The 110,435-nt window shown below is 66.0% G+C and carries 110 protein-coding genes, 4 tRNA genes and 2 pseudogenes (1 of these 116 only partly in view); 65 read left to right on the top strand and 51 right to left on the bottom strand.

Annotation, left to right across the window (positions count from 1 at the left end):
• The 6 genes from MRB47_RS16585 to tatC all read left to right on the top strand — a co-directional run.
• Positions 1–214, top strand: partial view of a DUF4870 family protein gene (locus MRB47_RS16585; RefSeq protein WP_252101234.1) — the 3' portion only. It extends 173 nt beyond the left edge of the window; only the last 214 of its 387 coding nucleotides appear in the window; the start codon falls outside the window, past its left edge; the stop codon is at positions 212–214.
• Positions 207–1,247 (top strand): patatin-like phospholipase family protein, encoded by a 1,041-nt coding sequence (locus MRB47_RS16580; RefSeq protein WP_252101233.1) that lies wholly within the window; start codon positions 207–209, stop codon positions 1,245–1,247. Before MRB47_RS16585 ends, MRB47_RS16580 begins: the two co-directional genes overlap by 8 nt.
• A gap of 39 nt (positions 1,248–1,286) precedes the next feature.
• Positions 1,287–1,646, top strand: coding sequence for a histidine triad nucleotide-binding protein (locus MRB47_RS16575; RefSeq protein WP_012655729.1), 360 nt, complete (start codon positions 1,287–1,289; stop codon positions 1,644–1,646).
• Positions 1,647–1,741: 95 nt separating this feature from the next.
• Positions 1,742–1,990, top strand: a complete 249-nt coding sequence (tatA, locus tag MRB47_RS16570) for a Sec-independent protein translocase subunit TatA (RefSeq protein WP_252101232.1) — start codon at positions 1,742–1,744, stop codon at positions 1,988–1,990.
• Positions 1,991–2,022: 32 nt separating this feature from the next.
• The gene (gene tatB / locus MRB47_RS16565) at positions 2,023–2,502 is read left to right on the top strand and encodes a Sec-independent protein translocase protein TatB (RefSeq protein WP_012655731.1); all 480 of its coding nucleotides are present in this window, start codon (positions 2,023–2,025) and stop codon (positions 2,500–2,502) included.
• A gap of 62 nt (positions 2,503–2,564) precedes the next feature.
• A complete protein-coding gene (gene tatC / locus MRB47_RS16560) occupies positions 2,565–3,353 on the top strand; it encodes a twin-arginine translocase subunit TatC (RefSeq protein WP_012655732.1) in 789 nt (262 codons plus the stop codon).
• Between the two features lie 135 nt (positions 3,354–3,488).
• On the opposite strand, the gene MRB47_RS16555 is transcribed toward tatC, so the two are convergent.
• Positions 3,489–4,628, bottom strand: a complete 1,140-nt coding sequence (locus MRB47_RS16555) for a trypsin-like peptidase domain-containing protein (RefSeq protein ID WP_135148439.1) — start codon at positions 4,626–4,628, stop codon at positions 3,489–3,491.
• 136 nt (positions 4,629–4,764) lie between these two features.
• On the bottom strand, positions 4,765–6,108 hold the full coding sequence (locus MRB47_RS16550; RefSeq protein WP_252101231.1) for a ferric reductase-like transmembrane domain-containing protein: 1,344 nt from the start codon (positions 6,106–6,108) through the stop codon (positions 4,765–4,767).
• Between the two features lie 140 nt (positions 6,109–6,248).
• On the opposite strand from MRB47_RS16550, the gene MRB47_RS16545 reads away from it, so the two are divergent.
• Together MRB47_RS16545 and pdxA are read left to right on the top strand one after the other, a co-directional pair.
• A complete protein-coding gene (locus MRB47_RS16545; RefSeq protein ID WP_012655735.1) occupies positions 6,249–7,013 on the top strand; it encodes a Nif3-like dinuclear metal center hexameric protein in 765 nt (254 codons plus the stop codon).
• A gap of 76 nt (positions 7,014–7,089) precedes the next feature.
• Positions 7,090–8,145, top strand: coding sequence for a 4-hydroxythreonine-4-phosphate dehydrogenase PdxA (gene pdxA, locus MRB47_RS16540; protein ID WP_252101230.1), 1,056 nt, complete (start codon positions 7,090–7,092; stop codon positions 8,143–8,145).
• 74 nt (positions 8,146–8,219) lie between these two features.
• Here the strand turns inward: pdxA and mscL are convergent, their stop codons facing one another.
• Positions 8,220–8,648, bottom strand: coding sequence for a large conductance mechanosensitive channel protein MscL (gene mscL, locus MRB47_RS16535; RefSeq protein ID WP_011804237.1), 429 nt, complete (start codon positions 8,646–8,648; stop codon positions 8,220–8,222).
• Between the two features lie 134 nt (positions 8,649–8,782).
• Between mscL and petA the strand changes: the two genes are divergently transcribed.
• The 6 genes from petA to MRB47_RS16505 all read left to right on the top strand — a co-directional run bounded on the left by petA (position 8,783) and on the right by MRB47_RS16505 (position 12,994).
• Positions 8,783–9,382, top strand: coding sequence for a ubiquinol-cytochrome c reductase iron-sulfur subunit (gene petA / locus MRB47_RS16530; RefSeq protein ID WP_012655737.1), 600 nt, complete (start codon positions 8,783–8,785; stop codon positions 9,380–9,382).
• 15 nt (positions 9,383–9,397) lie between these two features.
• Entirely contained in the window at positions 9,398–10,819 is a 1,422-nt protein-coding gene (locus MRB47_RS16525; RefSeq protein ID WP_252101229.1) for a cytochrome b, read from the top strand.
• 16 nt (positions 10,820–10,835) lie between these two features.
• Complete coding sequence (locus MRB47_RS16520; RefSeq protein ID WP_011804240.1) at positions 10,836–11,591, top strand: cytochrome c1; 756 nt, start codon at positions 10,836–10,838, stop codon at positions 11,589–11,591.
• A gap of 95 nt (positions 11,592–11,686) precedes the next feature.
• Entirely contained in the window at positions 11,687–12,298 is a 612-nt protein-coding gene (locus MRB47_RS16515; protein ID WP_011804241.1) for a glutathione S-transferase N-terminal domain-containing protein, read from the top strand.
• A gap of 32 nt (positions 12,299–12,330) precedes the next feature.
• Complete coding sequence (locus tag MRB47_RS16510; RefSeq protein ID WP_012655740.1) at positions 12,331–12,858, top strand: ClpXP protease specificity-enhancing factor; 528 nt, start codon at positions 12,331–12,333, stop codon at positions 12,856–12,858.
• Between the two features lie 60 nt (positions 12,859–12,918).
• Positions 12,919–12,994 (top strand) — tRNA-Thr (locus MRB47_RS16505).
• Positions 12,995–13,100: 106 nt separating this feature from the next.
• Here MRB47_RS16505 and MRB47_RS16500 read toward each other — a convergent pair.
• Positions 13,101–13,400 (bottom strand): hypothetical protein, encoded by a 300-nt coding sequence (locus tag MRB47_RS16500; protein WP_012655741.1) that lies wholly within the window; start codon positions 13,398–13,400, stop codon positions 13,101–13,103.
• Between the two features lie 35 nt (positions 13,401–13,435).
• Between MRB47_RS16500 and MRB47_RS16495 the strand changes: the two genes are divergently transcribed.
• The 5 genes from MRB47_RS16495 (at position 13,436) to MRB47_RS16475 (ending at position 19,996) form a co-directional block, all read left to right on the top strand.
• Positions 13,436–14,401 (top strand): M23 family metallopeptidase, encoded by a 966-nt coding sequence (locus tag MRB47_RS16495; RefSeq protein ID WP_252101228.1) that lies wholly within the window; start codon positions 13,436–13,438, stop codon positions 14,399–14,401.
• Between the two features lie 135 nt (positions 14,402–14,536).
• Complete coding sequence (gene secA / locus MRB47_RS16490; RefSeq protein WP_252101227.1) at positions 14,537–17,290, top strand: preprotein translocase subunit SecA; 2,754 nt, start codon at positions 14,537–14,539, stop codon at positions 17,288–17,290.
• A gap of 100 nt (positions 17,291–17,390) precedes the next feature.
• Complete coding sequence (gene argJ, locus MRB47_RS16485) at positions 17,391–18,620, top strand: bifunctional glutamate N-acetyltransferase/amino-acid acetyltransferase ArgJ (protein WP_047349962.1); 1,230 nt, start codon at positions 17,391–17,393, stop codon at positions 18,618–18,620.
• Positions 18,621–18,674: 54 nt separating this feature from the next.
• Entirely contained in the window at positions 18,675–19,553 is an 879-nt protein-coding gene (locus MRB47_RS16480; protein WP_011804247.1) for an ATP-binding protein, read from the top strand.
• Entirely contained in the window at positions 19,550–19,996 is a 447-nt protein-coding gene (locus MRB47_RS16475) for an NUDIX domain-containing protein (RefSeq protein WP_012655746.1), read from the top strand. Before MRB47_RS16480 ends, MRB47_RS16475 begins: the two co-directional genes overlap by 4 nt.
• A 68-nt stretch (positions 19,997–20,064) precedes the next feature.
• Here MRB47_RS16475 and MRB47_RS16470 read toward each other — a convergent pair whose 3' ends face one another.
• The 8 genes from MRB47_RS16470 to MRB47_RS16435 form a co-directional block, all read right to left on the bottom strand.
• The gene (locus tag MRB47_RS16470) at positions 20,065–20,295 is read right to left on the bottom strand and encodes a DNA gyrase inhibitor YacG (RefSeq protein WP_252101226.1); all 231 of its coding nucleotides are present in this window, start codon (positions 20,293–20,295) and stop codon (positions 20,065–20,067) included.
• Between the two features lie 6 nt (positions 20,296–20,301).
• Positions 20,302–21,057: a cell division protein ZapD gene (zapD, locus tag MRB47_RS16465; RefSeq protein ID WP_011804250.1), complete on the bottom strand. Its 756-nt coding sequence runs from the start codon at positions 21,055–21,057 to the stop codon at positions 20,302–20,304.
• A 90-nt stretch (positions 21,058–21,147) separates the two neighbouring features.
• On the bottom strand, positions 21,148–21,741 hold the full coding sequence (gene coaE, locus MRB47_RS16460) for a dephospho-CoA kinase (RefSeq protein ID WP_252101225.1): 594 nt from the start codon (positions 21,739–21,741) through the stop codon (positions 21,148–21,150).
• Between the two features lie 31 nt (positions 21,742–21,772).
• Complete coding sequence (locus MRB47_RS16455) at positions 21,773–22,654, bottom strand: prepilin peptidase (RefSeq protein WP_012655749.1); 882 nt, start codon at positions 22,652–22,654, stop codon at positions 21,773–21,775.
• Positions 22,654–23,871, bottom strand: a complete 1,218-nt coding sequence (locus tag MRB47_RS16450) for a type II secretion system F family protein (RefSeq protein WP_012655750.1) — start codon at positions 23,869–23,871, stop codon at positions 22,654–22,656. The genes MRB47_RS16455 and MRB47_RS16450 overlap by 1 nt, the downstream gene beginning before the upstream one ends.
• A gap of 20 nt (positions 23,872–23,891) precedes the next feature.
• Positions 23,892–25,625 carry a type IV-A pilus assembly ATPase PilB gene (pilB, locus tag MRB47_RS16445; RefSeq protein WP_252101224.1) on the bottom strand — a complete coding sequence of 578 codons (1,734 nt, stop codon included), beginning with the start codon at positions 25,623–25,625 and terminating at the stop codon, positions 23,892–23,894.
• A 239-nt stretch (positions 25,626–25,864) separates the two neighbouring features.
• Positions 25,865–25,941: transfer RNA gene (locus tag MRB47_RS16440), tRNA-Pro, on the bottom strand.
• Between the two features lie 21 nt (positions 25,942–25,962).
• Positions 25,963–26,946 (bottom strand): polyprenyl synthetase family protein, encoded by a 984-nt coding sequence (locus MRB47_RS16435; protein ID WP_252101223.1) that lies wholly within the window; start codon positions 26,944–26,946, stop codon positions 25,963–25,965.
• Positions 26,947–27,115: 169 nt separating this feature from the next.
• Between MRB47_RS16435 and rplU the strand changes: the two genes are divergently transcribed.
• The 4 genes from rplU to proB all read left to right on the top strand — a co-directional run bounded on the left by rplU (position 27,116) and on the right by proB (position 30,138).
• Positions 27,116–27,427: a 50S ribosomal protein L21 gene (gene rplU, locus MRB47_RS16430; RefSeq protein ID WP_012655753.1), complete on the top strand. Its 312-nt coding sequence runs from the start codon at positions 27,116–27,118 to the stop codon at positions 27,425–27,427.
• Between the two features lie 17 nt (positions 27,428–27,444).
• Positions 27,445–27,702, top strand: coding sequence for a 50S ribosomal protein L27 (rpmA, locus tag MRB47_RS16425; protein WP_011804286.1), 258 nt, complete (start codon positions 27,445–27,447; stop codon positions 27,700–27,702).
• A gap of 146 nt (positions 27,703–27,848) precedes the next feature.
• Positions 27,849–28,922 carry an Obg family GTPase CgtA gene (cgtA, locus tag MRB47_RS16420; protein ID WP_012655754.1) on the top strand — a complete coding sequence of 358 codons (1,074 nt, stop codon included), beginning with the start codon at positions 27,849–27,851 and terminating at the stop codon, positions 28,920–28,922.
• A 73-nt stretch (positions 28,923–28,995) separates the two neighbouring features.
• Positions 28,996–30,138 carry a glutamate 5-kinase gene (gene proB / locus MRB47_RS16415; protein WP_011804288.1) on the top strand — a complete coding sequence of 381 codons (1,143 nt, stop codon included), beginning with the start codon at positions 28,996–28,998 and terminating at the stop codon, positions 30,136–30,138.
• A gap of 46 nt (positions 30,139–30,184) precedes the next feature.
• Here proB and MRB47_RS16410 read toward each other — a convergent pair whose 3' ends face one another.
• Positions 30,185–30,874 (bottom strand): RNA pyrophosphohydrolase, encoded by a 690-nt coding sequence (locus MRB47_RS16410; RefSeq protein WP_011804289.1) that lies wholly within the window; start codon positions 30,872–30,874, stop codon positions 30,185–30,187.
• A gap of 90 nt (positions 30,875–30,964) precedes the next feature.
• Between MRB47_RS16410 and MRB47_RS16405 the strand changes: the two genes are divergently transcribed.
• Both MRB47_RS16405 and MRB47_RS16400 read left to right on the top strand, forming a co-directional pair.
• Positions 30,965–32,710: a proline--tRNA ligase gene (locus MRB47_RS16405; protein ID WP_252101222.1), complete on the top strand. Its 1,746-nt coding sequence runs from the start codon at positions 30,965–30,967 to the stop codon at positions 32,708–32,710.
• Complete coding sequence (locus MRB47_RS16400) at positions 32,707–33,387, top strand: lytic transglycosylase domain-containing protein (RefSeq protein WP_409450903.1); 681 nt, start codon at positions 32,707–32,709, stop codon at positions 33,385–33,387. Before MRB47_RS16405 ends, MRB47_RS16400 begins: the two co-directional genes overlap by 4 nt.
• Positions 33,388–33,472: 85 nt before the next feature.
• On the opposite strand, the gene MRB47_RS16395 is transcribed toward MRB47_RS16400, so the two are convergent.
• From MRB47_RS16395 to hemA, 5 genes are all read right to left on the bottom strand, one after another.
• On the bottom strand, positions 33,473–34,789 hold the full coding sequence (locus MRB47_RS16395; protein WP_252101220.1) for a hemolysin family protein: 1,317 nt from the start codon (positions 34,787–34,789) through the stop codon (positions 33,473–33,475).
• A gap of 178 nt (positions 34,790–34,967) precedes the next feature.
• On the bottom strand, positions 34,968–35,297 hold the full coding sequence (gene grxD / locus MRB47_RS16390) for a Grx4 family monothiol glutaredoxin (RefSeq protein ID WP_011804293.1): 330 nt from the start codon (positions 35,295–35,297) through the stop codon (positions 34,968–34,970).
• 53 nt (positions 35,298–35,350) lie between these two features.
• Positions 35,351–36,193: a peptide chain release factor N(5)-glutamine methyltransferase gene (prmC, locus tag MRB47_RS16385; RefSeq protein ID WP_252101219.1), complete on the bottom strand. Its 843-nt coding sequence runs from the start codon at positions 36,191–36,193 to the stop codon at positions 35,351–35,353.
• 57 nt (positions 36,194–36,250) lie between these two features.
• Positions 36,251–37,354: a peptide chain release factor 1 gene (gene prfA / locus MRB47_RS16380; protein ID WP_012655760.1), complete on the bottom strand. Its 1,104-nt coding sequence runs from the start codon at positions 37,352–37,354 to the stop codon at positions 36,251–36,253.
• Positions 37,355–37,467: 113 nt separating this feature from the next.
• A complete protein-coding gene (gene hemA / locus MRB47_RS16375; protein ID WP_252101218.1) occupies positions 37,468–38,778 on the bottom strand; it encodes a glutamyl-tRNA reductase in 1,311 nt (436 codons plus the stop codon).
• A 74-nt stretch (positions 38,779–38,852) separates the two neighbouring features.
• Between hemA and MRB47_RS16370 the strand changes: the two genes are divergently transcribed.
• Positions 38,853–39,131, top strand: coding sequence for a hypothetical protein (locus MRB47_RS16370; protein WP_012655762.1), 279 nt, complete (start codon positions 38,853–38,855; stop codon positions 39,129–39,131).
• 1 nt (position 39,132) lies between these two features.
• On the opposite strand, the gene MRB47_RS16365 is transcribed toward MRB47_RS16370, so the two are convergent.
• Positions 39,133–40,035 (bottom strand): LysR substrate-binding domain-containing protein, encoded by a 903-nt coding sequence (locus MRB47_RS16365; RefSeq protein WP_252101217.1) that lies wholly within the window; start codon positions 40,033–40,035, stop codon positions 39,133–39,135.
• Between the two features lie 117 nt (positions 40,036–40,152).
• Here MRB47_RS16365 and MRB47_RS16360 point away from each other — a divergent pair, with 117 nt between their 5' ends.
• Positions 40,153–41,139 (top strand): tripartite tricarboxylate transporter substrate binding protein BugE, encoded by a 987-nt coding sequence (locus MRB47_RS16360; RefSeq protein WP_041835900.1) that lies wholly within the window; start codon positions 40,153–40,155, stop codon positions 41,137–41,139.
• Between the two features lie 10 nt (positions 41,140–41,149).
• On the top strand, positions 41,150–42,043 hold the full coding sequence (locus MRB47_RS16355; protein ID WP_252101216.1) for an N-formylglutamate amidohydrolase: 894 nt from the start codon (positions 41,150–41,152) through the stop codon (positions 42,041–42,043).
• A gap of 72 nt (positions 42,044–42,115) precedes the next feature.
• On the opposite strand, the gene MRB47_RS16350 is transcribed toward MRB47_RS16355, so the two are convergent.
• From MRB47_RS16350 to ugpB, 6 genes are all read right to left on the bottom strand, one after another.
• A complete protein-coding gene (locus tag MRB47_RS16350) occupies positions 42,116–44,638 on the bottom strand; it encodes a DUF3772 domain-containing protein (protein ID WP_252101215.1) in 2,523 nt (840 codons plus the stop codon).
• Between the two features lie 98 nt (positions 44,639–44,736).
• Positions 44,737–45,486: a glycerophosphodiester phosphodiesterase gene (gene ugpQ / locus MRB47_RS16345; RefSeq protein ID WP_252101214.1), complete on the bottom strand. Its 750-nt coding sequence runs from the start codon at positions 45,484–45,486 to the stop codon at positions 44,737–44,739.
• Positions 45,487–45,511: 25 nt separating this feature from the next.
• Positions 45,512–46,519 (bottom strand): sn-glycerol-3-phosphate import ATP-binding protein UgpC, encoded by a 1,008-nt coding sequence (locus MRB47_RS16340; protein WP_012655768.1) that lies wholly within the window; start codon positions 46,517–46,519, stop codon positions 45,512–45,514.
• Between the two features lie 63 nt (positions 46,520–46,582).
• Positions 46,583–47,431 carry a sn-glycerol-3-phosphate ABC transporter permease UgpE gene (gene ugpE, locus MRB47_RS16335; RefSeq protein WP_011804304.1) on the bottom strand — a complete coding sequence of 283 codons (849 nt, stop codon included), beginning with the start codon at positions 47,429–47,431 and terminating at the stop codon, positions 46,583–46,585.
• 2 nt (positions 47,432–47,433) lie between these two features.
• Complete coding sequence (ugpA, locus tag MRB47_RS16330) at positions 47,434–48,315, bottom strand: sn-glycerol-3-phosphate ABC transporter permease UgpA (RefSeq protein WP_252101213.1); 882 nt, start codon at positions 48,313–48,315, stop codon at positions 47,434–47,436.
• Positions 48,316–48,445: 130 nt separating this feature from the next.
• On the bottom strand, positions 48,446–49,759 hold the full coding sequence (ugpB, locus tag MRB47_RS16325; protein WP_252101212.1) for a sn-glycerol-3-phosphate ABC transporter substrate-binding protein UgpB: 1,314 nt from the start codon (positions 49,757–49,759) through the stop codon (positions 48,446–48,448).
• 311 nt (positions 49,760–50,070) lie between these two features.
• Between ugpB and serA the strand changes: the two genes are divergently transcribed.
• The 20 genes from serA to MRB47_RS16225 all read left to right on the top strand — a co-directional run bounded on the left by serA (position 50,071) and on the right by MRB47_RS16225 (position 71,838).
• Complete coding sequence (gene serA / locus MRB47_RS16320) at positions 50,071–51,300, top strand: phosphoglycerate dehydrogenase (RefSeq protein ID WP_041835901.1); 1,230 nt, start codon at positions 50,071–50,073, stop codon at positions 51,298–51,300.
• 192 nt (positions 51,301–51,492) lie between these two features.
• On the top strand, positions 51,493–55,416 hold the full coding sequence (locus MRB47_RS16315) for a DUF3683 domain-containing protein (protein ID WP_252101211.1): 3,924 nt from the start codon (positions 51,493–51,495) through the stop codon (positions 55,414–55,416).
• A 20-nt stretch (positions 55,417–55,436) separates the two neighbouring features.
• Positions 55,437–55,898 carry an HIT family protein gene (locus MRB47_RS16310; protein WP_047350042.1) on the top strand — a complete coding sequence of 154 codons (462 nt, stop codon included), beginning with the start codon at positions 55,437–55,439 and terminating at the stop codon, positions 55,896–55,898.
• Positions 55,899–56,068: 170 nt separating this feature from the next.
• Positions 56,069–56,485 carry a gamma-butyrobetaine hydroxylase-like domain-containing protein gene (locus MRB47_RS16305; RefSeq protein ID WP_012655774.1) on the top strand — a complete coding sequence of 139 codons (417 nt, stop codon included), beginning with the start codon at positions 56,069–56,071 and terminating at the stop codon, positions 56,483–56,485.
• A 124-nt stretch (positions 56,486–56,609) separates the two neighbouring features.
• Positions 56,610–57,341, top strand: a complete 732-nt coding sequence (gene ubiE / locus MRB47_RS16300) for a bifunctional demethylmenaquinone methyltransferase/2-methoxy-6-polyprenyl-1,4-benzoquinol methylase UbiE (protein WP_012655775.1) — start codon at positions 56,610–56,612, stop codon at positions 57,339–57,341.
• Positions 57,342–57,379: 38 nt separating this feature from the next.
• Positions 57,380–58,387, top strand: coding sequence for a Tim44 domain-containing protein (locus MRB47_RS16295; RefSeq protein ID WP_252101210.1), 1,008 nt, complete (start codon positions 57,380–57,382; stop codon positions 58,385–58,387).
• A gap of 80 nt (positions 58,388–58,467) precedes the next feature.
• Positions 58,468–59,046 carry a hypothetical protein gene (locus MRB47_RS16290; RefSeq protein WP_252101209.1) on the top strand — a complete coding sequence of 193 codons (579 nt, stop codon included), beginning with the start codon at positions 58,468–58,470 and terminating at the stop codon, positions 59,044–59,046.
• Entirely contained in the window at positions 59,043–60,608 is a 1,566-nt protein-coding gene (gene ubiB, locus MRB47_RS16285; RefSeq protein ID WP_088887519.1) for a ubiquinone biosynthesis regulatory protein kinase UbiB, read from the top strand. Before MRB47_RS16290 ends, ubiB begins: the two co-directional genes overlap by 4 nt.
• 35 nt (positions 60,609–60,643) lie before the next feature.
• Entirely contained in the window at positions 60,644–62,095 is a 1,452-nt protein-coding gene (locus MRB47_RS16280) for a sodium:solute symporter family protein (protein WP_012655779.1), read from the top strand.
• 75 nt (positions 62,096–62,170) lie between these two features.
• Positions 62,171–62,443, top strand: coding sequence for an FmdB family zinc ribbon protein (locus tag MRB47_RS16275; RefSeq protein WP_012655780.1), 273 nt, complete (start codon positions 62,171–62,173; stop codon positions 62,441–62,443).
• Between the two features lie 15 nt (positions 62,444–62,458).
• Positions 62,459–63,082, top strand: coding sequence for a DUF502 domain-containing protein (locus tag MRB47_RS16270; RefSeq protein ID WP_011804317.1), 624 nt, complete (start codon positions 62,459–62,461; stop codon positions 63,080–63,082).
• Positions 63,083–63,174: 92 nt separating this feature from the next.
• Positions 63,175–64,986, top strand: coding sequence for an aspartate--tRNA ligase (gene aspS / locus MRB47_RS16265; RefSeq protein WP_135148778.1), 1,812 nt, complete (start codon positions 63,175–63,177; stop codon positions 64,984–64,986).
• Positions 64,987–65,082: 96 nt separating this feature from the next.
• On the top strand, positions 65,083–65,886 hold the full coding sequence (locus MRB47_RS16260) for a CsgG/HfaB family protein (RefSeq protein WP_252101208.1): 804 nt from the start codon (positions 65,083–65,085) through the stop codon (positions 65,884–65,886).
• 28 nt (positions 65,887–65,914) lie between these two features.
• On the top strand, positions 65,915–66,367 hold the full coding sequence (gene nudB, locus MRB47_RS16255; RefSeq protein ID WP_103737776.1) for a dihydroneopterin triphosphate diphosphatase: 453 nt from the start codon (positions 65,915–65,917) through the stop codon (positions 66,365–66,367).
• Positions 66,364–67,131 (top strand): endonuclease/exonuclease/phosphatase family protein, encoded by a 768-nt coding sequence (locus tag MRB47_RS16250; protein ID WP_011804321.1) that lies wholly within the window; start codon positions 66,364–66,366, stop codon positions 67,129–67,131. The genes nudB and MRB47_RS16250 overlap by 4 nt, the downstream gene beginning before the upstream one ends.
• A 4-nt stretch (positions 67,132–67,135) precedes the next feature.
• Positions 67,136–68,365 carry a cardiolipin synthase ClsB gene (gene clsB, locus MRB47_RS16245; RefSeq protein WP_252101207.1) on the top strand — a complete coding sequence of 410 codons (1,230 nt, stop codon included), beginning with the start codon at positions 67,136–67,138 and terminating at the stop codon, positions 68,363–68,365.
• Positions 68,366–68,492: 127 nt separating this feature from the next.
• On the top strand, positions 68,493–69,218 hold the full coding sequence (folE, locus tag MRB47_RS16240) for a GTP cyclohydrolase I (RefSeq protein ID WP_011804323.1): 726 nt from the start codon (positions 68,493–68,495) through the stop codon (positions 69,216–69,218).
• Between the two features lie 3 nt (positions 69,219–69,221).
• Positions 69,222–69,644 (top strand): BLUF domain-containing protein, encoded by a 423-nt coding sequence (locus tag MRB47_RS16235; protein ID WP_011804324.1) that lies wholly within the window; start codon positions 69,222–69,224, stop codon positions 69,642–69,644.
• 220 nt (positions 69,645–69,864) lie between these two features.
• On the top strand, positions 69,865–70,746 hold the full coding sequence (locus MRB47_RS16230) for an EamA family transporter (protein ID WP_012655785.1): 882 nt from the start codon (positions 69,865–69,867) through the stop codon (positions 70,744–70,746).
• Positions 70,747–71,019: 273 nt separating this feature from the next.
• Positions 71,020–71,838 carry a DUF429 domain-containing protein gene (locus MRB47_RS16225; RefSeq protein WP_252101206.1) on the top strand — a complete coding sequence of 273 codons (819 nt, stop codon included), beginning with the start codon at positions 71,020–71,022 and terminating at the stop codon, positions 71,836–71,838.
• On the opposite strand, the gene MRB47_RS16220 is transcribed toward MRB47_RS16225, so the two are convergent.
• Both MRB47_RS16220 and MRB47_RS16215 read right to left on the bottom strand, forming a co-directional pair.
• Positions 71,828–72,514: a hypothetical protein gene (locus MRB47_RS16220; protein ID WP_252101205.1), complete on the bottom strand. Its 687-nt coding sequence runs from the start codon at positions 72,512–72,514 to the stop codon at positions 71,828–71,830. The genes MRB47_RS16225 and MRB47_RS16220 overlap by 11 nt on opposite strands.
• Before the next feature lie 75 nt (positions 72,515–72,589).
• A complete protein-coding gene (locus MRB47_RS16215) occupies positions 72,590–73,201 on the bottom strand; it encodes a hypothetical protein (protein WP_252101204.1) in 612 nt (203 codons plus the stop codon).
• Positions 73,202–73,330: 129 nt separating this feature from the next.
• Between MRB47_RS16215 and MRB47_RS16210 the strand changes: the two genes are divergently transcribed.
• The gene (locus MRB47_RS16210; RefSeq protein ID WP_252101203.1) at positions 73,331–73,987 is read left to right on the top strand and encodes a LysE family translocator; all 657 of its coding nucleotides are present in this window, start codon (positions 73,331–73,333) and stop codon (positions 73,985–73,987) included.
• Positions 73,988–74,053: 66 nt separating this feature from the next.
• On the opposite strand, the gene MRB47_RS16205 is transcribed toward MRB47_RS16210, so the two are convergent.
• From MRB47_RS16205 to MRB47_RS16180, 6 genes are all read right to left on the bottom strand, one after another.
• A complete protein-coding gene (locus MRB47_RS16205) occupies positions 74,054–75,457 on the bottom strand; it encodes an amidase (protein ID WP_252101202.1) in 1,404 nt (467 codons plus the stop codon).
• A 103-nt stretch (positions 75,458–75,560) separates the two neighbouring features.
• Positions 75,561–77,051: an ABC transporter substrate-binding protein gene (locus tag MRB47_RS16200; RefSeq protein WP_088887509.1), complete on the bottom strand. Its 1,491-nt coding sequence runs from the start codon at positions 77,049–77,051 to the stop codon at positions 75,561–75,563.
• Between the two features lie 98 nt (positions 77,052–77,149).
• The gene (locus tag MRB47_RS16195; RefSeq protein WP_411275706.1) at positions 77,150–78,007 is read right to left on the bottom strand and encodes an ATP-binding cassette domain-containing protein; all 858 of its coding nucleotides are present in this window, start codon (positions 78,005–78,007) and stop codon (positions 77,150–77,152) included.
• Positions 78,004–79,008, bottom strand: a complete 1,005-nt coding sequence (locus tag MRB47_RS16190) for an ABC transporter ATP-binding protein (RefSeq protein ID WP_252101201.1) — start codon at positions 79,006–79,008, stop codon at positions 78,004–78,006. The genes MRB47_RS16195 and MRB47_RS16190 overlap by 4 nt, the downstream gene beginning before the upstream one ends.
• Positions 79,005–79,880: an ABC transporter permease gene (locus MRB47_RS16185; RefSeq protein ID WP_252101200.1), complete on the bottom strand. Its 876-nt coding sequence runs from the start codon at positions 79,878–79,880 to the stop codon at positions 79,005–79,007. The genes MRB47_RS16190 and MRB47_RS16185 overlap by 4 nt, the downstream gene beginning before the upstream one ends.
• Positions 79,877–80,839, bottom strand: coding sequence for an ABC transporter permease (locus MRB47_RS16180; RefSeq protein WP_252101199.1), 963 nt, complete (start codon positions 80,837–80,839; stop codon positions 79,877–79,879). The genes MRB47_RS16185 and MRB47_RS16180 overlap by 4 nt, the downstream gene beginning before the upstream one ends.
• 175 nt (positions 80,840–81,014) lie before the next feature.
• Here MRB47_RS16180 and MRB47_RS16175 point away from each other — a divergent pair, with 175 nt between their 5' ends.
• Positions 81,015–81,272 carry a YfhL family 4Fe-4S dicluster ferredoxin gene (locus tag MRB47_RS16175; protein WP_012655793.1) on the top strand — a complete coding sequence of 86 codons (258 nt, stop codon included), beginning with the start codon at positions 81,015–81,017 and terminating at the stop codon, positions 81,270–81,272.
• Between the two features lie 63 nt (positions 81,273–81,335).
• Here MRB47_RS16175 and pth read toward each other — a convergent pair whose 3' ends face one another.
• The 7 genes from pth to MRB47_RS16140 form a co-directional block, all read right to left on the bottom strand.
• Positions 81,336–81,971 carry an aminoacyl-tRNA hydrolase gene (gene pth / locus MRB47_RS16170; RefSeq protein WP_012655794.1) on the bottom strand — a complete coding sequence of 212 codons (636 nt, stop codon included), beginning with the start codon at positions 81,969–81,971 and terminating at the stop codon, positions 81,336–81,338.
• Positions 81,972–82,105: 134 nt separating this feature from the next.
• Positions 82,106–82,732 (bottom strand): 50S ribosomal protein L25/general stress protein Ctc, encoded by a 627-nt coding sequence (locus MRB47_RS16165; protein ID WP_011804338.1) that lies wholly within the window; start codon positions 82,730–82,732, stop codon positions 82,106–82,108.
• A 153-nt stretch (positions 82,733–82,885) separates the two neighbouring features.
• Positions 82,886–83,851, bottom strand: a complete 966-nt coding sequence (locus MRB47_RS16160; protein WP_011804339.1) for a ribose-phosphate pyrophosphokinase — start codon at positions 83,849–83,851, stop codon at positions 82,886–82,888.
• Positions 83,852–83,898: 47 nt separating this feature from the next.
• Positions 83,899–83,975, bottom strand: a tRNA-Gln gene (locus tag MRB47_RS16155).
• Between the two features lie 41 nt (positions 83,976–84,016).
• Positions 84,017–84,868 (bottom strand): 4-(cytidine 5'-diphospho)-2-C-methyl-D-erythritol kinase, encoded by an 852-nt coding sequence (ispE, locus tag MRB47_RS16150; protein WP_088887505.1) that lies wholly within the window; start codon positions 84,866–84,868, stop codon positions 84,017–84,019.
• Between the two features lie 9 nt (positions 84,869–84,877).
• Entirely contained in the window at positions 84,878–85,393 is a 516-nt protein-coding gene (locus MRB47_RS16145) for an outer membrane lipoprotein LolB (protein WP_252101198.1), read from the bottom strand.
• Entirely contained in the window at positions 85,390–87,189 is a 1,800-nt protein-coding gene (locus MRB47_RS16140; RefSeq protein ID WP_135148466.1) for a tetratricopeptide repeat protein, read from the bottom strand. The genes MRB47_RS16145 and MRB47_RS16140 overlap by 4 nt, the downstream gene beginning before the upstream one ends.
• 29 nt (positions 87,190–87,218) lie before the next feature.
• Between MRB47_RS16140 and mutM the strand changes: the two genes are divergently transcribed.
• From mutM to mutY, 3 genes are all read left to right on the top strand, one after another.
• The gene (mutM, locus tag MRB47_RS16135) at positions 87,219–88,034 is read left to right on the top strand and encodes a bifunctional DNA-formamidopyrimidine glycosylase/DNA-(apurinic or apyrimidinic site) lyase (protein WP_252101197.1); all 816 of its coding nucleotides are present in this window, start codon (positions 87,219–87,221) and stop codon (positions 88,032–88,034) included.
• 93 nt (positions 88,035–88,127) lie between these two features.
• The gene (locus MRB47_RS16130; RefSeq protein ID WP_252101196.1) at positions 88,128–90,110 is read left to right on the top strand and encodes a dynamin family protein; all 1,983 of its coding nucleotides are present in this window, start codon (positions 88,128–88,130) and stop codon (positions 90,108–90,110) included.
• A complete protein-coding gene (gene mutY, locus MRB47_RS16125; protein ID WP_252101195.1) occupies positions 90,107–91,180 on the top strand; it encodes an A/G-specific adenine glycosylase in 1,074 nt (357 codons plus the stop codon). The genes MRB47_RS16130 and mutY overlap by 4 nt, the downstream gene beginning before the upstream one ends.
• A gap of 110 nt (positions 91,181–91,290) precedes the next feature.
• Here the strand turns inward: mutY and rapZ are convergent, their stop codons facing one another.
• Genes rapZ through MRB47_RS16110 form a run of 3 tightly spaced genes read right to left on the bottom strand, consistent with a single transcriptional unit; the run spans position 91,291 to position 94,721 of the window.
• The gene (gene rapZ, locus MRB47_RS16120; protein WP_123675086.1) at positions 91,291–92,154 is read right to left on the bottom strand and encodes an RNase adapter RapZ; all 864 of its coding nucleotides are present in this window, start codon (positions 92,152–92,154) and stop codon (positions 91,291–91,293) included.
• Positions 92,155–92,157: 3 nt separating this feature from the next.
• On the bottom strand, positions 92,158–93,822 hold the full coding sequence (gene recN / locus MRB47_RS16115; protein WP_252101194.1) for a DNA repair protein RecN: 1,665 nt from the start codon (positions 93,820–93,822) through the stop codon (positions 92,158–92,160).
• A gap of 2 nt (positions 93,823–93,824) precedes the next feature.
• The gene (locus tag MRB47_RS16110) at positions 93,825–94,721 is read right to left on the bottom strand and encodes an NAD kinase (protein ID WP_012655803.1); all 897 of its coding nucleotides are present in this window, start codon (positions 94,719–94,721) and stop codon (positions 93,825–93,827) included.
• A 28-nt stretch (positions 94,722–94,749) separates the two neighbouring features.
• Here MRB47_RS16110 and hrcA point away from each other — a divergent pair, with 28 nt between their 5' ends.
• Together hrcA and MRB47_RS16100 are read left to right on the top strand one after the other, a co-directional pair.
• Positions 94,750–95,754 (top strand): heat-inducible transcriptional repressor HrcA, encoded by a 1,005-nt coding sequence (hrcA, locus tag MRB47_RS16105; protein ID WP_088887498.1) that lies wholly within the window; start codon positions 94,750–94,752, stop codon positions 95,752–95,754.
• Positions 95,755–95,807: 53 nt separating this feature from the next.
• Positions 95,808–95,884 (top strand) — tRNA-Ile (locus MRB47_RS16100).
• Between the two features lie 276 nt (positions 95,885–96,160).
• Here MRB47_RS16100 and MRB47_RS16095 read toward each other — a convergent pair.
• A complete protein-coding gene (locus MRB47_RS16095) occupies positions 96,161–96,553 on the bottom strand; it encodes a Rid family hydrolase (protein WP_252102645.1) in 393 nt (130 codons plus the stop codon).
• Positions 96,554–96,665: 112 nt separating this feature from the next.
• Here MRB47_RS16095 and MRB47_RS16090 point away from each other — a divergent pair.
• A pseudogene (locus tag MRB47_RS16090) lies at positions 96,666–97,085 on the top strand (LysR family transcriptional regulator); the annotation flags it as partial.
• Between the two features lie 137 nt (positions 97,086–97,222).
• Here the strand turns inward: MRB47_RS16090 and istB are convergent.
• The gene (gene istB, locus MRB47_RS16085) at positions 97,223–97,960 is read right to left on the bottom strand and encodes an IS21-like element helper ATPase IstB (RefSeq protein WP_011805003.1); all 738 of its coding nucleotides are present in this window, start codon (positions 97,958–97,960) and stop codon (positions 97,223–97,225) included.
• A gap of 36 nt (positions 97,961–97,996) precedes the next feature.
• A complete protein-coding gene (gene istA / locus MRB47_RS16080; RefSeq protein WP_252100662.1) occupies positions 97,997–99,541 on the bottom strand; it encodes an IS21 family transposase in 1,545 nt (514 codons plus the stop codon).
• A 182-nt stretch (positions 99,542–99,723) separates the two neighbouring features.
• On the opposite strand from istA, the pseudogene MRB47_RS16075 reads away from it, so the two are divergent.
• From MRB47_RS16075 to MRB47_RS16050, 6 genes and pseudogenes are all read left to right on the top strand, one after another.
• Positions 99,724–100,260, top strand: a pseudogene (locus MRB47_RS16075) (LysR substrate-binding domain-containing protein); the annotation flags it as partial.
• A 129-nt stretch (positions 100,261–100,389) separates the two neighbouring features.
• Positions 100,390–101,013: a YdeI/OmpD-associated family protein gene (locus tag MRB47_RS16070; protein WP_252101193.1), complete on the top strand. Its 624-nt coding sequence runs from the start codon at positions 100,390–100,392 to the stop codon at positions 101,011–101,013.
• A gap of 261 nt (positions 101,014–101,274) precedes the next feature.
• A complete protein-coding gene (locus tag MRB47_RS16065; RefSeq protein WP_135148457.1) occupies positions 101,275–101,883 on the top strand; it encodes a hypothetical protein in 609 nt (202 codons plus the stop codon).
• 9 nt (positions 101,884–101,892) lie between these two features.
• Positions 101,893–102,477 carry an isochorismatase family cysteine hydrolase gene (locus MRB47_RS16060; RefSeq protein ID WP_252101192.1) on the top strand — a complete coding sequence of 195 codons (585 nt, stop codon included), beginning with the start codon at positions 101,893–101,895 and terminating at the stop codon, positions 102,475–102,477.
• A gap of 18 nt (positions 102,478–102,495) precedes the next feature.
• Positions 102,496–102,963, top strand: a complete 468-nt coding sequence (locus MRB47_RS16055) for a DUF421 domain-containing protein (RefSeq protein WP_047350010.1) — start codon at positions 102,496–102,498, stop codon at positions 102,961–102,963.
• An 89-nt stretch (positions 102,964–103,052) separates the two neighbouring features.
• Positions 103,053–103,385: an I78 family peptidase inhibitor gene (locus MRB47_RS16050; RefSeq protein WP_088888594.1), complete on the top strand. Its 333-nt coding sequence runs from the start codon at positions 103,053–103,055 to the stop codon at positions 103,383–103,385.
• An 80-nt stretch (positions 103,386–103,465) separates the two neighbouring features.
• Here MRB47_RS16050 and hemW read toward each other — a convergent pair whose 3' ends face one another.
• From hemW to MRB47_RS16025, 5 genes are all read right to left on the bottom strand, one after another.
• On the bottom strand, positions 103,466–104,701 hold the full coding sequence (gene hemW / locus MRB47_RS16045) for a radical SAM family heme chaperone HemW (protein ID WP_172206409.1): 1,236 nt from the start codon (positions 104,699–104,701) through the stop codon (positions 103,466–103,468).
• 92 nt (positions 104,702–104,793) lie between these two features.
• On the bottom strand, positions 104,794–105,411 hold the full coding sequence (gene rdgB, locus MRB47_RS16040; protein WP_011804363.1) for an RdgB/HAM1 family non-canonical purine NTP pyrophosphatase: 618 nt from the start codon (positions 105,409–105,411) through the stop codon (positions 104,794–104,796).
• Positions 105,412–105,456: 45 nt separating this feature from the next.
• On the bottom strand, positions 105,457–106,191 hold the full coding sequence (gene rph, locus MRB47_RS16035) for a ribonuclease PH (protein WP_252101191.1): 735 nt from the start codon (positions 106,189–106,191) through the stop codon (positions 105,457–105,459).
• A gap of 76 nt (positions 106,192–106,267) precedes the next feature.
• Positions 106,268–107,170 (bottom strand): PP2C family protein-serine/threonine phosphatase, encoded by a 903-nt coding sequence (locus tag MRB47_RS16030; RefSeq protein WP_015912600.1) that lies wholly within the window; start codon positions 107,168–107,170, stop codon positions 106,268–106,270.
• Positions 107,167–108,183: a serine/threonine protein kinase gene (locus MRB47_RS16025; protein ID WP_015912601.1), complete on the bottom strand. Its 1,017-nt coding sequence runs from the start codon at positions 108,181–108,183 to the stop codon at positions 107,167–107,169. Before MRB47_RS16025 ends, MRB47_RS16030 begins: the two co-directional genes overlap by 4 nt.
• A 96-nt stretch (positions 108,184–108,279) precedes the next feature.
• On the opposite strand from MRB47_RS16025, the gene MRB47_RS16020 reads away from it, so the two are divergent.
• Genes MRB47_RS16020 through rpoZ form a run of 3 tightly spaced genes read left to right on the top strand, consistent with a single transcriptional unit; the run spans position 108,280 to position 110,049 of the window.
• Positions 108,280–109,173 carry a YicC/YloC family endoribonuclease gene (locus MRB47_RS16020; RefSeq protein WP_041835906.1) on the top strand — a complete coding sequence of 298 codons (894 nt, stop codon included), beginning with the start codon at positions 108,280–108,282 and terminating at the stop codon, positions 109,171–109,173.
• Positions 109,174–109,209: 36 nt separating this feature from the next.
• A complete protein-coding gene (gene gmk, locus MRB47_RS16015) occupies positions 109,210–109,830 on the top strand; it encodes a guanylate kinase (RefSeq protein ID WP_011804388.1) in 621 nt (206 codons plus the stop codon).
• A 15-nt stretch (positions 109,831–109,845) separates the two neighbouring features.
• Positions 109,846–110,049 (top strand): DNA-directed RNA polymerase subunit omega, encoded by a 204-nt coding sequence (rpoZ, locus tag MRB47_RS16010; protein WP_011804389.1) that lies wholly within the window; start codon positions 109,846–109,848, stop codon positions 110,047–110,049.
• The last annotated feature ends 386 nt before the right edge of the window (positions 110,050–110,435 follow it).

Below are 110,435 nucleotides of genomic sequence, written 5' to 3'. Positions count from 1 at the left end.
AAGCGATGCCGCGGGTACCTGGCAGGCCAGCCATTTCTCCTGGCGCGTGCGCACCGTGATCTGGGCCGGCGTGCTGTACGCGGTCACTGCGCCGCTGTGGCTGGTTTTCTTTTTCCCGGGTTGGATCGCCTGGGGCCTGATGTCCATCTGGTTCCTCTACCGCATCGTGCGCGGCATGGTGGCCATGAACAAGGGGCAGGCCATCGATGCCTGAGCAGGGCGCGCCGCGGCGGCTCAACCTCGCGCTGCAGGGCGGCGGCTCGCATGGCGCGCTGACCTGGGGCGTGCTGGATGCGTTGCTCGAAGACGGCCAGTTCCTCATCGACGGCGTGAGCGGCACCAGCGCCGGTGCCATGAATGCCGTTGCGCTGGCCCACGGATTCGCCCAGGCCGCGCGGGAACACAAAGACCCGCTGGAGGCGCACCGCGCCGGCTGCGAACTGGCGCGCGCCACGCTGGCGCGGCTGTGGGAAGGCGTGGGCACACTCGGCAGCCTGACCTGGGGCATCCCCTTGCCCGGTGCCGGGCCGCTGCTGGGCATGATGTCCCACTGGCTGTCGCCCTACCAGACCAATCCGCTGGACATCAACCCCCTGCGGAGGGTGCTGGAGCGCGAGGTGGACTTCGAGGCCCTGGTTTCTGCGCGTGCGCCGCAGTCCACCACTGTGCCGCAGGTGTTCGTGTGCGCGACCAATGTGCGCACGGGGCGCGGGGAGATTTTCACCGGCAAGCGGCTCAGTGCCGATGCCGTCATGGCCTCGGCCTGCCTGCCGCTGCTGTTCAAGGCGGTGGAGATTGACGGCGAGCATTACTGGGACGGTGGCTATTCCGGCAACCCCGCGCTGCATCCGCTGATCTACAAGACCGACTGCGCCGATGTGCTGCTGGTGCAGATCAACCCCATTGAGCACCAGGGCGTGCCCGACAGTGCCAGCGAGATCATGGAGCGCATGAACGAAGTCACGTTCAACGCCGCCCTGCTGTCCGAGCTGCGCGCCATCGAGTTCGTGCGGCGGCTGCTGGCCGAAGGCAAGCTGGACGCGCGCCGCTACAAGAGCGTGCGCATGCACCGCATCGATGGTGGCGCGGTGCTCGAGCCGTTCGGAGCCGCCAGCAAGCTGCGGGCGGACCTGGCCTTCGTGCGCCGCTTGTTCGACCTGGGCAGGGCGGCCGGCCAGGATTGGCTGCAGGCCCACCGGGCGGACGTGGGCGTGCGCACCACGGTCAACATCGCCGACAATGCGTGACCTTTCCACTGCCTGTTGACCGCCTTTTCGCCCTCCGCCATGCAGCACGACCCGAACTGCCTCTTCTGCAAGATCATCGCCGGCCAGATCCCCTCGAAGAAGGTGTACGAGGACGAGCGGGTGTTTGCCTTCCACGACATCCACCCCTGGGCGCCGGTGCATTTTCTCGTGGTGCCCAAGGTCCATTTGCATTCCATGGCGGCGGTCACGCCCGAGCACGCGGACCTGCTGGGGCACATGATGACGCTGGCGCCCAAGCTGGCGCAGGAGCAGGGCTGCAACCCTTATCCGGACGGAGGATTCCGCATCGTGGTAAATACCGGTTCCGAGGGTGGCCAGGAGATCCACCACCTGCACATGCACGTGATCGGCGGTCCCCGTCCCTGGCTCAAGGGGTAAGTTGGCACGCCTGCAGCCGCCGTGAAGTTGCTAGGGATATGAGGGGCCCGACATATCCGCCGTCTAGAATGGGCCGTATTCGTTAGGAGATTTCCATGGGTTCGTTTTCCATTTGGCACTGGCTCATCGTGCTGCTGATCGTCGTGATGGTGTTCGGCACCAAGAAGCTCAAGAACATCGGCTCCGACCTGGGCGGCGCGGTCAAGGGTTTTAAGGACGGCATGAAGGATGGCGCCAGCACCGATGACTCGGCCACCGCCAGCGCGCCCGCGGGCCAGGTGACCAACAACAGCACGGCTGCCGACAAGACCACGATCGACGTCGAAGCCAAGCACAAGAGCTGAACGCCTACGCCTTTCCTGCCTGAGCGTTCCTCATGATCGACATTGGCCTGTCCAAGATGGCGCTGATTGGCGCCGTGGCCCTCATCGTCATCGGCCCCGAGAAGCTGCCGCGCGTCGCGCGCACGGTGGGCACCTTGCTGGGCAAGGCGCAGCGTTACGTGGCCGACGTCAAGGCGGAGGTCAACCGCTCCATGGAGCTGGACGAGCTGCGCAAGATGAAAGACACCGTGGAGAACGCGGCGCGCGACGTGGAGCAGACCATCCACACCAGCGCCAGCGATTTCCAGAAGGACATGGAGCACAGCCTGGGCGACGCCTCTGCTTCCGGCAGCACCTACGGGGTGGACCAAGGCCTGTCCACCGTGGTCCCGGCGTACAAGCACCCAGCCAAGAACTGGCGCCTCAAGCGCGGTGCCATGCCCCAGTGGTACAAGGCGCGCGCGGGCGTGCGCACGCGGGTGCAGTCAGGCGCGGCGCGCGTGGCACGGTTCCGCCCCCAGAAATTCCATTGATCCCCTGATGGGCTGCGCCCCGTGCAGCCCGCGCGGGCCATGATCCCGCCCCCACCCCCACCATGTCCGAAACACCGAACAAAGAAGACGAGCTCGCCGGTACCGAGCAGCCTTTCGTGCAGCACCTGATGGAGCTGCGCGACCGCCTCGTGAAGGCCATGATCGCGGTGGGGGTCGTCGCGGCCGCCCTGTTCTTCTATCCCGGTCCCGGCCAGCTGTACGACTTCCTGGCCGCGCCTTTGGTGGCCCACTTGCCGCAGGGGGCGACCATGATCGCCACCTCGGTGATCTCGCCCTTCATGGTGCCGCTCAAGATCCTGCTGATGTCGGCGTTCCTCGTGGCGCTGCCCTTCGTGCTGTGGCAGGTGTGGGCCTTCGTGGCACCGGGGCTGTATTCGCACGAGAAGCGCCTGGTGCTGCCGCTGGTGGTTTCCAGCACGGTGCTGTTCTTCATCGGCGTGGCGTTCTGCTACTTCTTCGTGTTTGGGCAGGTGTTCAGCTTCATCCAGGGTTTTGCACCCAAGAGCATCACGGCCGCGCCGGACATCGAGGCCTACCTGGGCTTCGTGATGACCATGTTCCTCGCCTTCGGCCTGGCCTTCGAGGTGCCGATCGCCGTGGTGGTGCTGGCGCGCCTGAACGTCGTGAGCGTGGAAAAGCTCAAGAGCTTCCGCGGCTACTTCATCGTGGTCGCGTTCGTGATCGCCGCCATCGTCACGCCGCCCGACGTGGTGTCGCAACTGGCGCTGGCGATTCCCATGTGCCTGCTCTACGAGTTGGGCATCTGGGCGGCGCAGCTGTTCATCCGCCATACCAAGGCACCCGAAGATCCGCAGGAATCCGCGCCGTGAGCGTGCACTGAGCCACCGCCGCGCTGCGGGGGGCCGCCGGCGCCCGGTGGTGCACCGTTCAGGAGTGGAAATAAAAATAGCTTCCCGCGCTTTGTAGACAAGCGCGGGAAGCTATTTTTTTGATAGCAATGCCGTTCAGCGGCGCTGTTGCACGCGGGGCCGCGTGCCCGGCACCACCGATACTTCCAGCCGCGCGTCGCCGCGCTGCAGCGCAAAGCTGGCCGCGGAGCCGGGCTTGAGGGACGCCACCGCCGTGAGCAGTTGCGACACGTTGTTGGTGGCTTTGTCCTCCACGCTCAGGATCACGTCGCCCGGCCGCACCCCCGCCACTGCCGCGGGACCGCCCTGCAGCACGCCGGTGATGATCACGCCCTCCGTGGCCTTCACGCCAAAGGTCTGCGCCAGTTCCGGGGACAGTTCGTTGGGCTCCACGCCGATCCAGCCGCGCGTGACCTGCCCGTCGCGCACGATACCGTCCAGCACCAGCTTGGCCGTCGACACGGGAATGGCAAAGCCGATGCCCATGCTGCCGCCTGAGCGGGAGTAGATGGCGGTGTTGATGCCCATCAGGTTGCCATTCACGTCCACCAGCGCGCCGCCGGAGTTGCCGGGGTTGATGGCCGCGTCGGTCTGAATGAAGTTCTCGAAGGTGTTGATGCCCAGTTGGCTGCGGCCCAGGGCCGACACGATGCCGCTGGTGACCGTCTGGCCCACGCCAAAGGGGTTGCCGATGGCCAGCACCTGATCGCCCACGGCGAGCTGGTCGGAGTCGCCCAGCACGATGACGGGCAGCTTGTCGAGATCCACCTTCAGCACGGCCAGGTCGGTTTCAGGGTCGGTCCCGATCACGGTGGCGCGCGCGCGCCGGCTGTCGGTGAGCGTGACCTCGATCTCGTCGGCGCCCTCCACCACGTGGTTGTTGGTGAGGATGTAGCCGTCGGGGCTGATGATCACGCCGCTGCCCAGGCCGGTTTGCGCCTGGGTGCCCTGGTCGCCAAAGAAGAATTGGAACCACGGGTCGTTGCTGCGCGGGTGACGCACGGCCTTGCTGGTGTTGATGCTGACCACCGCTGGCGCCGCCTTGCGCGCCGCCCCACTGAAGCTGCCCGCCGCGGGCTGGGCGGACGTGGAGGAGGGCGCCTCGATGAGCGATATGCCAGCGCCGCTGCGTGTGGCGCCGCGCTGCAGCCAGTCGGGCTGCAGGGTGGCCACCACGAAGTACGCAGCCAGCAGCACGGTGACGGATTGGGAGAGCAGGAGCCAGAGGCGTTTCATGGGGCGTGATGCGGTTGGAAGGCGAGCGCAAATTGTAGGCGTGTGCCCCGGTTTCGGGGCGTGGGACGGCGCGGAGCGAGTCCCCGCAGACGGCAGTGGCGGGCCTGGCGTTGCAAGGGGCCTGCCTCGCGTCGCATCAGCGCATCTGGAACAGTTCCTGGTGGAAGGCCTGCGTGGGCAGGCCGTGCGCGGCCAGGTCTGCCCGCAGGGCAGAGGCGAACGGTATCGGGCCGCAAAACCAGACGCTGGCGTTTCGCCATTCGGGCACCAGCGCTCGCAGACGCTCGCCGTCCAGGCGCCCGTCCTGTGCATCCACGAACAGGTGCAGGCGCACGCCGGCGGCCTGCGCATCGACACGCAGCTTGTCCAGCGCCACCGGGTCGTGGTCGGCGGTGGTGTGGAACAGGTCGATGGGCCGGGTGGAGTGGGAGCCCCCGTGCGCGAGTTGTTTCATGCGTGCGATGAATGGCGTAATGCCGATGCCGGCGCCGATCCAGATCTGGCGCGGACGTGCGTCGTCGAATGTGAAGCAGCCGTACGGCCCCTCCACCGTCACGTGGTCGCCCACGCGCAGGCGGTCGGGCAGGCGGCTGGTGTGGTCACCGAGGGCCTTGGTGATGAAAGTGACGCACGGGTCTTGTGGCATCCACGCCGATGCGATGGTGTAGGGGTGCGCGCCTTCCTTGGGGTCGGAGGTGACGAAGGCGAATTGCCCCGCGCGGTGCCCCGGCCAGAGGCCGTCGAGACGGATGCGCGTTTCCAGCACGCGCAGCGCGGGATAAGGCTGCAATGAAACGATGCGACCCTGAACGGTGCGGCGCCCGCCCACGCGGCGGGTCAGTACCAGCACGGCTGATACCGTGCCGGCGGCCACCAGCAGGGCCAGCAGCCAGCCGATCGGCTGCGACCAGTAGCTCCACTGCACCAGCACCACGGTGTGGAAGACCAGCGCCAGGTAAGCCACGGCCAGCAACTGGTGCGTCTTGGCGAACAGGCGGTACGGAAAGCGCTTGACCAGCGCCAGCACGATGAGCAGTACCGCTGCGTAGAACGCCCACTCGCCCACGCCTTCGGCGAGGCCGCGCCAATCGCGCAGCGTGGCCTCGGCAATGCCCAGGCTCTCGGCAGGCGGGCGCGGCCCGCGCGGCGGCCGGGTGAGCCAACCCCATCCCACGGCCCATTTGGTGCCCTTGGCCCAGAGCCAGTGCACCGTGCCGATCGCCAGCGCGGCGATGCCCAGCCACTTGTGCAGACGGTACATCTTGTCCAGCCCGTCCAAATGCCGCTCCAGCCACACGGGGCGCACGGCCAACAGCATGGCGAGCGACATCGCGCCCATCACCAGCACACCGCTGTATTGCACCCAGACGGTGCGCAGCGCGAAGTAGCCCGGCTGCGCGGGCCATAGCGTGTCGGCCATCAGCCACAGCGCGGTGAGGCCGAGCAAGAAGGCCCAGAAGGCCCACGTGATGCGTTTCATCCCAATTCCCTGTTGGTTGTCATGGTGGTTTGCCAGGCAGTCTAGGAGCGCGTTTGCGCGGGATTTTTTAAGCAGTGTGAAGCATGGGTAAACACGTTTGATGTGGGTCAGCGCAGGGGCACATCGCGGACAATTGCCGCATGTCTCATCCTTCGCATACCGACCGGGACGCGCTGCTGGCGGCCTTTGATGCCGAACTGCAGCCCGAACGCTTCAAGGATTATGGGCCCAATGGGCTGCAGGTAGAAGGCAGGCGCGAGATCGCGCGCATCGTCAGCGGAGTCACGGCCAGCCGCGCGCTGATCGATGCCGCCATTGCCGCGCGGGCCGACGCCATCTTCGTGCACCACGGCTTGTTCTGGCGGGGCATGGACGGCCGCGTGACCGGCTGGATGAAGCAGCGCCTGCAGCGCCTGCTGGCACACGACATCAATCTGTTTGCCTACCACTTGCCACTGGACGCGCATGCGCAGTGGGGCAACAACGCACAGCTGGGGCGCGTGCTGGGCTGGCAGCCCGACCAGCGTTTTGGCGAGCAGGACCTGGGCTTTGCCGCGCCGGCGGACTTCGCAGATGTGGGTGCGCTGGCCGCGCACGTGCAAGCGGCGCTGGGCCGTGCGGCCACGGTGGTGGCGCCGGAGCAGGTGCGCCCCATCCGCCGCGTGGCCTGGTGCACGGGCGGCGCGCAAGGGTTCTTCGAGTCCGCCATCGCCGCGGGGGCGGATGCCTTCATTACCGGCGAGATCTCCGAACAGCAGACCCACCTCGCGCGCGAGACGGGCGTGGCCTTCATCGCAGCCGGCCACCATGCCACCGAACGCTACGGTGCGCCGGCGCTCGCGGCCCATGTCGCGCAGCGGTTGGGGTTGGAGCACCGCTTCATCGATATCGACAATCCTGCTTGAGTTTTGCTATTGAAAGTATAGCTGCTTGCGCTTTGTGGTAGAGCGCTAGGGCCCTATTTGATCTATAGGCTTATTCATGAATGCACTTCCCGCGCTTGCCATCACCCAGGGGGATCCCGCAGGCATCGGTCCGGAAATCGTGGCCAAGGCGTTTCGCGATGCGCCACAGGTGCTGCGCGGCTGCTTCGTCGTGGGAGACCTGCCGACCATGCGCCGCGCGGCGTCCTGCATCATGCGGCCGGGCCAGCCCAGTCTGCCCGTGGCGCGGCTGGATGCGCACCGTGCGCCGGTCGACCTGGCCGACATTCCGCCGCGCTGCCTGCCCGTATGGCAACTGCCGGAATTGGAGGGCGTGGCCCCTGCGCCCTGGGGGCGGGTGAGCGCCGAAGCCGGGCGTGCCGCGGCGGCGTGCGTGGTGTGGGCTGCGCGTGCTGCATTGCGCGGCGACGTTGCGGCGCTGGTGACGGCGCCTTTGCACAAGGAGGCGCTCGCGGCCGCGGGCGTGCACCATCCCGGTCACACGGAACTGCTGCAAGCCGAGTCGGCGCTCCATGCGGGCGTGTCCTTGCAGCAGATGCCCGTGCGCATGATGCTCGCGAATGACGAGCTGCGCACCGTGCTCGTCAGTATCCACGTCGCGCTGCGCGATGCCATTACCGCGGTGACGCAGGACAGCGTGCTGCAGACGCTGCGGATCACCCATGCCGCGCTCTCGCGCAGCCTGGGGCGCGCTCCGCGCATTGGCGTGGCGGGGCTCAATCCGCATGCGGGCGAGGGGGGCTTGTTCGGCCGCGAGGAGCTCGAAATCATCGCGCCGGCCGTGACGCAGGCGCGCAGTGAGGGGATCGATGCCCACGGCCCGTTTGCACCCGACACCATTTTCATGCGCGCCCGCTCCACGCCGCAGCGCGCCGGCGAGTTTGACGTGGTGCTGGCCATGTACCACGACCAGGGCCTGATCCCGGTGAAGTACTTGGGCGTGGACAAGGGGGTGAACGTCACGCTCGGGTTGCCGCTCGTGCGCACCAGCCCCGACCACGGCACGGCCTTCGACATCGCGGGGCAGGGGACGGCGGATGCGGAGAGCCTGATCGAAGCCGTGCGCATGGCGCGGCAGTTGGCGCGGCCCTGAACGTCTCCCTGAAATCCAAAGGCCCGCCGCCCGGGGAGGGCGGTGGGCCTTTTTACGCGCCCTCTGGCGTGCTGTCAGCGCTTGAGGCTGTCGCGGATCTCGCGCAGCAGCTGGATGTCCTCGGGAGTGGCGGGCGGGGCGGGCGGCTCGACGGGTGTCTCACGCTTGAGCCGGTTGATCTGTTTGACCATCACGAAGATGATGAACGCGAGGATCACGAAATTGACCGCGACGGTGATGAAATTGCCGTAAGCCAGTACCGGCACGCCCGCTTTGCGAATCGCCTCCAGCGTATAGGGCGTGCCCTCCGGCACGCTGCCCAGCACGATGAACAGGTTGGAGAAGTCCAGCTTGCCGAACACCAAGCCCACGACCGGCATGATGAGGTCGCTGACGACGGAGTCGACGATCTTGCCGAAGGCGCCACCGATGATCACGCCGACCGCGAGGTCAATGACGTTGCCCTTAACGGCAAACTCCCGAAACTCTTTGGCAATGCCCATTTCGTTTTTCCTTTGATATAGATGAAAACACTGAACTATTGCTTAGCTTAAGTCCAGCAGCAGCGTTGGAATAACCATTTTCACTCCGCTACAATTTGCGGTTGACCCCTTAGCGAAGCATACCGAGGATCCCCATGAGTGAAACTCCGATCGACTCCAGCAAGCGGACGTGGCTGATTGCGTCCGGCTGCGCTGGTGCGGTGGGCGGCGTGGCGACTGCCGTTCCTTTTGTGAGCACTTTCCAACCGTCTGAAAAGGCCAAGGCAGCGGGTGCTGCCGTCGAGGTGGATATCTCGGGTCTCAAGCCCGGCGAAAAAATCACCGTGGAATGGCGTGGAAAGCCTGTTTGGATTGTCAAGCGCACGCCCGAGCAGCTTGCCGAGCTGCCCAAGCTGGATGCGCAGCTTGCCGATCCCAAATCGGCGCGCAACCCTGCGGAGCTCACGCCGGAATATGCGCGCAACGAATGGCGCTCCATCAAACCCGAGGTGCTCGTGGCCGTGGGTATCTGCTCCCACCTTGGCTGCTCTCCCACGGAGAAGTTCGCGTCGGGCCCGCAGCCTTCCCTGCCTGACGACTGGAAGGGCGGTTTCCTGTGCCCTTGCCATGGCTCCACATTCGACATGGCGGGCCGTGTGTTCAAGAACAAGCCTGCGCCTGACAATCTCGAAGTGCCGCCGCACATGTACCTGTCGGAGACCAAGCTCCTGATCGGTGAAGACAAGAAGGCCTGAGGGAGGCACTGACAAATGGCTGCTTATCGCGAATTCAAGGAAGTCTCGCCCAACGCGTCCGCGGGCGCGAAGGTCACCAACTGGCTGGAAAACCGTTTCCCCACGGCTTTCGATGCCTACAAGGTGCACATGTCGGAGTACTACGCTCCGAAGAACTTCAACTTCTGGTACATCTTCGGCTCGCTGGCGCTGCTGGTACTGGTGATCCAGATCGTCACCGGCATCTTCCTCGTGATGCACTACAAGCCCGACGCTGCCAAGGCGTTCGAGTCTGTCGAGTACATCATGCGCGATGTGCCGTGGGGCTGGCTGATCCGCTACATGCACTCGACCGGTGCGTCGGCCTTCTTCGTGGTCGTGTACCTGCATATGTTCCGCGGCCTGCTGTACGGCTCCTATCGCAAGCCACGCGAACTGGTGTGGATCTTCGGCTGCGCCATCTTCCTGGCGCTGATGGCCGAGGCGTTCATGGGCTATCTGCTGCCCTGGGGCCAGATGTCCTACTGGGGCGCACAGGTGATCGTGAACCTGTTCTCCGCCATTCCCTTCATCGGCCCCGATCTGGCGCTGCTGATCCGTGGCGACTATGTGGTGGGCGATGCGACGCTGAACCGCTTCTTCAGCTTCCACGTGATCGCTGTGCCGCTGGTGCTGCTGGGCCTGGTGGTGGCGCACTTGCTGGCGCTGCATGACGTGGGCTCCAACAACCCTGATGGCATCGAAATCAAGGGCCCCGGCAAGCCCGTGGATGAGCATGGCCACCCGCTGGACGGCGTACCTTTCCACCCTTACTACACGGTGCACGACATCCTGGGCGTGGGCGTGTTCCTGTTCATCTTCTCGGCGGTGGTGTTCTTCGCTCCCGAACTGGGTGGCTACTTCCTGGAGTACAACAACTTCATCCCGGCCGATCCGCTGCAGACGCCTGCCCACATCGCCCCGGTGTGGTACTTCACGCCCTTCTATTCCATGCTGCGCGCCATCACCACCGAGATGATGTACGTGTTGATCGCATGTGTGGTGCTGGGTGCGGGCTTCGGTGTATTCAAGGCCCGTTTGCCTGCGCTCATCAAGGGTGGCGTAGCGCTGGCAGCCGCCGTGGCCATCGCCCTCATGCTGGCTATTGACGCCAAGTTTTGGGGCGTGGTGGTGATGGGTGGTGCCGTGATCATTCTGTTCTTCCTGCCCTGGCTGGACCAGAGCCCTGCACGCTCGATCCGCTATCGCCCGACATGGCACAAGTACCTGTACGCAGTATTCGTGGTTGTGTTCGTCATCCTGGCCTACCTGGGCGTGCAACCGCCATCGCCCATCGGCGAGCGGGTTTCGCAAGTGGGTACGCTGTTCTACTTTGGTTTCTTCCTGCTCATGCCCTGGTGGAGCCGCTTGGGTACACCCAAGCCCGTGCCGGACCGCGTGACTTTTGCTGCGCACTGAGCTGGAGACGACAACAATGAAAAAACTCATCCTCACGTTGGTTGCAGCTCTGGGTCTGGTGGCTGGGGCGCATGCCGCCGGTGGTGGCATGGCCTGGGACAAGGCGCCTGTCAACACCAGCGACACGGCGTCCTTGCAGAACGGTGCGAAGCTCTTCGTCAACTATTGCCTCAACTGCCACTCGGCTGCCTTCATGCGTTTCAATCGCTTGAAGGACATCGGTCTCACGGACCAGCAGATCAAGGACAACCTGCTGTTCACGACCGATAAGGTGGGCGAGACCATGAAGTCCGCCATCGATCCCAAGCAGGCCAAGGTATGGTTCGGTGCCAACCCGCCTGATCTCACGGTGATTGCACGTTCGCGTGCAGGCGCTGGCGGAACGGGCGCCGACTATCTCTACACCTTCCTGCGCACCTTCTATCGGGACGACACCAAGGCCACGGGCTGGAATAATCTGGCGTTCCCCAATGTGGGCATGCCCCATGCCTTGTGGCAACTGCAAGGCGAGCGCCGCCCGATCTTCGAAGAGCGTGAAAGCCACGGCAAGACCGAGCATGTGCTCAAGGGCTGGGAGCAGGTTACTGCAGGCAGCATGACGCCGTTGCAATACGACCAAGCTGTAGGTGATCTCGTGAATTATCTGCAGTGGATGGGCGAGCCAGCGCAAAATACACGTGTTCGCATTGGCGTATGGGTGTTGATCTTCCTTGGCGTGTTCACGCTCATCGCATGGAGGCTCAACGCCGCCTTCTGGAAAGACGTTAAGTAAACGCTAGGTTCTTTGCCGCGCATTTCTGCGCTGCCGAGCATGTACAGAGTGGGTGCCCTGGCACCCACTCTTTTGATTTTTAGGAGCTGCTCACCATGATGGTGCTTTATTCGGGTACGACCTGCCCCTTTTCCCATCGCTGCCGTTTCGTCCTCTTCGAAAAAGGCATGGATTTCGAGATCCGCGATGTGGACCTGTACAACAAGCCCGAAGACATCAGCGTGATGAATCCCTATGGCCAGGTTCCCATCCTGGTCGAGCGCGACTTGATCCTGTACGAGTCCAACATCATCAACGAGTACATTGATGAGCGCTTCCCCCACCCGCAACTGATGCCGGGTGATCCGGTGGACCGCGCGCGCGTGCGCCTGTTCCTGCTGAACTTCGAGAAGGAATTGTTCGTTCACGTGAACGCGCTGGAGTCGCGCGCCACGAAGGGGAATGAAAAGGCATTGGAGAAGGCGCGCACGCACATCCGCGACCGGCTGACGCAGCTCGCTCCGGTGTTCTTGAAGAACAAATACATGTTGGGCGAGGGTTTTTCCATGCTTGATGTGGCCATTGCCCCCTTGTTGTGGCGCCTGGACTATTACGGCATCGAGTTGAGCAAGAACGCTGCACCATTGCTCAAATATGCCGAGCGCATTTTCTCCCGCCCGGCATATATCGAGGCGCTGACGCCTTCCGAGAAAGTCATGCGCAAGTAAGCTGCTGCGCCTTTTTCTTTTGCTTGCGTACGATGAAGCCCCAGGAATTTCCCTCCACGCGCCCCTATCTCATTCGTGCTCTGTATGAGTGGTGCACGGACAACGGCTTCACGCCCTATCTGGTGGTGCGTGTGAACGAATCCGTTCAGGTACCGCGTGAGTACGTCAACAACGGCGAGATTGTCCTGAACGCAAGCTACGACGCGACGAGCGGGCTGCAACTGGGCAACGATTTCATCGAGTTCAAGGCACGCTTCGGCGGCAGGCCGCACGACATCATGGTCCCGGTGCGCCGGGTCGTCGCCATCTATGCCCGTGAAAACGGACAGGGTATGGCCTTCCCGTTGGAAGAGGAAGTGTCCGTGCCGCCGGCCGCTGCTGTAGTGTCATCCGCGGACTCGGGCGCTGGACCGGGTGTCCCGGGCTCCACGGTTTCCGAGCGTGGTCCTGTTCAGTTGCAATCGGTGGACGGCTCTGTCAGCGATGCGCACGAGGAGGCGCCGCGACCGCCTCCGCCCACAGGAGGCGCAGGGCGTCCTTCGCTCAAGCGCATCAAATGAGGCATCTTTCAAGGTGCATCAATTTGAGCCGTGCGTTTTGAACGCTAGAATCTGGAATTCGCCGATTTAGCTCAGTTGGTAGAGCACCCGCCTTGTAAGCGGTAGGTCGTCAGTTCGAATCCGACAATCGGCACCATTGCACAGGCCGCATGTTCGCAGGGACATGCGGCTTTTCTTTTGCGTGCGGCCTTTTCTTTACGACGCCATGCCTGCGGCATAGCTAGCGTCTTTCGCCTGAGTGCTCAGGTTTGAACTTTCAGGCGTATGGAGTTAACCTCCCATCCCCGACTGCGCAGATGTGCCTCGAATGCGGGCAGCAATTGCCGGACTTTTGCGGCGGCGGCATTGCTGCGGACCAGCAGGCACCAACAAGCGCCTTCAATCGGCCCTGCCTGAATGGCGGGGCGCAGCAGCGGGGGTATCAAGCCCTCGATGGCTTTTAGCCGGGCACTGGACTCCTGGGTGAGCGCGGTCAGCTTCGCCAACGTCGGCGACTCCTGCGTGGCTTGCTGGAGTGAGATGGCGTGGTGACGACGATTCATACAGAGACTGGTCCAACCAGCGACGAGGGAAAAACGTGCAGGTGATTATTACGGATGCGTGGCTCGCGCGAAGCCGCGCCATACACCTCAGCGGTGTGCAACTGATCTGCGCTCTAGCTGGGATTTTCATGGCACTGCTGTTCATGACCGTGATGGCATACCACTGGGTGCTGATGCATGGCGTGCGCGAGGGCTGGCCCGTAGTGGGCTCCATGGCACGACTGGCTGTACAGGATGAGCAAGCCCAGCGCGAGCGGTTCATGCGCGCCAACATCGATGCGATGGCGCGCAAGCTGGGAGACATGCAAGCCCGTGTGCTCCAACTGGAATCGCTGGGTGAGCGTGTCCGAGGCCTGGCCGGTCTGCCTGCGTCCGAGGTGCAGAGCCTGCCGGGCCGTGGAGGCATGCTGGTGGCTGGGCGCCCGCTGGGGCTCGACGAACTGAATGCGGCCTTGGACGACCTGGTCGCCATCACCGGCCGGCGGACGGATTTGATGACGGTGGCAGAGTCACGCCTCTTTGACCAGCACATCCGCAAGCACTTGATCCCGACCCAGGTTCCCGTGCGCGACACGGCTGTTGGTTCGGCGTTCGGCTGGCGCATTGATCCTTTTACCGGCCAGTCCGCGTTGCATACCGGGCTGGACTTCTCGGCCGGAACCGGCACGCCCATCGTGGCCGCGGCCGGCGGCGTGGTGATCGCCCAGGAGTACCACCCAGCCTATGGCAACATGGTGGAGATAGACCACGGAAGCCAACTCGTCACCCGCTACGCCCACGCTTCCAAAACCCTGGTGAAGGCGGGAGACATCGTGCGCCGGGGACAGAAAATCGCGGAAGTGGGAAGTACGGGCCGCTCCACGGGGCCGCATTTGCATTTCGAAGTGTGGGTGCAAGGCGTGCCGCAGGATCCTCAGAAATTCCTCTTCGCGGGAGAGCCCGCACCCATGCCACACGCCCTCACGGGGCGCGCTGCCATGGGGCACCTGGCGCACAGGTAGAATCTTTCGATCAGGCCCGCCACCTCGGATTGCAGGTACTTGCAATGGTGGACGGGGGTCTCCATCTGGATTCACATCATCACAGGGATTCCGGTCGCTCTGCCGCTCGTTGGCGTGTAGTGCGGTCGTGTTCGCATGGCCACCAACTTCCTCACAAAAATATTCGGCAGTCGCAATGACCGCCTGCTCAAGCAGTATCGCAAGACGGTTGCTCGCATCAATGCGATGGAACCCGACTATGAAAAGCTGAGTGACGAGGCGCTGCGGGGCAAGACGCAGGAATTCAAGGATCGCATTGCACAGGGCGAATCGTTGGACGCTCTGCTACCCGAAGCCTTTGCCGTGGTGCGCGAGGGTTCCAAGCGCATCATGAAAATGCGCCACTTCGACGTTCAGCTGGTGGGTGGCATGGCGCTGCATTACGGCAAGATCGCCGAGATGCGCACGGGCGAGGGCAAGACGCTGACGGCGACGCTGCCCGTTTACCTGAACGCCCTGTCGGGCCAGGGCGTGCACGTGGTGACAGTGAACGACTATCTTGCGGGCCGTGACGCGCAGTGGATGGGGCGGCTGTACAACTTCCTGGGCCTCACGGTGGGTATCAACCTGCCTCAAATGCCCCGCGAAGAAAAGCAGGCCGCCTACCAGGCGGACATCACCTACGGAACGAACAACGAGTACGGGTTTGACTACCTGCGCGACAACATGGTGTACGACGCGCGCGAGCGCGTGCAGCGCGGCCTCAACTACGCCATCGTCGATGAGGTGGACTCCATCCTGATCGATGAGGCGCGTACCCCCTTGATCATCAGCGGCCAGGCAGAGGACCACACGGCGCTGTATGTGGCCATGAACAAGGTGGTGCCCCTGCTGGTGCGCCAGGAGGGTGAGGCCGACCCGCGTACGGGCGAGGGCGTGACCAAACCGGGGGATTTCACCCTCGACGAAAAGACGCACCAGGTGTTCCTGACGGAGCAGGGCCACGAGAATGCAGAGCGCATCCTGGCCAGCCAGGGGCTGATTCCGGAAGGGGCGTCGCTCTACGATCCGGCCAACATCACGCTGGTGCATCACTTGTACGCGGCGCTGCGCGCCAACCATCTCTATCACCGCGACCAGCACTACGTCGTGCAGAACGGCGAGATCGTGATCGTGGACGAGTTCACGGGCCGCCTGATGGCCGGCCGCCGCTGGAGCGAAGGCCTGCACCAGGCCGTCGAAGCCAAGGAAGGCGTGAACATCCAGGCCGAGAACCAGACGCTGGCCTCCATCACCTTCCAGAACTACTTCCGCCTCTATAACAAGCTCTCGGGCATGACCGGTACGGCCGATACCGAGGCCTATGAGTTCCAGGAAATCTACGGTCTGGAAACCGTGGTGATCCCGCCCAACCGGCCCAGCAAGCGCGACGACCAGCTCGACCGCGTGTACAAGACGACGCGCGAGAAGTACGAGGCTGCGATTGCCGACATCCGCGAATGCCACGAGCGTGGCCAGCCGGTGCTGGTGGGTACCACTTCCATCGAGAACTCGGAAATCATCGACGAGTTGCTGAACAAGGCAGGCCTGCCGCACCAGGTACTCAACGCCAAGCAGCACGCCCGCGAGGCCGATATCGTGGCCCAGGCGGGACGCCCCGGCATGATCACCATCGCCACCAATATGGCGGGCCGCGGTACCGACATCGTTCTGGGCGGCAACGTGGAAAAGGCGATCGCCGCGCTGGAGGCCGATGAGTCGCTGTCAGAAGCCGACCGAGCCGCGCGTGTGCAGGAACTGCGCGCGCAGTGGAAGCTCGACCACGAGAAGGTGACGGCACTCGGCGGCCTGCGCATCATCGCGACCGAGCGCCATGAATCCCGCCGTATCGACAACCAGCTGCGCGGCCGCTCGGGCCGTCAGGGCGACCCGGGCTCTTCGCGCTTCTATTTGAGCCTGGATGACCAGCTGATGCGCATCTTCGCGGGCGACCGCGTCAAGGCCATCATGGACCGGTTGAAGATGCCCGATGGCGAAGCGATCGAGGCGGGCATCGTCACGCGCAGCATCGAGTCGGCGCAGCGCAAGGTTGAGGCGCGCAACTTCGACATCCGCAAACAGCTGCTGGAGTACGACGACGTCGCCAACGACCAGCGCAAGGTGATCTACCAGCAGCGCAACGAGATCCTGGACGCCCCCGACCTCGGCGTGTTGATCGACGCCATGCGCGATGACTGCTTGGCCGACGTGGTGCGCCAGTACGTGCCTGCCGAGTCCGTGGAAGAACAGTGGGACCTCGCAGGCCTGGAAAAGGCGCTGGCCAGCGACTGGCAAGTATCGTTGGCGCTGCAGAAAGAGGTGGAAGGCTCGGACGCCATCACCGACGAAGAGATTCTGGAGAAGGTGCAGCAGGCCGCCCGCGAGGCCTTCCAGGCCAAGGTGGGGCAGGTGGGCGCGGAGAACTTCACGCAGTTCGAGCGCATGGTGCTGCTGCAGAGCTTCGACACCAACTGGCGCGATCACCTCTCCGCGCTGGATTATTTGCGCCAGGGCATCCACCTGCGCGGCTATGCGCAGAAGCAGCCCAAGCAGGAATACAAGCGCGAGGCGTTCGAGCTCTTCCGCCAGCTGATCGACCAGGTCAAGAACGAAGTCACGCGCCTCATGATGACCGTGCAGGTGCAATCCAGCGCCCAACTGGACGAGGCCACGCAGGCCATGGAAGACCGGGGTGAGGGTATCAGCAACGTTACCTACAGCTCGCCCACCGAGACCGGCGAAGTGGAGACGGTGGCCGATGCCGCCACCGCCGCGCAGCCTGCCGCCGCCGGCGTGCGCGTGGGTCGCAACGACCCCTGCCCCTGCGGCAGCGGTAAAAAGTACAAGCAGTGCCACGGCAAGCTGGCGTGATGCCGGCACAATGAAGAACACGGGCTGCGGCCCGTGTTCGCACTTTGGCAGTGCCTTTTCTCCTGTTTCCCCGACGTCTCTTTCTGAAGGAATACGACGCATGCCCGTGAATCTCTCCGCTCCTCTTGCATCGGATTTGCACCCCGTGGCCGGTGTGCGCATCGGCGTGACCGAAGCCGGTGTGCGCAAGGCGCAGCGCAAAGACCTGACCGTGTTCCTGCTGGACGAAGGCACCACCGTCGCGGGCGTGTTCACGCAGAACCGTTTCTGCGCCGCGCCGGTACAGGTGTGCCGTGAGCACCTGGACGGCGGCCAGGCAATTCGCGCCATGGTGGTGAACACGGGCAACGCCAACGCCGGTACGGGCGCGGACGGCCTCGCGCGTGCGCGCGCCACCTGCGAGGCACTGGCCGGCCACCTGGGTCTGGCGGCCAGCCAGGTGCTGCCGTTTTCCACCGGCGTCATCATGGAGCCGCTGCCGCACGAGCGCATTGCAGCCGCGCTGCCCGCCGCGCTGGCCGATGCACAGCCCGGCCACTGGGCGCGCGCGGCCGAAGGCATCATGACCACCGACACGCTGCCCAAGGCGTTCAGCACGCAGGTGCAGTTGGGCGGTGCAACAGTGACCATTACCGGCATCTCCAAGGGCGCGGGCATGATCCGCCCCAACATGGCGACCATGTTGGGCTTCCTGGCCACGGATGCCTGCATCGCGCCCGAGTTGCTGCGCCCGCTCGTGCGCGAGCTGGCGGACCAGTCCTTCAACCGCGTGACCATCGACGGCGACACCAGCACCAACGACTCGTTCGTGCTGATGGCCACGCACAAGGCGCGGCACGCACCCATCACCTCGCTCGACAGCGCCGAGGGCCGTCTGCTCAAGGCCGCGTTGCTGGAAGTGGCGCAAAAGCTGGCACAGGCCATCGTGCGCGATGGAGAGGGTGCGACCAAGTTCATCACGGTGCGCGTAGAGGGCGGCCAGACGGGCGAAGAGTGCCGGCAGGTGGCCTATGCCATCGCGCATTCGCCGCTGGTCAAGACGGCCTTCTTTGCCAGCGACCCGAACCTGGGCCGCATCCTGGCGGCCGTGGGCTACGCAGGCATTGCAGACCTGGACCAGACCAAGATCGACCTGTTCCTGGACGACGTGCATGTGGCCGTGCAGGGCGGGCGCAATCCGGCCTACCGCGAGGAAGACGGCCAGCGCGTGATGAAGCAAAGCGAGATCACCGTGCGCGTGGTGCTGGGCCGCGGTACGGCGGTGGACACGGTGTGGACCTGCGACCTGAGCCACGACTACGTGACCATCAACGCGGATTACCGCTCTTGAATGCTTCTCTTTTGATAGCTGTCAGCGCTTGCTAGATAAGCGCTAGAGCCGGAAATGACTGATAAATTCGACCAGCTGATCGCACGTGCGGAGCAGCTCATCTCCCGTATCGAGGCGGTCTTGCCGCAGCCATTGTCGGCGCCGGACTGGGCGGCCTCCATCGCCTGGCGTTACCGCAAACGCAGCGGCGGCCATGGTGTGCTGGAGCCGGTGCGCCATGTGGCCGCCATGCAGCTGTCCGATCTCAAGGAGATCGATGCGCAGAAAGAAAAGATCCAGCGCAACACCCAGCAGTTCGTCGAAGGCAAGCCCGCCAACAACGTGCTGCTGACCGGTGCGCGCGGCACGGGCAAGTCCTCGCTCATCAAGGCATGCCTGAACAGCTATGCACCCCAGGGCCTGCGTCTGATCGAGGTGGACAAGGCGGACCTGACGGATCTGCCCGACATTGTGGACGTGGTCTCCGGCCGGCCCGAGAAGTTCATCGTTTACTGCGATGACCTGAGCTTTGAGGATGGAGAGGCCGGGTACAAGGCCCTTAAGTCGATCCTGGACGGCTCGGTCGCCGCGGCCACACCCAATGTGCTGGTGTATGCCACCAGCAACCGGCGCCACCTGCTCCCTGAATACATGAAGGAGAACCTGGGCTACACCCACACCGACGATGGCGAGGTCCATCCGGGCGAGGCGGTGGAGGAAAAAATCTCCCTGTCCGAGCGCTTCGGCCTGTGGGTGAGCTTCTACCCGTTCAGCCAGGACGAGTACCTGGCCATCGTGGCGCAGTGGCTGGCTGCGCTGGGCGTACCCGCCCAGGCCATCGAGGCCGCGCGCCCGCAGGCGCTGGTGTGGGCGCTCGAGCGCGGTTCGCGCAGCGGCCGCGTGGCCTATCAATTTGCCCGGGATTTCGCAGGGCGGGAGGGCGAGGGCGCATGAGCGAATCGACCAGCACGCCACAGCGCAAGCACACCGAGGTCGCCGTGGGCATTCTGCTGCGAGAGGACGGGGCGATGCTGTTGTCCACCCGCCCCACGGGCAAGCCCTACGCGGGCTACTGGGAGTTTCCGGGCGGCAAGATCGAAGCCGGGGAAACCGTGGAGCAGGCGCTGCGCCGCGAACTCATCGAGGAACTGGGCGTGACCATCGGCCCGGTGGAGGCCTGGAAGGTGACCGAGCACGACTACCCGCATGCCCTCGTGCGCCTGCACTGGTGCAAGGTGCGGGAATGGAGCGGTGCGTTCGAAATGCGCGAGGGCCAAACTATGGCCTGGCAGCACTGGCCGCTGCAGGTCAAGCCGGTGCTGCCGGGCGCCTATCCCGTGCTGCAGTGGCTGGCCGAGGAGCGTGGCGAGGTGTTCGACGCTTCGCTGCTGGCGTGAGACGTTGCTTCAAAATACGTAGCTGCTTGCGCTTGCTGGATAAGCGTTAGCAGCCTTTTCTTCAAATATCACGGCTGGCGCTTGGGATCGCCGAACTCCGCATCCTCCGGCGGCGCCTCGGCCGGCATGCGGAAATCTTCGGCTGCCCAGGCCCCCAGATCGATCTGCTTGCAGCGTTCACTGCAAAACGGGCGGAAGCGGTTGGCCGGGCTGTACAGGCTCGGGCCGCCGCAGGTCGGGCAAGGCACTCGCTTGCCTTGGGGCGCAGGTGTGTCGGAGCGGGAGGGTGTGCTGGTCATGTCGTGTCAGGCGCACAGGGTCAGTTCAAATGCCGCGTCCTCGGTGCTGGGAACCAGGCGGCCGCCTTCTTCCTGGCGCATCAGCCGCACCGAAACGATGAGGCGGTTGCCGCTGATCTCCGGGATGAGTTGCAGTGCGGGGTCGATCGCCAAGCGCAGCAGCTGGAAGGTGCGGCCCTGGGGCAGGTTCTGCTGGAACTGCCCGCGCTCGGCCGCCACTTTCTGCGGCAGCCCCGAATCACGCAGCAGGCGCAGCAGCACGTAGACGGACTCTGCCAACGGCCCCAGCGTGGCGGCCCAGTGGTGCAGGTCGTGCTGGCGGTCCTGGGGCGGACGGTGCTGCCACGCGTAGTAGGCGGGCAGATCAAAGCCGCAGGTGCCCCCGGGGATGCCCACGCGGCTGCGAATGCTCATGAGCCAATCGTTCTCGGTCAACGCCTGGCCGGCCTTGCCGTTTTGCGCGTTGAGTGCGGCAAAGCACTGGTCGAGCTGGGCGATCACGCCGTCCAGGGCTTCCTCGGAGATGGAGGGGTTGCCGCGATAGGCATCCAGCTGGTGCTTGTGCTTTTCCAGATCCTTGAGCACGTCGGCTTTGAGATCTGCGCGGGCCGCCACGTCCATGACCTCGAACATGGTCACGAGGGCATAGTGATGGTCCAGGGGATGCGGGCGCGCGATGAGCTCGCCCAGCCGGCGAAACAGCTGCTCAAGCCGCAGATAGGTTCTCAGGCGTTCGTTGAAAGGGTATTCGTAAAGGATCACGCTACGGGGTTCCTGAGTGCGCACGGTGTGGGGCGGGGTGCGAGCGCTGCGCTGCGGCAGACCATTGCACACCACGCCGGTGCGAGCACATCATAGCCCGAAGAATACGGCGATCTCGCGTGCCTTTGTTTGCAAATCTGACAGCGCCAACCCGTCGTTGTAGACCACCAGGTCGGCGGCCGCGCGGCGCGTGGCGCGTGGGCTCTGTGTGGCCATGATGGCGCGCACGGCATCGGCGGTCAGACCGCTGCGCATCTGCACACGCTGAATCTGCGTCTCCTCCCGGCAGTCCACGACCAGGACGGCGTCCAGCTGCCGGGCCCAACGGGGCGACTCCGTCAGCAGCGGAATGTCGAACACGATGAGTGCGTGGCCCGCGTGGTGCGCCTGTGCCGCAGCGTGTGCGATCTCGCGTCCCACGAAGGGGTGAACGATGGCTTCCAGGCGCTGCTTCGCCGTGGGATCGCTGAAAACGAGGGTGCGCATGCGTGCCCGGTCCAGCGCGCCGTCGGTGATGTAGTCGGGCCCGAACTTGTCGCGCAGGGCCGCGATGGCGGCGCCTTCCGCCTCGGTCACCGAGCGGGCGATGGCATCGGCGTCGATCAGTGCCGCGCCGTTCTGTCGCAACATGCCGGCCACCGTGCTTTTGCCGCTGCCGATGCCGCCCGTCACGCCCAGTTTCACCGAGCGGGGACCGGCCTGCCCAGAGCCCACCTTAGAGCCCCAGCACGGAAAAGACGGCCTGCATGATGCGCCCGGGGCCCCACAGCATGGCGGCCATGCCTCCTCCCACCAGGAACGGGCCGAAGGGGACGTACTTGCCTTCGCGCAGGGTGCTGGCCAGCTTCATGGCGATGCCGACGATGGCGCCGATGACCGAGGCCAGCAGGATGATCGGCACGAGCGCCTGCCAGCCAAACCAGGCGCCCAGCGCGGCAAACAGTTTGAAGTCGCCATAGCCCATGCCTTCCTTGCCTGTGGCCAGCTTGAACCCCCAGTACACGGACCAGAGGGACAGGTAGCCGGCCGCGGCGCCGATGACGGCATCCACGGGCTGCACTTCAATCCAGCGCAAGACGGCCGCAAGCAGGCCCGCCCACAGCAACGGCAACGTGATGTCGTCGGGTAGAAGCGTGGTGTCCCAGTCGATGCATGCCAGCGTGACCAGCGCGGCCGAGAAACCGCACCACGCGGCGGTCGTGAGGCTCCAGCCCCAGCGGAGCGCGCATGCATAGAACAAGGCACCCGTCGCCAGCTCTACCAGCGGATACCGGGGGCTGATGCGCGTGCCGCAACCCGCGCACCGGCCTCGCAGGGCTAAATAGCTCAGGACCGGAATGTTCTCGTACCAGCGGATCGCGTGGCCGCAGGAGGGGCAGCGTGAACGCGGCTTGGACAGGCTGAGGGGCTCGTTGTCGGCCTCAGGAAGCGCCGCCGAGGAAAGCAGCCCTACATCCTGCCCGTACTGCCGGCATTCTTCGGCCCATTGCCGTTCCATCATGCGCGGAAGGCGATGGATCACGACGTTGAGAAAGCTTCCGATCAGCATCCCCAGGACGCCCACCAGCACGGCGTCCACTGCTAGCGAGCCTGTCATCAAACCACTTGCCCGAGCTTGAAGATCGGAAGGTACATCGACACCACGATGCCACCGATCAGCGTGCCCAGGAACACGATGATGATGGGCTCCATCAGGCTGGACAGGCCGGCCACCATTTCATCCACTTCGGCTTCATAGAAGTCGGCGGCCTTACCCAGCATGTGGTCGATGGAGCCGGATTCCTCGCCGATCGCACACATCTGCAGCACCATGGAGGGGAATACGTTGGCATTCCCCATGGCGGCCGTCAGGCTGGTACCTGTGGAGACTTCCTGCTGAATCTTCTCCGTCGCGATGGCGTAGACCGAGTTGCCCGATGCACCGGCCACCGAGTCCAGTGCCTCCACCAATGGCACACCGGCAGCGAACATGGTCGACAGGGTGCGGGTCCAACGGGCAACGCAGGACTTGTCGATCAATGCACCGAAGATGGGCATTTTCAACAGGAAACGGTCCATGAAACGCTGCATTTTTTCGCTGCGCTTCCAGGCCTGCATGAAGAAGTAGAACCCCCCGCCGATGACGCCGAATATCAGCCACCAGTAAGCCACGAAGAACTCGCTGATGGCCATCACGAACAGGGTAGGAGCGGGCAGGTCGGCGCCGAAGGAAGTGAAAACCTCTTTGAACGCGGGAATCACGAAAATCATGATGATCGTCACCACGACAAACGCAACGATGATCACCGAGATCGGATACATCAGCGCCGACCGGATCTTGGATTTGATGGCCTCGGTCTTCTCCATGTACAGGGCCAGCCGGTCGAGCAACGCTTCCAGAATACCGGCGGCTTCGCCGGCCTCTACGAGGTTGCAGTAAAGGCTGTCGAAGTACATCGGATATTTACGGAATGCGGCATTCAGGGACGTTCCTGTCTCCACATCTCCGCGGATATCGTTGAGCAGCTTGGTCACACTGGGATTGGTATTACCCCGGCCCACGATATCAAATGCCTGAAGCAGTGGAACACCGGCCTTCATCATCGTGGCCATCTGGCGCGTGAACAGCGCGATGTCTTTGGGCTTGATCTTTTTGCCCGCGCTCATCCGGCGCTTCTTGATCTTGGTTGGCAGAACGCCCTGCCGCCGCAGCGTCGCCTTGACCTGGTTCTCTCCCGCAGCGCGTACTTCGCCGCGCACGATCTTGCCGCTACGATCCTTGCCCTCCCACTCGAAGACAAAGTCCTTGATGCCCCTCGATGCAACGGTCGCCATTGTTTTCTCTCTCGATTTGTTTATTCGTTGGTGACAGCCAAGACCTCTTCCAACGAGGTCAACCCCATTTTTGCCTTGTGAAGCCCGGATTCACGCAGAGAACGGACGCCTTCCAGGCGTGCCTGTTCGGCAATTTCCAGTGCGCTTCCATCGCGCAGGATGATGCGCTGGATTTCTTCGGACACCGGCATGACCTGGTAAATGCCCACGCGCCCCTTGTATCCGTTATTGCAGGCGGAGCAGCCCACCGGTCGGTAGGTAACCCATGAGCCGTCGATCTCCTCGTCCCGGTAGCCGGCCTCCAGCAGCGTCTCATGCGGAATGTCCACGGGCGCCTTGCAATTGGGGCACAAGCGACGCGCCAGTCGCTGCGCCGTAATAAGAATCACGCTGGATGCGATATTGAAGGGCGCGATGCCCATATTGCGCATGCGCGTCAATGTCGTGGAAGCGTCATTGGTGTGCAGGGTAGAGAGCACCAAGTGACCCGTCTGCGCGGCTTTGATTGAAATGTCTGCCGTTTCCAGATCCCGGATTTCACCCACCATGATGATGTCCGGATCTTGGCGAAGGAATGACTTAAGCGCGACGGCAAACGTGAGGCCGGCTTTCTCGTTGACGTTGACTTGGTTTACACCGGGGAGGTTGATTTCCGAAGGGTCCTCAGCGGTCGCAATATTGACGCCGGGCTTGTTCAACAGATTGAGACATGTGTAGAGCGATACGGTCTTCCCGGAGCCCGTGGGCCCGGTCACTAAGATCATTCCATAAGGGCGGTTGATGGCCTGCAGCAAGCGCTCCTTTTCCTCGGGCTCATATCCCAGTGCGTCAATACCCAGCTTGGCGCTGCTCGGATCGAGAATACGGATCACGATCTTCTCGCCAAAGAGCGTAGGCAGGGTGCTGACGCGGAAATCGATAACCCGGTCCGGCCCAACCTTGAGCTTCATGCGGCCATCCTGGGGCACGCGTTTTTCCGAAATATCCAGGCGGGAGATCACCTTGATGCGCGAGGCCAGCTTCTCCTTGATGGCAATAGGCGGCGATGCGATTTCGCGCAATTCGCCATCTATGCGGAAGCGGACACGGTAATGGTGCTCGTAGGGCTCAAAATGCAGATCGGATGCACGCATATTGAAAGCATCCAACAGCATCTTGTGCAGAAATTTGACAACGGGAGCATCCTCGACTTCCGCGGGATTGTCGGCATCCTCGTCCGGAGCTTCATCAACGGGAATGTCGCCGAACTCAAAATCATTACTACTGTTAATGCCGTCGAGCGTTTCTGTACCGCTCTTCGTGCTCGCCTCAATCAAGCGGAGCAGCTTGTCATATTCCGTGATGATCCAGTCCACCCCCATTTGTGTGGTGAACTTGATCTTTTCTGCGGCCTCTTGAAATGTCGGATCCGCGGTGGCGACGATGAGCCGGTTATTGCGCTTACTGAGAGCGATGACTTTGTAGGACTGGCACAGTTTGACGTCCAACAGGTCTTTGGGGATGCGCTGCCGGTCGATCGCATCGACATCTAGCAAGGGGGCACCAAATACGGTTGATACCGTATGGGCCAGATCACTTGGCGTGATGATTTTCGATTCCGTGAGCTCTGCAATAAAGCTACTGCGGCTATTTTGTGACTTTTTGTAAATCTCTTCCGCCGCTTTTTGATCCAATTTGCCCACAGACATCAACGCGCGCGCCAGTCCGGGTAAGGCGATGGGTTGAGCTTCTTTCTGTGTGTCGATAGCAGCCATGTAACTAGCGGATTCTTATGGAAGGAAGGGAAACTCTTCAATCATCGCCGATCGCCCAAGGTGTGTACAGGCTTAATGGCGCAAGCGTTGTGTGAGTGACATTTGCCCCAGCCGGCGGCTTAAGGGCAGCATGGGCTCTGCGAGGGCAACCGCATTAAAGATCTGCGGTTCCTTGGCATTCCGGGCGGCGTCCAGATGCAAAAAAGCCCCGCGATGCAGGGCTTGGACATGAAAATAACTGGTCGGGGTGAGAGGATTCGAACCTCCGGCCTCTACGTCCCGAACGTAGCGCTCTACCAGGCTAAGCTACACCCCGATTCTGCCGCGATCGCCGATGCTAAGTTCGACGCTCCAACAGCTGAGCCGCCAATTGTAGCAAACCTTTGGAGTGCGGATTGATTGGTAAGTGAGCCGCTGCATCCATCGCGAGTTGTGCCTGTGTGGCGGCAGCCTGGCGCGTAGCATCCAAGGCGCCAGTCTTTTTGATAATGGAAATGACGGAAGATAGTTCGTCGGTGCTTCCTGTCTCGATGATGCTGCGCAGCAAGGCTTGCTCTTGGGTATTGCCTCGCTGCATAGCGATGATCAGCGGCAGGGTGACTTTTCCTTCCCGAAGATCATCGCCCAGATTCTTGCCCATTTCGTGGGCATTTCCATCGTAGTCCAGCACATCGTCGATCACCTGGAACGCGGTGCCCAGAGCTTGGCCGTAGCTCGCGCAGGCGTGTTCTATTTCTGGCGGACTGGCTGCCAGAACGGCCGCGAGACGCGCGCTGGCCTCGAACAGCTTGGCCGTTTTTGAACGTATGACGTTCAGATATCCTGATTCACTCAGGGACGCGTCATGCGTGTTCATGAGTTGCTGTACTTCGCCCTCGGCAATGACATTGGTTGCCTCTGCCAGGATTTCCATCACGCGCAGGCTACTGGTCTCCACCATCATTTGGAAGGCGCGCGTGTACAGGAAGTCACCCACAAGTACGCTGGCGGGATTGCCAAAATTTTCATTGGCTGTCGGTCGCCCGCGTCGCAGCGTAGATTCATCGACCACGTCGTCATGCAGCAAGGTGGCCGTGTGAATGAATTCCACTACCGCCGCCAGATTGAACCGTTGCGAACCTGTATATCCGAGGGCGCCGCTCATCAGCAGAAGCAGTGCCGGCCTCAGGCGCTTGCCGCCGGCGGAGATGATGTAACGGGCGACTTCGCCGACAAGCGGGACGGCGGATTGCAGGCGGGATGCGATGACCTTGTCCACCTCTTGCATGTCGTCGGCTATCAAGGCGAGGGTGGCGGCGGTGCTGGGGGAGTTGGCGGCCAAGGTGAGTGCGGGTGCGGAGAAGAAAGAAGGATTATAGGAAGGGTGGCGGGGCTGTCTGCCTGCGGGAAGCACAGGAGGCTGCTGCCTCTAGGCGGGGTTGACGACTCATGCTAGAATCGCCGGCTCTGCGGAAGTCCGTCCGTAGAACTCCAACTCAGATGAGGTTTACATGTACGCGGTCATAAAAACCGGTGGCAAGCAGTATCGCGTTGCTGCCGGCGAAAAAATCAAAGTAGAACAGATTGCTGCGGAAGTAGGCCAGGAGATCGTGATTGACCAAGTTCTGGCTGTCGGCAACGGCGCTGAACTCAAGGTTGGCACGCCCCTGGTGTCCGGCGCAACGGTGAAGGCCACGGTCGTGGCTCATGGCAAGCACGACAAAGTGCGCATTTTCAAGATGCGTCGTCGCAAGCACTATCAGAAACGTCAAGGCCATCGTCAGCAGTTCACCGAACTGCAGATCCAGGCGATTGCTGCTTAAATCAGGGAGCTGATCTCATGGCACAGAAAAAAGGCGGCGGCTCTACGCGAAACGGGCGCGACTCCAAGCCCAAAATGCTCGGCGTGAAGGCTTACGGTGGTGAGCTGATCAGCGCGGGTTCCATCATCGTGCGCCAGCGTGGTACGCGCATCCATCCCGGCGTGAACGTCGGCGTGGGCAAGGACCACACGCTGTTTGCCCTGGTGGATGGCCACGTGTCGTTCGGCACGAAGGGCGCTCTGTCCAAGCACACGGTCAGCGTGACGCCTGCTTAAGGCCCTTCGCCGCTGACGCGACAACAAAGCCCCGACCCGTCGGGGCTTTGTTGTTTTCAGCGCCTGGCGCAGCCGCGCGCATGCGTGATGGCGCCCTTTTGCGCACCCTCCGGCGCCCAGGTGCGCTTTTTGTAAACTGGATACCCATGAAGTTCGTCGACGAAGCCTTTATTGACGTAGCCGCCGGTGACGGTGGCAACGGCTGTGTCTCGTTCCGGCACGAGAAATACAAGGAGTTCGGGGGGCCCGACGGTGGAGACGGCGGGCGTGGGGGGCACGTGTTCGCCGTGGCGGATCCCAATCTCAATACGTTGGTGGACTTCCGTTATTCACGCCGGCACGAGGCCAAGCGCGGTGAGCATGGCAAGGGTTCCGACATGTTCGGTGCCGCGGGTTCCGATATCACGCTCAAGATGCCCGTGGGCACCATCATCAGCGATGCCGACACGGGCGAGGTGCTGTTCGAACTGTTGACGCCGGGCGAGGTCATCACCATCGCCAAGGGCGGCGACGGTGGTTTTGGCAACATGCGTTTCAAGAGCGCGATCAACCGTGCGCCGCGGCAAAAGACGCCCGGCTGGCCCGGCGAGCGTCGCAACCTCAAGCTGGAGCTGAAGGTGCTGGCCGATGTGGGCCTGCTGGGCATGCCGAACGCCGGTAAGTCCACTTTCATTGCGGCGGTGTCGAACGCGCGGCCCAAGATTGCCGACTACCCTTTCACGACGTTGCACCCCAACCTGGGCGTAGTACGCGTGGGGCCGGAGCAGAGCTTCGTCGTCGCCGACATTCCCGGCCTGATCGAAGGGGCCTCCGAGGGCGCTGGCCTGGGGCACCAGTTCCTGCGCCACCTGCAGCGCACACGGCTGCTGCTGCACGTGGTGGACCTGGCACCCTTCGACGAGGCGGTGGACCCGGTGGCCCAGGCCAAGGCCATCGTGGGCGAACTGAAGAAATACGATGCCGGACTGTATGAAAAGCCCCGCTGGCTGGTCCTCAACAAGCTGGACATGGTGCCATCCGAAGAGCGCGCTGCGCGGGTGAAGGACTTCGTAAAGCGCTTCAAATGGAAGGGCCCCGTGTTCGAAATCTCCGCGCTGACGCGCGAAGGCTGCGAGCCCCTGGTGCAGTCCATCTTCCAGCACGTGCACGCCCAGCAGCTGGCGCAGAATGCGCCGGCTGAGGTGGACCCGCGCTTCGCTGGTGAGCCACCGCGTGGGTGATGCGAGGATTGCTATTTAATTTATAGCTGTTGGCGCTTGACTGACAAGCGCTAGGGCCTAATTTCTTATAAAAATGGTGTCCAGTGTATTGCGCGACGCGCGTCGCATCGTGGTCAAGGTAGGGTCCAGTCTCGTCACGAATGAGGGACGGGGGCTGGACGAGGTGGCCATTGGGGAGTGGTGCCGCCAACTGGCAGCGCTGGTGCGGGGGCAGGGGGGCGAGCCGCGCGAGGTCATCATGGTCTCCAGCGGAGCGATCGCCGAAGGCATGAAGCGCCTGGGCTGGAGCAGCCGCCCCGGCGAGATCCACGAACTGCAGGCCGCTGCCGCCGTGGGACAGATGGGGCTGGCGCAGATGTACGAGACCAAGCTGCGCGAGCAATCCATGGGCAGTGCGCAGGTGCTGCTGACCCATGCCGACTTGGCGGACCGCGAGCGTTACCTGAATGCCCGCTCCACCCTGCTGACGCTGCTGCGCTTGGGCGTGGTGCCGGTGATCAATGAGAACGACACCGTAGTCACCGACGAGATCAAGTTCGGTGACAACGATACTCTGGGGGCTCTCGTCGCCAACCTCGTCGAAGCCGACGCGCTGGTGATCCTGACCGACCAGAAGGGGCTGTACACCGCCGATCCGCGGCGCGACCCGCAGGCGCAGTTCGTCCACGAGGCACAGGCTGGCGATGCGGCGCTGGAGGCGATGGCCGGCGGCGCGGGCTCCAGCATCGGCAAGGGCGGGATGATCACCAAGATCCTCGCGGCCAAACGTGCGGCGGGCTCGGGTGCTTCCACCGTCATCGCATGGGGGCGGGAGCCGGACGTGCTGCTGCGGCTGGCCCGGGGCGAATCGATCGGCACGTTGCTCGTGGCGCAGACGCAGAAGAACCAAGCGCGCAAGCAGTGGATGGTGGACCACCTGCAACTGCGTGGCTCCGTGACGGTGGATGCCGGCGCGGCGGCCAAGCTGCGCGAAGACGGCAAGAGCCTGCTGCCGATCGGCATGGTGGCGGTGGAGGGCGACTTCGTGCGCGGCGATGTGATCGCGGTGCGCGACCCCGGCGGCACAGAGATCGCCCGCGGTCTCGCCAACTATGCGAGCGCCGAGGCGCGCCTGCTGTGCCGCAAGCCTTCCGCAGAGTTTGAGCGCCTGCTGGGGTACGCGGCCGAACCGGAGATGGTTCACCGCGACAACATGGTGGTGCTCGGCGCGCGATGACGCTTAAGAAGGGTGCGTCTTGCGGACGCGTGCCTTGTTACACACGCTAGGCGTCCAGTGGTTTCTTGGGGACGGGCAGGGTAGGCAGCGCCTCCAACGGCGCTGGCACGCTGTTTTGCGGGTCAGGGTCGAAGCTGGCGCCCGGAGGCAGTTCCATCCCGGGCTTGACCAACAGTGAACTGGTACGGGGCAGCGAGGCTTGCCCGCTGCTTTCGTGCTCGCGCGTACGCATGCCGCTGCGCAAATAGCGGTTGCGCTGTTCGTGGCGCGGCAGAAAACGCGCCAGTTCAGTCAGCGCCATCTCATATACGCCTCGCTTGAACTCGACCACCACGTCCAGCGGAACCCAGTAGTCGTTCCAGCGCCAGGCATCGAACTCTGGATGGTTGGTGGCGCGCAGGTTCAGGTCCCAGTCGTGCCCCAGCAATTGCAGCAGGTACCAGATCTGTTTCTGACCCTTGTAGTGTCCGCGTGCATCGCGGCGGATGAACCGGTCTGGCACCTCGTAGCGCAACCAGTCCCGCGTACGGGCAATCACACGCACCTGGGGCGGCAGCAGTCCTACCTCTTCGTGCAGTTCCCTGAACATGGCCTGCTCGGGGGTTTCTCCGCGGTCGATGCCGCCTTGAGGGAACTGCCAGCTATGGGTGCGTATGCGCTTGCCCCAGAATACCTGGTTTCTCTGGTTGAGCAGGATGATGCCGACATTTGGGCGGAATCCGTCCCGGTCGAGCATAATCTAACCCCAAATTTTTAAAACTGCGGTCATTATGCACGCTACCTCGCGTGCGGCAAGCGCACCCGCCCCAGTTGTCAAGCCCGTTCGATGAAAGCTTCCCAATTTTTCATTTCCACCTTGAAAGAGGCGCCTGCCGACGCCGAGGTTGTCAGTCACCAACTCATGATGCGCGCAGGCCTCATCAAGAAGTTGGGTGCCGGGATTTACAACTACATGCCCATGGGCCTGCGCGTGATCCGCAAGGTGGAAGCCATCGTGCGCGAGGAGATGAACCGCGCAGGTGCCGTGGAATGCACCATGCCCCTGGTGCAGCCCGCCGAGCTGTGGCAGGAGACTGGGCGCTTCGACAAGATGGGCCCCGAGTTGCTGCGTATTCACGACCGCCATGGGCGTGACTTCGTGATCCAGCCCACCAGCGAGGAAGTGGTCACTGACATCGCACGCCAGGAACTGCGTAGCTACAAGCAGCTGCCCAAGAACCTCTACCAGATCCAGACCAAGTTCCGCGATGAACGCCGCCCGCGCTTCGGACTGATGCGCGGGCGCGAATTCATCATGAAGGACGCCTACAGCTTCGACCGGGACCAGGCCGGCGCCAAGGCGAGCTACCAGGTGATGGCGCAGGCCTATCGCCGCATATTCGACCGCTTCGGCCTGCGCTACCGCGCCGTGGCGGCGGATTCGGGCGCCATCGGCGGCGACTTGAGCGAAGAGTTCCAGGTGATCGCCGCCACGGGTGAGGACGCGATCGTCTACTGCCCCGCCAGCGATTACGCGGCCAACATGGAAAAGGCCGAAGCGCTGGCCCCCGCGGGCGCGCGTCCCGCGGCCAAGCAGCCGCTGACGGTGACACCCACGCCCGGCAAGAGCACCTGCGCGGACGTGGCCGAACTGCTGAGCGTGCCGCTGAGCACCACGGTGAAGTCGCTGGTGCTGGCCACGGACGAAACCGACGCGGCGGGCGAGATCATCCGCAGCCAGGTCTGGCTGCTGCTGCTGCGCGGCGACCACGACATGAACGAGATCAAGGTGGCCAAGGTGCCGGGCCTGGACGCGGGTTTCCGCTTTGCCACCGTGGCCGAGATCGTGGACTACTTTGGCTGCAAGCCGGGCTACCTGGGCCCGCTGAACCTGCAGAAGCCGGTGAAGCTGGTGGTGGACCGCGACGTGGCCGTGATGGCCGACTGGATCTGCGGAGCCAACCAGGAAGGTCACCACCTCACCGGCGTGAACTGGGGCCGCGACCTGCCGGAGCCCGACATGGTGGCCGACCTGCGCAATGTGGTGGCTGGCGACCTGTCGCCGGACGGCCAGGGGGAACTTGCCATCGAGCGCGGCATCGAAGTCGGCCACGTGTTCTACCTCGGCACCAAGTATTCCAAAGCCATGAATGCCACCTTCCTCGGCGAAGACGGCAAGCCCGCCTTCTTCGAGATGGGCTGCTACGGCATTGGCGTCACGCGCCTGCCGGCAGCGGCCATTGAGCAGAACCATGACGAGCGCGGCATCATCTGGCCCGATGCCATCGCCCCGTTCACCGTGGTCATCTGCCCCGTGGGCATGGACCGCAGCGAAGCCGTCAAGGCACAGGCCGAGTCGCTGTACGCCGACCTGCTAGCCGCCGGTGTGGACGTGATCCTGGACGACCGCGGCGAGCGCCCGGGCGCCATGTTTGCCGATTGGGAATTGATCGGCGTGCCTCATCGCGTGACCATTGGCGACAAGAGCCTCAAGGAAGGGCAGGTCGAATACCAGCACCGCCGCGATGCATCTGCCACCAAAGTGGGCGTGGCGGACATCCTGGCGCATGTGAAGGAACGGCTGGCAGCATGAACGCGGCGGGAGGTGGTCCAATGACCGACGAACGGCAGGGCCGGCTGTCGCGCCGCGCCTGCCTGGCCTCGCTGGCGGCGGGGCCGGCTGCATGGCTGGGCGTGGCTGCATCCGCACATGCGGGGAGCCAGCTGGAGGAGCCGTTGATCGATTCCGTGCGCACCGCGCTCAGCTCCGCCGTGGCAGACCTGGCACCGCCCGAGCCGCTATTTGCCTCCACCGAGGCACGTCTGCTGTATCTGCGCTGGCTTGGCACCATGAGCGACCGCCTGCGCCGGCGCAAGCCCGAATGGGAAGTGCGCCGCGACTTCCTGCAGACGGTGTGGTACGAGTCCAAGCGCTCGGGGCTGGATGTGTCGCTGGTCATGGGCCTGATCCAGGTGGAGAGCGCGTTCCGCAAGTTCGCCGTCTCTCCGGTGGGCGCGCGCGGCTATATGCAGGTGATGCCATTCTGGACCCGCGTGATTGGTGACGGCGACCCGGGCAAGCTGTTCCACATGCAGACCAACCTGCGCTTTGGCTGCGTGATCCTGCGCCACTACCTCGACCGCGAGCGGGGCGATCTGTACATGGCGCTGGGCCGCTACAACGGCAGCCGGGGCAAGGCGCCGTATCCGAGCGCCGTGTTCGCAGCGCAGCGCAACTGGTTCTTCCAGGAGCGTACTTCGGACGCCTGATCTGCCGTCGGCCAGCGGGCCATACCGCGTCTTGCAGATGGCCACACACGCCGGCTGGTGCTGCCCTTGTCAGCAGCGCCGCCCCTTATTCAACGGGCAGCACTGGTTGGGGTGCGCCTTCCAGCCTTGACACCATCACCTGGTCGATGCGATAGCTGTCCACGTCCAGCACTTCGAACTTGTAGCCCCCGAAGGTCACGCTGTCGGTGCGGCGCGGCACCCGGCGCAGCATCACCATCAGAAAGCCCGCCAGGGTCTCGTACTCATCGGCGTGCGGCAGCTCGTCCAGGCCGAGGGCGTGCAGCACGTCGGACACGGGCGTGGTGCCGTCGATGAGCCAGGAATTCTCGTCGCGACGCACGATCTGCTCCTCATCCGCCGGGCCCACCAGGTCACCCATCACCGTGCTCATCACATCGTTGAGTGTGACCACGCCCACGACCAGGCTGTATTCGTTGACGATGACGGCGAAGTCCTCATGCACCTGGCGGAACTGCTCCAGCACTTCGGCCAGCGACAGCCGGTCCGGCACGATGAGCACCTTGCGTACCAGGCCCTCGTCGGCCAGCGAGATGGGTTGGTTGTTCAGCACGCGCTGGAACAGGTCCTTGGCGTCCACGTAGCCGACCACGTGGTCGATGTCGCCTTCGCACACGGGGTAGGTGGAAAACGGCTCGGCCGCAATGCGTGCGCGGATCACCGTGTCGGGATCGTCGCGCAGGAAATAAGCCACGCGGTCGCGCGGCGACATGCTGCTCGCCACGCTGCGCGTGTCCAGCTCGAACACGTTCTCGATCACCTGCTGCTCGCGCGCGGCCAGCACGCCGGCGCGCGCGCCAGCTTCCATCATGGCCAGGATGTCATCGGAGGTGACGCGGTCGTCGCGCAGCGCGTTCATGCCCAGCACGCGGAACAGCAGGTCCGCGCAGCGGCTGTACAGCCATACCACGGGCCGCAACAGCGCCATGGTGGCCTGCATGGGCGCCACCACGCGCAGCGCCAGGCGCTCGGGCTCCGCCATGCCCATGCGTTTGGGGAACAGGTCGGCAAACAGGATGAACAGCGACGTGATGACGGTGAATGACAGCAGGAAACCCGCCGTCTGCGCATGCGAGGCGCCCAGCCACATACCGAAGAAGCCGGAGAAGTGCGGGCTCAAGGTGCCTTCGCCCACGATGCCGCCCAGCACGGCCACGGCGTTCTGGCCGATCTGTACGGCGGTGAAATAGTCGCCCGGGTTTTCCTGCAGCCGCAGCACGCGGTCGGCGCGGTGGTCTCCCTCGTCGGCCAGCTGGCGCAGCCGCAGGCGGCGCGATGCCGCAAGGGAAATCTCGGCCAGCGAGAAGAAGGCACTGGCCCCGATGAGGGCGGTGATGACGATCAGGCTTTCGGACAAAGGCATGGAGCGAGGATGCAATGCCGCGCGCCTGTCGTGCAGCGGGGTGTGCCAAGCACGCAGGCACGGGGCCAGGTGCCGCCAAGTGTAGCGGGCCCGCGTGGCGGGGCGCTGCGCGCGCCGGCGGACATAAAAAAACCGCCCGGTGTGGGCGGTTGGTCCATTGGCGGCAGGACGCGGCGCTTCAGGCGGCGTCGCCGGTGCCCAGCACCTGCTGCAGTTCACCGGACTCGTACATCTCCATCATGATGTCCGAGCCACCGATGAACTCACCCTTCACGTAGAGCTGGGGGATGGTGGGCCAGTGGCTGTAGTCCTTGATGCCCTGGCGGATTTCCTGGTCGTCCAGCACGTTCACGGTGGCGATGTTCTTGGGGTCCACGCCGCAGGCCTTGAGGATCTGCACGGCGCGGCCCGAGAAGCCGCACATCGGAAAGCTGGCGTTGCCTTTCATGAACAGCAGGATGTCGTTGGTCTTGACCAGTTGGTCGATGCGTTGCTGGACGTCGCTCATGGGGTTCTCCTGAAGGGGGCGCCCTGGGGCAGGGCGGCGATGGGGGGATTATTTCACTGCGGGGCGCCGCCGGGCATTGACCCGCCGGAGCATCGGGCTATGCCGGCCAGATCGTGGCGGCTTTGCACCTGGTCAAAGCCTGCGTCGCGCAGCAGCGCTTGCACGGCCTCGGCCTGGTCCCACCCATGCTCCAGCAGCAGCCAGCCGCCAGGTGCCAGCCGCGCGGGCGCCTGCGCCACGATGGTGCGGATGTCCTCCAGGCCGTCGGCGCCGCTGGCCAGCGCGGACAGCGGCTCATGGGTGAGCGCGGCCAGGTGCGGGTCCTGCGCGGGGATGTAGGGCGGGTTGCTCACGATGGCATCGAACGGACCATCCACCCCATGCAGCCAGTTGCCTTGGATGAAGCGCACGGGCAGGCCCAACTGCCCGGCATTGGCGCGGGCGACGGCCAGCGCGCCGGCGCTGGCGTCCACGGCCAGCACCTGGGCATCGGGGCGCTCATGCTGCAGCGCCAGGGCGATGGCCCCGCTGCCGGTGCCCAGATCGGCCACGCGCGGCGCGGCGCGCGTGGCCAGCACCTCCAGCGCCCACGCCACCAGTGTCTCGGTGTCCGGGCGCGGGTCCAGCACGCGCGCGTCCACGGACAGCGGCAGGCCCCAGAACTCTTTGCGCCCAAGGAGGTAGGCCACGGGTTCTCCCTTGGCCCGGCGCGCGCGCAGCGCGGCGTACTGTTCCATGGCCGCCGCGGGTAGCGTGTCGCCGTCGTGCGCCAGCAGCCAGGCGCGGTCGGCCGGCGCGCGCCCCAGCACATGCAGCAGCAGCATCTGCGCGTCGATGCGCCCCAGCCCTTCGGCTTGGGCCTGGGTCAACGCCTGGGCCAGCGTGGGTGAAGGCATGGGTGCTTCTCTATGGATAGCTGTTGGCGCTTGCTGCGTGGGCGCTAGAGGCCAAAATCACTCCAAACCCAGTTCGGCCAGCAGTTCGGCTTCACGCGCATGCTGCAGGGCCTGCAGCACCTCGCCCAAGTCGCCCTCCATGATGGCCAGCAGCTTGTACAGCGTGAGGTTGATGCGGTGGTCGGTGAGGCGCCCCTGCGGAAAGTTGTAGGTGCGGATGCGGTCGCTGCGGTCGCCGCTGCCGATCAGGCCCTTGCGCAGCGCGGCCTCCTTGGCGGCGCGCTCGCTGCGTTCCTTTTCCTGGATGCGCGCCTGCAGCACCTGCAGCGCCTTGGCCTTGTTGCTGTGCTGGCTGCGCCCGTCCTGGCATTCGGCCACGATGCCGGTGGGCAGGTGCACCACGCGCACGGCGGAGTCGGTCTTGTTGATGTGCTGGCCGCCCGCGCCGCTGGCGCGGAAGGTGTCGATGCGCAGGTCCGCCGGGTTCAGCGTGATGGCCTGGTGCTCGTCGGGCTCGGGCATCACCGCCACGGTGCAGGCGCTGGTGTGGATGCGGCCCTGCGTCTCGGTGGCGGGCACGCGCTGCACGCGGTGGCCTCCGGATTCGAACTTGAGCGCGCCGTACACACCGCTACCGGAGGGGCCCGTCCCGGGCTGGCCCTCGATGCGCAGCACCACTTCCTTGTAGCCGCCGATCTCGCTCTCGTTGGCGCTCATGACCTCGACCTTCCAGCCCACGGTGGCGGCGTAGCGCGTGTACATGCGCGCCAGGTCGCCCGCGAACAGGGCGGATTCGTCGCCGCCCGTGCCGGCCCGGATTTCGATGAAGGCGTTGCGCTCGTCGTCGGGGTCTTTGGGCAGCAGCAGGCGCTGCAGCTCGTCCTCCAACTGCACCAGTTCGGTCTCTGCGGCGTGGATTTCCTCCTGCGCCATCTCGGCCATGTCGGGGTCTTCGAGCATCTCGCGCGCGCCGGCCAGGTCGGCCTCGCGCTGCTGGTAGCGGGCGTAGCGGCCCGCGACCTGGGTGACCTCGGCGTGCTCGCGCGAGATGCTGCGGTACTGCTGCATGTCCGCCATGATGTCTTCGCGCGAGAGCAGGAAGTCGAGTTCCTGCAGGCGTTGCGCGTAGCGTTCCAGCTGGCTGCGGAGAAAGGGTTTCATCAAGGGGTGTGAAAGAAGGGTTTTGCTACCAGTCTGGTAGCTGCTTGCGCTTGTCTGGTAAGCGCTGTTGGCCGGTATGGCTTATGAAGTCAGGGGTGCGCGAGCGAGCGCCGCTACAGCCCGTTTTTGCTGTGCGAGCGCAGGAACAGGCGCGAGACGGCCTGTGCGGTCTGGGCGCGCGCTTCGGCATCGCCCGCGCGCAGCTCGGCCATGGTGCCGTGCAGCATCTTTTGCGTGAGGCCGCGCGACAGCGCCTCAAGCACGGTCTCGATGTCCTCGCCCTTGGCCAGGCGCTTCTTGGCGCGGGCGATCTCCAGGGCGCGCCATTCGTCAGCCTGGGAGTTGAGTTGCTGGATCAGCGGCACCACGCCGCCGTTCTGCGCGGCGGGGCTGCGCAGCTCCATCCAGTGCACGAAGCTCTGCACGCCCGCGTCGATGATGGCCTCGGCCTGCGCCACGGCGGCCTGGCGATGCGCCTGTGCCGTCTGTACCACGCTGGCCAGGTCGTCCACGGTGTACAGGTACACGTCTTCGAGTTGCTTGACCTCGGGCTCGATGTCGCGCGGCACGGCCAGGTCCACCATGAAGATGGGGCGGTGGCGGCGCTTTTTCAGCGCGCGCTCCACGGCGCCCAGGCCAATGATGGGCAGCGTGCTCGCGGTGCAGCTGATGACCGCGTCGAACTCGTGCAGGTGGTCGGGCAGGTCGGCCAGGCGCATGACGGAGCCGCCAAAGCGCGTGGCGAGCTTTTCTCCGCGCTCCAGCGTGCGGTTGGCGATCGTGATCTGCTGGGGCGTCTTGGCCGCGAAGTGCGTGGTGCACAGCTCGATCATCTCGCCCGCGCCCACGAACAGCACGCGGATCTTCGTCAGGTCTTCGAACAACTGGCCGGCCAGCCGCACGGCCGCGGCGGCCATGCTGATGCTGTGCGCGCCGATGTCGGTGCTGGTACGCACCTCCTTGGCCACGGCAAAGCTGCGCTGAAAGAGCTGGTTGAGCGTGGTGCCGAGCGCCCCTGCGCCTTCAGCGGCGCGCACGGCGTCCTTCATCTGGCCGAGGATCTGGGCCTCGCCCAGCACCATGGAATCAAGCCCGCTGGCCACGCGGAAGGCGTGGCGGGCGACGAGGCCGTTTTCCAGGCTGTAGGAGTGCGAACGCAGCAGCGCGGGGCTCACGCCGCCGCTGTGGGCCAGCCAGTCCAGCGTGTGGTCCAGCGCCGGGGCCTCGGCTGCGCAGTAGATCTCGGTGCGGTTGCAGGTGGAGATGATGGCCGTCTCCACGCCCGGGTGGCGGCCCGAGGCGCTGGACAGCGAATCGCGCAGCCCGTGCAGCGTGGGCGCGATCTGGTCCAGGGCGAACGCGAACCGGCCCCGCAGATCGAGCGGAGCGGTGTGGTGGTTGATGCCGAGGGCCCAGACTGCCATGGGGTGGGATTATAAAATCCGCCGCGCACTCAGGCAGGCCACCGCGCCAATGGCTTGATCTGCATCATGACTCCATGGACCTGCTGCTCGCCCTCAACCATCTGCTGAACTTCACCGCACCCGCGCTGGCGGTCGCCGTGCTGCTGGTGGCATGCAGCCACGTCTTTATGCGAAAACTGGCCAGAGCGCACGGCTGGATTGCGCCAATAGCTATCAACTTTGTAGTGGGGTGTTGCGTCCTCGTGGCGGGGTTGGTGCTGCTGGGGCGCGACGGCCGCATGGCCACCTACGCCGGCTTGGCGGCGGCCTGCGCCACCAGTCAGTGGTTGCTGCTGCGCGCCTGGCGCGGCTGATTCAACTCCCGCCCTGTCCGCACGCCTGCGCCAGCAGCCAGCCGCGCAGGTCGTCCAGGGCCGGATTGGGCGCGCGCCCCGTCGGAATGCACAGGTGGTAGCCGCGGTCCAGCAGCACGGGGTGGTCGATGGCGATGGCAATGCGCCCGGCGGCCAGCTCCGGCTCCACCAGCGCGCGCTGCACCACCGCCACGCCCAGGCCGGCGATCACCGCCTGCACCAGCAGCGACACCAGCTCGAAGTCCGCCGCCGGCGTGAGCGGCCCGTGGACACAGCCCACACCGGCGAACCAGTGCGCCCAGTTGTCCGGGTAGTTCGTGTGGAACAGCAGCGGCCGCGCGAGCAGGTCGGCCGGTGCGCGGATGGCCTGGGGCCCCTGCAGGTCGGCCGGGCGGCAGATGGGTACCAGCTCGCGCCCCACCAGGTAGTGGGCCGCGATGCCCGCAGGCCAGTCGGCGCGGCCCACGCGGATCCAGGCATCGATCTCGGGCGCGCTCAGAGGGTCGTCGCGCCGGTAGGGTGCGAACGACAGCGCGATGCCGGGGTGGCGCGCGTGGAAATCGGGCAGGCGCGGGATCAGCCAGTGGCTGAACAGCGTGGGCGCGACCGACAGGCGCAACTGGCGCGGGTTGCGCCGCGTGCGCACGGCCAGCGTGGCGGATTCGATGGTGGCGATCGACGGGCCCACGGCCTGCAGGTAGTCGGCCCCCGCGCGCGTGAGCACGCTGCGCCGGCCCTCGCGCGCGAACAGCGCCACGCCCAGGTGCTCCTCCAGCCGGGCGATGGCGCGGCTGATGGCGCCCTGGGTCACGCTGAGTTCATCGGCCGCCTGCGAGAAGCTGCCCAGCCGCGCCGCGACGGCAAAGGCGTGCAGTTCGGGCAGCGACGGCGAGTGGATGCGCATGGGCGGTCGATTGATGAGTTTTGGTAATGGATTGCCGCCATTTTGTCGCTTTTCGTCAACGCGGGGGCGCTCAAGAATGGGGCTGCCCCCATTTATTTAAATACCGAGGAGATCCCCATGGCACTGCGCCGCACCCTGCTGTCCACCCTGGCCGCCTGCGCCGCCGCTGCGGCTTTCGCACCCCTGGCGCACGCCCAGGCGGGCGACTACCCCAACCGCCCCATCAAGCTGATCGTGCCGTTCGCGCCCGGCGGCTCCACCGACATGGTGGCCCGCCTGCTGGCCGACAAGATGGGCCCCATCCTGGGCAAGGCCGTGGTGGTGGACAACAAGGGCGGAGCCGGCGGCTCCATCGGCGCAGACGCCATCGCCAAGGCGGCACCGGACGGCTACACCATCGGCATGGCCACGGTGAGCACCCACGGCGCCAACCCCGCCATCTACGCCAAGCTGCCGTATGACGCGGTGAAGGATTTCGCCCCCATCACCAACGTGATGAGCGTGCCCAGCGTCTTCGTGGTGCACCCCAGCGTGCCCGCCAAGACCATGCAGGAGTTCGTGGCGCTGGCCAAGGCCAACCCCGGCAAATACACATTCGCCTCGCCAGGCACGGGCTCGCTGGGGCATGCCAACATCGAGAACTTCATGAACCTGGCGGGCATCGACCTGCTGCACATCCCCTACAAGGGCGCGGGCCAGGCCGCGACCGATGCGCTGGCGGGCCAGGTCAACGCGATGACGGACAACCTGCCCTCCACGCTGGCCAACATCCAGTCGGGCAAGCTGCGCCCGCTGGCCGTGCTGGCCTTGAAGCGCAGCCCCGTGCTGCCTGACGTGCCCACCTACACCGAGCTGGGCTACGCCGGCATGGGTGACGGCGGCTGGTTCGGCCTGGTGGCGCCCGCGGGCACGCCCAAGGAGATCATCGCCAAGCTGAACGCCGCCGCGCACAAGGCCATGGCCCAGCCCGACTACCTGGAGAAGCAAAAGAGCATCTCCGGCGAATCCATGGCCAACACGCCCGAGCAGTTTGCCAAGCAGATCGACGCCGCCATCGCGCGCTACACGGCCGTGGCCAAGCGCGCCAACATCAAGCTGGACTGATGGTGCGCCTTTGACAGCGTTGCATGACGACCTGAGCCCCCGGCCGGACACCCCGGTCGAGGTCTGGCGACCCACGGGGCAGCCGCTGCCGCTGGTGTGCGACTCGCCCCACAGCGGCACGGCCTATCCCGAAGACTTCGGCCACGCCGTGCCGCTGGCGCTGCTGCGCCGCGGCGAGGACACGCACGTGCACCGCCTCTGGCATACCGCGCCCGCGCACGGTGCCACGCTGATCGCCGCGACCTTCCCGCGCACTTACATCGACGTGAACCGGGCAGACAACGACCTGGATCCCGCGCAGATCGACGGCGCGTGGCCCGTGCCGCTCGCTCCCGGCCCCAAGACGCGCCAGGGCCTGGGCCTGGTCTGGCAGCAGATCAGCAAGGACGGCGTGGCCACGCCGCTGTATGCGCGTGCGCGCACGGTGGTCGAGGTGCAGCGGCGCATCGAGGGCTACTGGCGCCCCTACCATGCGCAGCTGCAGCAGGCGATCGACGCGAGCGTGCAGCGCTTTGGCCGCGTGTGGCACCTGAATTTGCATTCGATGCCCAATGACGTGTACCGGCGCCTGGGCCGCACGGACGCGCCGCCGCTGGCCGACTTCGTGCTGGGCGACCGCGACGGCACCACCTGCGCGCCCGAGTTCGTGCACCTGATCGCCGAGCAGCTGCGCGGCTTTGGCTACAGCGTGGCGCTGAACGAGCCCTACAAGGGTGTGGAGCTGATCGGCCGCATCGGCCAGCCGCACCTGGGGCGCCACAGCCTGCAGATTGAGATCCGCCGCCCGGTATACATGGACGAGGACACGCGTGCGCCCAACGCCGGCTTTGCACCGCTGCAGCAGCACCTGGACCAGTTGCTGGGAGTGGTGGCGGGCTATGTGCGGTCGCAGCTGTCGGTTTGAAGCAAAATTGGCCTGTATCGCTTGTCTGATAAGCGCTAGCAGCTATTGAAACAGGAGCGAATCAGGCGCCGTTCAGACGCGCTCCGACAGCGGCGGCGCTTCCTGGGCGGCGTCGCGCGGCGCCTGCGCCACCGAGGTGGTGGCTGGAGGCGATAGCGACAGGCCCGCGTCGCGCAGCGCCTCCAAAATGGCGAACAGCACGTCGCTGCGCACGCCTCCCGCGTTGCGCGGGCTGCTCACGTAGCCGATTGCCAGGAAGGTGAGCGTGCCGCTCTGGATGCCTTCCAGCGTCACCGATGGCGCGGGGCTCTCCAGGATGTCCTCGTGCGCATGAAAGGCCTGCAGGATCAGCTCGCGCATACGCCGCGCGTCGGTGTCCAGCGGTGCGGGCAGGCGCAGCAGCACCCGGCCCTGGGCGCTGCCCAGCGTCATGTTGCGCACGGTCTTGGTGATGAATTCCGAGTTGGGCACGATCACCGTGGAGCGGTCGCCCAGCTGGATCTCGGTGGCGCGCACGTTCACGCGGCGCACGTCGCCCTCGGTGTCGCCCAGCACCACCCAGTCGCCCACCTTCACCGGCCGCTCGGCCAGCAGGATCAGGCCCGAGATGAAGTTCTGCACGATGGCCTGCAGGCCGAAGCCGATCCCCACCGACAGCGCGCTCGCCACCCAGGCGATGCGCTCCACGCTGATGCCCAGGCCCGCCAGCGCCACGGCGATCACCACCACGCCGCCCACGTAGCCCAGCAGCGTGACGATGGAGCTGCGCATGCCCGGCTCCAGCGATGTGTGGGGGAAGTAGCGGTCGCTGAGCCAGCGCTTGACGATGCGTATCGCCAGGAAGCCCGCACAGATCACCGCCAGCGCCGTGAGCAGTGCCTGGGGCGCCAGCGTGAAGTCGCCGATCTGCAGGCTGTGGTCCAGCTTGCTGCCGCGGTGGAACAGCTCGTCCGGGTTGGTGCCCAGCGGCGCCATCAGCGCGATCGCCATGTAGAAGAACAGCGCCACACGCAGCACGCCGGCCAGCAGCACCGCGGCCTGATCCAGCAACTGGGCGTCGATGGCCAGCGCGGCGTGGATGCGCGCGCCCAGGCCGCCGTGGGAGGAGAGCAACGCGTCGCACAGGTCGTCCACCAACTGCATCAGCAGATAGGTGGTGGCAAACACCACGCCCGACCACACCATCTGCCGCGCCAGCGTGCCGCCCAGCGCCACGAAGCCCAGCAGCACGGCCAGCGCGGCCGCGGCCGCGGCAAGGCCCGCGCTGGCCAGGATCAGCCCCACCCAGAGGGGGCGGCCCGCCTTCTCCGCGGGCGCCGCGTCGGTGGCGCCATCGGCCGCATCCGCTGCCTGGGGCGTTGCCCGCAGCCGGCCCAGCGCGACGGCCACCGTCACCGACAGCAACACCGCGGACACGGCGTGCACCAGCACTTCGGCCGCCAGGCTGGCGCCCACGATGGCGTTGACCTGCGTGACCAGTCCGCCCAGCGCCGACAGTGCCGCGATCCACCACGGGAAGGGGCTGAGCCGGCGGGCGAGCGCGTCGGAGATGGGCAGCAGCCGCCAGGAGCTGCGCCGGCGCGACAGCAGCGCGTGCCCCAGCGTGATAACGAAGGTGGCGTAGGCCGCGGCACGCAGGCTGGCCTGCTGCACCGCGCGCACGTCCTCGTCCAGCACGCCGCCGAGCTTGACCCCGCTCCACGCGAGTTGCAGCGCAGCGCTGACGATCAGCACGTTCGCCACCACCGCCGCCGCCGCCAGCAGCGTGCGCCGCAGCCGGGTGGCCGGCAGCCGCGCGGGCAGCGCGCGCACCAGCACACGCTCCGCCAGCCAGGTACCCCCCACGGCCAGGGCGACGGCCAGGGCCAGGTAACCCAGGAAGGTGCCGCGGCGCGGCGAGTCCAGCGTGGCCTGCACGGCGCGGCGCAGGTTGGCGCCCAGCGCCTGCAGCCGCGCACTGTCGCCGGGCGCGGCGTAGCGCAGGCTGCGCCAGAAGGCGGGGGCCAGTGGCGAATCGACGCGCGTTGTGAGGGCCGCCTGGAACAGCGCTCGCCGCTGGCGCCCGATCTCCGCGCTGCGCTGCTCGGCATCCACGGCCACCAGGCGGGCGAGCTTGAGTTCCGCATCGATCACGCCGCGCTGCTTGTTCAGCGCGGTGCGCTGCTCGGCCACGTCGGGCGCATCCGCGGGTGCCCCCTTTTCGGGCGTGGGGCCCAGGCCTTCCAGGCGGCGGTCCAGGTCCGCCAGGTCGCTGGTGCGCTGGGCGACCACGCGCTCGGCCGCGGTGCCGATGGCGGCCACCTCGGTCAGCAGCTTGCGGCCGTCGTCCTCCTCGCCGAGCTTTGCGGGAATGGCGTCGAGCTGCTTGCGCAGTTCATCCACCGAGGGCAGAGGGGCGTTGTCCTCACCCAGCGTGTCCACCGCGCTGGCCGCGGCGGAGGCGGGGGCCGCAGCGGGCCGGGTCTGGGCAAGGGCGGGCGTGCCGCCCAGCCACAGGCAGCAGACCAGTACCAACCACTGCCAAAGGTGGCGTGTGCTCTGCACGGGGAGACGGCGGCGCAGCGGGCGCGCGCCGGTGCGGGAAAGGCGATGCATGCGCGCATTGTCCGCTGCCGAGCGGCCCCGGCCTTGCCAGACGGCAGCGCGAGCGGCGCGCCCGGCACCGCCCGCCGGCGTGGACGGGTGGCGCCGCGTCAGGCCCCGGCGGGGCTGAACAGGTCCACGCGGTCGGTGATGATGCCGTCGGTGTGCAGCGCCAGCAGCCGCTGGGCGGCCCAGTCGTCGTTCACGGTGTAGCTCAGGGCGCGCATGCCGGCCAGGTGTACCTCGGCCACGGTGGCGGCGCTCCACAGCGCATGGTTGCAGACCACGGCCACGCAGCCCCACTGGCGCGTAGTGTCCAGCCAGCCGTCATGCAGTTGGTCCAGCAGCAGGCCGCGTGGCAGATGCGGCGCGGTCTCGCGCGCGCCGGCCAGCGCCTGCGGTTTGAACGAGGTGAGCAGCGGTGGCACGCTCTGGCCGTGCCACAGGCGTGCCGCCAGCGCGGCCACGGCGCGGCCGGTTTCGGCTTCGGTACCGGGCGTGGGCTTGATCTCGATGTTGAGGAAGTGGCCGTTGGCGATGCACCAGCGCGCCAGGTGCTCCAGCGTGGGCAGCGGCTCGCCCGCGTACGTGCGCGAATGCCAGGCACCGGCGTCCAGCTGGGCCAGCGTGCCCCAGGGCTGATCGCCAGCGGTGCCGTGGCCGTTGGTGGTGCGCTCCAGCGTGGCGTCGTGCAGCAGGAAGGCCACGCCGTCGCTGCTCAGCTTGGCGTCGCACTCGAACATGCGGTAGCCGTGCTGCGCGCCCAGGCGGAAGGCGGCCAGCGTGTTCTCGGGCGCCAGCTTGCCGGCGCCGCGGTGGGCGATCCAGCGGGGGTAGGGCCAGGCGGAAGGTGTCGTCATGCGCGGTGCTCCAGGCGGTCGGGTGCTACAGGCGCTTGCCGGTGCCGGCATCGAAGGTGTGCAGCCGGTGGGCGCGCGGCGTGACGTGGATGGTGTCGCCCGGCTGTGGCGCGGGGGCGCCTTCCTCGATGCGCACGATGAGCTGCTCGTCGCCCACGCGGCCATACACCAAGCGCTCGGCGCCCAGCAGCTCCACCGTCTCTACCTGCACGGCCCAGCCGCCGTCGGCGGTGATGTCCAGGTGCTCGGGGCGGATGCCCAGCGTGGTGCCGGGCTGGGCGCCCGGCGCGTGGTTGAGCAGGTTCATCGGCGGCGAGCCGATGAAGCTGGCCACGAAGGTGGAGGCCGGTGTGTGGTAGACCTCCTCGGGCGTGCCGAACTGCTCCATGTTGCCGGCGTTCATGACGATCATGCGCTGCGCGAGCGTCATGGCCTCCACCTGGTCGTGGGTCACGAACAGGCTGGTGATGCCCAGTTCGCGGTGCAGCTTCTGGATTTCGATACGGGTCTGCGCGCGCAGCTTGGCGTCCAGGTTGGACAGCGGCTCGTCGAACAGGAACACCTGGGGCTGGCGCACGATGGCGCGGCCCATGGCCACGCGCTGGCGCTGGCCGCCCGAAAGCTGGCGCGGCTTGCGCTCCAGCAGGTGGCCCAGCTCGAGGATCTTGGCGGCCTTGTCCACGCGCGCCTTGATCTCGTCCTTGGCCACCTTGGCGATCTTCAAGCCGTAGGCCATGTTGTCGAACACGCTCATGTGCGGGTACAGGGCGTAGTTCTGGAACACCATGGCGATGTCGCGCCTGGCCGGCTCCAGGTTGTTGACCACGCGCTCGCCGATGGCGATGGTGCCGCCGGTGATTTCCTCCAGGCCGGCCACCATGCGCAGCAGGGTGGATTTGCCGCAGCCCGAGGGGCCGACGATGACGATGAACTCGCCGTCCCGGATCTCGGCGTTGACGCCGTGGATCACGGGCACGATCTGCTTGCCGCTGCCGTAGTGCTTGACGACGTTGGTGAGGGTAAGGGATGCCATATGTGCTATTTAATCAATAGCTGTTTGCGCTTGAAGGGTGGGCGCTACAGCCGGTTTTGATGTTTATTTCTCGGTGTCGACCAGGCCCTTGACGAACCACTTCTGCATCAGGATCACCACGGCCGTGGGCGGCAGCATGGCAACGATGGCGGTGGCCATCACGATGTTCCAGTCCACGGCGGCCTCGCCGCCGGCCAGCATGCGCTTGATGCCGATCACCACCGGGTACATGTCTTCGGAGGTGGTCATCAGCAGCGGCCACAGGTACTGGTTCCAGCCGTAGATGAACTGGATCACGAACAGCGCCGCGATCGAGGTGCGCGACAGCGGCACCAGCACGTCCTTGAAAAAGCGCATGGGCCCGGCGCCGTCGATGCGCGCGGCCTCCACCAGCTCGTCGGGCACCGTCAGGAAGAACTGGCGGAACAGGAACGTGGCGGTGGCGGAGGCGATCAGCGGCAGCGTGAGGCCGGCGTAGCTGTTGAGCAGGCCCAGGTCTGCCACCACCTTGTAGGTGGGCAGGATGCGCACTTCCACCGGCAGCATCAGCGTCACGAAGATGGCCCAGAAGCACAGCATCTTGAACGGGAAGCGGAAGTACACGATGGCGAACGCCGACAGCAGCGAGATGGCGATCTTGCCCACGGTGATGACCATGGCCACCACGAAGCTCACCCACATCATGTGCACCACGTTGGTGTTGGAGCCCAGCTTGCCCGAGCCGAACAGCGCGGCCTGGTAGTTCTCCCACAGATGGCTGCCCGGCAGCAGCGGCATGGGCGACTGCACGATGGCGTCCGCCGTGTGGGTGGAGGCCACCAGCGCCAGGTACAGCGGGAAGGCCACGATGGCCACGCCGAGGACCAGCACGGCGTGCGAAATGAAATTGAGCCATGGGTTACGGTCGATCATGGTCAGTACTGCACTTTCTTCTCGACGTAGCGGAACTGCACCACGGTGAGCGCGATGACGATCAGCATCAGGATCACGGACTGCGCCGCCGAGCCGCCGAGGTCCAGCGCCTTGAAGCCGTCCTGGTACACCTTGTAGACGAGGATGGACGTGGACTGCCCCGGCCCGCCCTGCGTGGCCGCGTCGATGATGCCGAAGGTGTCAAAGAAGGCGTACACGATGTTGATCACCAGCAGGAAGAACGTGGTGGGCGACAAGAGCGGCAGCTGGATGTTCCAGAAGCGCCGCCATGCACCCGCGCCGTCGATGGAGGCCGCCTCGATCAGCGCCTTCGGAATCGACTGCAGGCCCGCCAGGAAGAACAGGAAGTTGTAGGAGATATGCTTCCACACCGAGGCGATGACGATCAGCGTCATGGCCTGGTTGTCGTTCATCATGTGGTTCCAGCCGTAGCCCAGCTCACCCAGGTAGTAGGTCACCACGCCGATGGAAGGCGAGAACAGGAACACCCACAGCACGCCCGCGATCACCGGGGCCACGGCATAGGGCACGATGAGCAGGGTCTTGTAGACCATGGCAAAGCGCACGATGCGGTCCGCGAAGATGGCCAGCGCCAGCGACACCACGATGCCGATGCCCGCCACCAGCACCGAGAACAGCGCCGTGCGCTGGAAGGATTCCAGATACGACGGATCGTCGAAAAGCTGCTTGAAATTGTCCAGCCCCACCCACTCGGTGCTCATGCCAAACGCGTCTTCCATCTGGAAGGACTGCAGGATGGCCTGGCCCGCGGGCAGGAAGAAGAAGATGCCGATGATGAGCAACTGCGGGGCGATCAACACCCAGGGCAGCCACGCCGAGCGGAAAAGTACGCGTTTTTCCATGACGTTCACAAACGAGAAAACCGCTGGCGCAAGGCTGCACCAGCGGGAAAAGGAAAAGCGGCCCCCAGGCAGGGGCCGCCGACCGAAGGGGCGTTCATGGGAACGCCTCGCCCGTCACGGATGACAGGGCTTACTTCTTGTACGAGCGCTCGAAGCGCGCCAGCAGTTCGTTGCCGCGGCTCACGATGGAGTCCAGGGCTTCCTTGGCCGTCTTCTTGCCGGCCCACACCTGTTCGAGTTCTTCGTCCTCGATGGTGCGGATCTGCACGTAGTTGCCTAGGCGGATGCCGCGCGAGTTGTCGGTCACCTTGCGCACCATCTGGTTCACGGCCGTGTCGGTGCCGGGGTGCTTGGCGTAGAAACCGGACTTGTCGGTCAGCTCATACGCGCCCATGGTGATGGGCAGGTAGCCCGTGCGCTGGTGGCTGGCGGCCTGCACCTTGGTGTCGGACAGGAACTCGAAGAACTTGGCCACGCCCTTGTATTCGGCGGGCTTCTTGCCGGCCATGACCCACAGCGATGCGCCACCGATCACGGTGTTCTGCGGTGCGCCCTTCACGTCGGGGTAGTAGGGCAGGGGCGCCAGGCCGTAGGCGAACTTGGCGTTCTTGGCCACATCGCCGTAGAAGCCCGACGACGTCTGGATCATGGCGCACTCACCCGAGGTGAACGACGCCTGGGCCGCCGAGCCGCGGCCCTTGTAGACGAACTCGCCCGCCTTGGCGGCCTGCGACAGGTTGTCGATGTGGCGCACGTGCAGCGGCGAATTGATCTTCATGCGGGCCTTGTAGCCGTTGGGCGACAGGCCGTTCTTCTCGGTGGCGAACTCCACGTTGTGCCAGGCGGAGAACGATTCGAGCTGCGTCCAGCCCATCCAGGCCAGCGTCATGGGGCAGCTGTGGCCGCTGGCCTTGAGCTTCTTGGCAGCCTCGAACACTTCGGGCCAGGTGGCGGGAGCCTTGTCGGGGTTCAGGCCGGCCTTCTTGAAGGCGTCCTTGTTGTAATAAAAGATGGTTGTGGAGCTGTTGAACGGGAAGCTCAGCATCTGGCCGTTGGGGTCGGTGTAGTACGTAGCCACGGCGGGGATGTACGCGCTGGGGTCGAAGGCAGCGCCCGCGTCCTTCATCACCTTGCCCACGGGTACGGTGGCGCCCTTGCTGGCCATCATCGTGGCCGTACCCACCTCGAACACCTGCAGGACGTGCGGTGCATTGCCCGAGCGGAACGCGGCGATCGCGGCCGTCATGCTTTCGTCATACGACCCCTTGAAGGTAGGGATGACCTTGTACTCTTTCTGGCTCTCGTTGAACTGCTTGGCCAGGTCATTGACCCACTCGTTGTTGACAGCCGTCATGGAGTGCCACCACTGGATCTCTGTTTGAGCTTGTGCGGCCAGGCTGGTGGCGGCCACTGCGGCGGCCAGCGCCAAGTGTTTGATCTGCATGAATACTCCTCGTTGATAGACGATAGGCAGGAAAGCGGCGATGGTGGTCGCGTTCCGTGACAGGAATGTGTCGTTCTCGCACACTGCAAAAAGCGCAGCAACGGGGTAAACCCCGCGGCGCTTGGGTGACGAATTGTGTCACTGGCATGACGATGTTGTGACAAACATCCGGCCGCGCTGGGGGCATGCATGGGCCGCCGCGGGCAATCGCATGGATGCCGACAGGGATTTGTGCATTGCACAATGATCCCCTCTCCTGTCCAGCGGCGCGCGCCGCCTGGGTGTTTTCATCTCCTCTCAATTTGCACGCCATGGCCAAGACTTCCCTGGATAAAAGCAAGATCAAGTTCCTGTTGCTGGAGGGTATCCATCCCTCTGCGGTGGAAGTGTTGCGGTCCGCGGGGTATACGCAGGTCGAGGTGCTGGCCGGGGCGCTGGAGGGCGAGGAACTGCGCCGCAAGATCGCCGACGTGCACTTCATTGGCATCCGCTCGCGCACGCAGCTCACGGCGGACGTGTTCGCGCATGCGCACAAGCTCGTGGCCGTGGGGTGCTTTTGCATCGGCACCAACCAGGTAGACCTGAACGCTGCGCGCGAGCGCGGCATCGCCGTGTTCAATGCGCCATATTCCAACACCCGCTCCGTGGCCGAGCTGGTGCTGGCCGAGGCCATCCTGCTGCTGCGCGGCGTGCCCGAGAAGAATGCCGCGGCCCACCGCGGCGGCTGGCTCAAGAGCGCCACGAACGCCTACGAGATCCGCGGCAAGACGCTGGGCATCGTGGGCTACGGCTCCATCGGCACCCAGCTGTCGGTGCTGGCCGAGGCGCTGGGCATGCACGTGATCTTCCACGACGTGGTGCACAAGCTGCCGCTGGGCAATGCGCGCCAGGTGGGTTCGCTGCACGAGCTGCTGGGCCAGGCCGACATCGTGACCCTGCACGTGCCTGAGCTGCCTTCCACCCAGTGGATGATTGGCGCCGCCGAGATCGCGGCCATGAAGCCGGGCGGCATCCTCATCAACGCCTCGCGCGGCACGGTGGTGGAGATCGACCCCCTGGCCCAGGCGCTGAAGGGCGGCAACTTGCTGGGCGCGGCCGTGGACGTGTTCCCCGTGGAGCCCAAGAGCAACAAGGACGAGTTCGTCTCGCCGCTGCGCGGGCTGGACAACGCCCTCCTCACGCCCCACATCGGCGGATCCACCATGGAGGCGCAGGCCAACATCGGCCTGGAGGTGGCGGAAAAGCTCGTCAGGTACAGCGACAACGGCACCAGCACCTCGTCGGTCAACTTCCCCGAGGTGGCGCTGCCCGAGCATGCCGGCAAGCACCGCCTGCTGCACGTGCACCACAACGTGCCGGGCGTGCTCTCGCAGATCAACAGCATCCTGTCGGACAACCACATCAACATCGCGGCGCAGTACCTGCAGACCAACGAGAAGATCGGCTATGTGGTGATCGACCTCGACGCGCGCTCGTCCGACCTGGCGCTGGAGAAGCTGGCCCAGGTGCCCGGCACCATCCGCAGCCGCGTGTTGTATTAAATAGCTATTGTTTTAATAGCTGCTTGCGCTGAATGGACGGGCGCTGGGGCCTGATTTGGCTCTTGCCCGTCCTTGGCCGCCCCGCGCCAGCGGCGGGGCTCTACGGGCAGGACAGTGCGGTAACGGGCACTGGCTTAAAATCCCGACCCCGAGGCACGAGGGCGCCCTGCACGCCCAACCCAGGTTGATCCCATGAATGTTCCGATTGCGCTGGCCGCCCTGCAGACGCAAGGCGCCGAGCCTGCCCGTTTGCGCGAAATTCCGTACAACTACACCTCGTTTTCCGACCGGGAAATCGTGATCCGCCTGCTGGGCGCCTCCGCCTGGGATGTGCTGGACCAGTTGCGCCGCGAGCGCCGCACGGGCCGATCCGCCCGCATGCTGTACGAAGTGCTGGGCGACATCTGGGCCGTGCAGCGCAACCCCTACCTGCAAGACGACCTGCTGCACAACCCCGCCCGGCGCAAGCTGCTGGTGGATGCGCTGCAGCACCGCATGGCCGAGATCGAAAAGCGCCGCCTGCCGCAGGAAGACGCCGAGCGCGACCGCCGCGTGGGCGTGCTGGTGGACGCAGCGCGCCGGGCCATCGACGAGTTCGACGCCACGCTGGTCGAGGCCAGCGATCTGCGCAAGAAGGTGGCGCGCCGCCTGGGCCGCCACACCGCCAAGGACAACATCAAGTTCGACGGGCTGTCGCGCGTGTCGCACGTGACCGATGCGACCGACTGGCGCGTGGAATACCCGTTCGTGGTGCTCACGCCCGACACCGAGGCCGAGATGGCCGCGCTGGTCAAGGCCTGCATCGAGCTGGAACTGACCATCATCCCGCGTGGGGGCGGCACCGGCTACACGGGCGGCGCCATTCCGCTCACCTGGCGCAGCGCCGTCATCAACACCGAAAAGCTCGAGGCCATGACCGAGGTGCAGATGCGCCGCCTGCCGGGCCTGGACGCCGAGGTGGCCACCATCTGGACCGAGGCCGGCGTGGTCACCCAGCGCGTGGCCGACGCGGCCGAGGCCGCCGGCTTCGTGTTCGCCGTGGACCCGACCAGTGCCGAGGCTTCGTGCGTCGGCGGCAACATCGCCATGAACGCGGGCGGCAAGAAGGCCGTGCTGTGGGGCACGGCGCTGGACAACCTGGCCAGCTGGCGCATGGTGACGCCTGAAGGGCAGTGGCTGGAGGTCACGCGCATCGGGCACAACCTGGGCAAGATCCACGACGCCGACGTCGCCAGTTTCGAACTGGCGTACTTCCAGGCTGACGGCAAGACGCCGATCCGCACCGAGCGCCTGGACATCCCGGGCAAGACCTTCCGCAAGGAGGGCCTGGGCAAGGACGTGACGGACAAGTTCCTCAGCGGCCTGCCTGGTGTGCAAAAGGAAGGCACCGACGGCCTGATCACCAGCGCGCGCTGGATCGTGCACCGTATGCCCGAGCACACGCGCACCGTGTGCCTGGAGTTCTTTGGCAACGCCAAGGACGCCGTGCCCAGCATCGTGGAGATCAAGGACTTCATGTTCGCTGAGCAAAAGCGCAGCGGCGTGCTGTTGGCGGGCCTGGAGCACCTGGACGACCGCTACCTGCGCGCCGTGGGCTACACCACCAAGTCCAAGCGCGGCGGCCTGCCCAAGATGCTGCTGGTGGGCGACATCGTGGGCGACGACCCTGATGCCGTGGCCCGCGCCACCGCCGAGGTGGTGCGCATCGCCAACAGCCGCAGCGGCGAGGGCTTCACGGCGGTGAGCGCCGAGGCCCGCAAGAAGTTCTGGGCCGACCGCAAGAAGACGGCCGCCATCAGCCGCCACACCAACGCCTTCAAGATCAACGAAGACGTGGTGATCCCGCTGCCGCGCATGGCCGAGTACACCGACGGCATCGAGCGCATCAACATCGAACTCAGCCTGCGCAACAAGATCGAGCTGGCCGACGCGCTGGAGGAGTTTCTCGCGCGCGGCAACCTGCCGCTGGGCAAGCCCGAGGCGGGCGGCGAGCCGCCTTCGCCCGAGCTGCTGGAGGAAAAGCTGGCCCTGGCCCTGGCCCTGGTGCGCGAGACGCGCGCGCTCTGGCAGGACTGGCTGCAGCGCGTGGAAGAACTGTTCCCCCAGCTGCAGGACCACCGCCTGCGGGCCAGCTGGAAGACGCAGATCCGCGATCCGCTGCGCAACATCTTCACCGGCAGCGACTTCGAGCCGCTGATGCAGGCGCTGGGCGACGTGCAAAAGCGCGTGCTCAAGGGCCGGGTGTGGGTGGCGCTGCACATGCATGCCGGCGACGGCAACGTGCACACCAACATCCCCGTGCACAGCGACAACTACGCCATGCTGCAGACCGCACACGAGGCGGTGGCGCGCATCATGGTGCTGGCGCGCAGCCTGGGTGGCGTGATCTCGGGCGAGCACGGCATCGGCATCACCAAGCTGGAGTTTTTGACCGACGAGGAACTGGCGCCGTTCGCCGAGTACAAGCGCAAGGTGGACCCGCAAGGCCGCTTCAACCGCGGCAAGCTGCTACGCAATCAGGAGCTGCTCGCGCAGGACGGGCAAGCACTGCAGGCCCATTTTGCGCATAAAGGCTCGCGCACCTCGCTGATGTTCGCGGACCTGACCAATGCCTACACGCCCAGCTTCGGGCTGATGGGGCACGAGTCGCTGATCATGCAGCAGAGCGACATCGGCGACATCGTTGCCAGCGTGAAGGACTGCCTGCGCTGCGGCAAGTGCAAGCCCGTGTGCTCCACGCACGTGCCGCGTGCCAACCTGCTGTACAGCCCGCGCAACAAGATCCTGGCCACCTCGCTGCTGGCCGAGGCCTTCCTGTACGAAGAGCAGACGCGCCGCGGCGTGTCCATCCGCCACTGGCAGGAATTCGAGGACGTGGCCGACCACTGCACCGTGTGCCACAAGTGCTACTCGCCGTGCCCGGTCAAGATCGACTTCGGCGACGTGACCATGAACATGCGCAACCTGCTGCGCAAGATGGGCAAGAAAAGCTTCCGCCCCGGCAACAAGCTGGCCATGGCGATGCTCAACGCCACCAACCCCGACACCATCAAGCTGCTGCGCGCGGGCATGGTCAATGTAGGTTTCAAGGCCCAGCGCATGGCCGTGGACGTGCTGCGCAGCGTGAGCCGCAAGCAGACCGCGCACCCGCCCGCCACCGTGGGCACGGCGCCGGTCAAGGAGCAGGTGATCCACTTCGTGAACAAGAAGCTGCCCGGTGGCCTGCCCACCAAGACAGCACGCGCGCTGCTGGACATCGAGGACAAGGACTACGTGCCCATCATCCGCAACCCGGCCGCCACGTCGGCCGACACGGAGGCGGTGTTCTACTTCCCCGGCTGCGGGTCGGAGCGCCTGTTCAGCCAGGTGGGGCTGGCCACGCAGGCCATGCTCTGGCACGCCGGCGTGCAGACCGTGCTGCCGCCGGGCTACCTGTGCTGCGGCTATCCGCAGCGCGGCAGCGGCCAGTTCGACAAGGCCGAGAAGATGATCACCGACAACCGGGTGCTGTTCCACCGCGTGGCCACCACGCTGAACTACCTGGACATCAAGACGGTGGTGGTGTCGTGCGGCACCTGCTACGACCAGCTGCAGGGCTACCAGTTCGACAAGATCTTCCCCGGCAGCCGCATCATCGACATCCACGAATACCTGCTGGAAAAGGGCATCACCCTGCCCGCGGGGCAGGGCGGCTACCTGTACCACGAGCCCTGCCACAACCCGATGAAGCAGGGCGACTCGATGAAGACCGTGCGCGCCCTGGTAGGCGACAAGGTGCTCAAGAGCGACCGCTGCTGCGGCGAGTCGGGCACGCTGGGCGTGACGCGCCCCGATGTTTCCACGCAAGTGCGCTTTCGCAAGACCGAGGAAATCCGCAAGGGCGAGGCGGCCTTGCGTTCCAGCGGCGCGGTGGGCGCGCAGGACAACATCAAGATCCTGACCAGCTGCCCCAGCTGCCTGCAGGGCATCTCGCGCTACCAGGACGACCTGTCCACCGGCCTGCTGGAAGCCGATTACATCGTCATCGAGATGGCCAAGCAGATCCTGGGCGAGAACTGGCTGCCCGAGTACGTGCAACGCGCCAACGCCGGCGGCATCGAGCGGGTGCTGGTATGAGCCAGGCCGCGATGCCCGGCATGTCCGCGCCTTCCACGGGTGGCGCTGGCGCCTGCCCCCTGTGTGACTCCGACGCGGGTGCGTTGGTCTGGCGCGGCGCCAAGCTGCGCGTGATCCATGCGCAGGAGGCCGGCTTTCCAGCCTTCTACCGCGTGATCTGGGCGGACCATGTGGCGGAGTTCTCGGACCTCTCCCCCGCCGACCGCCAACACTGCATGGAGGCCGTGACGCTGGTAGAGCAGGCGCTGCGCGAGCAACTGGCGCCGGCCAAGATCAACCTGGCCAGCCTGGGCAACGTGGTGCCGCACCTGCACTGGCACGTGATCGCGCGCTACGAGTGGGACAGCCACTTCCCCGCACCCGTCTGGGCGCACCCCCAGCGCGAGTGCGACACCGCGCGCGAGACGCTGGTGGCCGAGCGCTTGCCCGCACTGCACGCGCTGATGCGCGAGCGCCTGGAGCGCTGGGCCGGACCTGGGTGAGCAGTGATGCTCATCAATTGATAGCTGCCAGCGCTTTCCCCTTGGGCGCTGGGGGCTGATTTGGCTCGCATCGCGCCGCCTTGGCTCCGGCGGCGGACAATAGCGGCAGGGCGGCGGTGCGCGGTCTCCGCCGCCGGTGTTCATTCCTTTTCATTGCGCAGGTGAAATCCATGGCAGGTCTGACGGCGGGCGCGCCCATGCCCCAATCCATCACGGTGCACGAGCAGTCGCGCGTGCTGGAGGTGACGTTTTCCGACGGCGCACACTTTCGCATCCCATTCGAGCTGATGCGCGTGTATTCCCCCTCGGCCGAAGTGCAGGGTCATGGGCCGGGCCAGCAGGTGCTGCAGACCGGAAAACGCGACGTCACGTTGACGCGGCTGGAGCCGGTAGGCAACTACGCCGTGCAGCCCACCTTCTCCGACGGGCACGACAGCGGCATCTTCTCGTGGGACTACCTGTACGAACTGGGCCGCGACGAGCAGGCGCTGTGGGCAGACTATGCCGAGCGGCTGGCCGCCGCCGGCGTGGACCGTGATGCACCCATGGCGCCCAAGGCCGGCGGCCACGGCTGCGGCGGGCATTGAGGCGCAGCACGGCCCGCCCGCGTGGCCGCGCCGCGCCACGCTTTAGCCTAAATAGCGACAGATGACCTAGGCGCATGCGGGGTTGCCGCTGTACGCATGGTCAGTGGGCGCTTAGCATCGTGGTATGAGTACCACGCATTTCGGATTCCAGTCGGTTCAGGAAGAGGACAAGGCGCGCCACGTGCGCGGCGTGTTCGATTCTGTCGCGCCCAAGTACGACCTGATGAACGACCTGATGTCGGCCGGGTTGCACCGCGCCTGGAAGGCCTACACCGTCATGGTGGCCAACCTGCGCGAGGGCGACCAGGTGCTGGACATCGCGGGCGGCACGGGCGACCTGTCGCTGGCCTTTTCCAAGAAAGTGGGCGCCACGGGCCGCGTCGTGCATACCGACATCAATGAGGCCATGCTGCGCGTGGGACGCGACCGGCTGATCAACGAAGGCGTGGTGCTGCCCACGACGGTGTGCGATGCCGAGCACCTGCCGTTTCCTGACAACCACTTCGACCTGGTGAGCGTGGCCTTCGGCCTGCGCAACATGACGCACAAGGACGCTGCGCTGCGCGAGATGTGCCGCGTGCTCAAGCCGCGCGGCCGGCTGCTGGTGCTGGAGTTTTCCCGCGTGGCCAAGCCGCTGGAAAAGGCCTATGACTGGTATTCGTTCCAGGTGTTGCCGCGGCTGGGCAAGCTGGTGGCGGGCGACGATTCGAGCTACCGGTACCTGGCCGAGTCCATCCGCATGCACCCGGGCCAGGAAGAGCTCAAATCCCTCATGCAGCAAAGTGGCTTTGGGCATGTGGACTATCACAACATGACTGGCGGCATCGTCGCCTTGCATGTTGGAATCAAGTGCTGAAAGAGTTCATTGAAAACTATCGATATTTCGGAGAAGCCATGATGAAACTGTGGTCAGTGGTCTTGGTCGCCATGTTGGCGGTCGTGCATCTGGATGCGGATGCGCGCCGTCTCGGGGGCGGCAAATCCATCGGCAAGCAGTCCAGCAACGTGACCCAGCGCGACGCTGCGACGCCCCCCGCCGCTCCTGCTGCACCCACGCAGAATGCGACGACGAGTACCGCTGCGGCCAAGCCCGCCGCGGCGCCCAATACCGCCGCAGCTGCCCCCAGGAAGCCCTGGGGCGCCATGCTGGGCGGCCTGGCCGCGGGCCTGGGCCTGGCCTGGCTGGCCAGCTCGCTGGGCCTGGGCGCAGAGTTCGGCCAGTTCCTGCTGATCGCCCTGCTGGCACTGGTGGTCATGGTGGTGGTCGGCATGGTCATGCGTGCGCGCAAATCCGCAGGTGCGCCGGTGAACGCATCGCCCTTCGCCTTCCAGGGCGCGGGTTCCGCGCCCGCTGCAGATGCGCGCATGCCGCGCCAGTACAGCCCGGACAAGGTGGGTAACGACGCGTCCGCCCGCCCGTGGGAGCGCGGCGGCATGGCCTTCCAGGCGCCGGCCGCTGCCGCTACCGGCGGGATCATCGGCTCGGCGCTGTCGGGTTCGCAGAACTGGGGCGTGCCGGCCGGCTTCGACACCGAAGGCTTCCTGTCGGCCGCCAAGCGCAACTTCACTACGCTGCAGGCCGCCTGGGACCGCTCGGACGTCGCCACGCTGCGCTCCATGATGACCGACAGCATGGTTGACGAGGTCCGCACGCAGCTCAACGAGCGCGAATCGCACCGCGGCGGCGCCGAGCCCAACCACACCGACGTGGTCATGCTGGAGGCGCAGCTGCTGGGCATCGAGGACCTGGGCGATGGCTACATGGCCAGCGTGGAGTTCTCCGGAATGATCCGCGAGGAGCCTTCGGCCGGCCCGAGCCCGTTCCGCGAGGTCTGGAACATGACCAAGCCCAAGAACGGCGCCAGCGGCTGGCTGGTCGCGGGCGTGCAGGCGCTGCAGTAAGCATGGCGCCGCTGGAACCGGGCGGCGCACGGCGAAAAAGCCTGCTGCGCTGCGCCCAGTTCGGGGAATAATCGGGGACTATGGCAACACGGTCCCCTTTTTCTTTCCTGGACGGGCTCTTCGAACGCGTCATGTCTGGCCCCCTGCCGCCCGCGTGGCTGGTGCATGAGATGCAGCACCGAACGGTGCTGTTCCTCAACCATGTGCTGATGCAGGAGCGGGAAGCCATGGACCGTCTGGCACGCCAGCGCGGCCGCGTCGCGCGCGTGCAGTGGCGCATCTTCTCGATGGCGCTGCAGGTGACGCCCGCCGGGCTGTTCGATCTCGCGCCCGCAGAGGCCGTGGCCGACCTCCGGCTGGAAGTGTCCGAGACCTCCCCGCTGTCGCTGGCCGGCAGTGCGCTGCGCGGCGACAAGCCCACCATCCGCATCGAAGGCGACGTGCAGTTCGCGGCCGAGATCAATTGGCTGGTGGACCATGTGCGCTGGGATGTCGAGGAAGACATGGCGCGCGTGATCGGCGATGCCCCGGCCCGCGCTGTGGCATCCGTCGTGGGACGCGCCGTGCAGGCGTTGCGCAGCTTCGTGGGCGCACGCGTGCCCGGCGGCCAGGCGCCCGCGCCCGCAGCGGGCGAGTTGCCGGATCGCTCCCCGCCATGAGCCGCTTTGCCCGCGGCATCACTATCGTCTGGGTGGTGCTGCGCTATGGACTCGACGAACTGGTGCTGTCGACCTTCCGGCAGCCGTGGCTGCGCGCCGTCACGCGGGTCATCACCTTCGGCCGCAAGCTGGACGCGCCGCGCGGCCAGCGGCTGCGCGAGGCCTTGGAGAGCCTGGGTCCGATTTTCGTGAAGTTCGGGCAGGTCCTGTCCACGCGCCGCGACCTCATGCCGCCGGACATTGCGGACGAGCTGGCGCTGCTGCAGGATCGCGTGCCGCCGTTCGACCCTGATGTGGCGATCGCCACCATCGAGCGCGCATTTCGCCGCCCGATCGGCGAGGTGTTCGTCTCGTTCGACCGGCAGCCCGTGGCCAGCGCGTCCATCGCGCAGGTGCACTTCGCGGTGATCCGTGACCGCCAAGGGCACGCGCGTGAAGTCGCCGTGAAGGTGCTGCGCCCCGGCATGCTGCCGGTGATCGACAAGGATTTGGCGCTCATGCGCATGATGGCCGGGTGGGTGGAAAGCCTGTCCGCCGACGGCAAGCGCCTCAAGCCCCGCGAGGTCGTGGCCGAGTTCGACAACTACCTGCACGACGAACTCGACCTGGTGCGCGAGGCGGCCAACGCGGCGCAGCTGCGCCGCAACATGCAGGGGCTGGACCTGGTGCTCATCCCGGAGGTGTTCTGGGATTTCTGCCATGCCGAAGTGTTGGTGATGGAGCGCATGAAGGGCGTGCCCATCAACCAGGTGGATCGCCTGCGCAGCGCGGGCGTGGACATTCCCAAGCTGGCCCGCGACGGCGTGACCATCTTCTTCACCCAGGTGTTCCGCGACGGGTTCTTTCATGCCGACATGCATCCCGGCAACATCCAGGTGAGCCTGGCGCCCGAGACCTTCGGCCGCTACATCTCGCTGGACTTTGGCATCGTCGGGACGCTGACCGAGTTCGACAAGGAATACCTTGCGCAGAACTTCACGGCTTTTTTCAGGCGCGACTACAAGCGCGTGGCCGAACTGCACATCGAAAGCGGTTGGGTTCCCGCCCATACCCGCGTGAACGAACTGGAAGCCGCTATCCGCACCGTGTGCGAGCCGTATTTCGACCGGCCGCTCAAGGAAATCTCTTTGGGCATGGTGCTGCTGCGGCTGTTCCAGACCTCGCGGCGCTTCCAGGTGGAGATCCAGCCACAGCTGGTGCTGCTGCAAAAAACCTTGCTCAACATCGAAGGGCTGGGCCGGCAGTTGGACCCCGACCTGGACCTGTGGAGCACGGCCAAGCCCTTCCTGGAGAAGTGGATGCTCGATCAGCTGGGTCCCCAACGCCTGTGGCGCGAGCTGCGTGCCGAGGCGCCGCACTACGCCAAGATCCTGCCCGACCTGCCACGCCTGCTCCACGACTTCCTGCGCCAGCGGCCCCATGACAACCGGGGCGATCTGCAGGAACTGCTGGCCACCCAGAAGCGCACCAACCGGCTGCTGCAAAGCATCATCTATGGCGGCCTGGGCTTCGTGCTGGGGCTGCTGGTCATGCAGCTCTTCGTGCGCGTGCGCATCTTCTAACTTCCTTCCCTCTCTCATTCCTCAGGAGTACCAGCGTGTTGCTCTTCATGGTGATTGCCTACCTGTTTGTCACCATCGGCATTGGCTTGTGGGCTGCCCAACGGGTGAAGAACACGGCTGATTTCGCGATTGCCGGACGCCACCTGCCCATGTACATGATCATCACCACCACGTTCGCCACGTGGTTCGGCTCCGAGATCGTGCTGGGCGTGCCCGCCAAGTTCATTGAAGGGGGGCTCAAGGCCGTGGTGGAAGACCCGTTCGGCGCCGGCATGTGCTTGATTCTGGTGGGATTGTTCTTCGCGGCCAAGCTCTACCGCATGACGCTGCTGACCATCAGCGACTACTACCGCGAGCGCTACGGCCGCGCAGTGGAGGTGATCTGCTCGCTCATCATCATGCTCAGCTACCTGGGCTGGGTGTCGGCGCAGGTCACGGCGCTGGGGCTGGTGTTCAACCTGCTGTCCGGCGGTGCGGTGAGCATCCCCATGGGCATGGCCATCGGCGTGCTGTCCATCCTGGTCTACACGCTGTGGGGTGGCATGTGGTCGGTGGCGGTGACCGATTTCATCCAGATGATCATCCTGGTGGTCGGCTTGGTGGTGCTGGCCTGGTTCGCCAGCGACATGGCGGGGGGCGCGGGCAAGGTGATCGAGCTGGCCACCAGCCGCGACCTGTTCCAGTTCTGGCCCGAACCCACCTGGCACGAGATCATCTTCTTCTTCGGTGCCGCCATCACCATGATGCTGGGCTCCATCCCGCAGCAGGATGTGTTCCAGCGCGTCATGTCGGCCAATACCGAGCGTGCCGCCACGCATGGCACGGTGATCGGTGGTACGGCCTACATCTTCTTCGCCTTCGTGCCCATGTTCCTCGTGGCTAGCGCGCTGCTGATCATGCCGCAGGAGACGGCCGAACTGCTCAAGGATGACCCGCAGAAGGTGCTGCCCACACTGGTGATGGACAAGATGCCGCTCGTCATGCAGGTGCTGTTCTTCGGTGCGCTACTGTCGGCCATCAAGTCCTGCGCCTCGGCCACACTGCTGGCGCCCAGCGTCACCTTCACCGAGAACATCTGGCGGCAGTTCCGCCCTGAAAAGATCAGCGACCGCGAGAACCTGCTGGCCATGCGCATCAGTGTGCTGGTGTTCGCGGTGGGTGTGCTGGCCTATTCCATCAAGATGGAAGGCACGCCCATTTACGAGCTGGTGTCCAGCGCCTACCAAGTGCCGCTGGTGGGGGCGTTCGTGCCGCTGGTATTCGGCCTGTATTGGAAGCGTGCCAACACGCAAGGCGCGCTGTGCGCGGTGGCGCTGGGCATTGGCGTGTGGCTGGTGTTCATGGTCACCCCCGCGCTGCATGAGGCGTTCCCCCAGCAACTCGCCGGCCTGCTGGCCGCCATGGTCGGCATGGTGGCCGGTTCGCTTGCACCGCAGGTGGTGCGCAATTCGCATGCGCCGCACCACCGGGTGGTGGGGGTGGAGTGACGCACGGGCGCGCGGTGCGGCCTGGGGTGCATGCCTATAATTGAAGGTTTTGCACATTCTTCGCACTTCTTCGTAATGCCTATTTACGCCTATCGATGCGGTTCCTGCGGCCATGCCAAGGACGTGCTGCAAAAAATCTCCGACGCGCCGCTCACCGTCTGCCCGTCCTGCGGTGCGCCGGCTTTTTCCAAGCAGCTGACGGCCGCGGGCTTTCAACTCAAGGGCACGGGCTGGTATGCCACCGATTTCAGCGGCCGTGCCAGTGCGCCTGCTGCGGCATCGGACGCTCCTAAAACAGAAGCTGCCAGCGCTGCTCCGGCAAGCGCTACGGCCACTTCTGACTCCTAACCTCGGATAACTCGCATGGCTGCCTTGCGCAAGTGGCTGTTCACGGGTCTGCTGGTCATCGTGCCCGGCGTCATCACCGCATGGGTGTTGAGCTGGATCGTGAGCACCCTGGATCAGACCCTCGCCATCCTGCCGGGCTCCTGGCAGCCGGACAAACTGCTGGGCTTTCACATCCCGGGCTTCGGGGTGCTGCTCACGCTCAGCATCCTGCTGGTGGTGGGGGCCTTGGCGAGCAACTTTGCGGGGCGCAAGCTGGTGGAGTGGGGCGACCGTCTGGTCAGCCGCATTCCCGTGGTGCGTTCGATCTACTCCAGTGTCAAGCAGGTTTCCGACACGCTGTTCTCTGAAAGCGGCAACGCCTTTCGCACCGCCGTGCTGGTGCAGTGGCCGCGCGAGGGGGTGTGGACGGTGGCCTTCATCACCGGCGCGCCCAGCGGCGAGGTGGCGGCTTACCTGCGTGACGAGTATGTGAGCGTCTACGTGCCCACCACGCCCAATCCCACGGGCGGGTACTTCGTGCTCATGCGCAGGAGCGACTGCATCGAGCTGGACATGAGCATCGATGCGGCCCTCAAGTACATTGTGTCGATGGGGGTGGTGTCGCCACCCGACCCCGTTGCCACGGAACCCGCTCCATAAGAAAACCGTCGTCGCCCGCCCGTGCCTGTGCGCCGAGTGGGTGGAAAGAACAACCATCGTCGCGTCCCACGAGGACGCAGGAAGACTGATCCATGGCCATGCGCTCCCACTACTGCGGTCTTGTGACCGAAGCCCTCCTGGGCCAAACCGTCACCCTGTCGGGCTGGGTGAACCGTCGCCGCGACCATGGCGGCGTGATCTTCATCGACCTGCGCGACCGCGAAGGCTATGTGCAGGTGGTCTGCGACCCTGATCGTCCCGAGATGTTCAAGGTGGCCGAGGACGTCCGCAACGAGTTCTGCGTGCAGGTCAAGGGTTTGGTGCGCGCGCGCCCCGAAGGCACGACCAACGACAGCCTCAAGAGCGGCAAGATCGAGGTGCTGTGCCAGGAGCTCAACGTCCTGAACCCGTCCGTGACGCCGCCCTTCCAGATGGACGACGACAACCTGTCGGAAACCACGCGCCTCACGCACCGCGTGATGGACCTGCGCCGCCCGTACATGCAGCGCAACATGATGCTGCGCTACAAGACGGCCATCCAGGTGCGTAACTTCCTGGACAAGGAAGGCTTCATCGACATCGAAACGCCCGTGCTGGGCAAGAGCACGCCCGAGGGAGCGCGCGACTACCTCGTGCCCAGCCGCGTGCACGACGGTCAGTTCTTCGCTCTGCCGCAGTCGCCCCAGCTCTACAAGCAGATGCTGATGGTGGCCGGCTACGACCGCTACTACCAGATCACCAAGTGCTTCCGCGACGAGGATCTGCGCGCCGACCGCCAGCCCGAGTTCACGCAGATCGACTGCGAGACCTCGTTCCTGAACGAGGAAGAGATCCGCGCCATCTTCCAGCGCATGATCAAGGAAGTGTTCCAGCAGCAACTGGGCGTGGACCTGGGTGAATTCCCCACCATGACCTACCAGGAAGCAGCGCACCGCTTCGGCTCCGACAAGCCCGACCTGCGCGTGAAGCTCGAATTCACCGAGCTGACCGACGTCATGAAGGACGTGGACTTCAAGGTCTTCTCCGGCGCCGCCAACATGAAGGGCGGCCGTGTGGTGGCCCTGCGCGTGCCCGGTGGCGCCCGTGAAGAGGGCGGCCTGTCGCGCGGTGAGATTGACGGCTATACCGAGTTCGTGAAGATCTATGGCGCCAAGGGTCTGGCCTACATCAAGGTCAACGACAAGGCCAAGGGCCGTGACGGCCTGCAGTCGCCCATCGTCAAGAACATCCATGACGCCGCACTGGCCGAAGTGCTCCAGCGCACGGGCGCGCAGGACGGCGACCTGCTGTTCTTTGGCGCCGACAAGGAAAAGATCGTCAACGACGCCATCGGCGCACTGCGCCTGAAGGTCGGCCACAGCGAATTCGGCAAGAAGAATGGTCTGTTCGAGAACCGCTGGGCGCCGCTGTGGGTGGTGGACTTTCCCATGTTCGAGCATGACGAGGAAGAAGACCGCTGGGTGGCCGTGCACCACCCCTTCACGTCGCCGAAGGACGGCCATGAGAACCTCATGGACACCGACCCCGGCAAGTGCATTGCGAAGGCCTACGACATGGTGCTGAACGGGTGGGAGCTGGGCGGCGGCTCGGTGCGTATCCACCGCGCTGATGTGCAGGCCAAGGTGTTTGCGGCGCTCAATATCGGCCCGGAAGACCAGCGCGCCAAGTTCGGCTACCTGCTGGACGCGTTGCAGTACGGCGCGCCTCCGCACGGCGGCCTGGCCTTCGGCCTGGACCGCCTGATCACGCTGATGACGGGAGCCGAGTCCATCCGCGACGTGATCGCCTTCCCCAAGACCCAGCGCGCCCAGGATCTGCTGACCCAGGCCCCTTCGCCTGTGGACGAAAAGCAGCTGCGCGAACTGCACATCCGCCTGCGCAACCCGCTGCCTGCAGCCCACTGAGGGGCGCGCGGGCTCCGACACCTAAGCGGCAGGCGCGTTCACGTGCCTGCCGTTTTTGTTTGCCATAACGTGTCCACAAGCTCTTGGAGGGAGACCATGCGCATGCTGTTCCGACGGCTGTCCCATACCGGTTTGCTGCTGTGCGTGGCGCTGGGGGTATCGGCTTGCGGCGAGAAGAAAACCGAGCTGGGCGAAGGCGGTTCGGTGGTCACTGGCTCGGCCGGGCCCCAGGGCCCGCGCAACGCCGCGCGCGAGCTGCTGCGCTGCGACAGCCCGGTGGCCACCGTGGCGCTGGCCGAGAGTCCCCACGGCTATGCCACGGGTGGTTACAACCTGCCCACCTCGCCCGTGCCGCTGATCAAGCTCATGGTGCAACAAAGCGGCTGCTTTCGCGTGATGGATCGTGGCGCGGGGCTGCGTGGTACGGTACAGGAGAGCGAATTGCGTGAATCCGGCGTGCTGCGCCCCAACTCGACCGTGGCCAAGGGGCGCGGCTATGAGGCGCAGTACACGCTCACTCCCAGCCTGACCTTCAGCGAAAGCGATGCCGGGCGCGGCCTGGCGGGCATCATGGGCATGATTCCGGTGCTGCGCGACCTGGCCGGCCTGATCGGCCTGGCCGAGCAGGTGAAGTTCAAGGAGGCGCAGACGGCGCTACTGCTGTCGGACAACGAAACCACCGAACAGGTGGCTGCCGCCACGGGCGCGGCCCGCACCACCGATCTGGGCATCGGCGGCATCATGATCGGGCGGCTGGGGGGCGCATCCGGGGCAGGTTGGAGCAACACCAACGAAGCCAAGGTGGTTGCCGCTGCCTTCCTGGATACGCACAACGCCCTGGTGGAGCAGGTGCGGGCGCTGCAAGCCAAGCCCTTGCCGCCGCCGGTGCCGGTCCGCTAGCGCAGCGCGCATGCACAGGGACGGCGCCATGTACAAAATTCCCGAATCCGTGCTGGTGGTGGTGCACACGCCTGCGCTGGACGTGCTGCTGCTGCGCCGTGCCGACTCGGCCGAAGATTTCTGGCAATCGGTCACCGGCAGCAAGGATTTTGCGGGCGAGGACTGGGCCGTCACCGCCGCGCGCGAGGCGGCGGAGGAAACCGGCATCCAGGCCGCCGCTGCGGGCTGCGCGCTGCGCGACTGGGGCATGGAGAACATCTACACCATCTACCCGCAATGGCGGCACCGCTACGCGCCGGGTGTCTGCCTGAATACCGAGCGTGTCTTCGGCCTGTGCGTGCCGGCGCAGACGCCAGTGGCCTTGAATCCGCGCGAACACACGGCATATGCTTGGATGGGCTGGCGCGAAGCCGCGGACCGCTGCTACTCGCCTTCCAATGCCGAGGCCATACTCTGGCTGCCACGATTCGTTGGACGATGACCGCAACACCGATCGAACTGCCTGCCGAGCATTCCGGCATCCTGCGCGTAGCGACCTATAACATCCACAAGGGTGTGCAGGGGCTGGGCCCCGCGCGCCGGCTGGAGATCCACAATCTGGGCCTGGCGGTCGAGCAGCTCGATGCAGACATCGTCTGCCTGCAGGAGGTGCGCAGGATGAACCGCAAGGAGGCCAGCTACTTCGAGCGTTGGCCCCATGTGCCGCAGGCCGAGTACCTGGCCCCCGAAGGTTACGAAGCCATCTACCGCACCAATGCCTTCACGCGCCACGGAGAGCACGGCAACGCGCTGCTCACGCGCTGGCCGGTGATCGGCCACCAGCACGAGGACATCTCCGACCATCGCTTCGAGCAGCGCGGCCTGCTGCATGTGGAGGTGGAGATACAGGGCCGCCGGGTGCATGCCATCGTGGTGCACCTGGGCCTGGTGCCCGGCAGCCGCATCCGCCAGGTGGCGCAGCTGCAGCGCTTCATCGCGCGCGAGGTGCCCGAGGATGCCCCGCTGGTCGTTGCGGGCGACTTCAACGACTGGGGGCTGCAGATCAAGCGCATGCTTGCGGGCTTCGGGCTCTTCGAGTACGACGATGCGCCCCAGGCCTTCACCTACCCCGCCCGCCTGCCCATGGTGCAGCTGGACCATGTGTACGTGCGGGGCCTCACCCCGCTGGGGCTGCAGGTGCCACGTGGGCGGATCTGGTGGCGCATGTCGGACCATTTGCCGCTGATCGCAGAGTTCAAGCTCTGACTCCATGGTCGCCCCCACGCGCGCGCACGCTACCGGCCGAGACCACCAGATCCAGCTGCTGCAGGGCACGCAGGAGTTGTTCCCGGCGCTGATCGCCGAGATGGATGCGGCGCTGTCCGATATCCAGTTCGAGACCTACATCTTTGACTGCACTGGCGCGGGCGCCGACGTGGCCGAGGCGCTGATGCGCGCAGCCCGGCGCGGCGTGCGCGTGCACCTGGCGCTGGACGGCGTGGGCACGGGGCGGCTGCCCGAGCCCTGGCGCACCCGCATGGTGCAGGCCGGCGTGCACGTGCAGGTGTATTCGCCGCTCGGCCCGCTGGGCCTGCTGCTGCCGATGCGCTGGCGCCGGCTGCACCGCAAGCTGTGCGTGGTGGATGGCTGCGTGCTGTACTGCGGCGGCATCAACGTGCTGGACGACTACCACGACCCCAACCACGGCGCGCTCACCGCGCCGCGCTTTGACTTTGCCGTGCGCGCCGAGGGCAGCCTGGTGCAGCAGGCCAGCGAGACCATGGAGCAACTGTGGTGGCGCATGCGCGCGGTGCGCGACGTACGCCAGCGCCGCCTGTCGCTGGCGCTGGCCGACCTGCGCGCCGCCAGCGCCGCACGCCTGGCGGCGCGGCGCGCCGAGAGCCGTGCGCGGGGCATGCGCGCCGAGCTGGTGCTGCGCGACAACGTGCGCAACCGTGCACGCATCGAGCGCGCCTACCTGCGCGCCATTGCCCGCGCGCGGCATGAGGTCATCATCGCCAACGCCTACTTCGTGCCCGGTGGCAAGCTGCGCCGCGCGCTGGTGCTGGCGGCGCGGCGCGGCGTGCGCGTACAGCTGCTGCTGCAGGGGCGGTACGAATACTTCATGCAATACCACGCAGCGCGGCCGGTGTACGGCACGCTGCTGGCGGCGGGCGTGGAGATTCATGAATACGCGCCCAGCTTCCTGCACGCCAAGGTGGCGGTGATCGACGCGGACAGCCGCCGCGCCTGGGCCACGGTGGGCTCGTCCAACCTGGACCCGCTGTCGCTGCTGCTGGCGCGCGAGGCCAATGTGATCGTGCGCGACGCCCCCTTTGCCCAGGACCTGCGCAAGCGGCTGCGCCACGCCATGGCCCACGAGGGCCGCCAGCTTGACCCGCAGCGCTACGCCGAACGCCCCTGGCGCGAGCGCGCGCTGGACCGCATCGCCTTCGGCATCATGCGCGCGGCCCTGTGGGTGACGGGCAACCGCTACTGAATGCCGCGCCCCTGCCGGTGGGAAAATATTGCTATTGTTTAGATAGCTGCTAGCGCTTGCCCCATAAGCGCTAGAGGCATAAAAGGCTTATAAAGCCTGGATCGGCATTCGCTGGTACCATGCCGCCATGTCTTCAGAACCCCCAGCACCCCTGAGCGGCGCTGCGCCCGACGAGGGCACGCCCGTCTCCGTCAAGATTCGCGAACGGCTGAACGCGGCGCGCCGGCGCTTCCATGCCAACGACAACATCGCGGAGTTCATCCAGCCCGGCGAGCTGGAGCGCCTGCTGGACGAGGTCGAGGCCAAGATGCAGGGCGTCCTCGACAGCATGGTCATCGACACAGCGGGCGACCACAACACGCAGGCCACGGCGCGCCGGGTGGCCAAGATGTACCTCAACGAGGTCTTCAAGGGCCGCTACGTGCAGCCGCCGGCGATCACCGAGTTTCCCAACGCCGAGCACCTGAACGAGCTGATGATCGTCGGCCCCGTCACCGTGCGCAGCGCCTGCAGCCACCACTTCTGCCCGGTGATCGGCAAGATCTGGATTGGCGTGCTGCCCAACGAGCACACCAACGTGATCGGCCTGTCCAAGTACGCGCGCCTCGTGGACTGGGTCATGGGGCGTCCCCAGATCCAGGAGGAGGCCGTGGTGCAGCTGGCCGACCTCATCATGGAAAAGACCCAGCCCGACGGGCTGGCCATCGTCATGGAGGCCAGCCACTTCTGCATGTCCTGGCGCGGTGTGCGCGAGATGGACAGCAAGATGATCAACTCGGTGATGCGCGGGGTGTTCCTCACCAACCCCACGCTGCGCCGCGAATTCCTGGCCCTCATTCCCCGAAGGAGCTGACCCATGCTGGTCCGTCTTCTCTACGTCAGCCGCGCCGTCGATACCTCGTCCGAGGCCATCGAGGCCATCCTCACCCAGTCGCGCCAGCACAACCCCGCCAGTGGCATCACGGGCGTGCTGTGCTACGGCGGCGGCATCTTCCTGCAGGCCATCGAAGGCGGGCGCTCGGCCGTCAGCGACCTGTACGGCCACATCCAGCGCGACCCGCGCCACAAGGACGTGGAATTGCTGGCCTTCGAGGAAATCACCGAGCGCCGCTTTGGCGGCTGGACCATGGGCCAGGTCAACCTGACCAAGCTCAACCACTCCATCGTGCTCAAGTATTCCGAGCGGCCCGAGTTCGACCCCTATGCAGCCTCGGGCAAGGTGTCGTTCGCGCTGCTCGAAGAACTCATGGCCACGGCCAGCATCATCGGCCGGGCCTGAGGGTGGACCGCCCCCTGAGCGGCTTGCGCCGCTGTCCCCGACTCCCGCGCGACGTGCGGGACGGGGGCGCCGTCAGTATGGCGGGGCGGTGGGGCCGGTCCAGGCGCTTGCCGGGCGGCTCCCGTCTGGCGCATGCCGGTGCCGCCGTGGCGCACTGATGCCGCCGACCACCTCCTGAACGCCGCAGCCGGCCGCGAGGCGCTGCGGCGGCGGGCCCTTCATGTCGCTCAACGCCTTCGCACTCATCCTCCTCGCCGGCCTGATCCACGCCGGCTGGAACATCGCCGCCAAGAAGGCCGGCGGCGATGCGCGTTTCGCCTTCTTCACCTCGGTGCTCATGATGCTGGTGTGGGCACCGCTGGGCTGGTGGCTTGGGCGCGACGCCGTGCCGCTGTGGGGCGCGCGCGAGTGGGCCATCGTGGCCCTGAGCGGCGTGCTGCACGTGCTGTACTACGTGATCCTGCTGCGCGGCTACCGCAAGGCCGACCTCACCGTGGTCTACCCCCTGGCGCGGGGCACGGGGCCGCTGCTGACCGCGCTGGTGGCCGTCACGCTGCTGGGCGAGCGGCTGTCCGCCTGGGGCGTGCTGGGCATCGTGGCGGTGGTGGGCGGCGTCTTCCTGATTGCGGGCGGCCCCGGGCTGTTGCGCGCGGCGCACGACCCCCAGGCGCGCCTGCGTGTGCGCGCGGGCCTGCGCTATGGCGTGCTGACCGGCATCTTCATCGCCAGCTATACCGTGGTGGACGGCTACGCCGTCAAGGCCATGCTGCTGTCGCCCGTGCTGGTGGACTACATGGGCAACTTCGTGCGCGTGGCAGTGCTCGCCCCCGTGGCCCTGCGCAACCGCGCCGAGACGGCGCGCCTGTGGGCCGGGCAGTGGCGCTTTGCGCTGCTGGTGGCCGTGGTGAGCCCGATCGCCTACGTGCTGGTGCTGTTTGCCATGCAGGAGGCGCCCATGGCCCACGTGGCGCCGGCGCGCGAGGTCTCCATGCTGTTCGCGGCGCTCATCGGCGGGCACCTGCTGGACGAGGGCGACCGCGCCGCGCGCTTGGCGGGGGCGCTGCTGATTGCCGCCGGCGTGGTGGCGCTGGCGCTGGGCTAGGGACTGTTCACACTGTTTTTGCCAGATGCGTTGCGATCAAAAGGGGCCAGGCGCAAGGCGCCAAACGAAGCTGGGGTGTGACCCCAGCGCGGCTTGGCAACGCCGCGAATGTCCCGTTTTGATCGCAACCCGAAGGGACCGGAGTGAGAACCGCGCCACGCGTCCTTGCCCTCCTAGCCAAGGCCCCGGCCTTGGCGTCGTCACGCGCCTAGATTGGCGCGGTTTTCACGCCCTTCGCACTGGCAAAAATAGTGTGAACAGGCTCTGGCTGCAATGCTGCTGGTAGGGTGCGATTTTTCCAGCAGTCCCAGTCGGCGCAAGCCCATCGTGCTGGCGCTGGGCGCGCTGCAGGGCGGCAGCGTGGTGCTGCAAGACCTGCAGCCGCTGGATACGCTCGCCGCCTTCGGCCGATGGCTGGCCGCGCCGCGCGCATGGGTGGGCGGCTTCGATCTGCCCTTCGGCCTGCCCCGCGAACTGCTCACCGGACTCGGCTGGCCGCTCGAATGGGCGACCAGCATCGCGCACTACCGCGGCCTCACGCGCGCGCAAGTGCGTGAAACCTTTGCCGCGTTCTGCGCCGCGCGCCCTGCCGGCGCCAAGCTGGCCCACCGCGCCACGGACCGTCCCGCGGGCTCCAGCCCGTCGATGAAATGGGTGAACCCACCCGTGGCCTACATGCTGCATGCGGGCGTGCCGCTGCTGCTGGAGGCCGGCGTGCACCTGCCTGGCCTGCATGCCGGGGACCCGCGGCGCGTGGCGCTGGAGGCCTACCCCGGCCTGCTGGCGCGCGAGCTGATCGGGCGGTGCAGCTACAAGAGCGACGCGCGTGCGCGCCAGACGGCCGACCGGCACGCGGCGCGCACGGAACTGCTGCGCCGCCTGGAGTGCGGCGACACCCGCCTGGGCCTGCGCCTGACAGTGGATGCCGCGCAGCGCACGGCACTGCTGGACGATGGTAGCGGCGACCGCCTGGATGCGGTGCTGTGCCTGCTGCAGGCCGCATGGGCATGGCGCTGCCGGCAGCAGGGCGACCTGCGCTACGGCCTGCCGCCCGACATGGACCCGCTGGAGGGCTGGATCGTCACGGCGTAACGTCTGGTGGAGCAGGTGCCGCGTCCAGCTCCACCCAGCCTGCGCCGCATTGCACATGCGCGCCGCCATGCCGCGCCAGGCAGAGCAGCGCAGCGGCATCCAGTGGCGGGACTGGCTGGGAGGCGAATGCCGCCAGGCCGGCGTCCGCCTGTCCGTCCGCCTGCACCCGCAGGCCGCTGCGGCCTTGCACGGCCTGCAGCGTGATGCGTGCGGGAGGCGGGGAGCCCGTTTCCGCCAGGTGATAGAGGGCGCCCAGCAGCAGGCACAGGGTGGTGTGTGCCGCGACGGGCGTCTCGGGCAACGGGCCGGGCGTTTGCAGGTCGGTGCCGCGCATGGCCAGCAGCGGCCGGGCCAGCTGAACCGCCTGGGCGGCCACGGCCGCCAGGGGCTGAGCGCTGTCCTGCGCGGGCAGGTCCCAATGGCGCAGGCGCTTGGCACTGTCGGCCAGGCGGGTCAGGTGGCCTTCGAACTGCTCCACCCGCTCCACTGCCTGTGCGGGCGGCAACTCGCCCGTACCGAGCCGGCGTTTGAGCACGGTGGCCGCCATGCGCATGGCCGACAGCGGCCCCGCCAGGTCGTGCCGCACGGCGGGCATGGTGCGCGCAAGGATGGCGCTTTGCACGCCCAGCGCCATCCAGGCCTGGACGGGATCGTTGTCGGTGGGGAGGGTATTCATGGGCTGGCTGATTGGAACCGGGCGCCGGCGCCGGCAGGGTAGGACGGGGGCGCGAGTTGCCGCGCCCGTCGCGCTTCAGCGCGCGGGGCCGGTCAGGGCGAGGTAGGCGGCGCGCGTTTCCGGCGAAACCGCAGCCACTAGCTGGGCGTGCGGCGTCTGGTGGCGCGCCAGCGTGCGGGCCGATGCCACGGTCTTGGACTTGCAGAACCAGTGGCAGGTGTGCTGCATCAGCAGCAGCTCGGCCGTCATGGTGAAGGCCTTGTCGCGCGGCGACAGGCCGGCGTCGTTGCGTGCCACGCGGGCGATGCCGCGCGCGTGCACGTCAATGGCCTCGCGCATGTCGAAGGTGGCGGCGGGCAGCAACTGCGTGGCAAACGGCAGGCCCAGCGCCAGGCGGCTCGCGCGCGCCAGCGGTGCGGGCACGCGGCGGAAGTCCGCCGCAAAGCGCTCAAACTGTTCGCTCAACTGTGCCTCGCTGCTGGCCAGCAGGTTCAGCACCTGCTGGCGGCGCTCGGGATCCTGTTCGCCCATGGCGCGCAGGTAGCCCTGGGTCAGTGTCTCCATGAGCCGTTCGATCTGGTAGGGCTGCAGATGCTGCGCCAGCAGCACGATGCGCCGGCGCTGCTGCTGGGTGTTGAGCATGTAGGCGCCGGTGGCCGCGAGGGCCACCACGAATAAAAGGTCCATGGCAGACAAGTCCGTGAAAAGCGGGCGAAACCGTCGATTGTCGTGCCTGCGCACGCGGGCGCCGTGTGCGCGGTGCAGAATGGTGCGCCGCCGCTCCGGCGGTTCTCCGTCCCACCCTCAGACCGTCCCATGCCTTCGATCGAAACCCTTGTCGCGTTCTTTGGTGTTTCCGTGCTGCTGGCGCTTACGCCGGGGCCCGACAACCTGTTCGTGCTGCTGCAGTCGGCCCAGCGCGGCTGGCGCGCGGGCATGTGCGTGGTGCTGGGGCTGTGCCTGGGGCTGGTGGGGCACACCACGGCCGTGGCGCTGGGACTGGCGGCCGTGTTTGCCGCGTCGGCCGTGGCGTTCACGGTGCTCAAGTTCTGCGGCGCCGCCTATTTGGCCTATCTGGCCTGGGGGGCGTTGCGGGCGCCGGCCAGCGTGCCCGAGGAGGCGCCCGCCACGGGCGCGGCGATGGCGCCGGGCTCCCGCGTGCCCGGTGGTGCACTGCGCATGGTGGGGCGCGGTGTGGTGATGAACCTGACCAACCCCAAGGTGCTGATCTTCTTCCTGGCCTTCCTGCCGCAGTTTGCCGACCCCGCGCGCGGCGGCATGGCGCGGCAGATCCTGGTGCTGGGGGTGGTGTTCATGCTGGCCACGTTCCTGGTGTTCGGGGCCATCGCATGCTTCAGCGGGGCGTTCGGCGCGCTGCTGCAGCGCTCGGCGCGCGCGCAGCGCATGCTCAACCGCGTGGCGGGCCTGGTGTTCCTGGGCTTGGCCGTGCGGCTGGCCACAGCCGAGCGCTGATACTCCACTTTTTATAGCTGCTAGCGCTTGTCTATCAAGCGCTGGAGGCCATTTTGGCTTGTGCCTTCAAGGCGCGGGCGGCGCGGGCCAGGGCCGCTGCGCGCCGCGCAACTGCTCGAAGGCGTGGGCCAGTTGCAGTACGCCCAGGTCGTCAAAGCGCTGTCCGGCAATCTGCAGCCCGATGGGCAGGCCGCTGGCGCTGTAGCCGCAGTTGACCGACGCGGCCGGCTGCTCCGACATGTTGAACGGCACGGTGAAGGCAATGTGCTCCAGCGGCCGCAGCGGGTCGTCGGTGGGCGAGGGCAGCTCGGCCGCGAAGGCGGTGATGGGCGCCACGGGCGAAAGCACGTAGTCGTACCCCGCGCAGGCGCGCACCGTGGCTACGCGCGTGGCGTGGGACTGCTGGCTGGCCTCGTACACCTGGGCCGCGTTGAGCGTGGCGGCGCTATCCGCCCAGGTGCGGATGTAGGGCAGCACCTTGCCCCGCTGCTCGACGGTGAGCGTGCGCATGTCCATGTGCGAGCGCATGCGCCAGAAGTGGTCCATGCCGTCCAGCATGGCGCGCGTGAGGAACGGCTCCATGGGCTCGACGATGGCGCCCGCGTCGGCCAGGCGCTGCGCGGCGGCCTGCACGGCGGCGCGCACCTCGGGATCGGTAGCCAGGCCGCAGCCCGCGTCCAGCAGCAGCCCCAGGCGCAGGCCGCGCAGGCGCTGCACGCCGGGTGCAAGCTGCCGCCAGTCGATGGGCTGTGCTGGCAGGCTCATGCTGTCGCGCGCGTCGGGCTGCGACAGCACCTGCATCATCAGCGCGGCGTCCTCCACGCCGCGCGTCATGGGGCCGGCCGCGCGGCCGGTGTAGGGCGGATCGATGGGAATGCGGCCCAGGCTGGGCTTGAGCGTGAAGATGCCGCACCAGCTGGCCGGCAGGCGCAGCGAGCCGCCGATGTCCGTGCCCACGTGCAGCGGCCCGTAGCCGGCCGCTGCCGCCGCGCCCGCGCCGGCGCTGGAGCCGCCCGGGCCCTTGGACAGGTCCCAGGGGTTGCGCGCCAGCGGATGAAAGCTCGACAGCCCCGAGGACAGCATGCCGTAGTCGGGCATGGTGGTCTTGGCCAGCAGTACGGCGCCCGCCTCGCGCAGACGGGCCGCAGGCGGTGCGTCGGCCGCGGCGGGCACCAGGGGGAGCGCCGCGGTGCCCAGCGGTGTGGGATCGCCCTGCGTGGCGATGTTGTCCTTGAGGGTGGCGGGCACGCCGTCCAGCGGGCCGCAGGGGGCGCCGCGCAGCCAGCGGGCCTCGCTCTGGCGGGCCTGGGCCAGCGCAGCCTCGGGGCGCAGCAGGTAGGTGGCCTGCAGGTGGGGCTCCCACCGCGCGACATGGCTGAGCACGTCGAGCAACGCGTCCACCGGAGAGATCTGGCGGCTGCGGTAGCCGGCGAGCAGTTCGCTGGCGGACAGCTCGTGCAATTGCGTCATGGCGATCCTTGTGTCATCGCGGAGGCGGTGTGGAGAGAACGGCTGTTCCACCCGGGCGGAAGTGGCCGTGCCGAGGGGGCTGGCGCTACCACGCGCCAGCTCCTTATGCCCAGTGCAATGCCGACAGGTCGTTGACGAACACCGGCATGTCCTTCCACAGACCGCGCAATTGCTTGTGGGCCACGGTGACCCATTGCGGCTGGTACAGGAAGGCGTGCACCGCGTCCTCGGCCAGCAGGCGCTGCGCGTCGCCCAGCAGGCGGGCGCGGTCGGCGGGGCGCGCGGCGTTCTGGATCTTCTCGTACAGCGCGTCGAACTGTTCGGAGTGGTAGCCCCAGTAGTAGTCCGGCTTGGCGAAATTGCCCAGGTCGAAAGGCTCCACGTGCGAGATCAGCGTCAGGTCGTAGTTCTTGTTGCCGTAGGTGCCGCTGAGCCATTGGGCCCACTCCACGTTCTGCAGCTTGGCAACGATGCCCACCTTGGCGAGCTGTGAGGCAATCAGCTCTCCGCCCTGGCGTGCGTAGGGCGCCGGCGGCAGCGTCATGGTGAGGGTGAGGGGTGTCTTCACGCCGGCCTCGGCCAGCAGGCGCTTGGCCTTCTCCACGTCATGCGGGTTGATGCCCGTGGTGTCCACGTAGCCGAAGGCGCCGGGCACGTAGTGGCTGCCGATGGGCACGCCCAGGCCGTCGGCCGCGCCCTGGATGATGGCCTTGCGGTCGATCGCGGCGGCGATGGCGCGGCGCACGCGCACGTCGTTCAAGGGCTTGCGCGCGTTATTGATCGCGAGGATGGTCTTGGCGCGCGAGCCGCTCACCACTACCTGAAAGCGCGGGTTGTTCTTGAACTGCGCCATGCTGCGCGGCGTGACGCGCGGGAAGGCGTCCACGTCGCCCGCCAGCAGCGCGGCCACCTGCGCCGCCGCATCGGGAATGAAGCGGAACGTGGCGCGGCGGATGCGGATGCTGGACGGCTGGCGCCACCCCGGCCATGCGGCCAGCGTGATGGAGGCGCCGCGGCTCCAGCCGGCGAGCTTGTAGGGCCCCGTGCCCACAGGCTTGGTGGCGTTGGTGGCGGCGCTCTTGGGTTCCACGATGATGGCCGTGGCCTGGCCCAGCACGAACAGCAGGTCGGGGTCGATGTCCTTGTTGAGCACCACCACGGTGTACTCGTCCACCGCCTGCGTGCTCAGGTTGGCAAAGCTGCGCTTGTCCTTGTTGGTGCTCTTGTCGCCGCCCGCGCGGTCGAAGGAGAACTTCACGGCCGCGGCATTGAGCGGCTCGCCGTTGTGAAACGTGACGCCCTTGCGCAGGCGGAAGGTGTAGGTCTTGAGGTCGGGCGAGACCTCCCAGCTCTCGGCCAGCAGCGGCGAGACGCTGCCGTCCGGGTTGATCTTGGTGAGCGTCTCGTAAATGTTGTAGAGCGTGACCTCGGCAATCGAGGACGCCGCGCCGGCCGTGGGGTCCAGCCCCGGCGGCTCCAGGGCCAGGGCCAGGGTCACGGCGTCCTTCTTGCCCTGCGCCAGCGCGTGCAGCGGCGTGGCCAGCGCGGCGGTGGCCAGGGCGCCGGAGGCGAGGGCGGTGCGGCGGGTGAACATGGGCGGGATCTCCTTGGACGGGTGGAATGCGTGCGGCGGGCTGTGCTCTGCTTTTTACTACAGGGCGCGGCCGGGCGTGGCGCGCTGGCGCCGTGCGGCTAGAGCGCGATGCGCGGCACCGCGGCCACCAGCGCCTGCGTGTAGGGGTGTTGCGGCGTGCTGAACAGTGTGTGCGGCGCGCCGCGCTCCACCACGCGCCCCGCGTACAGCACCAGCACCTCGTCGCACAGGTGCTGCACCACGGCCAGGTCGTGGCTGATGAGCAGGTAGGTGACGCCCAGGCGCTCCTGCAGGTCCTGCAGCAGGTTCAGCACCTGGGCCTGCACGGACACGTCCAGCGCGCTCACGGGCTCGTCGGCCACGATGAGGCGCGGCCGCGTGATGAGCGCGCGCGCGATGGCGATGCGCTGGCGCTGGCCGCCCGAGAATTCGTGCGGGTACTTGTGCGCATCGCCCGCGCGCAGGCCCACCTGCTGCAGCACGGCGGCAGCCTGCTCGCGCAGTTCGGCGCGTGTGGCGCTTCCCAGGGCCTGCAGCGGCTCGGTGACGATGCGCTCCACCGTCTGGCGCGGGTCCAGCGAGCCGTAGGGGTCCTGGAACACCATCTGGAAGTCGCGCCGTGCGGCGCGCAGCGCGTGCACGGGCAACCGGTGCAGGTCGCGCCCCAGCAGGTGCACGCTGCCGGCGCTGGGCGTGTCCAGCGCCATCACCAGGCGCGCCAGCGTGGACTTGCCCGAGCCCGATTCACCCACCACACCCAGGCTGCGGCCGGTGGTGATGTCCAGGTCCACACCCCGCAGCGCCTGCACCTGCGCGCGCGGCCCCCACGGCCGTGTGCGGGGCAGCGGATAGTCCCGCTGCAGGCCGCGTACGCGCAAAAGGGGTGCATTCGCGTCAAAATGGCCTGTAGCGCTTGTAGGGAAAGCGCCGGCAGCTATTGAATTGATAGTGTTCACGCGCTCTCCCCCAGCCGTATGCAGCGCGCCATGTGGCCCGGGCCCAGCGCCGTGGCGGGCGGCAGGGCGGCGTGGCAGTCGGGCACGGTGAGCGGGCAGCGTCCGGCGAAGGGGCAACCCGGCGGCAGATCGGCCAGGTCGGGCACGGTGCCAGCGATCGTGGGCAGGCGTGCACCGGGCACCCGTGCGGAGCCCCACTGCGGGCGTGCGGCGAACAGGCCGCGGGTGTAGGGATGGGCCTGCGTGCGGAAGACTTCGCGCGTGGGGCCGGCCTCGACCACCGTGCCGCCATACATCACCAGCGTGCGCTGCACGTTCTGCGCGATCACGCCCAGGTCGTGCGAGATGAGGATCAGCGCCATGCCGCGCTCGGCCACCAGACCCTGGATCAACTCCAGGATCTGGCGTTGCAGCGTCACGTCCAGCGCCGTGGTGGGCTCGTCGGCAATCAGGAGCTGCGGCCCGCAGGCCAGCGCCATGGCGATGGTGATGCGCTGGCGCTGCCCGCCCGAGAACTGGTGCGGGTAGGCGTCCAGCCGCTGCGCGGCCTGCGCGATGCCCACACGTTCCAGCAACGCAACGGCCTCGGCGCGCGCCTGCCGGGCGGACAGGCCGCGGTGCAGGCGCAGCGGCTCGGCCACCTGCCGCCCGATGGTGTGCACGGGGTTGAGCGCGGTCATGGGTTCCTGGAACACCATGCCGATGCGGTCGCCGCGCAGCCGGCACCACTGGGGCTCGGTCATCGGCAGCAGTTCCTGCCCGTCCAGGCGGATGCGGCCCTGCACGCGCGTGCCTTCAGGCAGCAGGCCCATGAGCGCGAGCGCGGTAAGGGACTTGCCGCAGCCCGATTCGCCGATCAGCCCCAGCGTGGCGCCGGGCTGCAGGGCGAAGTCCACGTCATGCACGGCGCGCACCGGGCCGCGCGGCGTGCGCAGCGTGATGGCCAGTTGCTGCACGTCCAGCAATGGCGCAGGGGAGGGAGGTGCGTGCGCTGGTGTCATCGCTGGCGGGACAGTCGGGGGTCCAGCAGGTCGCGCAGCCCGTCGCCCAGCAGGTTCAGGCCCAGCACCGCCAGCGCAATCGCCAGGCCCGGCCACACGGCCAGCAGCGGCGCCTGGAACATGAGGGTCTGGGCCTCGGCCAGCATGCGTCCCCACGACGGTTGCGGGGGCTGCGTGCCCAGGCCCAGGTACGAAAGCGCGGCCTCGGCGAGGATCGCCAGCGCGAACTGGATCGTGGCCTGCACGATGAGCACCGAAGCGATGTTGGGCAGCACATGCTCGAAGGTGATGCGCCATGGGCCCTTGCCGCAGGCGCGCGCCGCCAGGATGTATTCACGCGCCCACACCGCCTTGGCCGATGCGCGCGTGACACGGGCAAAAGTCGGTATGTAGAAGATGCCGATGGCGATGATGGCGTTCACCATGCCGGGGCCGAAAACGGCCGTGAGCATGATGGCCAGCAGCAGCGCGGGGAACGCGAAGGTGAAGTCCGCCAGGCGCATGACGGCTTCCTCCACCCAGCCGCCGCGCGCCGCTGCCAGCAGCCCCAGCGCGGCGCCCAGCGCCAGGCCGATGCCCACGGCAATCACGCCCACCGCGATGGACGCGCGCGCGCCCACGAGCAGCTGCGAGGCCACGTCGCGCCCGTAGGCGTCGGTGCCCAGCCAGTGCTGCGCGCCGGGGGGCTGCAGGGCGGCATCCATCGCCATCTCATAAGGCGGCCATGGCGTCCAGACGAAGGAGAGCAGGGCGGAGAGCACCAGCGCCAGCGTGAGCACGGCACCGATCGCGCAGCTGGGGTGGCGCAGCGCACGGCGCCAGAACGCCGGCGTGTGGGGGCTGGGCGCGGGGAAGGTCGGCAGCGCGCTCATAGACCGCGGGCCTTTACGCGCGGGTCGATGGCCGCGTACAGCAGGTCCACCACGAAGTTCACCACCACCACCATGGCCGCCAGCAGCATCACGCAGTTGCGCACCACCACCAGGTCGCGGTTGGCGATGGACTGGAAGATCAGCCGGCCCAGCCCGGGCAGGTAGAACACGTTCTCCACCACGATGGTGCCGGCCAGCAGGTTGGCGAACTGCAGGCCCATCACCGTCACCACGGGGATCATGGCGTTGCGCAGCACATGGCCCCACAGCGCCGCGCGTTGCGAGAGCCCCTTGGCGCGCGCCGTGCGCACGAAGTCTTCGCGCAGCACGTCCAGCACGGCGGAGCGCGTGATGCGCGCCAGGATGGCGGCCTGCACCACGGCCAGGGCCACGGCGGGCAGCAGCAGGGCCTGCAGCGCGGGCAGCACGCCGCCGCCGGCTTCGGCGCTCCAGCCGGGAAAGCCCCCGGCCGAGAACCATTGCAGCTGTACCGAAAACAGCAGGATCAGCAGGATGGCAAACCAGAAGTTGGGAATGGCGATGCCCAGTTGTGCCAGCCCCATCACCCCCCAGTCGCCCAGGCGGTTGTGGCGCGATGCCGCATACACGCCAGCGGCCAGCGCCAGCGCGGTGGTCAGCAGCATGGACAGCAGGGCCAGCGGAATGGTCAGCGCCAGGCGCTCGCCGATCAGGTCGGCCACGGGCGCGCTGTAGGCATGGCTGTCCCCTAACTGGCCCGTGAGCAGTCCACCCAGCCACTGCCCATAACGCACGAGCGCGGGTTGGTCCAGGCCCAGCCGGGCGGCGAGCTCGGCCACGGCCTCGGGTGCGGCGTCAGGCCCCAGCAGCACTTCGGCCGCGTTGCCCGGCAGGACCTCCAGCACCACGAACACCACGGCCGACGCGCCCAGCAGCGTGGCGATCAAAGTGGCGAGGCGTTGGAGGAAGAACAGGGCCATGGGAGGGAAGGCCGCGGCGCGCGGCCGGGGCGGTGGTGGGCCGAGCATAGGACAAAAACCGCGGGCGCATGGCGGCCATCCCCACGGGGGCACAGGGGTGGGCGGATAATTGCAGGATGCTGTTCACCGCCCGCCTGTCACCGCATTGCGCCATGTGCCGCAAGGGAGTTGCGCCATGGCGTTGATGATCACGGACGAGTGCATCAACTGCGACGTGTGCGAGCCCGAATGCCCCAACGAGGCCATCTTCCTGGGCCAGGAGCATTACGAGATCGAGCCCTCCAAGTGCACCGAATGCGTGGGCCATTTCGATGAGCCCCAGTGCGTGGCCATCTGTCCCGTGGCCTGCATTCCGGTCAACCCGGCCCACCAGGAAAGCCGCGAGACGCTGTGGCAGAAGTTCCAGCGCCTGAAGCCACCGAAAGTGGCTTGAACTTGGAGGCTTTTGGGCCGCTAGCGCTTATCTGGTAAGCGCTACCAGCTATCAAAACAATAGTTAATCTGCGCCCGCTTGTGGTGCGGCCTGCGCCTGGGCGGGGCGTGTGGCCTTGGGGCGGGGCGGCTTGGTGGTGTGCACGAGAAGCGTGGCCTTGTCCATGTCGCCGGCCAGCAGGGCAGGGTAGGCCTTGAGCGAATGAAGGATGCTGTCCTCGATCAGCGTGCGCTGGTCGGGCGCGGGCTTCTTGAGCACCCAGTTCACCACCTCCGCCTTCACGCCGGGGTGGCCGATGCCGATGCGCAGCCGCCAGTAGTCGCTGGTGCCCAGTTGCGCGTGGATGTCACGCAGCCCGTTGTGGCCTGCGTGGCTGCCGCCGCGCTTGAGCTTGGCCTGTCCGGGCGGAATGTCCAATTCGTCGTGTGCGACGAGGATTTCCTCCGGCGGGATCTTGAAGAAGCGCGCAAGGGCCGCCACCGACTTGCCTGAGAGGTTCATGAAGGTCTGCGGCTGCAGCAGCCAGACGCTATGGCCGGCAACGCTGGCGCGCGCGACCAGGCCGTGGTAGCTGCGCTCGGGGACCAGGGTGACCTTGAGTTCGCGCGCCAGCGCGTCGATCCACCAGAACCCCGCGTTGTGGCGTGTGGCCTCGTACTCCGGGCCGGGGTTGCCCAGGCCCACAAACAGTTTGATCATGTTGCGATTATCCGGCGCGCCTGAAGCGGCGCGACGTGCGCTTGCAGGGGGCCACAAAACGCCAACGGCCCACGCGAGGTGGGCCGTTGAGACGCAAGAGGCCGCCCCTGAGGGCGACGGCCCGGCAGAAGTGCTTACTTCTTGCCCTTCTTGGCGGGTGCGGCTGCGGGTGCTGCGGCTGCGGTCGCGTCGGCCACCACTTCGGGCAGCTTGATCGACACCAGGGCGGGGTTCTTGTTGGAACCACGCACCACGGCCTTCACGCCGTGGGGCAGCTTCACGGACTGCAGGCCCATGGTGGACTTGGAGGTCAGGCCGCTCAGGTCCACCTTGATGAACTCGGGCAGTTGCGCGGGCATGCACATCACGTCCAGTTCATGGATCAGCGGGGTCACCGTGCAACCTTCCACCTTCACGGCCTGCGAGCCTTCGACGCCTTCGAAGTGCAGCGGCACCTTCAGGTGCACGCGGGTCTTCTCGTCCACGCGTTGGAAGTCCACGTGCAGCACTTGCTGCTTGAAGGGGTGGTACTGCACGTCACGCAGCAGCACCTTGGTGACTTGGCCGTTCAGCTCCATGTCCAGGATGCTGGAGTGGAACGCTTCCTTCTTGAGGGCGTGCCACAGGGCGTTGTGATCGATCTCGATCAGCTGGGGCTCGGCGGAGCCGCCATAGACGATGCCGGGGGCCTTGCCCGAAATGCGCAGACGGCGGCTCGCACCCGTACCTTGCTTGGCGCGCTCAAAAGCGACGAATTGCATGTTTGAACTCCTGAAGGGGCCGGCCGCGACCAGCCTGGCCCTGTTGATAAAGACCGCACGCCACCATGGCATGGGCCCGTGCTGTCTCCGAACAAGCAAGCCTCCCGAAGGAGGCTTGGGGCTGTGACACCTCCGCCAGCGGCGGAGCGATCATCAAGCCTGGTCGGAGAACAGGCTCATCACCGACTCACCCTTGGCAATGCGCTGGATCGTTTCGGCGATCAGCGGCGCCACGGAGAGCTGGCGAATCTTGGAACACCCCTTGGCGGCATCGCTCAGGGGGATCGTGTTGGTCACCACCACTTCATCGAGGGCCGTGCCTTGTGCGATGCGCTCGATGGCCGGGCCCGAGAAAATGGGATGCGTGCAATAGGCGTAAACGTTCTTGGCGCCGCGTTCCTTGAGCACTTCGGCGGCCTTCACCAGCGTGCCGGCGGTGTCGATCATGTCGTCCATGATCACGCAGTTGCGGCCTTCGATGTCGCCGATCACGTGCATGACTTCCGACACGTTCGCCTTGGGGCGGCGCTTGTCGATGATCGCCAGATCGGTGCCGAGCTGCTTGGCCAGGGCGCGTGCACGCACCACGCCGCCCACGTCCGGGCTCACCACGATCAGGTTCTCGTACTTCTTCTGGTTCAGGTCACCCAGCAGCACCGGCGACGCGTAGATGTTGTCCACCGGAATGTCGAAGAAACCTTGGATCTGGTCGGCATGCAGGTCCATGGTCAGCACGCGGGCGACGCCCACTGCCTGCAGCATGTTAGCCACCACCTTGGCGGAGATCGGAACGCGTGTGGAACGCGGACGGCGGTCCTGGCGAGCGTAACCAAAGTAGGGAATCACCGCGCTGATGCGTTCGGCCGAGGCGCGCTTGAGCGCGTCGACCATGATCAGCAGTTCCATCAGGTTCTCGTTGGTCGGCGCGCAGGTCGACTGCACCACGAATACATCGCGGGCGCGGACGTTTTGCTTGATTTCGACGGTGACTTCGCCGTCGGAGAACCGGCCCACATCAATGGCGCCGAGAGTGGTGCCAAGATTTTGAGCGATCTCGGCAGCCAATCCAGGGTTGGCATTGCCCGTGAAAACCACGAAGTCGGGGGGATTGGTTTGCATGAGCGACTCAGCCGTCTGAATTTAAATCCCGTGTGGGAAATAATCTTTGGCAGGGGAGGAAGGACTCGAACCCTCGCATGCCGGAATCAAAATCCGGTGCCTTAACCAACTTGGCGACTCCCCTACGCAGGTCAGCTGTCTTGCGTCAGCTCACCCAGTATCTTTTCATCCAAAAACCCAATCCGCTAGCGGATGAGACTTTAGATTTTCACACACTTTGACATGCCATGCAGCGGGTGCATCGTGCAGATCGACAGCGTGTGTGATTTGTGCAAACACTGCACTTCCAGAGCCTGTCATGCGTCCTTGCAACCCTTTTGATTCAAGCCAATTGATGGCTTGCGTGATCTCAGGGCACAAGGCCTGTGCGACTGGCTGCAGGTCATTACTTCCAAATTGGTAGTGTGTTGCAGCAAAGCCTGAAATTGTAGCACAACTCGAATCACGTTTAAGGGAGGGATGCGAAAAAATCATTCTCGTATCCAGCCCCGCTTCGGGCTTGACCACCGCGAAAGCCGCAGGCGGAAGTTGGTGCTCCAACTCAAGAGGGCGAATTATGTCACCAATTCCCTCGACCCAGGCGCTTGCGCCGCACAAAAAAAACGGAACATCGGCGCCCAGCGTCAGGGCGATCGAGTGCAACTGCTGCCGTGACAGTTTCAACTTCCACAGGCGGTTGAGCGCCAGCAACGTGCTGGCCGCGTCCGAAGATCCGCCACCCAAGCCGGCTTGTGCGGGGATGTGTTTAGAGACGCCGATATGTACCCCTTGCGGGCAACCGGTGGCCTTTTGCAGCGCACGTGCGGCGCGCACGACCAGATCGTCCGCAGGCAGGGCGCTGGTAAGGTCTTCACGTGTGACGGCCCCATTGCCGCGCACCTCGAAATGCAGAACATCGCACCAATCGATCAACATGAAGACCGACTGCAGCAGGTGATAGCCATCGGGCCTGCGACCCGTGACATGCAGAAACAGGTTCAGTTTGGCCGGCGCCGGCACGTCGTACAGGGCTTGCATGGGAAGCGGTCAGAGGCTCAAGACAATGCGAAGCGTAGTGCGAGGCAGCGGCTGCTCGCGCGTGGCCGACAAGCGCCCCTGCTGCAGGGCATCGAGGTTGGTGCGCCAGCCGGCGACCTGGAGGGCTTCGCCCTTCAGCCAGCTGAAAAGCGCGTAAATGGGTAGGTCGCTGCCGGTCAGGTCATGTACCAGGGTCTGCAGCGAGGCAGCCTCCCTGCGTTCCTGCCCCTGGACGAGCACGGCGCGATGCGGAGTCCATTCCACACGCGCGATGATGTTGCCCAGCGGGTTGATCAAAGTGAGCTCTCCCGCAGAGGGGTGGCCCTTCAATTCAAAACCGGCACTGAAGGATTGGCCTGCATCGTCTTCCACCTGAACGGCCAGCCGGCCGGACCAATAGTCCGGGCTTGCATCCGCAGGGCGTGGCGGCTGCGCGCAGGCGACCAGGGTTGCCGCTGCAACGATCCCGAGCACCAGCCGGCCGCGCAGAGGGCGGTGGTCAGCTGCCAGTTGCGGCGGGCTCACAGACGCACTCCCAGCCGGTCGAGCGTGCCCTTGAGTGTGTCGTTGTCTTTGTTGATACGCAGGCCCTCGCGCCAGATGTCACGCGCGCGATCATGCTGTCCCAGAGACCACAGAACTTCGCCGATGTGGGCTGCTATCTCTGCGTCCGGTTGTGTTTCGTAGGCGCGTTTCAGGATGGTCAGCGCTTCCTGGCGGTTGCCCAGGCGGAATTCCACCCAGCCCAGACTGTCGGTGATGAACGGGTCGTTCGGTGCAAACTCAAGCGCTTTGACGATGAGCGCCTTGGCTTCCTCCAGACGCACGCCCCGCTCTGCGAGGGAAAAACCCAGGGCATTGAGTGCGTGGTGGTAGTCGGGTTGGCGGGCGATGATGGCGCGCAAGAGGCGTTCCATGTCGTCGAGGCGGCCCGCCTTTTCCGCCAGCATGGCTTGGTCGTAGGCGAGGTCGTTGTCCGCGGGCGCCAGCGCTACGGCCTTGCCGAGGACCGTGTAGGCCTGTGCATATTGTTTTGCTTCGCGCAGCAACTGGGCTTCGGCCTGCAACTTGAGGCGTTCCTGATCCGGGGTGCTTGCGGGCACGGCGCGGATCAATGCGCGCGCCTCTTCCAATTTGCCCTGGCGTGCGAGCAGTGCAGCGCGGCGGCTTTGAGCCGTGAGCAGTTCGGCGGCATCTTCAATGCGCGAAAGCCAACCTTCGGCCCCGGCGTAGTCGCCACGCTTCTCCGCTACTTGCGCGTGCATCAGATATGCCTGGGTGAGCGCGCGCTTGCGTTGGGGCGTGGCGGGCAGGTCTTCGAGCAAGCCGGTAAAACGCCGCAGTGCTTCCTCCGCCTGCTCCAGCCGTCCGCCTTGCAGGTGTAGCGACGCCTGCAACAACCAGGCTTCGGGCATGTCGGCCTGTTCGCGATTGACTGCATCCAGCTGGAACTGTGCGTCGGCCAGGCGCTGAGACTCCAGCAGCAGGCGTGCGTAGGCCATGCGGACTTCGGGCAGGGGCTTGCCGGCCAGGTAACCCGCGAGCAGCGGCTCCGCCTGCGTGACGCCCTCTGCGAGCAGCTCGAGCGCCAGCATGGCGGCGCCATCGTCGGCGGGGTCTTGTGCATGGGCTTGGCTCGCCGCCTCCAGGGCGCCCGCCTTGTCGCTGGCTGCCAGGTCCATGCGCCCCACGGTGGTCCAGGCAATGGGGCCGATGGCCGGGTGGTTCAGTTCTGCCTGCAGGGCCTGGCGCACCACCTGCGCGGCCAGTGCCTTGTCGCTGGCACGGCCATAGAGCTGAGGCAGCGCGCGGATGGTGGATATCTTGTCGCGCGTCGGCGCGGTGCTCAATTCCTGCTTCAAGGGTTCGGCGCTATCGCCGATGCGATTGAGGGCGACCAGGATGCGCAGCATGTAGCGATTGGCATCGCGCGACTGCGGCAGGGCCTCCTTCCACGCTCGCGCGGCCATCAAGGCGTATTCGCCCGAGCGCGACTGCAGGGCGATCTCGGTGGCGCGGCGGTACAACTGTGGGTCGCCGCTGCGGCGTGCAGCGTCCAGCATCAGGGCATAACCGGTGCCGGGGTCGCCCCGGCTGGTGGTCATCTCGCCCAGCAGCAATTCGTAGAACAGCTCGGCATTCAAGGCGGCTGCATCGTCACTGGCAGCCGCATCGGTATCTTCCAGCTCGGCTGGAGGGGCGGGGACGGTGGACTGGGCAGGCGTCTGGGCCATGGCCGGCAGCATGCTCGCCGCAGCCCAACATGCCAGTGCGACAGCCCTGAAACGAAGAGATTGCACCATCGGCCCATAATAATCCATGGCTCTTGAACTTCTTGACGAGTATTGCGATGCCTGAGCTGCCGGAGGTGGAAGTCACGCGGCGCAGCTTCGCGGGCGCGATCGAGGGCGCGACTGTCTGCGGCATTGCGGTGGGCAAGCCCCTGCGCTGGCCGCTGGGCATGGAGCCCGCAGTATTGGTCGGACGGCGGGTGTGCGGCGTGCGCCGGCGCGGCAAATACCTGTTGCTGGATCTGGATGAAGGGCTGCTGCTCATTCACCTGGGCATGTCGGGCAGCTTGCGCTTTGCACGCGATCTGCCCGCGCGCGGCGCCCACGATCATTTCGAACTGATAACGGACCAGGGCACGCTGCGGCTGCACGACCCGCGGCGCTTCGGCGCCGTGGTCTGGGCGGCGGGTGAGTCCGATCCCCGTGCACGCAAGCTGCTCGATGGGTGGGGATTGGAGCCGCTGGGCGAGGACTTCGCCTTCGAGTCCTTCCACGCGGGGCTGCGCGCCAAACGCACGCCCATCAAGCAACTGCTGCTCGCTGGCACGGTGGTCGTGGGCGTGGGCAATATCTATGCCTGCGAGGTGCTGTTCCTCGCGGGCATCCGGCCAACCACCCGCGCTTGCGCGATCGGCCCCCAGCGTGCCCGGCGTCTGCACGGTGCAATCCGCGAGGTGCTGGCGCGCGCGGTGGAGCGGGGCGGCAGCACGCTGCGTGATTTCTCCAGCGCCGACGGCAGCGCCGGGCATTTCCAATTGGAGGCCAATGTCTATGGCCGCGCGGGCCTGCCGTGTCGCCAGTGCGGTACGCCCGTGCGTCTGTTGCGCCAGGGGCAGCGCAGCACCTATTTCTGTCCGCACTGCCAGCGCGCCTGACCGGGCTGCGTGGCGGCGGATCGGCGCAATGGCGATGCTATATTGCGCCATCTCCCGCCCACGCGGGCGCTTGCATTGATATCCGGGAGCAAAGTGGGACCTTCATTCAACGAACAGTTTGACCAGCACGGCGCATGGAGGCGTGCTTTCGCCCAGCAACTCAAGCGCCTGGGGCAATGGATGGGTTCGCACGACCTCATGGACGCGGCTGTGGAGGAGCGTCTGCAGCGGCTGGAAGAGCAGGTGCGCAGCGACAAGGTGACCGTCGCTTTTGTGGCGGAGTTTTCGCGCGGCAAGTCCGAGCTCATCAATGCGATCTTCTTCGCCGGCTATGGCCGGCGCATCATGCCGGCCAGTGCGGGGCGCACCACCATGTGTCCGACCGAGCTGGGCTATGAAAACGGCACCGCCCCCAGCCTGCGCCTGCTGCCTATCGACACGCGCATGCAGTCCCTGGGACTGGCCGAGTGGCGCCTGAAGGCAGACCGCTGGGTGAAGGTGCCGCTGGACATGGACGACCCGGCCGAACTCGCCCAGGCGCTTGAAAAAGTATCGGAAGTGCGCCGCGTGTCCGTGGATGATGCGCGTGCGCTGGGTTTCTGGAGCGATGAGGCCGCCGACGAGAACCCCGTGCTGGACGCTGCGGGCATGGTCGAGGTGCCGATGTGGCGGCACGCGGTCATCAACATTCCGCATCCGCTGCTCAAGCAGGGGCTCGTGATTCTGGATACGCCGGGCCTGAACGCCGTGGGCGCGGAGCCCGAGCTCACCATCAACCTCATCCCGCAGGCCCACGCCGTGGTGTTCATCCTGGGCGCGGACACGGGCGTGACGCGCTCGGACCTGACCATCTGGCGCGACCACCTGGGCACGGCTGAAGACGCGACCGATGCGCGGCTGGTGGTGCTCAACAAGATCGACACGCTGTGGGACACGCTCAGTTCCCCGTCGCAAGTGCAAGCGCAGCTGGAGCGCCAGCGCCAGACATCGGCCGAATTGCTGGGCGTGCCGCTCAGCCATGTCGTGCCCGTGTCGGCCCAGAAGGGCCTGGTGGCTAAGATCAACTGTGACGACATCCTGCTGGAGTCCAGTGGGCTGCCGTTGCTGGAGGAAGCGCTGGCCGAGGGCATCATGGGCCGGCGCCAGGCCATCCTGCGGGCCACGGTGGCCAGCGGCGTGGCAAGCCTGCAGTCCGAGACGCGGCGGGTGATCAACATCCGCCGGCGCGATCTGGATGATCAGATGCTGGAGTTGCGCAGCCTGCGCGGCAAGAATGCCTCGGTGATCGACGCCATGCGCGGGCGCATCGAGCAGGAGCAGCAGGAGTTTGAAGCCAGCACGGCCAAGATCCAGGCCGTGCGGGCAGTGCATCTGAAGATGCTGCGCGAGGTGTTCCACCAGCTTGGGCCGCGTTCGCTCAAGGCGCAACTGGTGGAGCTGACCGAGGCGCTGCAGCCCAAGGGGCTCAAGCTGGGCGTGCGCAAGGTATATGGCGACACCTTCGCCAAGGTGCGCACCATCATGGAGGCCGCGCAGTCCACGGGCATCGAGATCCAGGCCATGCTGGGCGGCACCTTCCGCCAGCTCAACACGGAGTTCGGCTTCTCGTTGCAAGTACCTGCGGCGCCCCAATTGGGTAACTATGTGCAGGAGATCGTGGCCATCGAGCAGCGGCACCTGCAATACGTGGGCATGGGCAACACGCTGCGCCTGGCGCAGCCGGAGTTCGCGCAGCGCTTGTTGCGGGCCATGGGCCTGCGCCTGCGCACCGTGTTCGAGTCCGCGGCCAACGAGCTGGAGCTGTGGAGCAAGACGGCCACAGCGCAGTTGGACGCGCAACTGCGTGAGCGCAAGCGCAGCTTCTCGCGGCGCATCGAGGCGGTGAACCGCATCCAGCAGGCCGCCAACGGGCTGGTGGACCGCATCGCCGAGATCGAAGAGGCCGAGCAGCACCTCGCCGAACTGGAGCAGCGGCTGACCGAGCTGACCTCCGACCTCGTGCGGCAGCCGCAAGCGCCTGAGGGCGTGGACATCGACATACCCCTTACCGAACCCCAGCCGCTCGCGGCGTCATGAGCGGTCCGTCCGCAGAGCTGGCGACCCAGGTGGTGCGCTGGCAGGCAGCGCATGGGCGCAACCACCTGCCTTGGCAGAACACGCGCGATGCATACCGCGTGTGGCTGTCGGAGATCATGCTGCAGCAGACCCAGGTGGCCACGGTGCTGGAGTACTACGCGCGCTTTCTGGCGCGCTTTCCCGACGTGCGCCAACTGGCTGCTGCGCCGCAAGACGAGGTACTGGCGCTGTGGAGCGGCCTGGGTTACTACAGCCGCGCGCGCAACCTGCACCGCTGCGCGCAGATCGTCGTGCACCAGCACGGGGGGGAATTCCCCCGCACGGTGGATGAGCTGGCGGCCCTGCCGGGCATCGGCCGCTCCACGGCAGGGGCGATAGCCGCGTTCTGCTTCGGCGTACGGGCGCCGATCCTGGATGCCAACGTGCGGCGCGTGCTCACGCGGGTGCTGGGGTTCGGCGCCGACCTGGCCGAGGCGAAGAACGAGCGCGCGCTATGGCAGCAGGCCGAGGCGCTGCTGCCACGGCAGGACCTGTCCCATGCCATGCCGCGCTACACGCAGGGCCTGATGGACCTGGGCGCCGGCATCTGCCTGCCCCGCAACCCCAATTGCCTGCTGTGCCCCTTGCAAGAGGCCTGCGTGGCGCGCCGCGACGGCAACCCGCAGGACTACCCGGTGCGCACGCGCAAGCTCAAGCGCAGCGCGCAGGCCTGGTGGCTGCTGCTGCGCCAGGATGGTGCGGGCCGGCTGTGGCTGGAGCGGCGTCCGCCCGCAGGTATCTGGGCGGGGTTGTACTGTCCGCCGGTCTATGACAGCCGCGCGGCGCTGGACGAGGCGCTGCAGCTGCACGCCAGCTGCGATGCGCGGGATCTGCCGGCCTTCACCCACGTGCTGACGCACCGCGACCTGCACCTGCATCCGGTGCTGGCGCGCGATGCAACGCCGCAGCCGAACGCGCATTGCGCTGAGCAGCAGTCGGGGTGGTTCGCTCCGGCGCAATGGCCGGCGCTGGGGCTGCCCGCGCCCGTGCGCAAGCTGCTCGCCTCCCTTGGGGACGACTGTCAAAAATGAGAGCTGGTAGCGCCCGTAGATAGGCGACTTCCGGTAGAAAACTATTGCAAGTCATTCAATAGCAGGCGCTAGCAGCTACTAAAACAATAGCTGTCACCTAGCGGTGCATGCTAGATGCCGTCGAGCTCGCGGTGGCGGCGCAGCGTATTCCAGCGGCCCTCGAAGCGCGCCGCCAGCTGCTCCACCAGGTAGACGGAGCGGTGCTGTCCTCCCGTGCAACCGATGGCCACGGTCACGTAGCTGCGGTGGTTGTGGGCCAGCGCGTCCAGCCAGTGATCCAGGAAGTCGCCAATGTGCGCCAGCATCAGCGCTACTTCGGGCTGCTGACGCAGGTAGTCGATGACCGGCGCGTCCTTGCCCGTGAGTGCTCGCAAGAGCGGCTCGTAGTGGGGATTGGGCAGCATGCGCACGTCGAACACATAGTCGGCGTCCATGGAGATGCCGCGCTTGAACGCAAACGACTGGAACACCAGGGTCAGCCGACTCGGCGGCACCGACAGCAGGTCCTTCACATAGCTCAGCAATTGCGCGGACCGCAGGGTGCTGGTGTCGATGACGTGTGCCTGCTCGCGCAGCGGGGCCAGTAGCTCGCGCTCCAACCGCATGGTGTGCAAAAGCGGGCGCGGACCTTCGCGCATCTCGGCCTGGGACAGAGGGTGGCGGCGCCGGGTTTCTGAAAAACGCCGCACCAGCACGTCGTTGGTGGCGTCCAGGAACAGTTGGCGCACCTGCACGCCCTGCTCGCGCAGGCCGGCCAACTGCTGCGGCACCAGGGGCAGGGCGGTGGCGCTGCGCACGTCCATGGCCACGGCAACGCGGTGGCCGTGGTGCGCGTGCTCCAGCTCCACGAAGGAGGTCAAAAGTTCCGGCGGCAGGTTGTCCACGCAGTAGTAGCCCGCGTCTTCGAGTGCATGCAGCGCGACGGACTTGCCCGAGCCGGACATACCGGTGATGACGACGACTTCCAGATCCATGGCTCAGGGTGTGGGTTTGGCGGCGCCCTGCAGCATCTCGCGTGCATGCGCCAGGGTGGTAGGGGACAGACGCTCGCCGCCCAGCATGCGCGCAATCTCGGCCACGCGCGCCTCCTCGTTGGCGGCGGCCACGCTGCTGGTGGTGCCCTCGGCGTGCTTGTGTTTGGCCACCACAAGGTGATGGTCCGCGCACGCGGCCACCTGGGGCAGGTGGGTGACGGCCAGTACCTGCCGGGCCGTCCCGAGCTGCTGCATCAGACGGCCGACGGTCTCCGCCACGGCGCCGCCCACGCCCGAGTCCACCTCGTCAAAGATCAGCGTGGGCGCCTCGCCCAGCTCGCTGGTGGTGACCGAGATCGCCAGCGCCATGCGCGACAGCTCGCCCCCCGATGCCACCTTGCCGATGGGCCGCGGCGTCATGCCCGGGTGGCTGCTGACCAGGAAAGCCACCTGGTCGATGCCGTGCGGCCCAGGCTCGGCCTTGTCCAGTTGCACCTCGAAGCGCCCGCCCGCCATGCCCAGGCCCTGCATGGCGCGGGTGATGGCCTGCGCCAGTTGCGGCGCAGCCTTGGCGCGCTTTTGCGACAGGGCGCGTGCGGCCTTCTGGTAAGCGGCGCCATGGGTTTGCTCGGCAGCCTGCAATGCGGCCAGGTCAGTGGCGTTGTCCAAACGGTGCAGCGTGTCCTTCCAGTCTTGCAGCAGCGCGGGTAGTTCGGGTGGGGTGCGCTTGTAGCGGCGCGCTAGCTGCATCCACTGCGATACGCGGGCGTCCAGCTGCTGCAGCCGATCCGGGTCGGGCTCGGCGTGGCGCAGGTAGCTTTGCAGAGAGTGCGCCACATCGCCCGCCTGGGCGATGCAGGAGGTCAGCACCTCATTCATGGTGCGAAACGACGGGTCCACATGCTCGTAGTCCTGCAGCAGGTGCTGTGCCTGCGCCAGGGCCCGCAGCGCGCCGCCCGCGTCTTCGTCCTCCAGCACACTCAGGGCGGCCTGGGCGTTGTCCAGCAGCGACTGGGCGTTGGACAGTCGCGCATGCTCGGCATTGAGTTCCTCCCATTCGCCATCCCGCGGCGCCAGCTTGTCCACTTCGCCGGTCTGCCACTGCAGGCGCTCGCGTTCCTGTTGCAGCGTGTCCTGGGCAGCGCGGGCGTGGGTCAGCGCCTGCTGCGCGTCGCGCCAACTCGTCCACAGCGCGGCCAAGGGTTGCACCTGCGCGCCGGCATAGGCGTCCAGCAGGCCGCGCACTGCGTCGGGCCGCGTCAGGCTCTGCCAGGCGTGCTGCCCATGAATGTCCAGCAGATGCTCGCCCACGGCACGCATCTGCGCTGCCGTGGCGGGGATGCCGTTGATCCAGGCGCGGCTCTTGCCTTGCACATCGACGGTGCGGCGCAGCAGCAGCGTGTCGTCGCGCGGAAAACCCGCCTCGTCCAGCCAGGCTGCCAGCGCGATGGTGCCACCGTCGAATTCGGCGCAGACGTCGGTGCGCTGTGCGCCTTCGCGGATCACACCGGAGTCGGCACGCGCGCCCAGCACCAGTTGCAACGCGTCGATCAGGATCGACTTGCCGGCTCCGGTTTCACCGGTGAGCACGGTGAAGCCGGCATGCAGGTCCAGCTCGAGCGATCGCACGATCACGAAATCGCTCAGGGCGATCCGCCTCAGGGCCATGGTCAGGAACCTCCCTCGTACCAGCCCAGCTTCTTGCGCAGGGTGGCAAAGTAACTCCAGCCGCGCGGGTGCAGAAAGCACACCCGGTGCGCGGAACGGCGCACCAGTATGCGGTCGCCATGTTGCAGCGATGCGAGCGACTGCATGTCGAAGTTGGCGCTGATGTCGCGCCCGCCGGCCACCTCAATGGCCACCTCGGTCGCGTCGGAAAGCACGATCGGCCGGTTGGACAGGGTGTGCGGCGCGATCGGCACCAGCACCCAGCCGGGGATCGATGGGTGCAGCATCGGGCCGCCCGCAGACAGGGCATACGCCGTGGAGCCGGTGGGAGACGCGACGATCAGGCCGTCGGCGCGCTGGTTGGAAACGAATACGCCGTCCACCTCCACGCGCAGCTCCACCATGCCGGAGGTGGAGCCGCGGTTGACCACCACGTCGTTGAGGGCCAGCGCCTCGAACACGCACTCGCCACCGCGCATCACGCAGGCTTGCATCAACGGGCGCACGTCTTCTTCGTAGTCTCCGTGCAGGATGGGCGTGAGCGCGTCCTGGTACCCCTCCAGCGGAATGTCGGTAATGAAGCCCAGCCGCCCCTGGTTGATGCCCACCAGCGGCGTGCCGTAGCCGGCCAGCCGCCGGCCCACGCCCAGCATGGTGCCATCGCCGCCTACGACCAGGCACAGGTCGCATTGCCGGCCGATCCCCTCCACATCCAGCGTGTGGTATTGCGTGAGGCCCGTGTGGGCGGCGGTTTCGGCCTCCAGCGTCAACTCGCAGTCCTGCTGGGTGACGAACTGGGCAATGCTCTCGATGATCTGCCGTGCGCTGTCGGACGCTGAAACGGCGCCAGGCCCCGGGTATTTGCCTATGACTGCAACGCGGCGGAAGATGGGCTTCATGCAGAAATTACATCATTAAAATGATTCAATGCTTGATGACCGCTCCAAGTTGTTACTCAAGGCCTTGGTGGAACGCTACATAGCCGAGGGGCAGCCGGTCGGCTCCAGAACCTTGTCGCGGGCATCAGGGCTTGAATTGTCGCCCGCCACCATACGCAATGTGATGGCAGACCTGGAGGACCTGGGGCTTATTGCCAGCCCCCACACCTCCGCGGGCCGTGTGCCCACCGCCAAGGGCTATCGCCTGTTCGTCGACACCATGCTCACCGTGCAGCAGGAGCAGTTGCCGACAGTCCAGCTCATGCCCGAGCAGCCGCAGAAGGTGATCGCCAACGCCGCCCACCTGTTGTCGAGCCTGTCGCAGTTCGTGGGGGTGGTGATGGCGCCGCGGCGCGCCTCGGTGTTTCGCCACATCGAATTCCTGCGGCTGTCCGAGAAGCGCTTTTTGGTGATCATCGTCTCGCCCGACGGTGATGTGCAGAACCGCGTGATCTTTACCGAGGTCGATTACTCCCAGTCGCAACTGGTGGAGGCCGCCAACTTCCTCAACGCCAACTACGCGGGCCTCACCATGGAGCAGGTGCGCGAGCGCCTGAAGCTGGAGGTGGACAAGCTGCGCGGAGAAATCGCGGCGCTGATGCAGGCCGCGGTGAGCGTGGGCTCGGAGGCCATGTCGGGGTCGCAGGACGAAGTGGTGTTCTCGGGCGAGCGCAACCTGCTGTCCGTGAGCGATTTTTCCAGCGACATGAGCCACTTGCGCCGTGCGTTCGACCTGTTCGAACAAAAGACGCAGATCCTGCGCCTGCTGGACATTTCCAGCCGGGCAGAAGGGGTGCGCATCTTCATTGGCGGAGAGAGCCAGGTGGTGCCATTTGAAGAGCTGTCCGTGGTGAGTGCACCCTATGAGGTCGACGGTCAGGTGGTGGGCACCCTGGGCGTGATCGGCCCCACGCGCATGCCCTATGACCGCATGATCCAGATCGTGGACATCACCTCCAAGCTGGTCTCCAACGCCCTGAGCCACCGGAAGTAGCCCCTACAATACGCGCCGCTGCGCCGCCTACGAGGCAGGGCAGCGCACCCCTTGGGGCGTTAGCTCAGTTGGTTAGAGCAGAGGACTCATAATCCTTTGGTCGTTGGTTCAAGTCCAACACGCCCTACCAAGTAGAAAAGGAAATCCTGCTATCAGTACGGTAGCGGGATTTTTTCTTTGGGGGTTCATGTAGCCATCAGGCAATGGTTTTGGGTGGCTTGCCGTCAGTTCACCCATCGCTGTCGATCGACCTCTAGTCGCTGGACTTTTCCCCGAAGCTCGATGCCGGCGAGTATTCACTGGCTGCGCTGACACCGGAACTGATCGCCAAGTACCGCGACGACCGACTCTCTGACCTGGATCGCAAAGACTCCAAGGGCAAAGCCTTTCCCCAAGGACTCAGTGTTTAGCTTGGAAGCTTCGCGATTACCTTGATTTCGAACTGGAAGCCGTAAAGCCAGGTTACGCCGATACCGGTCAGCGTGGGATAGGGGGCCTTGCCCCAATAGTCCGGCACGATCTGCCAAATGCGCTCGAAATTCTTCTCGGGATCCACTACGAACACCGTCACGTCGACTACGTCGTCAAAGCTGCACCCGGCTGCCTCCAGCACAGCGTTCAGGTGAGTGAAAGCGAGGCGGACTTGAGATTCCAGATCGGGCTCTGGCGTGCCATCTCCACGGCTGCCCACTTGGCCCGAGACGAATAGAAAGCCGTTGGACCGGACCGCTGGTGAGTAGCGGTTCTTCTCGTAAAGAGCTTGGCGGCCTGGCGGGAAGACAACGTCGCGTGGAGGCATGGGGATATCTTTCATTGGTTAAAAGAATCCACTGTAGACACGGGATCTGTTCGGATAAACAGGAAAGTATCATCAACACTGTTTGCAAAATCCGGACAATCTCCTGACCTCGATGGATCGTTTCGACGCTATGGTGGCCTTTGCTCGCGTGGTAGAGACACGCAGCTTTACCCAGGCCGCTCAAACGCTGCACATGAGCAAAACTACGGTAACTCAGCTTGTGCAGCAGTTGGAAGCGCGTTTACGGGTCAGGCTTTTGAACCGCACCACCCGCAAAGTGAACGTGACGGCCGAAGGTGCCGCCTATTACGAACGTGTCGTGCGTCTGTTGGGTGACCTGGATGATGCGGAGACCAGTCTGACCAGTGCCTCAAGCGCGCCTCAAGGCCGCCTGCGGGTGGACGTGCCCAGCCCTCTGGCACGCATGGTCCTTGTTCCGGCTTTTGCTGCATTCCATGCGCGCTATCCGGATATCCAGCTGCACATGGGTGTAAGTGACCGAGTGGTCGATCTGATTGCGCATTCCACTGATGGCGGACAGTGATTCCATTCCCATCGCGGACAGCGTTCCAGGCGATGGCGGACACGTTGCGCGGGTGTCCTGAGTGACGCTCAAATCGTAGCCGAAGTGTCCGCCATCAGCGTGGAATGGCGGTCGGCGCGGCCGGCTCAGACGGCCTTGGTGAGCTTGCGCATCGACTCGCCCTTGAGGGCTATCTTGTGCGAGCCGTGCACGATGCGGTCCAGGATGGCGTCGGCCAGCGTGGGCTCGTCCAGCCAGGCGTGCCAGGCCGTCACCGGCAACTGGCTGGTGATGAGCGTCGAGCGCGTGCCCACCCGGTCGTCCAGCAATTCCAGCAGGTCGTTTCGCTCGTGCGCGGCAATCGGCGCGATGCCGAAGTCGTCCAGGATGAGCAGGTCCAGCCGCGCCAGTTGCGCCAGCCGTTTGCCCAGGCTGCCATCGCCGTGGGCCACGTGCAGCTCCTGCAGCAGCCGTGGCGCGCGGGTGTAGAGCACCGAGAAGCCCAGGCGCGCGGCCTGCTGCCCCAGTGCGCAGGCGAGCCACGTCTTGCCGCACCCGGTGGCGCCGGTGAGCAGCACGTTGTGGCCATGGCGCAGCCAGTCCCCGCCGGCCAGGCTGGTGATGACCTCTCGGCTCAGGCCCCGGCTGGCGCGCCAGTCGATGTCCTCCAGGCAGGCACTGGAGACCTTCAGGCGGGCCGCCTTCAACAGGCGCTCCAGGCGCTTGCTGTCACGCCAGTCCACCTCGCGCTGCACCAGCAGCGCCAGGCGTTGTTCAAAGGGCAGCTCGCTGGCCGTGATGTGGGTGGCCGCGTCGCTGAGGGCGGCCACCATGCCGTCCAGGCGCAGGGCGCGCAGTTGGTTCAAGGTCTGTTCGTTGAGCATGGTTCTTCCTTGTTAGGTTTGCTTGCACGTTGGAGTTCAGTGGTAGTAGCCCGGCCCGCGCACGTTCTCGTGCAGCGGCAGGCTCGCCTGTGCGGCCATCGGCGCATCCAGCGGCCGCTGGTCCAGGCCGCAGCCCAGGATGGAGGCGATGCTCTTGTAGGACGGTGAGCGAATCGACTGCGCCCGCGCACAGGCGGCCTCCAGCCGGTCAGCCCCGTACTCACGGCCCAGGCGCATGAGGCCCAGACAGGAGCGGTAACCCTGCTCGGGATGCTGGCGGTGCTCCATCTGCCAGCGCACCACGGCGGCGGTGGCCGCGCCCACGCGCTCACCCCAGGCGATGAGCTTGGCCGGCGTCCACTGCAGGTGCGCCCGGTGCGAGGCCGGCATGTGCTCGGGCGTGGTGGTGTGTGCACCCCGTCGGGGATTGAGGGCGTGGGCGGCCACGCGTTTGCTGCCGTGCAGGACTTCGAGCGTGCCGGCCGTGATGCGCAACTCCACCGGCTCACCCACCAGGGCGTGGGGCACCGAGTAGTAGTGGCCATCGAGCTCAACGTGGTAATCGATGTTGACGCGGGCGGGTTTGAAGCGCGCGATGGGCATGCGCACCGGCGGCAGGGGGCGCAGGGCTGGCCGGTCGAGTTCGGCGAAGGCGCTAGTGCGGTTGCCCGGCAGCTTCTTGAACGCGCGCTGGTTCAAGTCCACCAGCAAGGCGGCAATCGCCCGGTTGAGCTCGGCCAGGCTGAAGAAGGTCTGGTGGCGCAGCCTGGCCAGAATCCAGCGCTCGACCACCTGCACAGCGACCTCCACCTTGGGTTTGTCGCGTGGCTTGGCCGGGCGCGCGGGCATCACGGCCAGGCTGTAGTGCGCACAGAGCTCTTCGAGCAGGCGGTGCGCGGTGGGCTCGTAACGGTCGGGTCGGGCCATGAGGGCGCGCGGCTGGTCAGGCACCAGCAGGCGGGGCACGCCGCCGATGAACTCCAGCGCGCTAATGATGCTGGCCACCCAGTCGGTGGTCTTCTGGCTGGCGGTGGCGCAGGCGTAGGTGTAGTTCGATGCGCCCAGCACGGCCACGAAGACCTGGGCCTGGCGTATCTCGCCAGTGTCGGCATCCACCACGGGAACGGTCTGGCCGGCGTAGTCCACAAAGAGCTTGTCACCGCCCGTGTGGGTCTGGCGCATGGAGCGCTGCAGGCGCCGGGCCCAGGCCTTGTACTTCTCGCAGAAGGCGCTGTACTTGTACGCCTGCCCGCTGTGCTGTTGCTGGTATTCCTCCCAAAGCAACTGCAGCGTCACGCCAGGTCGGCGCAGTTCGCGGTGGATGTGGGCGTGGTCGGGTTCAAGGTGCCGGGACTCGCGCGCCACGGGTGGCTTGTAGAGCCGGGCCTGGAGTTCGTCGTCGTTCAGGCTCTGGGCCAGTGCCCAGTCCACGCCGGCCACGCGCGCGTAGCTGGCTATCTCGCTGACAGTGGATTTGGAGATGCCGAGGGCGGCACCGATTTGACGGGTGCTCAAGGCCCCGCGGTGCAGCAGTTGCAGTGTGTGTCGTAGTTTGCTCATGGTGACCCTGGGTGTGGGCATCGCTGGTTCCGGTCAAAAAACCGGGCAGCGTATGCCGCGTTCGGGTCACTCAGAACACCCCGCAGGTGTCCGCCATCAGTTTGGAATGCTGTCCGCCTTCAGCGTGGAACACTGTCCGCCATCACGCTGGAACACTGTCCGCCATCAGCATGGAATCGTGTCCGCCATCGCGTGGAATACGCAATCTGATCGATGAAAACGTCGATTGCGTGGTGCGGGGAGGTGAGCCGGGCGACGCCTCGCTTGTGGCAAGGCATGTAGGCGATCTTTCCATGGGGCTGTATGCGGCACCTACATACTTGGCGAATGCCGGAATGCCCTTGCACCCCAAGAACCTGGAGGCCGCACCGCACCACATCGTGGGTTTTCTGGGATCAAGCACCGGACGCGTCTTATCCTGCGTATTGCACCGCGGTGACGAACAAGTGCGCGTGATGGGCCGTTACGCGATTGCCATCGACGATGGCAATGCCTACCTGGCGGCAGGCGTTGCCGGTCTGGGGGCGCTCTGGTTGCCTCAGTACATGGCAGCGCCTCATCTGGCGCGGGGCGAACTGGCGCCGCTGTTTGAGGACTGGTCCATTGCGCCGATGCCGCTGTATATCGCGTTTCCTCCAAACCGTCATGTGGGTGCTCGGCTGCGGGTGTTCATGGATTGGATGGTTGAACTGATGAAGACGCATGCTCCGCTGTCCGGGGCGTATCCGCATCGGCGCTGAGAGGAGGGGCGTTAGACTGCGCCAGGGGATTGCGCCATCTGGCAGCCAACGGGTGCGGCGGCACGGCCTGCAGCTCACAGCTTCTCTGGACATAACGACAAGCGGCGCTCTTGGGGCACACTCTGGTCGATGACTGTCGCCAGTTCCAGCATTCAACTCGAATCTGCCCCGGCCTCGTTCAAGAGCGCCAAGGCTTTCGATGCATGGTTGAGGAAGAACCATGCCGCTTCGGGCGGTCTCTGGCTCAAGATTGCGAAAAAGGGCGCTCAAGAACCCAGCGTTACCTACCCCCAGGCGGTGGAAATCGCACTCTGTTGGGGCTGGATCGACGGTCAGAAAAAAGCCCTCGACGATCAGCACTACCTCCAGCGTTTCACGCCGCGGCGCGCGCGCAGCATCTGGTCGAAAGCCAACATCGACAAGGTCGAGGCACTCATAGTGGCGGGCCGCATGCAGGCGCCTGGCTACGCCCAGATCGAAGCGGCCAAGGCCGATGGGCGCTGGGCACGGGCTTACGACAGCGCTCGTACGTCTACCGTACCAGAGGATCTGTTGGCCGCGTTGGAAATTGACGCAAAGGCCAAAGCCTTCTTTGCAACGATCAATGCGGCCAATCGTTACGCGGTACTGTGGCGCATCCAGACAGCCGTGAAAGCAGAAACGCGCGCCAGACGAATCGCCCAGTTGGTTGATATGCTCGCACGCGGCGAAACCATCCACCTTTTCAAAGCTCGTTCTCGCGCCGGACAGTGAATGCCACGCGCATGGCGCGACGGCTTGCTGTCGGCACCAGTCCTTCAAGCACTACCTGACCCCAATGTCGCACCCCGCTATCGCGTTGATAGCGGGGTTTTGTCTTTTCGTCTGCGATCAACGCGACAGCGGTCGGCTGCGCGACTGCTTTGTTCGGAAATTGCATTACGCGCAAATAGGCCGTTGCCTACGGCGCGGGACCGGTCCGCCTCCCACCATGGGCTTCTCTTGCATTCCCACCCCACAACCTGGAGAAGACCCATGCCCAAGCCACGTTATGACGAAGCCCAGCTCAAGGATCTGCTGTTGCAGATGATGGAAACCGAGCTGGGTGGTGAGCAGGTGTACCGCGCGGCGATCGACTGTGCGACCAATGAAGACCTCAAGAAGGAATGGGAGGGCTACCTCGACGAGACGCTATCGCACCAGAACGTGGTACGTACGACCTGCGAAAACCTGGGAATCGACCCCGAAGAGGTGGTGCCTTCGCGCCTGGTGGTCAAGCACATCGGCGATTCGCTGGTCAAGGCGATCGAACTGGCCCGGCAGGCCGGCAATCCTGCGCAGGCCCAATTGGTTGCCTGCGAATGCGTGGTGCATGCGGAGACCAAGGACCACGCCAACTGGGAGCTGCTGGGCAAGGTGGCGGAGGTGGCGACCGGGGATGTCGGTCGCGCCCTGAAAGATGCCCATGAGCGCGTGGAGAAAGACGAGGACCACCACCTGTACCACACCAAGGGCTGGTGCCGCGAGCTATGGATTGCAAGCCTGGGCATGCCCGCGGTGCTGCCTCCGCCGGAAGAGGTCAAACAGGTAGAGACGGCCATTGGCGCGTCGCGCGCGGAGCAGCAACGCGACGCGATGCTTTGAGGAGGCTGCGTGGCGCGCCCCGCCGCATTGCGCCGCACGCCGCTGCCGCGCAGCAAACACGTGCTGCTGTTGGTGGATGTGATCAATCCGCTGAATTTCCCTACAGCGGCAGACCTGCTGCCCGGAGCGGTACGCGCCGCGAACGCCATTGCGCGGCTGAAGACACGCCTCGCGCGGCGCGGGGTCACGGCGATCTATGCCAACGACAACTACGGCACGTGGCACAGCGACTTCCGTGACATTCTCACCGCCTGCCGCGCGCTGCCGGGGGCGCGCGGCGAAATGGCCTGCCTGCTCGCGCCCGCGCCGCAGGATCTGGTGATCCTCAAGCCACAGCATTCGGCGTTCCATTCGACTCCCTTGCAGCATTTGCTGGACAAGATGCAGACCGAGCAGCTGATCATCGTGGGCCTGGCCGCCGACATGTGCGTGATGCTGACGGCCACCGATGCGCGCATGCTGGGCTACAAGGTGTGGGTGCCGTCGGATTGCACCGCCGCGGAATCGGAACACCGCAAGACGGAGGCCCTGCGGCAATTGCATGAGGTGTTCAAGTGCGCCGTACGGCCTGCGGTACGGGCGGCTGCACGCTGACTGACCGGAGCGACCGCCATGTTCAACCTGGACTTACCCGCCGCGGAGCTGGTGCTGCGCGCCGCCATGGTCTACGGCCTGCTGCTGGCGCTCATGCGCGTCAGCGGCAAGCGCACCGTCGGGCAATTCACGCCGTTCGACCTGCTGGTGGTGATGCTGGTCAGCGAGGCCGCGGGTCCGTCCATGACGGGCAAGGACCAGTCGCTGTGGGGCGGTCTCATCGTCTGCCTGGTGCTGATCGGATTGAACATCCTGGTGGGGATACTCACGGCGCGTTTTCGCATGGCCGAGAAACTGTTGGAGGGCGAGGCGATCCTGCTGGGGCGCAATGGGCATGTCTTTGACACGGTGCGCAAGCGGCATCGCGTATCGGAGAACGACGTGGAGCGGGCGTTGCGAGAGGCCGACTGCGACAGGAAGGACATGCGCTACCTCTTCCTGGAAGCCGACGGCAGCTTGAGCGTGCAAAAGCACCGCGAGGATTAGCCGCGTCGCCGCCGGGTTACCGATGGTGACGGCCCGTGCACCGCGGCTGCGGTATGGTGCTGCATTTTTCGGAGCAGGAGGCAACAGGCATGCGTTATTTCTTAAAGGCAGGCGGCGCCGTGGCCGTGGTGGGGCTGATGATGGCAGGTTGTTCGTCGATCGGACCGGGCAGCAGCCCGGCGCCCGCGCCCATTGGCGCCAGCACGGCCCCGGTGGGCGGTGAATGCAACGCCCAGGGCGCGCAGGCGGCGGTGGGTAAGAATGCCACGGCCAAGGTGGTGGAGGACGCGCGCGTGCGCTCCGGCGCGCGCTTGGCGCGCGTGCTGCGCCCGGGCCAGATGATCACCAAGGAGTTCGATGGCCAACGCCTCAACCTGGAGGTGGACGCCAGCGGCAAGATCATTGCCGTGCGCTGCGGCTGATCAGCCGCAGGAATGTGGCGCTGATGAAGTGTGCGCGGCTGTGACCGTGCGCGCTTCGTCGGTGTGCTTTCGGGGCCCGCTCAGTCCGCCAGGAAGAGCGCCTGCAGGTCGCTCAGAAAGTCAAAGCCCCGCTGTGTGGGACGCACGCGCTCCATGTCCCGCGTGATCAGGCCCTGCGCCTCGGCCTGCTGCAGGCCAGCGGCTATGGCCGTGATCGCCAAGCCCGTACGGGCCGTGAAGTCCTGCAGCGCAAAACCCTCCTGCAGCCTTAGCGCATTGAGCATGAACTCGAACGGCAGGTCCGCGCGGCGCACGTCGTCGTCTTGCGCGATGGCGCGCCCTGCGAGTGCTCCGGCCATGTAGAGCTGCGGATCGCGCAGGCGCACTTGGCGCACCACCCGGTGCGCAAAGCTGAGCTTGCTGTGTGCGCCCGCGCCAATGCCCAGATAGTCGCCAAACTGCCAATAGTTGCGGTTGTGCACGCATTGGTGGCCCTCGCGTGCATAGGCCGATACCTCGTAGCGTGCAAGGCCTGCCGCGCCCGTCAGTTCGGTGATGCGGTCGAGCATGGCATAGGCTGCATCGTCCTCGGGCAGCGGTGGGGGGTACTTGGCGAAGTAGGTGTTGGGCTCGATGGTCAGGTGGTAGATGGAGATGTGCGGCGGCTGCAGCGCGAGCGCGGTGCGCATGTCCTCGTCCAGCTCGGCCGGCGTCTGGCCGGGCAGGGCGTACATGATGTCGAGGTTGAAGGTGTCGAAGGCCTGTGCGGCCTCTTCCACCGCGGCCAGCGCCTGTGCGCGGTTGTGCACGCGGCCCAGCGCCTGCAGGTGCCGGTCGTTGAAGCTCTGCACGCCGATGGACAGCCGCGTGACCCCCGCGCCGCGGTAAGCGCGAAAGCGCTCCTTCTCGAACGTGCCGGGGTTGGCCTCCAGCGTGATCTCGCACCCCGCGTCCAACCGCAGGCGCGCGCGGATGTCGCCCAGCAGCCGGTCGATGGACTCGGGCGCAAACAGGCTGGGCGTTCCGCCGCCGATGAAGATGCTGTGCACCGTGCGGCCCCAGATCAGCGGCAGGGCGGCCTCCAGGTCGGCCAGCAGGGCGTCGATGTAGCGCGCTTCGGGCACGCCGCCATCGCCGCCGCGCGCCTCGTGCGAGTTGAAGTCGCAGTACGGGCATTTGCGCAGGCACCACGGCAGGTGCACGTACAGCGACAGCGGCGGCAGGCTGGACAGCTGCAGCAGGCCGGGGCGCATGTAGTGCTGCACGTCGCGCAACGGCGCGCCGGACTGCGCGGCAGGGAGGATGGGGATGGTCATACGAGTCTAAAAACCATAGCTGCTGGCGCTCGCCTGGCAATCGTTTCAGTACCAAAACACATTGAAACCCTTATCTGGCAAGCGCTAACCGCTCACCTTTCTGAGGTTCCAGCAAACCAGTGCTCGCGCATCAGCTCCAGCATCTGGCGCGATGAGCGGCCGCGGTGGCTGTGGGCGTTCTTCACCTCGGGCGGCAGCTCGGCAAAGGTCTTGCCGAAGGCGGGCAGCACCATCACCGGGTCAAAGCCGAAGCCGCCCGTGCCGCGCGGCGCGCGTGCAATCTCGCCGGCCACGCGGCCCACGGCGATCAGTGGCTCGGGGTCCTGCGGGCTGCGCACGGCCACCAGCGTGCTGACCATCGCGGCGCGGCGGTCGTCGATGCCCTGCATCTGCTCCAGCAGCGCGCGCACGTTGTTGGCGTCGCCCTTGTCGTAGCCGAACTGCGTGGCGTAGTAGGCCGTCTGCACGCCGGGCTGACCGCCAAAGGCCTGCACGCACAGGCCGGCGTCGTCCGCCAGCGCGGGCAGGCCGGTGTGGGCGCTGGCAAAGCGGGCCTTGGCCAGTGCGTTCTCGACGAAGGTGTGGAACGGCTCCTCGGCCTCGCCCACGCCCAGTTCGGCCTGGGGAATGAGCTGCACGCCCAGCGGGGCCAGCATGGCCTGCAGTTCGGCGAGCTTGCCGCGGTTGTTGGAGGCGAGTACGAGTTTCATGGTCAAAAAGATCTTTAGCGCATATCAGTCAAGCGCAAACAGCTATCAATTGCGTAGCGACTGCCGTTGCAGGGCGACCAGCTCGGCGATGCCCTTCTCGGCCAGCGCCAGCAGTTGGTCCATTTCCTGGCGCGAGAAGGTCGCGCCCTCGGCCGTGCCTTGTACCTCCACATAGTGGCCGGTGCCGGTCATCACCACGTTCATGTCGGTGTCGCAGGCCACGTCCTCCACATATTCCAAGTCCAGCAGCGGTTGGCCCTGCACGATGCCCACGGACACGGCGGCCACCGCACCGGTGAGCGGCGATGCGCTGATCTTGCCCGCAGCCAGCAGGGTGTTGACCGCGTCTTGCGCCGCCACCCAGGCGCCCGTGATCGCGGCGGTGCGTGTGCCGCCGTCGGCCTGGATCACGTCGCAGTCGATCTGGATCGTGCGCTCACCCAAGGCTTTGAGATCAAAGACTGCCCGCAGGCTGCGGCCGATGAGGCGCTGGATCTCCTGTGTGCGTCCGCTTTGCTTGCCGCGCGCGGCCTCGCGGTCGCTGCGGGTGTGGGTGGAGCGGGGCAGCATGCCGTACTCCGCCGTCACCCAGCCTTCGCCGCTGCCGCGTTTGTGCGGCGGCACCTTCTCCTCGACCGACGCGGTGCACAGCACGCGCGTGTTGCCGAACTCGATGAGTACCGCGCCCTCGGCATGCATGGTGTAGTGGCGCGTGATGCGGATGGGGCGTAGCTGGTCCAGGGCGCGGCCGCCGCTGCGGGCAAAGGGGGTGGTGGTCATGGCAGGTCCAGGTCAAAGAAGGGGCTCCCCGCGCTCCTGGCGGAGAGCGGAGGAGGCGGTGCGCCCGGGCCGCGGCCTACAGCTTGCGCGCGGCAGAGCGCCGGATGGCTTCGTTGATTTCGGCGATCGAGCGTTCGATGGTCTCGTCGTCCAGGTCGTCCGCAAAGCTCTCCAGCGGGCCAGCCTGAATGGTGGAGGCGAACACGTCGTCACTGATGCTGTCGGTGGAAATGCCCTGGGTGGACTCGAACGTGTCGGGTGTTTCCCACTCCATGGCCACCACGGTCACGTTGTCGCTGCTGTCCCCGGCCTTGCGCAGGGCGTCCTCGACCAGGTCGGGCACGGCGTTGGAGACGGTCTGGCGGCCCAGCTGGCGTGCGATGGTCTCATCGTCCAGCGCGCCCCACAGGCCGTCGGAGCACAGCAGGATGCGGTCACCCTGCTCCAGCAGCACGGGGCCGGCCACGTCGTACAGCGGCTTGGTGGGAGAGCCCAGGCAGGTGAACAGCACGTTGCGGTTCACGCGCTCCAGCCCGGCGATGGCGGCGTTGCGCAACTCCAGGTAGGAGTGGTCACGCGTGCGCATGAGCAGCTCGCCCCCGCGCACGAGGTACAGGCGCGAATCGCCGCAGTGGATCCAGCTGGCGCGCCCGTCTTGCACCACGGCGATCACCAGCGTGGTGCGCGGCGTGTCGAGCATGTCCTTGGTGGTGCCATAGCGCAGGATCTGATGGTGCGCGCCCAGCAGTGCGGTGGAGAGGAACTCCTGCACATCCTTCAGCGTGGGCTTGGCTTGGCGCTGGAACATCGCGGAGACCGTCTGGATGGCGATCTGCGCGGCGACCTCGCCCTCCGGGTGGCCGCCCATGCCGTCAGCCAGCACGAACAGCACCGACTCGCGCGTGTAGCAGTACCCCATGCGGTCTTCGTTCTTCTCGCGCCCGCCGCGGCGGCTGATCTGAAAGACAGAGAACTTCATTTAGGCCGCGCTCCCAGACCGGTGGCTTCGCCCACCTTTTGCACGTTTTTCTTGGTGTCCGACACCAGGGTGTCGAGCTGCATGCGCATCTTCTCGGCCACCGACAGCTTGGTATAGCGGCGCTCGCCCTCGCGGCTGAGCTCCTTTTGCAGCGCGAACACCGATTGCGGGCGCGACAGCGGATCGAGCGCCATGCACCATTCGACCACCTCGATCAGGTTGTCCGAATACACGCCGCGCAGCTTGTTCAGCGCCAGCGACAGGCGGTCCTTCTCCTGGCGCTGCGGCGCCTCGTTGGGCGGAAATCCCTGCATGCACGCATAGATGCAGGCGCCAACGGCGTAGATGTCCGTCCAGGGGCCCATCTGCGAGTCGCGGCGGTACATCTCGGGCGCAGCAAAGCCGGGGGTGTACATCGGGCGGATGAAGTTGCCCTCTTTGGAGAGTACCTCGCGCGCGGCGCCGAAGTCGATCATCACCGCGCGGTTGTCGTCGGTGATGAAGATGTTGGCGGGCTTGATGTCCAGGTGCAGCATCTTGTGCTGGTGCACGATGCGCAGGCCGCGCAGCACCTCATCGAACAGTGAGCGGATGGTGGACTCGCGGAACACCTTTTGTGTCTTGAGGTCGCGTGCGGTGATGATGAAGTCCTGCAGGGTCGCGCCCTCCAGGTAGTTCATCACCATGTAGACGGTCTCGTTCTCGCGGAAGAAGTTGAGCACGCTCACCACGGAGGCGTGCGAGATCTGCGCGAGCGCACGGCCTTCCTCGAAGAAGCTCTTGAGGCCCAGACGGTAGAGCGAGAGCTTCTCGGGCGGCACCTTGGGCAGCAGTTCGCCCGGTGCACGCGTAGCCAGAGAAGCGGGAAGGTATTCCTTGATGGCCACTTGCTGGCCTTCGGCGTCAATGGCGAGGTACACCACGCCAAAACCACCGGAGGACAGCCGTCGCACCACGCGGTAGCCGCCAATGGCGGTATCGGGGGGCAGGGGGGCCGGCTTGATTTTTGACATAGGAAGCGAAGGCAGTCGTGGGCGCGGGTGGGGAACCCGGATAATCGCTGGATCGCAAGCAACCAACCACCGAAAAGTCCAATGGCAGTTTACAGCATGACCGGATACGCCAGCGTGCAGCGCGGCGTGGCTACTGCAGGGGACGACAAGGACGGGCCCGTACGGCGCCTGGGCCTGGAAATACGTGCGGTCAACAGCCGCTTTCTGGACCTGTCTTTCCGCCTGTCCGATGAACTGCGCGCCCAGGAGCCGGCGCTGCGCGCCCTGCTCACGCAGCGCCTCAAGCGCGGCAAGGTCGAGGTGCGCGCTTTCGTGGACAACGACGACTCCGCCGCGCTCGCCGAGCCATCCCCGCGCATCTTGCAACGGGTGGGCGCGGTGCAGGATGCGGTGCGTTCGTGGCTGCCCGACGCCAGGCCGCTGTCGGTTGCCGACGCGCTGCGTTTGTGCGCCAATGCCGGCGCTCCCGCGCTGGACTGGAGCGAAACGGCAGCGCGCGCGGCCGAGCAGGCGCTGGACGACCTGGTGGCCGCGCGCCAACGCGAGGGCGAACGCCTGGCCGCCATGCTGCAGGAGCGCATCGCGCAGTTGCGCGAGCTGGCCCGCCAGGCGGTGCCGCTGGTTCCGCAGCTTGTGGAGCAGCAGCGCCAGCGCTTCATGGAGCGCTGGAAGGAGGCCATGTCGCTGGCCGAAGGCGCGGTGGTGCCCGAAGCGGCCCAGGACCGCGCCCTGACCGAGGCCACGGCCTTTGCCATCCGCATCGACGTCGCGGAAGAAGTCACGCGGCTGCAGTCGCACCTGGACGAGATTGCCCGCCTGCTCAAGAAAGGCGGCGAGGTCGGCAAGCGGCTGGACTTTCTGATCCAGGAACTGCACCGTGAAGCCAACACGCTGGGTTCCAAGTCGGCCGCCATGGACCTCACGCGCATCAGCGTGGACATGAAGGTGCTGATCGAGCAGATGCGCGAGCAAGTGCAGAACATCGAGTGATAATCCTGTTTTGATAGCGGCTCACGCACACTCCATATGGACTATCCCGGAAATTTGTTTGTAGTCTCTGCCCCCAGCGGGGCGGGTAAATCCAGCTTGGTCAAGGCCCTGCTGGAGCTGGACTCGCATGTGCAGCCCTCCGTGTCGCACACGACCCGCGCGCCGCGCGGGCAGGAAAAGCACGGCCGCGAGTACTTCTTCGCTTCCGAGCAGGAGTTCGACGCGATGGTGGCGGCTAACGGCTTCGTCGAGTGGGCGAACGTCCATGGACGCCGTTATGGAACCTCCCGCAAGGTGATCGAGGAGCGCGTGGCCCAGGGGGCGGACGTGGTCTTGGAAATCGACTTTCAGGGCGCGCTGCAGATCAAGCAGGCCTTCGCGAACGCCGTGCTGGTCTTTGTGCTGCCGCCCAGCTGGGACGAGTTGCGCGCCCGGCTGGAACGCCGGGGCGAAGATGCGCCCGACGTGATCGACCTGCGCCTGGAGAACGCGGCAGAGGAAATGGCGCAGGCCAGCAAATTCGACTTCGTTATAATCAATGAGGTCTTTGAGCGAGCGCTTTTCGACCTGAAAACCATCGTTCATGCCCAGCGTCTCAAGTACGCCGCCCAGCGCCGCGCCCGGGCCGAAACCTTCGAGTCGCTCAATATTCCCTGATCCCTGGAGAACACCATGGCCCGCATTACCGTGGAAGACTGCCTCGAGCAGATTCCCAACCGTTTTCAACTGGTGCTCGCCGCCACCTACCGTGCCCGCATGCTCAGCCAGGGCCACGCCCCCAAGATCGAGAGCCGCAACAAGCCAGCCGTGACGGCACTGCGCGAAATCGCCGCCGGCAAGGTCGGCCTGGAAATGCTCAAGAAGGTTCCGGGCTGAGCGATCGTCAGCCTCCGGTGATCCCGGTAAAAGAGCACCGCGTGGCGCTAGCCGTTCCGTTAAGGTGTTGCTAAGCCCTTGATTCAAGCCCCTCTGCTTCGGCACGAGGGGCTTCGTTTCTTTGGTCGCTATAAGGGACATGCTGAATTTCAAGCCCCTTTCCCTAGGCGTCGCGCTCGTGTGTGCCGCCAGCTTCCTCACTGCCTGCAACGACGAGCCCGCTCCGGACTTCAGGGGCAGCACTCCCGTGGCATACGGCAATCGGACTGTCTCTCTGAGCGTTGAGGCTTGGCGAGACAATGGCAGCCAGCCTTGTCGTGTCCTTATCAGAGGCGCTGAAGTAACAAATTGGGTCAAACCAACCGGTATTCTGCCGCGGATGACCC

Origin of the sequence: Diaphorobacter sp. LI3 (assembly GCF_022807955.1) — a bacterium.
In the GTDB taxonomy this organism is placed as follows: Bacteria; Pseudomonadota; Gammaproteobacteria; order Burkholderiales; family Burkholderiaceae_C; genus Diaphorobacter; species Diaphorobacter nitroreducens.
Note: the sequence above shows the minus strand (reverse complement) of the source record. Positions and strands in the feature narration are given on the sequence as shown.

Excerpts from the sequence above, each read along its gene's own strand:
- MRB47_RS16580 (WP_252101233.1), top strand. The coding sequence starts at position 207 with ATGCCTGAGCAGGGCGCGCCGCGGCGGCTCAACCTCGCGCTGCAGGGC.
- MRB47_RS16575 (WP_012655729.1), top strand. The coding sequence starts at position 1,287 with ATGCAGCACGACCCGAACTGCCTCTTCTGCAAGATCATCGCCGGCCAG.
- tatA (WP_252101232.1), top strand. The coding sequence starts at position 1,742 with ATGGGTTCGTTTTCCATTTGGCACTGGCTCATCGTGCTGCTGATCGTC.
- tatB (WP_012655731.1), top strand. The coding sequence starts at position 2,023 with ATGATCGACATTGGCCTGTCCAAGATGGCGCTGATTGGCGCCGTGGCC.
- tatC (WP_012655732.1), top strand. The coding sequence starts at position 2,565 with ATGTCCGAAACACCGAACAAAGAAGACGAGCTCGCCGGTACCGAGCAG.
- MRB47_RS16555 (WP_135148439.1), bottom strand. The coding sequence starts at position 4,628 with ATGAAACGCCTCTGGCTCCTGCTCTCCCAATCCGTCACCGTGCTGCTG.
- MRB47_RS16550 (WP_252101231.1), bottom strand. The coding sequence starts at position 6,108 with ATGAAACGCATCACGTGGGCCTTCTGGGCCTTCTTGCTCGGCCTCACC.
- MRB47_RS16545 (WP_012655735.1), top strand. The coding sequence starts at position 6,249 with ATGTCTCATCCTTCGCATACCGACCGGGACGCGCTGCTGGCGGCCTTT.
- pdxA (WP_252101230.1), top strand. The coding sequence starts at position 7,090 with ATGAATGCACTTCCCGCGCTTGCCATCACCCAGGGGGATCCCGCAGGC.
- mscL (WP_011804237.1), bottom strand. The coding sequence starts at position 8,648 with ATGGGCATTGCCAAAGAGTTTCGGGAGTTTGCCGTTAAGGGCAACGTC.
- petA (WP_012655737.1), top strand. The coding sequence starts at position 8,783 with ATGAGTGAAACTCCGATCGACTCCAGCAAGCGGACGTGGCTGATTGCG.
- MRB47_RS16525 (WP_252101229.1), top strand. The coding sequence starts at position 9,398 with ATGGCTGCTTATCGCGAATTCAAGGAAGTCTCGCCCAACGCGTCCGCG.
- MRB47_RS16520 (WP_011804240.1), top strand. The coding sequence starts at position 10,836 with ATGAAAAAACTCATCCTCACGTTGGTTGCAGCTCTGGGTCTGGTGGCT.
- MRB47_RS16515 (WP_011804241.1), top strand. The coding sequence starts at position 11,687 with ATGATGGTGCTTTATTCGGGTACGACCTGCCCCTTTTCCCATCGCTGC.
- MRB47_RS16510 (WP_012655740.1), top strand. The coding sequence starts at position 12,331 with ATGAAGCCCCAGGAATTTCCCTCCACGCGCCCCTATCTCATTCGTGCT.
- MRB47_RS16500 (WP_012655741.1), bottom strand. The coding sequence starts at position 13,400 with ATGAATCGTCGTCACCACGCCATCTCACTCCAGCAAGCCACGCAGGAG.
- secA (WP_252101227.1), top strand. The coding sequence starts at position 14,537 with ATGGCCACCAACTTCCTCACAAAAATATTCGGCAGTCGCAATGACCGC.
- argJ (WP_047349962.1), top strand. The coding sequence starts at position 17,391 with ATGCCCGTGAATCTCTCCGCTCCTCTTGCATCGGATTTGCACCCCGTG.
- MRB47_RS16480 (WP_011804247.1), top strand. The coding sequence starts at position 18,675 with ATGACTGATAAATTCGACCAGCTGATCGCACGTGCGGAGCAGCTCATC.
- MRB47_RS16475 (WP_012655746.1), top strand. The coding sequence starts at position 19,550 with ATGAGCGAATCGACCAGCACGCCACAGCGCAAGCACACCGAGGTCGCC.
- MRB47_RS16470 (WP_252101226.1), bottom strand. The coding sequence starts at position 20,295 with ATGACCAGCACACCCTCCCGCTCCGACACACCTGCGCCCCAAGGCAAG.
- MRB47_RS16455 (WP_012655749.1), bottom strand. The coding sequence starts at position 22,654 with ATGACAGGCTCGCTAGCAGTGGACGCCGTGCTGGTGGGCGTCCTGGGG.
- MRB47_RS16450 (WP_012655750.1), bottom strand. The coding sequence starts at position 23,871 with ATGGCGACCGTTGCATCGAGGGGCATCAAGGACTTTGTCTTCGAGTGG.
- pilB (WP_252101224.1), bottom strand. The coding sequence starts at position 25,625 with ATGGCTGCTATCGACACACAGAAAGAAGCTCAACCCATCGCCTTACCC.
- rplU (WP_012655753.1), top strand. The coding sequence starts at position 27,116 with ATGTACGCGGTCATAAAAACCGGTGGCAAGCAGTATCGCGTTGCTGCC.
- rpmA (WP_011804286.1), top strand. The coding sequence starts at position 27,445 with ATGGCACAGAAAAAAGGCGGCGGCTCTACGCGAAACGGGCGCGACTCC.
- cgtA (WP_012655754.1), top strand. The coding sequence starts at position 27,849 with ATGAAGTTCGTCGACGAAGCCTTTATTGACGTAGCCGCCGGTGACGGT.
- proB (WP_011804288.1), top strand. The coding sequence starts at position 28,996 with ATGGTGTCCAGTGTATTGCGCGACGCGCGTCGCATCGTGGTCAAGGTA.
- MRB47_RS16410 (WP_011804289.1), bottom strand. The coding sequence starts at position 30,874 with ATGCTCGACCGGGACGGATTCCGCCCAAATGTCGGCATCATCCTGCTC.
- MRB47_RS16405 (WP_252101222.1), top strand. The coding sequence starts at position 30,965 with ATGAAAGCTTCCCAATTTTTCATTTCCACCTTGAAAGAGGCGCCTGCC.
- MRB47_RS16400 (WP_409450903.1), top strand. The coding sequence starts at position 32,707 with ATGAACGCGGCGGGAGGTGGTCCAATGACCGACGAACGGCAGGGCCGG.
- MRB47_RS16395 (WP_252101220.1), bottom strand. The coding sequence starts at position 34,789 with ATGCCTTTGTCCGAAAGCCTGATCGTCATCACCGCCCTCATCGGGGCC.
- grxD (WP_011804293.1), bottom strand. The coding sequence starts at position 35,297 with ATGAGCGACGTCCAGCAACGCATCGACCAACTGGTCAAGACCAACGAC.
- prmC (WP_252101219.1), bottom strand. The coding sequence starts at position 36,193 with ATGCCTTCACCCACGCTGGCCCAGGCGTTGACCCAGGCCCAAGCCGAA.
- prfA (WP_012655760.1), bottom strand. The coding sequence starts at position 37,354 with ATGAAACCCTTTCTCCGCAGCCAGCTGGAACGCTACGCGCAACGCCTG.
- hemA (WP_252101218.1), bottom strand. The coding sequence starts at position 38,778 with ATGGCAGTCTGGGCCCTCGGCATCAACCACCACACCGCTCCGCTCGAT.
- MRB47_RS16370 (WP_012655762.1), top strand. The coding sequence starts at position 38,853 with ATGGACCTGCTGCTCGCCCTCAACCATCTGCTGAACTTCACCGCACCC.
- MRB47_RS16365 (WP_252101217.1), bottom strand. The coding sequence starts at position 40,035 with ATGCGCATCCACTCGCCGTCGCTGCCCGAACTGCACGCCTTTGCCGTC.
- MRB47_RS16360 (WP_041835900.1), top strand. The coding sequence starts at position 40,153 with ATGGCACTGCGCCGCACCCTGCTGTCCACCCTGGCCGCCTGCGCCGCC.
- MRB47_RS16350 (WP_252101215.1), bottom strand. The coding sequence starts at position 44,638 with ATGCATCGCCTTTCCCGCACCGGCGCGCGCCCGCTGCGCCGCCGTCTC.
- ugpQ (WP_252101214.1), bottom strand. The coding sequence starts at position 45,486 with ATGACGACACCTTCCGCCTGGCCCTACCCCCGCTGGATCGCCCACCGC.
- MRB47_RS16340 (WP_012655768.1), bottom strand. The coding sequence starts at position 46,519 with ATGGCATCCCTTACCCTCACCAACGTCGTCAAGCACTACGGCAGCGGC.
- ugpE (WP_011804304.1), bottom strand. The coding sequence starts at position 47,431 with ATGATCGACCGTAACCCATGGCTCAATTTCATTTCGCACGCCGTGCTG.
- ugpA (WP_252101213.1), bottom strand. The coding sequence starts at position 48,315 with ATGGAAAAACGCGTACTTTTCCGCTCGGCGTGGCTGCCCTGGGTGTTG.
- ugpB (WP_252101212.1), bottom strand. The coding sequence starts at position 49,759 with ATGCAGATCAAACACTTGGCGCTGGCCGCCGCAGTGGCCGCCACCAGC.
- serA (WP_041835901.1), top strand. The coding sequence starts at position 50,071 with ATGGCCAAGACTTCCCTGGATAAAAGCAAGATCAAGTTCCTGTTGCTG.
- MRB47_RS16315 (WP_252101211.1), top strand. The coding sequence starts at position 51,493 with ATGAATGTTCCGATTGCGCTGGCCGCCCTGCAGACGCAAGGCGCCGAG.
- MRB47_RS16310 (WP_047350042.1), top strand. The coding sequence starts at position 55,437 with ATGTCCGCGCCTTCCACGGGTGGCGCTGGCGCCTGCCCCCTGTGTGAC.
- MRB47_RS16305 (WP_012655774.1), top strand. The coding sequence starts at position 56,069 with ATGGCAGGTCTGACGGCGGGCGCGCCCATGCCCCAATCCATCACGGTG.
- ubiE (WP_012655775.1), top strand. The coding sequence starts at position 56,610 with ATGAGTACCACGCATTTCGGATTCCAGTCGGTTCAGGAAGAGGACAAG.
- MRB47_RS16295 (WP_252101210.1), top strand. The coding sequence starts at position 57,380 with ATGATGAAACTGTGGTCAGTGGTCTTGGTCGCCATGTTGGCGGTCGTG.
- MRB47_RS16290 (WP_252101209.1), top strand. The coding sequence starts at position 58,468 with ATGGCAACACGGTCCCCTTTTTCTTTCCTGGACGGGCTCTTCGAACGC.
- ubiB (WP_088887519.1), top strand. The coding sequence starts at position 59,043 with ATGAGCCGCTTTGCCCGCGGCATCACTATCGTCTGGGTGGTGCTGCGC.
- MRB47_RS16275 (WP_012655780.1), top strand. The coding sequence starts at position 62,171 with ATGCCTATTTACGCCTATCGATGCGGTTCCTGCGGCCATGCCAAGGAC.
- MRB47_RS16270 (WP_011804317.1), top strand. The coding sequence starts at position 62,459 with ATGGCTGCCTTGCGCAAGTGGCTGTTCACGGGTCTGCTGGTCATCGTG.
- aspS (WP_135148778.1), top strand. The coding sequence starts at position 63,175 with ATGGCCATGCGCTCCCACTACTGCGGTCTTGTGACCGAAGCCCTCCTG.
- MRB47_RS16260 (WP_252101208.1), top strand. The coding sequence starts at position 65,083 with ATGCGCATGCTGTTCCGACGGCTGTCCCATACCGGTTTGCTGCTGTGC.
- nudB (WP_103737776.1), top strand. The coding sequence starts at position 65,915 with ATGTACAAAATTCCCGAATCCGTGCTGGTGGTGGTGCACACGCCTGCG.
- MRB47_RS16250 (WP_011804321.1), top strand. The coding sequence starts at position 66,364 with ATGACCGCAACACCGATCGAACTGCCTGCCGAGCATTCCGGCATCCTG.
- clsB (WP_252101207.1), top strand. The coding sequence starts at position 67,136 with ATGGTCGCCCCCACGCGCGCGCACGCTACCGGCCGAGACCACCAGATC.
- folE (WP_011804323.1), top strand. The coding sequence starts at position 68,493 with ATGTCTTCAGAACCCCCAGCACCCCTGAGCGGCGCTGCGCCCGACGAG.
- MRB47_RS16235 (WP_011804324.1), top strand. The coding sequence starts at position 69,222 with ATGCTGGTCCGTCTTCTCTACGTCAGCCGCGCCGTCGATACCTCGTCC.
- MRB47_RS16230 (WP_012655785.1), top strand. The coding sequence starts at position 69,865 with ATGTCGCTCAACGCCTTCGCACTCATCCTCCTCGCCGGCCTGATCCAC.
- MRB47_RS16225 (WP_252101206.1), top strand. The coding sequence starts at position 71,020 with ATGCTGCTGGTAGGGTGCGATTTTTCCAGCAGTCCCAGTCGGCGCAAG.
- MRB47_RS16220 (WP_252101205.1), bottom strand. The coding sequence starts at position 72,514 with ATGAATACCCTCCCCACCGACAACGATCCCGTCCAGGCCTGGATGGCG.
- MRB47_RS16215 (WP_252101204.1), bottom strand. The coding sequence starts at position 73,201 with ATGGACCTTTTATTCGTGGTGGCCCTCGCGGCCACCGGCGCCTACATG.
- MRB47_RS16210 (WP_252101203.1), top strand. The coding sequence starts at position 73,331 with ATGCCTTCGATCGAAACCCTTGTCGCGTTCTTTGGTGTTTCCGTGCTG.
- MRB47_RS16205 (WP_252101202.1), bottom strand. The coding sequence starts at position 75,457 with ATGACGCAATTGCACGAGCTGTCCGCCAGCGAACTGCTCGCCGGCTAC.
- MRB47_RS16200 (WP_088887509.1), bottom strand. The coding sequence starts at position 77,051 with ATGTTCACCCGCCGCACCGCCCTCGCCTCCGGCGCCCTGGCCACCGCC.
- MRB47_RS16190 (WP_252101201.1), bottom strand. The coding sequence starts at position 79,008 with ATGACACCAGCGCACGCACCTCCCTCCCCTGCGCCATTGCTGGACGTG.
- MRB47_RS16185 (WP_252101200.1), bottom strand. The coding sequence starts at position 79,880 with ATGAGCGCGCTGCCGACCTTCCCCGCGCCCAGCCCCCACACGCCGGCG.
- MRB47_RS16180 (WP_252101199.1), bottom strand. The coding sequence starts at position 80,839 with ATGGCCCTGTTCTTCCTCCAACGCCTCGCCACTTTGATCGCCACGCTG.
- MRB47_RS16175 (WP_012655793.1), top strand. The coding sequence starts at position 81,015 with ATGGCGTTGATGATCACGGACGAGTGCATCAACTGCGACGTGTGCGAG.
- pth (WP_012655794.1), bottom strand. The coding sequence starts at position 81,971 with ATGATCAAACTGTTTGTGGGCCTGGGCAACCCCGGCCCGGAGTACGAG.
- MRB47_RS16165 (WP_011804338.1), bottom strand. The coding sequence starts at position 82,732 with ATGCAATTCGTCGCTTTTGAGCGCGCCAAGCAAGGTACGGGTGCGAGC.
- MRB47_RS16160 (WP_011804339.1), bottom strand. The coding sequence starts at position 83,851 with ATGCAAACCAATCCCCCCGACTTCGTGGTTTTCACGGGCAATGCCAAC.
- ispE (WP_088887505.1), bottom strand. The coding sequence starts at position 84,868 with ATGCAAGCCCTGTACGACGTGCCGGCGCCGGCCAAACTGAACCTGTTT.
- MRB47_RS16140 (WP_135148466.1), bottom strand. The coding sequence starts at position 87,189 with ATGGATTATTATGGGCCGATGGTGCAATCTCTTCGTTTCAGGGCTGTC.
- mutM (WP_252101197.1), top strand. The coding sequence starts at position 87,219 with ATGCCTGAGCTGCCGGAGGTGGAAGTCACGCGGCGCAGCTTCGCGGGC.
- mutY (WP_252101195.1), top strand. The coding sequence starts at position 90,107 with ATGAGCGGTCCGTCCGCAGAGCTGGCGACCCAGGTGGTGCGCTGGCAG.
- rapZ (WP_123675086.1), bottom strand. The coding sequence starts at position 92,154 with ATGGATCTGGAAGTCGTCGTCATCACCGGTATGTCCGGCTCGGGCAAG.
- recN (WP_252101194.1), bottom strand. The coding sequence starts at position 93,822 with ATGGCCCTGAGGCGGATCGCCCTGAGCGATTTCGTGATCGTGCGATCG.
- MRB47_RS16110 (WP_012655803.1), bottom strand. The coding sequence starts at position 94,721 with ATGAAGCCCATCTTCCGCCGCGTTGCAGTCATAGGCAAATACCCGGGG.
- hrcA (WP_088887498.1), top strand. The coding sequence starts at position 94,750 with ATGCTTGATGACCGCTCCAAGTTGTTACTCAAGGCCTTGGTGGAACGC.
- MRB47_RS16095 (WP_252102645.1), bottom strand. The coding sequence starts at position 96,553 with ATGCCTCCACGCGACGTTGTCTTCCCGCCAGGCCGCCAAGCTCTTTAC.
- istB (WP_011805003.1), bottom strand. The coding sequence starts at position 97,960 with ATGCTCAACGAACAGACCTTGAACCAACTGCGCGCCCTGCGCCTGGAC.
- istA (WP_252100662.1), bottom strand. The coding sequence starts at position 99,541 with ATGCCCACACCCAGGGTCACCATGAGCAAACTACGACACACACTGCAA.
- MRB47_RS16070 (WP_252101193.1), top strand. The coding sequence starts at position 100,390 with ATGACTGTCGCCAGTTCCAGCATTCAACTCGAATCTGCCCCGGCCTCG.
- MRB47_RS16065 (WP_135148457.1), top strand. The coding sequence starts at position 101,275 with ATGCCCAAGCCACGTTATGACGAAGCCCAGCTCAAGGATCTGCTGTTG.
- MRB47_RS16055 (WP_047350010.1), top strand. The coding sequence starts at position 102,496 with ATGTTCAACCTGGACTTACCCGCCGCGGAGCTGGTGCTGCGCGCCGCC.
- MRB47_RS16050 (WP_088888594.1), top strand. The coding sequence starts at position 103,053 with ATGCGTTATTTCTTAAAGGCAGGCGGCGCCGTGGCCGTGGTGGGGCTG.
- hemW (WP_172206409.1), bottom strand. The coding sequence starts at position 104,701 with ATGACCATCCCCATCCTCCCTGCCGCGCAGTCCGGCGCGCCGTTGCGC.
- rdgB (WP_011804363.1), bottom strand. The coding sequence starts at position 105,411 with ATGAAACTCGTACTCGCCTCCAACAACCGCGGCAAGCTCGCCGAACTG.
- rph (WP_252101191.1), bottom strand. The coding sequence starts at position 106,191 with ATGACCACCACCCCCTTTGCCCGCAGCGGCGGCCGCGCCCTGGACCAG.
- MRB47_RS16030 (WP_015912600.1), bottom strand. The coding sequence starts at position 107,170 with ATGAAGTTCTCTGTCTTTCAGATCAGCCGCCGCGGCGGGCGCGAGAAG.
- MRB47_RS16025 (WP_015912601.1), bottom strand. The coding sequence starts at position 108,183 with ATGTCAAAAATCAAGCCGGCCCCCCTGCCCCCCGATACCGCCATTGGC.
- MRB47_RS16020 (WP_041835906.1), top strand. The coding sequence starts at position 108,280 with ATGACCGGATACGCCAGCGTGCAGCGCGGCGTGGCTACTGCAGGGGAC.
- gmk (WP_011804388.1), top strand. The coding sequence starts at position 109,210 with ATGGACTATCCCGGAAATTTGTTTGTAGTCTCTGCCCCCAGCGGGGCG.
- rpoZ (WP_011804389.1), top strand. The coding sequence starts at position 109,846 with ATGGCCCGCATTACCGTGGAAGACTGCCTCGAGCAGATTCCCAACCGT.